This window comes from Aerococcus tenax, assembly GCF_003286645.3.
In the GTDB taxonomy this organism is placed as follows: domain Bacteria; phylum Bacillota; class Bacilli; order Lactobacillales; family Aerococcaceae; genus Aerococcus; species Aerococcus tenax.
Map to the genome: position 1 here is coordinate 575,181 of NZ_CP127382.2, position 115,343 is coordinate 690,523.

The 115,343-nt window shown below is 41.5% G+C and carries 112 protein-coding genes, 1 pseudogene and 1 other annotated feature (2 of these 114 cut by a window edge); of the genes and pseudogenes, 98 read left to right on the forward strand and 15 right to left on the reverse strand.

Annotated features, from left to right (window positions below; translation table 11 throughout):
• The 4 genes from DBT50_RS02585 to radC form a co-directional block, all read left to right on the forward strand.
• Positions 1–560: the 3' portion of a DNA-3-methyladenine glycosylase gene (locus tag DBT50_RS02585; RefSeq protein WP_111851761.1), read on the forward strand. The gene continues 67 nt to the left of window position 1, outside the view; only the last 560 of its 627 coding nucleotides appear in the window; its start codon lies beyond the left edge, outside the window; its stop codon occupies positions 558–560.
• 318 nt (positions 561–878) lie between these two features.
• The gene (locus DBT50_RS02590; protein ID WP_111853076.1) at positions 879–3,509 is read left to right on the forward strand and encodes a valine--tRNA ligase; all 2,631 of its coding nucleotides are present in this window, start codon (positions 879–881) and stop codon (positions 3,507–3,509) included.
• Between the two features lie 1,025 nt (positions 3,510–4,534).
• Positions 4,535–6,343 carry a glutamine--fructose-6-phosphate transaminase (isomerizing) gene (glmS, locus tag DBT50_RS02595; protein WP_111851760.1) on the forward strand — a complete coding sequence of 603 codons (1,809 nt, stop codon included), beginning with the start codon at positions 4,535–4,537 and terminating at the stop codon, positions 6,341–6,343.
• 137 nt (positions 6,344–6,480) lie between these two features.
• Positions 6,481–7,176: a RadC family protein gene (gene radC, locus DBT50_RS02600; RefSeq protein WP_111851759.1), complete on the forward strand. Its 696-nt coding sequence runs from the start codon at positions 6,481–6,483 to the stop codon at positions 7,174–7,176.
• Positions 7,177–7,240: 64 nt separating this feature from the next.
• Here radC and DBT50_RS02605 read toward each other — a convergent pair whose 3' ends face one another.
• The gene (locus DBT50_RS02605; RefSeq protein WP_111851758.1) at positions 7,241–7,939 is read right to left on the reverse strand and encodes a hypothetical protein; all 699 of its coding nucleotides are present in this window, start codon (positions 7,937–7,939) and stop codon (positions 7,241–7,243) included.
• Between the two features lies 1 nt (position 7,940).
• The gene (locus tag DBT50_RS02610; RefSeq protein ID WP_111851757.1) at positions 7,941–8,507 is read right to left on the reverse strand and encodes a tRNA (mnm(5)s(2)U34)-methyltransferase; all 567 of its coding nucleotides are present in this window, start codon (positions 8,505–8,507) and stop codon (positions 7,941–7,943) included.
• A gap of 170 nt (positions 8,508–8,677) precedes the next feature.
• Between DBT50_RS02610 and DBT50_RS02615 the strand changes: the two genes are divergently transcribed.
• The 15 genes from DBT50_RS02615 to rplT all read left to right on the forward strand — a co-directional run bounded on the left by DBT50_RS02615 (position 8,678) and on the right by rplT (position 24,396).
• On the forward strand, positions 8,678–10,399 hold the full coding sequence (locus DBT50_RS02615) for a LysM peptidoglycan-binding domain-containing protein (protein ID WP_111851756.1): 1,722 nt from the start codon (positions 8,678–8,680) through the stop codon (positions 10,397–10,399).
• Positions 10,400–10,580: 181 nt separating this feature from the next.
• Entirely contained in the window at positions 10,581–10,997 is a 417-nt protein-coding gene (locus DBT50_RS02620) for a hotdog family protein (protein ID WP_111851755.1), read from the forward strand.
• A gap of 20 nt (positions 10,998–11,017) precedes the next feature.
• Positions 11,018–13,684, forward strand: a complete 2,667-nt coding sequence (polA, locus tag DBT50_RS02625; RefSeq protein WP_111851754.1) for a DNA polymerase I — start codon at positions 11,018–11,020, stop codon at positions 13,682–13,684.
• Between the two features lie 474 nt (positions 13,685–14,158).
• Positions 14,159–14,971, forward strand: a complete 813-nt coding sequence (gene mutM / locus DBT50_RS02630; protein WP_111851752.1) for a DNA-formamidopyrimidine glycosylase — start codon at positions 14,159–14,161, stop codon at positions 14,969–14,971.
• A 13-nt stretch (positions 14,972–14,984) separates the two neighbouring features.
• Positions 14,985–15,593 carry a dephospho-CoA kinase gene (gene coaE / locus DBT50_RS02635; protein WP_013669342.1) on the forward strand — a complete coding sequence of 203 codons (609 nt, stop codon included), beginning with the start codon at positions 14,985–14,987 and terminating at the stop codon, positions 15,591–15,593.
• Positions 15,594–15,693: 100 nt separating this feature from the next.
• Complete coding sequence (nrdR, locus tag DBT50_RS02640) at positions 15,694–16,215, forward strand: transcriptional regulator NrdR (protein ID WP_041706156.1); 522 nt, start codon at positions 15,694–15,696, stop codon at positions 16,213–16,215.
• Complete coding sequence (locus DBT50_RS02645) at positions 16,212–17,615, forward strand: DnaD domain protein (RefSeq protein WP_111851751.1); 1,404 nt, start codon at positions 16,212–16,214, stop codon at positions 17,613–17,615. The genes nrdR and DBT50_RS02645 overlap by 4 nt, the downstream gene beginning before the upstream one ends.
• Complete coding sequence (dnaI, locus tag DBT50_RS02650) at positions 17,612–18,541, forward strand: primosomal protein DnaI (protein WP_111851750.1); 930 nt, start codon at positions 17,612–17,614, stop codon at positions 18,539–18,541. Before DBT50_RS02645 ends, dnaI begins: the two co-directional genes overlap by 4 nt.
• Positions 18,542–18,842: 301 nt before the next feature.
• Positions 18,843–20,798, forward strand: coding sequence for a threonine--tRNA ligase (thrS, locus tag DBT50_RS02655; RefSeq protein ID WP_111851749.1), 1,956 nt, complete (start codon positions 18,843–18,845; stop codon positions 20,796–20,798).
• A gap of 122 nt (positions 20,799–20,920) precedes the next feature.
• Complete coding sequence (locus DBT50_RS02660) at positions 20,921–21,301, forward strand: GtrA family protein (RefSeq protein WP_013669564.1); 381 nt, start codon at positions 20,921–20,923, stop codon at positions 21,299–21,301.
• Position 21,302: 1 nt separating this feature from the next.
• Positions 21,303–21,767, forward strand: coding sequence for an O-acetyl-ADP-ribose deacetylase (locus tag DBT50_RS02665; RefSeq protein ID WP_111851748.1), 465 nt, complete (start codon positions 21,303–21,305; stop codon positions 21,765–21,767).
• Positions 21,768–21,795: 28 nt separating this feature from the next.
• Complete coding sequence (locus DBT50_RS02670) at positions 21,796–23,004, forward strand: M20 family metallopeptidase (protein WP_111851747.1); 1,209 nt, start codon at positions 21,796–21,798, stop codon at positions 23,002–23,004.
• A 233-nt stretch (positions 23,005–23,237) separates the two neighbouring features.
• Complete coding sequence (gene infC, locus DBT50_RS02675) at positions 23,238–23,762, forward strand: translation initiation factor IF-3 (RefSeq protein ID WP_041706154.1); 525 nt, start codon at positions 23,238–23,240, stop codon at positions 23,760–23,762.
• A gap of 17 nt (positions 23,763–23,779) precedes the next feature.
• Positions 23,780–23,980, forward strand: coding sequence for a 50S ribosomal protein L35 (rpmI, locus tag DBT50_RS02680; protein WP_041706153.1), 201 nt, complete (start codon positions 23,780–23,782; stop codon positions 23,978–23,980).
• Positions 23,981–24,036: 56 nt separating this feature from the next.
• Positions 24,037–24,396, forward strand: a complete 360-nt coding sequence (gene rplT, locus DBT50_RS02685) for a 50S ribosomal protein L20 (protein WP_013669362.1) — start codon at positions 24,037–24,039, stop codon at positions 24,394–24,396.
• Positions 24,397–24,454: 58 nt separating this feature from the next.
• Here the strand turns inward: rplT and DBT50_RS02690 are convergent, their stop codons facing one another.
• Positions 24,455–24,925: a Dps family protein gene (locus DBT50_RS02690; RefSeq protein ID WP_013668903.1), complete on the reverse strand. Its 471-nt coding sequence runs from the start codon at positions 24,923–24,925 to the stop codon at positions 24,455–24,457.
• Between the two features lie 210 nt (positions 24,926–25,135).
• On the opposite strand from DBT50_RS02690, the gene DBT50_RS02695 reads away from it, so the two are divergent.
• The 4 genes from DBT50_RS02695 (at position 25,136) to DBT50_RS02710 (ending at position 28,469) form a co-directional block, all read left to right on the forward strand.
• Positions 25,136–26,191 carry a methionine ABC transporter ATP-binding protein gene (locus DBT50_RS02695; RefSeq protein ID WP_111851746.1) on the forward strand — a complete coding sequence of 352 codons (1,056 nt, stop codon included), beginning with the start codon at positions 25,136–25,138 and terminating at the stop codon, positions 26,189–26,191.
• 2 nt (positions 26,192–26,193) lie between these two features.
• Positions 26,194–26,871, forward strand: a complete 678-nt coding sequence (locus DBT50_RS02700) for a methionine ABC transporter permease (RefSeq protein WP_111851745.1) — start codon at positions 26,194–26,196, stop codon at positions 26,869–26,871.
• A 26-nt stretch (positions 26,872–26,897) separates the two neighbouring features.
• Positions 26,898–27,773 (forward strand): MetQ/NlpA family ABC transporter substrate-binding protein, encoded by an 876-nt coding sequence (locus DBT50_RS02705; RefSeq protein WP_060777955.1) that lies wholly within the window; start codon positions 26,898–26,900, stop codon positions 27,771–27,773.
• A 171-nt stretch (positions 27,774–27,944) separates the two neighbouring features.
• Entirely contained in the window at positions 27,945–28,469 is a 525-nt protein-coding gene (locus tag DBT50_RS02710) for a GNAT family N-acetyltransferase (RefSeq protein ID WP_181566040.1), read from the forward strand.
• A gap of 15 nt (positions 28,470–28,484) precedes the next feature.
• Here the strand turns inward: DBT50_RS02710 and DBT50_RS02715 are convergent, their stop codons facing one another.
• Positions 28,485–29,132: an adaptor protein MecA gene (locus DBT50_RS02715; protein ID WP_111851742.1), complete on the reverse strand. Its 648-nt coding sequence runs from the start codon at positions 29,130–29,132 to the stop codon at positions 28,485–28,487.
• Between the two features lie 161 nt (positions 29,133–29,293).
• Positions 29,294–29,689: a transcriptional regulator SpxA gene (spxA, locus tag DBT50_RS02720; protein ID WP_013669487.1), complete on the reverse strand. Its 396-nt coding sequence runs from the start codon at positions 29,687–29,689 to the stop codon at positions 29,294–29,296.
• Between the two features lie 370 nt (positions 29,690–30,059).
• Between spxA and trpS the strand changes: the two genes are divergently transcribed.
• Positions 30,060–31,049 (forward strand): tryptophan--tRNA ligase, encoded by a 990-nt coding sequence (trpS, locus tag DBT50_RS02725; RefSeq protein ID WP_111851741.1) that lies wholly within the window; start codon positions 30,060–30,062, stop codon positions 31,047–31,049.
• A 73-nt stretch (positions 31,050–31,122) separates the two neighbouring features.
• Positions 31,123–32,169: a competence protein CoiA gene (locus DBT50_RS02730; RefSeq protein WP_111851740.1), complete on the forward strand. Its 1,047-nt coding sequence runs from the start codon at positions 31,123–31,125 to the stop codon at positions 32,167–32,169.
• Positions 32,170–32,312: 143 nt separating this feature from the next.
• Here DBT50_RS02730 and DBT50_RS02735 read toward each other — a convergent pair whose 3' ends face one another.
• Both DBT50_RS02735 and DBT50_RS02740 read right to left on the reverse strand, forming a co-directional pair.
• Positions 32,313–32,966: a DsbA family protein gene (locus DBT50_RS02735; protein WP_111853056.1), complete on the reverse strand. Its 654-nt coding sequence runs from the start codon at positions 32,964–32,966 to the stop codon at positions 32,313–32,315.
• Positions 32,967–33,005: 39 nt separating this feature from the next.
• The gene (locus DBT50_RS02740) at positions 33,006–33,602 is read right to left on the reverse strand and encodes a CYTH domain-containing protein (protein ID WP_111851738.1); all 597 of its coding nucleotides are present in this window, start codon (positions 33,600–33,602) and stop codon (positions 33,006–33,008) included.
• Between the two features lie 228 nt (positions 33,603–33,830).
• Between DBT50_RS02740 and DBT50_RS02745 the strand changes: the two genes are divergently transcribed.
• The 4 genes from DBT50_RS02745 (at position 33,831) to metA (ending at position 38,233) form a co-directional block, all read left to right on the forward strand.
• Positions 33,831–34,649 carry an NAD kinase gene (locus DBT50_RS02745; RefSeq protein WP_111821247.1) on the forward strand — a complete coding sequence of 273 codons (819 nt, stop codon included), beginning with the start codon at positions 33,831–33,833 and terminating at the stop codon, positions 34,647–34,649.
• 10 nt (positions 34,650–34,659) lie between these two features.
• Positions 34,660–35,562 carry an RluA family pseudouridine synthase gene (locus tag DBT50_RS02750; RefSeq protein WP_111851737.1) on the forward strand — a complete coding sequence of 301 codons (903 nt, stop codon included), beginning with the start codon at positions 34,660–34,662 and terminating at the stop codon, positions 35,560–35,562.
• Positions 35,563–36,972, forward strand: coding sequence for a magnesium transporter (gene mgtE, locus DBT50_RS02755; RefSeq protein ID WP_111853055.1), 1,410 nt, complete (start codon positions 35,563–35,565; stop codon positions 36,970–36,972).
• A 53-nt stretch (positions 36,973–37,025) separates the two neighbouring features.
• Positions 37,026–37,252 (forward strand) — a binding site (T-box leader).
• Between the two features lie 54 nt (positions 37,253–37,306).
• Positions 37,307–38,233, forward strand: coding sequence for a homoserine O-acetyltransferase MetA (gene metA / locus DBT50_RS02760; RefSeq protein WP_111851735.1), 927 nt, complete (start codon positions 37,307–37,309; stop codon positions 38,231–38,233).
• 84 nt (positions 38,234–38,317) lie between these two features.
• Here metA and DBT50_RS02765 read toward each other — a convergent pair whose 3' ends face one another.
• Positions 38,318–38,692 carry a GNAT family N-acetyltransferase gene (locus tag DBT50_RS02765; protein ID WP_111851734.1) on the reverse strand — a complete coding sequence of 125 codons (375 nt, stop codon included), beginning with the start codon at positions 38,690–38,692 and terminating at the stop codon, positions 38,318–38,320.
• Positions 38,693–38,993: 301 nt separating this feature from the next.
• Between DBT50_RS02765 and DBT50_RS02770 the strand changes: the two genes are divergently transcribed.
• The 13 genes and pseudogenes from DBT50_RS02770 to guaB all read left to right on the forward strand — a co-directional run bounded on the left by DBT50_RS02770 (position 38,994) and on the right by guaB (position 54,053).
• The gene (locus DBT50_RS02770) at positions 38,994–39,320 is read left to right on the forward strand and encodes a DUF3450 domain-containing protein (protein WP_111851733.1); all 327 of its coding nucleotides are present in this window, start codon (positions 38,994–38,996) and stop codon (positions 39,318–39,320) included.
• Entirely contained in the window at positions 39,307–41,280 is a 1,974-nt protein-coding gene (locus tag DBT50_RS02775) for a V-type ATP synthase subunit I (RefSeq protein ID WP_111851732.1), read from the forward strand. Before DBT50_RS02770 ends, DBT50_RS02775 begins: the two co-directional genes overlap by 14 nt.
• A gap of 15 nt (positions 41,281–41,295) precedes the next feature.
• Positions 41,296–41,775 (forward strand): V-type ATP synthase subunit K, encoded by a 480-nt coding sequence (locus DBT50_RS02780; RefSeq protein ID WP_013668531.1) that lies wholly within the window; start codon positions 41,296–41,298, stop codon positions 41,773–41,775.
• Positions 41,776–41,796: 21 nt separating this feature from the next.
• Complete coding sequence (locus DBT50_RS02785; RefSeq protein WP_111851731.1) at positions 41,797–42,378, forward strand: V-type ATP synthase subunit E; 582 nt, start codon at positions 41,797–41,799, stop codon at positions 42,376–42,378.
• A 16-nt stretch (positions 42,379–42,394) separates the two neighbouring features.
• Positions 42,395–43,417, forward strand: coding sequence for a V-type ATPase subunit (locus DBT50_RS02790; RefSeq protein ID WP_181566039.1), 1,023 nt, complete (start codon positions 42,395–42,397; stop codon positions 43,415–43,417).
• Entirely contained in the window at positions 43,407–43,718 is a 312-nt protein-coding gene (locus tag DBT50_RS02795; RefSeq protein ID WP_070559324.1) for a V-type ATP synthase subunit F, read from the forward strand. The genes DBT50_RS02790 and DBT50_RS02795 overlap by 11 nt, the downstream gene beginning before the upstream one ends.
• An 18-nt stretch (positions 43,719–43,736) precedes the next feature.
• A complete protein-coding gene (locus DBT50_RS02800) occupies positions 43,737–45,518 on the forward strand; it encodes a V-type ATP synthase subunit A (RefSeq protein WP_111851729.1) in 1,782 nt (593 codons plus the stop codon).
• A pseudogene (locus tag DBT50_RS02805) lies at positions 45,518–46,885 on the forward strand (V-type ATP synthase subunit B); the annotation flags it as partial. The gene DBT50_RS02800 and the pseudogene DBT50_RS02805, both read left to right, overlap by 1 nt.
• 92 nt (positions 46,886–46,977) lie before the next feature.
• Positions 46,978–47,616, forward strand: coding sequence for a V-type ATP synthase subunit D (locus DBT50_RS02810; protein ID WP_013669305.1), 639 nt, complete (start codon positions 46,978–46,980; stop codon positions 47,614–47,616).
• Positions 47,617–47,817: 201 nt separating this feature from the next.
• Positions 47,818–49,464 carry an ABC transporter permease subunit gene (locus DBT50_RS02815; protein ID WP_111851727.1) on the forward strand — a complete coding sequence of 549 codons (1,647 nt, stop codon included), beginning with the start codon at positions 47,818–47,820 and terminating at the stop codon, positions 49,462–49,464.
• Complete coding sequence (locus DBT50_RS02820) at positions 49,454–50,197, forward strand: amino acid ABC transporter ATP-binding protein (RefSeq protein WP_111851726.1); 744 nt, start codon at positions 49,454–49,456, stop codon at positions 50,195–50,197. Before DBT50_RS02815 ends, DBT50_RS02820 begins: the two co-directional genes overlap by 11 nt.
• Before the next feature lie 524 nt (positions 50,198–50,721).
• A complete protein-coding gene (locus DBT50_RS02825) occupies positions 50,722–52,293 on the forward strand; it encodes a peptide chain release factor 3 (RefSeq protein WP_111821237.1) in 1,572 nt (523 codons plus the stop codon).
• Between the two features lie 278 nt (positions 52,294–52,571).
• Positions 52,572–54,053 carry an IMP dehydrogenase gene (gene guaB / locus DBT50_RS02830; protein WP_111821236.1) on the forward strand — a complete coding sequence of 494 codons (1,482 nt, stop codon included), beginning with the start codon at positions 52,572–52,574 and terminating at the stop codon, positions 54,051–54,053.
• Between the two features lie 107 nt (positions 54,054–54,160).
• Here guaB and DBT50_RS02835 read toward each other — a convergent pair whose 3' ends face one another.
• On the reverse strand, positions 54,161–56,350 hold the full coding sequence (locus DBT50_RS02835) for an ATP-dependent Clp protease ATP-binding subunit (RefSeq protein ID WP_111851724.1): 2,190 nt from the start codon (positions 56,348–56,350) through the stop codon (positions 54,161–54,163).
• Positions 56,351–56,638: 288 nt separating this feature from the next.
• Here DBT50_RS02835 and DBT50_RS02840 point away from each other — a divergent pair, with 288 nt between their 5' ends.
• From DBT50_RS02840 to nox, 35 genes are all read left to right on the forward strand, one after another.
• Positions 56,639–56,905, forward strand: coding sequence for a phosphocarrier protein HPr (locus DBT50_RS02840; protein WP_013668503.1), 267 nt, complete (start codon positions 56,639–56,641; stop codon positions 56,903–56,905).
• 1 nt (position 56,906) lies between these two features.
• On the forward strand, positions 56,907–58,631 hold the full coding sequence (gene ptsP, locus DBT50_RS02845) for a phosphoenolpyruvate--protein phosphotransferase (protein WP_111851723.1): 1,725 nt from the start codon (positions 56,907–56,909) through the stop codon (positions 58,629–58,631).
• A 165-nt stretch (positions 58,632–58,796) separates the two neighbouring features.
• Positions 58,797–60,005 (forward strand): glycosyltransferase, encoded by a 1,209-nt coding sequence (locus DBT50_RS02850; protein ID WP_111851722.1) that lies wholly within the window; start codon positions 58,797–58,799, stop codon positions 60,003–60,005.
• Positions 60,006–60,069: 64 nt separating this feature from the next.
• Positions 60,070–60,297 (forward strand): YkuJ family protein, encoded by a 228-nt coding sequence (locus tag DBT50_RS02855; protein WP_013669196.1) that lies wholly within the window; start codon positions 60,070–60,072, stop codon positions 60,295–60,297.
• Positions 60,298–60,419: 122 nt separating this feature from the next.
• The gene (locus DBT50_RS02860) at positions 60,420–61,934 is read left to right on the forward strand and encodes a Mur ligase family protein (protein ID WP_111851721.1); all 1,515 of its coding nucleotides are present in this window, start codon (positions 60,420–60,422) and stop codon (positions 61,932–61,934) included.
• A gap of 17 nt (positions 61,935–61,951) precedes the next feature.
• Entirely contained in the window at positions 61,952–63,232 is a 1,281-nt protein-coding gene (locus tag DBT50_RS02865; RefSeq protein ID WP_111851720.1) for a homoserine dehydrogenase, read from the forward strand.
• A gap of 3 nt (positions 63,233–63,235) precedes the next feature.
• The gene (thrB, locus tag DBT50_RS02870; RefSeq protein ID WP_111851719.1) at positions 63,236–64,135 is read left to right on the forward strand and encodes a homoserine kinase; all 900 of its coding nucleotides are present in this window, start codon (positions 63,236–63,238) and stop codon (positions 64,133–64,135) included.
• Between the two features lie 125 nt (positions 64,136–64,260).
• A complete protein-coding gene (locus DBT50_RS02875; protein WP_013669417.1) occupies positions 64,261–64,791 on the forward strand; it encodes a YqeG family HAD IIIA-type phosphatase in 531 nt (176 codons plus the stop codon).
• Complete coding sequence (gene yqeH / locus DBT50_RS02880) at positions 64,784–65,896, forward strand: ribosome biogenesis GTPase YqeH (protein WP_111851718.1); 1,113 nt, start codon at positions 64,784–64,786, stop codon at positions 65,894–65,896. The genes DBT50_RS02875 and yqeH overlap by 8 nt, the downstream gene beginning before the upstream one ends.
• Positions 65,897–65,904: 8 nt before the next feature.
• Positions 65,905–66,228, forward strand: coding sequence for a ribosome assembly RNA-binding protein YhbY (gene yhbY, locus DBT50_RS02885; RefSeq protein WP_060777983.1), 324 nt, complete (start codon positions 65,905–65,907; stop codon positions 66,226–66,228).
• 3 nt (positions 66,229–66,231) lie between these two features.
• Positions 66,232–66,876, forward strand: coding sequence for a nicotinate-nucleotide adenylyltransferase (locus tag DBT50_RS02890; protein ID WP_111851717.1), 645 nt, complete (start codon positions 66,232–66,234; stop codon positions 66,874–66,876).
• Positions 66,869–67,480: a bis(5'-nucleosyl)-tetraphosphatase (symmetrical) YqeK gene (yqeK, locus tag DBT50_RS02895; RefSeq protein ID WP_111851716.1), complete on the forward strand. Its 612-nt coding sequence runs from the start codon at positions 66,869–66,871 to the stop codon at positions 67,478–67,480. Before DBT50_RS02890 ends, yqeK begins: the two co-directional genes overlap by 8 nt.
• Positions 67,477–67,854 carry a ribosome silencing factor gene (gene rsfS, locus DBT50_RS02900; protein WP_013669212.1) on the forward strand — a complete coding sequence of 126 codons (378 nt, stop codon included), beginning with the start codon at positions 67,477–67,479 and terminating at the stop codon, positions 67,852–67,854. Before yqeK ends, rsfS begins: the two co-directional genes overlap by 4 nt.
• On the forward strand, positions 67,844–68,602 hold the full coding sequence (locus tag DBT50_RS02905; RefSeq protein ID WP_181566038.1) for a class I SAM-dependent DNA methyltransferase: 759 nt from the start codon (positions 67,844–67,846) through the stop codon (positions 68,600–68,602). The genes rsfS and DBT50_RS02905 overlap by 11 nt, the downstream gene beginning before the upstream one ends.
• A 50-nt stretch (positions 68,603–68,652) precedes the next feature.
• On the forward strand, positions 68,653–69,867 hold the full coding sequence (locus tag DBT50_RS02910; RefSeq protein WP_111853054.1) for a tRNA(Met) cytidine acetate ligase: 1,215 nt from the start codon (positions 68,653–68,655) through the stop codon (positions 69,865–69,867).
• 108 nt (positions 69,868–69,975) lie between these two features.
• Entirely contained in the window at positions 69,976–70,527 is a 552-nt protein-coding gene (locus DBT50_RS02915; protein ID WP_181566037.1) for a YceD family protein, read from the forward strand.
• A gap of 29 nt (positions 70,528–70,556) precedes the next feature.
• The gene (gene rpmF, locus DBT50_RS02920; RefSeq protein WP_081456691.1) at positions 70,557–70,745 is read left to right on the forward strand and encodes a 50S ribosomal protein L32; all 189 of its coding nucleotides are present in this window, start codon (positions 70,557–70,559) and stop codon (positions 70,743–70,745) included.
• A gap of 241 nt (positions 70,746–70,986) precedes the next feature.
• Positions 70,987–71,358, forward strand: coding sequence for a DUF3397 domain-containing protein (locus DBT50_RS02925; protein WP_111821222.1), 372 nt, complete (start codon positions 70,987–70,989; stop codon positions 71,356–71,358).
• Positions 71,359–71,572: 214 nt separating this feature from the next.
• Positions 71,573–72,004, forward strand: a complete 432-nt coding sequence (gene mraZ / locus DBT50_RS02930) for a division/cell wall cluster transcriptional repressor MraZ (protein ID WP_070559269.1) — start codon at positions 71,573–71,575, stop codon at positions 72,002–72,004.
• A gap of 15 nt (positions 72,005–72,019) precedes the next feature.
• Positions 72,020–72,976 carry a 16S rRNA (cytosine(1402)-N(4))-methyltransferase RsmH gene (gene rsmH, locus DBT50_RS02935; RefSeq protein WP_111851711.1) on the forward strand — a complete coding sequence of 319 codons (957 nt, stop codon included), beginning with the start codon at positions 72,020–72,022 and terminating at the stop codon, positions 72,974–72,976.
• A gap of 19 nt (positions 72,977–72,995) precedes the next feature.
• Complete coding sequence (gene ftsL, locus DBT50_RS02940; RefSeq protein WP_013668707.1) at positions 72,996–73,406, forward strand: cell division protein FtsL; 411 nt, start codon at positions 72,996–72,998, stop codon at positions 73,404–73,406.
• Positions 73,390–75,543 (forward strand): penicillin-binding protein, encoded by a 2,154-nt coding sequence (locus DBT50_RS02945; RefSeq protein WP_111851710.1) that lies wholly within the window; start codon positions 73,390–73,392, stop codon positions 75,541–75,543. Before ftsL ends, DBT50_RS02945 begins: the two co-directional genes overlap by 17 nt.
• Before the next feature lie 20 nt (positions 75,544–75,563).
• Complete coding sequence (gene mraY / locus DBT50_RS02950) at positions 75,564–76,511, forward strand: phospho-N-acetylmuramoyl-pentapeptide-transferase (RefSeq protein WP_111851709.1); 948 nt, start codon at positions 75,564–75,566, stop codon at positions 76,509–76,511.
• Between the two features lie 9 nt (positions 76,512–76,520).
• A complete protein-coding gene (gene murD / locus DBT50_RS02955) occupies positions 76,521–77,909 on the forward strand; it encodes a UDP-N-acetylmuramoyl-L-alanine--D-glutamate ligase (RefSeq protein ID WP_111851708.1) in 1,389 nt (462 codons plus the stop codon).
• A 14-nt stretch (positions 77,910–77,923) separates the two neighbouring features.
• Entirely contained in the window at positions 77,924–79,018 is a 1,095-nt protein-coding gene (murG, locus tag DBT50_RS02960) for an undecaprenyldiphospho-muramoylpentapeptide beta-N-acetylglucosaminyltransferase (protein ID WP_111851707.1), read from the forward strand.
• A 12-nt stretch (positions 79,019–79,030) separates the two neighbouring features.
• Complete coding sequence (locus DBT50_RS02965) at positions 79,031–80,299, forward strand: cell division protein FtsQ/DivIB (protein ID WP_111851706.1); 1,269 nt, start codon at positions 79,031–79,033, stop codon at positions 80,297–80,299.
• A 209-nt stretch (positions 80,300–80,508) separates the two neighbouring features.
• Complete coding sequence (ftsA, locus tag DBT50_RS02970) at positions 80,509–81,891, forward strand: cell division protein FtsA (RefSeq protein ID WP_070559251.1); 1,383 nt, start codon at positions 80,509–80,511, stop codon at positions 81,889–81,891.
• A gap of 32 nt (positions 81,892–81,923) precedes the next feature.
• Positions 81,924–83,213: a cell division protein FtsZ gene (gene ftsZ / locus DBT50_RS02975; RefSeq protein ID WP_064292313.1), complete on the forward strand. Its 1,290-nt coding sequence runs from the start codon at positions 81,924–81,926 to the stop codon at positions 83,211–83,213.
• A gap of 4 nt (positions 83,214–83,217) precedes the next feature.
• On the forward strand, positions 83,218–83,886 hold the full coding sequence (locus DBT50_RS02980) for a YggS family pyridoxal phosphate-dependent enzyme (protein WP_111851705.1): 669 nt from the start codon (positions 83,218–83,220) through the stop codon (positions 83,884–83,886).
• Between the two features lie 20 nt (positions 83,887–83,906).
• Positions 83,907–84,149, forward strand: coding sequence for a YggT family protein (locus DBT50_RS02985; protein WP_013669306.1), 243 nt, complete (start codon positions 83,907–83,909; stop codon positions 84,147–84,149).
• A gap of 17 nt (positions 84,150–84,166) precedes the next feature.
• On the forward strand, positions 84,167–84,952 hold the full coding sequence (locus tag DBT50_RS02990; protein ID WP_111853052.1) for a YlmH family RNA-binding protein: 786 nt from the start codon (positions 84,167–84,169) through the stop codon (positions 84,950–84,952).
• A gap of 13 nt (positions 84,953–84,965) precedes the next feature.
• Positions 84,966–85,658, forward strand: a complete 693-nt coding sequence (locus DBT50_RS02995) for a DivIVA domain-containing protein (protein ID WP_111851703.1) — start codon at positions 84,966–84,968, stop codon at positions 85,656–85,658.
• A gap of 318 nt (positions 85,659–85,976) precedes the next feature.
• Positions 85,977–88,760, forward strand: a complete 2,784-nt coding sequence (ileS, locus tag DBT50_RS03000) for an isoleucine--tRNA ligase (RefSeq protein ID WP_111851702.1) — start codon at positions 85,977–85,979, stop codon at positions 88,758–88,760.
• Positions 88,761–88,762: 2 nt separating this feature from the next.
• The gene (locus tag DBT50_RS03005) at positions 88,763–88,966 is read left to right on the forward strand and encodes a cold-shock protein (RefSeq protein WP_111821211.1); all 204 of its coding nucleotides are present in this window, start codon (positions 88,763–88,765) and stop codon (positions 88,964–88,966) included.
• A gap of 275 nt (positions 88,967–89,241) precedes the next feature.
• A complete protein-coding gene (nox, locus tag DBT50_RS03010; protein ID WP_111851701.1) occupies positions 89,242–90,585 on the forward strand; it encodes a H2O-forming NADH oxidase in 1,344 nt (447 codons plus the stop codon).
• 86 nt (positions 90,586–90,671) lie between these two features.
• Here nox and DBT50_RS03015 read toward each other — a convergent pair whose 3' ends face one another.
• Positions 90,672–90,917, reverse strand: a complete 246-nt coding sequence (locus tag DBT50_RS03015) for a GlsB/YeaQ/YmgE family stress response membrane protein (protein ID WP_013669621.1) — start codon at positions 90,915–90,917, stop codon at positions 90,672–90,674.
• A gap of 163 nt (positions 90,918–91,080) precedes the next feature.
• Here DBT50_RS03015 and DBT50_RS03020 point away from each other — a divergent pair, with 163 nt between their 5' ends.
• From DBT50_RS03020 to thiI, 7 genes are all read left to right on the forward strand, one after another.
• The gene (locus DBT50_RS03020; protein WP_111821209.1) at positions 91,081–91,632 is read left to right on the forward strand and encodes an NUDIX hydrolase; all 552 of its coding nucleotides are present in this window, start codon (positions 91,081–91,083) and stop codon (positions 91,630–91,632) included.
• Between the two features lie 5 nt (positions 91,633–91,637).
• On the forward strand, positions 91,638–92,036 hold the full coding sequence (locus DBT50_RS03025) for a hypothetical protein (protein ID WP_111851700.1): 399 nt from the start codon (positions 91,638–91,640) through the stop codon (positions 92,034–92,036).
• Between the two features lie 9 nt (positions 92,037–92,045).
• Positions 92,046–92,741 (forward strand): 5'-methylthioadenosine/adenosylhomocysteine nucleosidase, encoded by a 696-nt coding sequence (locus tag DBT50_RS03030; protein ID WP_070559228.1) that lies wholly within the window; start codon positions 92,046–92,048, stop codon positions 92,739–92,741.
• Positions 92,742–92,993: 252 nt separating this feature from the next.
• Positions 92,994–93,605 carry a 30S ribosomal protein S4 gene (gene rpsD / locus DBT50_RS03035; RefSeq protein WP_013669168.1) on the forward strand — a complete coding sequence of 204 codons (612 nt, stop codon included), beginning with the start codon at positions 92,994–92,996 and terminating at the stop codon, positions 93,603–93,605.
• 186 nt (positions 93,606–93,791) lie between these two features.
• Positions 93,792–95,513, forward strand: a complete 1,722-nt coding sequence (locus DBT50_RS03040; RefSeq protein ID WP_111851699.1) for a septation ring formation regulator EzrA — start codon at positions 93,792–93,794, stop codon at positions 95,511–95,513.
• Positions 95,514–95,668: 155 nt separating this feature from the next.
• Positions 95,669–96,814 (forward strand): cysteine desulfurase family protein, encoded by a 1,146-nt coding sequence (locus DBT50_RS03045; RefSeq protein WP_181566055.1) that lies wholly within the window; start codon positions 95,669–95,671, stop codon positions 96,812–96,814.
• A gap of 8 nt (positions 96,815–96,822) precedes the next feature.
• Positions 96,823–98,046 carry a tRNA uracil 4-sulfurtransferase ThiI gene (gene thiI / locus DBT50_RS03050; RefSeq protein ID WP_111853050.1) on the forward strand — a complete coding sequence of 408 codons (1,224 nt, stop codon included), beginning with the start codon at positions 96,823–96,825 and terminating at the stop codon, positions 98,044–98,046.
• An 86-nt stretch (positions 98,047–98,132) separates the two neighbouring features.
• Here the strand turns inward: thiI and DBT50_RS03055 are convergent, their stop codons facing one another.
• Positions 98,133–98,306 (reverse strand): hypothetical protein, encoded by a 174-nt coding sequence (locus DBT50_RS03055; RefSeq protein ID WP_013668844.1) that lies wholly within the window; start codon positions 98,304–98,306, stop codon positions 98,133–98,135.
• Positions 98,307–98,536: 230 nt separating this feature from the next.
• Between DBT50_RS03055 and gndA the strand changes: the two genes are divergently transcribed.
• Complete coding sequence (gene gndA, locus DBT50_RS03060; protein ID WP_111853049.1) at positions 98,537–99,970, forward strand: NADP-dependent phosphogluconate dehydrogenase; 1,434 nt, start codon at positions 98,537–98,539, stop codon at positions 99,968–99,970.
• Between the two features lie 26 nt (positions 99,971–99,996).
• A complete protein-coding gene (locus DBT50_RS03065) occupies positions 99,997–100,704 on the forward strand; it encodes a response regulator transcription factor (protein WP_013668854.1) in 708 nt (235 codons plus the stop codon).
• Positions 100,705–100,793: 89 nt separating this feature from the next.
• On the opposite strand, the gene yidC is transcribed toward DBT50_RS03065, so the two are convergent.
• Together yidC and DBT50_RS03075 are read right to left on the reverse strand one after the other, a co-directional pair.
• Complete coding sequence (yidC, locus tag DBT50_RS03070) at positions 100,794–101,720, reverse strand: membrane protein insertase YidC (RefSeq protein ID WP_111851696.1); 927 nt, start codon at positions 101,718–101,720, stop codon at positions 100,794–100,796.
• Positions 101,721–101,784: 64 nt separating this feature from the next.
• Positions 101,785–102,063: an acylphosphatase gene (locus DBT50_RS03075; RefSeq protein ID WP_111821203.1), complete on the reverse strand. Its 279-nt coding sequence runs from the start codon at positions 102,061–102,063 to the stop codon at positions 101,785–101,787.
• 154 nt (positions 102,064–102,217) lie between these two features.
• Between DBT50_RS03075 and DBT50_RS03080 the strand changes: the two genes are divergently transcribed.
• From DBT50_RS03080 to rny, 5 genes are all read left to right on the forward strand, one after another.
• Positions 102,218–104,572 carry a DNA translocase FtsK gene (locus DBT50_RS03080; protein WP_111851695.1) on the forward strand — a complete coding sequence of 785 codons (2,355 nt, stop codon included), beginning with the start codon at positions 102,218–102,220 and terminating at the stop codon, positions 104,570–104,572.
• A 245-nt stretch (positions 104,573–104,817) separates the two neighbouring features.
• The gene (gene pgsA / locus DBT50_RS03085; RefSeq protein ID WP_111851694.1) at positions 104,818–105,396 is read left to right on the forward strand and encodes a CDP-diacylglycerol--glycerol-3-phosphate 3-phosphatidyltransferase; all 579 of its coding nucleotides are present in this window, start codon (positions 104,818–104,820) and stop codon (positions 105,394–105,396) included.
• Between the two features lie 51 nt (positions 105,397–105,447).
• A complete protein-coding gene (locus DBT50_RS03090; protein ID WP_111851693.1) occupies positions 105,448–106,686 on the forward strand; it encodes a competence/damage-inducible protein A in 1,239 nt (412 codons plus the stop codon).
• 81 nt (positions 106,687–106,767) lie between these two features.
• Positions 106,768–107,883: a recombinase RecA gene (recA, locus tag DBT50_RS03095; protein ID WP_013669682.1), complete on the forward strand. Its 1,116-nt coding sequence runs from the start codon at positions 106,768–106,770 to the stop codon at positions 107,881–107,883.
• 284 nt (positions 107,884–108,167) lie between these two features.
• Positions 108,168–109,739, forward strand: coding sequence for a ribonuclease Y (rny, locus tag DBT50_RS03100; protein WP_064292335.1), 1,572 nt, complete (start codon positions 108,168–108,170; stop codon positions 109,737–109,739).
• A gap of 654 nt (positions 109,740–110,393) precedes the next feature.
• Here the strand turns inward: rny and DBT50_RS03105 are convergent.
• Together DBT50_RS03105 and DBT50_RS03110 are read right to left on the reverse strand one after the other, a co-directional pair.
• Entirely contained in the window at positions 110,394–111,551 is a 1,158-nt protein-coding gene (locus DBT50_RS03105; protein ID WP_111851692.1) for a site-specific integrase, read from the reverse strand.
• Positions 111,552–111,665: 114 nt separating this feature from the next.
• Complete coding sequence (locus DBT50_RS03110) at positions 111,666–112,133, reverse strand: helix-turn-helix domain-containing protein (RefSeq protein ID WP_111851691.1); 468 nt, start codon at positions 112,131–112,133, stop codon at positions 111,666–111,668.
• Positions 112,134–112,270: 137 nt separating this feature from the next.
• On the opposite strand from DBT50_RS03110, the gene DBT50_RS03115 reads away from it, so the two are divergent.
• The 7 genes from DBT50_RS03115 to DBT50_RS03145 all read left to right on the forward strand — a co-directional run.
• Positions 112,271–112,477 (forward strand): helix-turn-helix transcriptional regulator, encoded by a 207-nt coding sequence (locus tag DBT50_RS03115; RefSeq protein ID WP_111851690.1) that lies wholly within the window; start codon positions 112,271–112,273, stop codon positions 112,475–112,477.
• Between the two features lie 511 nt (positions 112,478–112,988).
• On the forward strand, positions 112,989–113,615 hold the full coding sequence (locus DBT50_RS03120) for a Rha family transcriptional regulator (protein ID WP_111853048.1): 627 nt from the start codon (positions 112,989–112,991) through the stop codon (positions 113,613–113,615).
• 121 nt (positions 113,616–113,736) lie between these two features.
• On the forward strand, positions 113,737–113,913 hold the full coding sequence (locus DBT50_RS03125; RefSeq protein WP_224783826.1) for a CopG family transcriptional regulator: 177 nt from the start codon (positions 113,737–113,739) through the stop codon (positions 113,911–113,913).
• 129 nt (positions 113,914–114,042) lie between these two features.
• Positions 114,043–114,252, forward strand: a complete 210-nt coding sequence (locus tag DBT50_RS03130; protein WP_146742893.1) for a hypothetical protein — start codon at positions 114,043–114,045, stop codon at positions 114,250–114,252.
• 30 nt (positions 114,253–114,282) lie between these two features.
• Entirely contained in the window at positions 114,283–114,636 is a 354-nt protein-coding gene (locus DBT50_RS03135; protein WP_111853046.1) for a hypothetical protein, read from the forward strand.
• Between the two features lie 165 nt (positions 114,637–114,801).
• Positions 114,802–115,128 (forward strand): AbrB/MazE/SpoVT family DNA-binding domain-containing protein, encoded by a 327-nt coding sequence (locus tag DBT50_RS03140; RefSeq protein WP_111853045.1) that lies wholly within the window; start codon positions 114,802–114,804, stop codon positions 115,126–115,128.
• Positions 115,112–115,343, forward strand: partial view of a type II toxin-antitoxin system RelE/ParE family toxin gene (locus DBT50_RS03145; RefSeq protein ID WP_181566036.1) — the 5' portion only. It continues 68 nt past the right edge of the window; 232 of the gene's 300 nt are visible here — the first part of the coding sequence; the start codon lies at positions 115,112–115,114; its stop codon lies off the right edge, out of view. Before DBT50_RS03140 ends, DBT50_RS03145 begins: the two co-directional genes overlap by 17 nt.

Here is a 115,343-nt window from a genome sequence, read left to right on the forward strand (position 1 = left end):
GCCGTTTAAGAAGAAAGTCCTCATCTGGAGTGACTAGTGGTATTATTGTTGAAACGGAAGCTTATTTGGGGGAAAGTGACCAAGCAGCCCATGTGTATGGTGGCAAGCGGACCGCCAGTTTAGAAGCCTTTTACCAGGAGGCGGGGATTTTTTATATCTATAATATTCACGGCCATTGGTGTGTGAATATGATTACCCAAAGTAAAGATGAACCCCAAGGGGTATTGATCCGGGCCTTGGAACCTGTGGAAGGTATTGACCTCATGCAGAGTCGGCGCAAACAAGACCAGCGCAGGCTCTTAACCAATGGCCCGGGCAAATTATCTCAAGCTTTAGGGGTCGATAAGGAAGTCGACTACGGAACGTCGATTTTACAAGACCCCTTGACCATTGATTTCCATGAGCCAAGACCAGTAGCAGAGATTGCTCGAGGTCCCCGTATTGGTATTTCCAATAAGGGCGAGTGGACTCATAAACTGTTACGCTTTTATGTGAAAGGCAATCCCTATGTTTCCTCGCCCAAGGGGAGGACTCAGACCGACCATGGTTGGTTAGCCTAGGCCTTGAAATTCAATTGCTTTTTCCTAGCTTTCTTGTTAAACTAGATGGAAAATAAGTAAAGGTAATGCGTAAGAGGTTGTTTTTGAATCGGTGAAGCGAGTGGCGTTTGGTGAGAGGCCATCAAGAGAAAAAAGCATGGTTGCTTACAAACTGAACTGTCCGGTCGATGCCGTTATCATCCAGTCATAAATATAGGTGGCACCGTGCACTTAGCGCCCTATCTTCCCTAATCAGGAAGCTAGGGCTTTTTACTTATTTCTAATAAACTTAAGAAATCATTCCATAAAGAGAGGTGCTTTTTAGTGCAAGAAATTGATATGCCCAAAAAATATAATCCTAATGAGGTAGAAAGAGGCCGTTATGACCAATGGCTCGATGAAAAAGTCTTTGAACCCAATGGAGATGCTTCAGTCGAAGCCTATTCCGTGGTGATTCCTCCCCCCAATGTTACTGGTAAACTCCACCTCGGCCATGCCTGGGACGTGACTCTCCAAGACATGATCGTCCGCCAAAAACGCATGCAAGGCTATGATACCTTGTGGTTACCTGGGATGGACCATGCGGGAATTGCTACCCAAGCCAAAGTCGAAGAAAAGTTACGTAAAGAGGAGAATCTCTCCCGTTATGACTTAGGACGAGAAAAATTCATCGATAAAACCTGGGAATGGAAAGAGGAATATGCCCAAACCATTCGTAACCAATGGGCCAAAATGGGGATTTCTGTGGACTATAACCGGGAACGTTTTACCCTAGATGATGGCTTATCAGAAGCAGTACGTAAAGTTTTTGTGACCTTGTATGAAAAGGGCCTTATTTACCGGGGTGAGTACATTATTAATTGGGACCCGGTCTTCCAAACCGCCTTATCAGATATTGAAGTGGTCTACAAAGATGACAAGGGCGCTTTCTATCATTTGGAATACCCTCTGGCTGATGGGTCAGGCTCCTTGCGCCTAGCCACTACCCGTCCAGAAACCCTGTTAGGGGACACAGCCGTTGCGGTCCACCCTGATGATGAACGCTACCAAGACTACATCGGTAAGACCGTTATCCTACCAATTGTGGGTAGAGAAATTCCTGTGATTAGTGATGACTATGTCGACCGTGACTTTGGTACTGGTGTGGTTAAAATCACCCCAGCCCATGATCCTAATGACTTTGCAGTGGGCAACCGCCACAATTTAGAGCGGATTAACGTCATGAATGATGACGGTACAATGAACGAAAATGCCGGCAAGTACCAAGGCATGACCCGGGATGAATGCCGTCAAGCCATTGTTGAAGACTTAAAAGCTGATGGTAGCTTGGTGGACATTGAAGAGATTGTCCACAGTGTGGGTCATTCCGAACGCTCTGACGCTGTAGTGGAACCCCGGCTTTCGACCCAATGGTTTGTGAAGATGGCTCCCTTAGCTAAGCAAGCCCTAGACAATCAAAATACCGAAAACCGTGTCGACTTTTACCCACCACGTTTCGAACAAACCTTTGTTTCCTGGATGGAAAATGTTCATGACTGGGTTATTTCCCGCCAACTCTGGTGGGGACACCAAATTCCTGCTTGGTACCATAAGGATAGTGGGGAAGTCTATGTTGGGATGGAAGCGCCTGAGGATGAAGAAAATTGGGTGCAAGATCCTGATGTCTTAGATACCTGGTTCTCCAGTGCTCTCTGGCCATTCTCTACCATGGGTTGGCCAGATGAAGAGGCTAGTGACTTTAAGCGCTACTTCCCAACAGATACCTTGGTAACCGGTTATGATATTATTTTCTTCTGGGTCAGTCGGATGATCTTCCAATCATTAGAATTTACCGGAGACCGTCCTTTTAAAAATGTTCTCATCCACGGTTTGATTCGCGACTCTCAAGGGCGAAAAATGTCTAAGTCACTGGGCAACGGAGTGGACCCCATGGACGTTGTTGACCAATATGGGGCTGACGCTTTACGCTGGTTCTTAGCTACAGGGTCAACGCCAGGCCAAGATATCCGCTACTATCCAGAAAAATTGGAAGCTGCATGGAACTTTATCAATAAAATTTGGAATGCTTCCCGCTATGCCTTGATGAACTTGGATGGGATGATCTATGAGGACATTGATCTAAGTAACGTCACTTCCATTGTTGACCAGTGGATTTTGACCCGCTTAAATGAAACCATTGCCAAGGTGACTGACCGTTTTGATGCCTTTGAATTTGGTGAAGCTGGCCGGGCCCTCTATCACTTTATTTGGAATGACTTCTGTGACTGGTATATTGAAATGAGTAAAGAAGTCTTGCAAGGCGATGATGAAGCGGCTAAACATACGACCAGAAGCGTCCTCAGCTATGTTCTTGAACAAATGTTAGCCCTACTTCACCCCATTATGCCTTTTGTTACCGAAGAAATCTGGCAACATATTCCTCACCAAGGCAATTCTATTGTGACGGCTAAGTATCCTGAAGTCGAAGAAAGTCAAATCCACCAAGAAGCTGCTCGCCATATGGAGGCTTTGATTTCCTTTATTCGCTCTATCCGTACGGCACGGAATGAAAACAATGTCGCACCTTCCAAGCCAATTGCTATTCATGTCAAAGCTAATTCTCAAGAAATTTTGACCATGTTAGAGGAAAACAAAGAATACATTAATCGCTTTGCTAATCCAAGTGAATTAAAAATGGCCTTAGATACGGAAATTCCTGACCAAGCTATGACCTTATTCTTTAGTGATGGGGAAATTTACCTTCCTTTAGCAGGTTTCATTGACATCGATGAAGAAATTCAACGCTTAGAAGCGGAACTCGCTAAATGGGCCAGTGAAGTTGAACGGGTAGACAAGAAACTAGCCAACCAAGGCTTTGTTAATAATGCTCCCGCTAACCTGGTAGAGAAAGAGCGGCAAAAAGGCCAGGATTACCAACAAAAATACCAAGCCACTAAAGAACGCTTAGCTGATTTAAAAGCTACGAATTAGTGGATGAATTTGTATTCTTTATTGTTTACTGTTGATGATTAATTATTTACCAGTTTTGATCTCTAAATAGTTTTGAGCAGTAGTGGCGCTTTGAATTTGCTTGTTAGCCATGAATAAGCAAGTATTAGGGTGTAGGGTGTGAGGACTAGCGCGGGGCTTTCGTTCACTGGAGCAAGTCACCAGAGCAGTCTATAAGACTGCGGCGGGGACTTGTGAAGTGACACGCAAGCTGCTAGGCCGAACCCGACTCGATGTGAAATATGCTGAAGCCGTTCGAAGCAAAGCGAGTTACGGATTCAGTATGCGTAGCCGGATAGTAGGCATTAGCCGTACTATCCATTTGAAGCTCGCTAGGCGAGAGACCTTGTGCTCGAGCCGGTGACATGGCTCTTCAACTACCAAATCCAATAGCAGAACGAATGCTCATCAATAGTAAAAATAAAAGAATCTAAGGATGCTTTAATTTATAAGAAGAGGCTAGGGTTAAAGTCCTAGCTTTTTTAATTTATGTCGCACTCTTTTCAAACCTGCTCCAAGCGCGAGGCAAGCGTCGACTTCACGAAAAATCGACGAATTCCCTGCGTGAATTCTTTCTCCTTTTCGCTCCAGTTGCTACAGCTGTTCGAAGCGGAGCGAGTTACAGATGTAGTATGCGTAGCGGTCTTGCCTTCTAACGCGCTTGTCGCACTTTCTATCTTTTTATTTTTATAAATTTTACTTAATTTTGATAACAGGGGCTCTGCCTATATTGACAAGCTTTTAACAATGGCCTAGGATGTAATTACTACTTAAATGTTATTAATAAAATCTGTTACAGACAGATAGCGCCTGACTGATTAAAGAGATTTTTTCAGTGACGAGGACTAGGTTTATCGAAGATTCGGCGGGTGGCCTAGGGGTTGCACAATCCATAGAAAAGCACAAAAATCATTTTTAGCAAATGAAACAAAATCCTTTTCTCGTGCTTAAGTAGTTAATATCAGTGTGCCCATTAAGTGATGGGTATTTTTAGGAGGAAACTATTTATGTGTGGAATTGTAGGATTTATTGGCGAAATGCGGGCTCAAGAGGTGCTTTTGAAGGGCTTAGAACGCCTAGAATACCGGGGCTATGACTCAGCGGGAATCTATGTGGTCGATGAAGAAGACCAAGGACACCTCTTTAAAGTCAAAGGGCGGATTGCTCAATTACGCGAAGAAGTCGATCTGTCTATCCCGGCTCATTTAGGGATAGGTCATACACGCTGGGCGACCCATGGGGTGCCATCAGTCCCTAACGCCCATCCTCATTTATCCCACGATGGCCGCTTTGCCTTGGTTCATAATGGGGTGATTGAAAACTACCAAGCCTTAAAAAATGACTATTTAGCTGATGTTGATTTTTATTCGGATACTGATACTGAAGTTGTCGTGGAATTGCTTGCTAAATTTAGCCGGGAAGAAAATATTGATGCCCCAAGCGCCCTAAGAAAAACAGTTGGTCTCTTAGAAGGGTCCTATGCTTTAGGTTTGATTGATACTGAAGATCCAGACCACCTTTATGCAGCTAAGAATAAGAGCCCGCTCTTAATTGGCAAAGGGCAAGGTTTTAATACCATCGCTTCTGATGCCATGGCTTCGATCGCCTATACTGACCAATATATTGAAATCCATGATGGTGAATTAGTCAGCCTAAGCAAAGACCAAGTTAAAATTGAGAATTTAGCGGGTGAAGACGTAAGCAGAGAGCCTTATACCGCTAGTTTGGACGCTGACGATTTAGAAAAAGGCACCTTTGATTACTACATGGAGAAAGAAATTGTTGAACAACCAGCAGCTATCCGTAAGATTATTCAAGCCTACGAAGATGACAAGGGGCACTTAAGTATCGACCATGACTTGCTGGAAACCATTACTGCTAGTGACCGTATCTTTATTGTAGCTGCTGGGACTAGTATGCATGCTGGCTTAGTTGGTAAAGTGCTCCTGGAGAGAATTGCTAAGGTTCCTACAGAGGTCCATGTGGCTTCGGAATTTTCTTATAATCCGCCGCTTTTACCTGAGAAACCTTTCTTTATTTACTTAACCCAATCAGGGGAAACAGCGGATAGTCGCCAAGTCCTAGTCCAAACCAATGCCCAAGGTTATCCTTCCTTAACCATTACCAATGTGCCAGGGTCTACCTTATCACGGGAGGCTGACTTTACTTTACTCTTGCATGTTGGCCCTGAAATTGCGGTGGCTTCTACCAAGGCCTATACTGGACAAATAACAGTTTTAGCAATTATTGCTGATCAAATTGCCCGTAAGAAGGGCTTGGAGCTTCCCTTTGACTTAAAACATGAATTATCAATTGCAGCCCAAGCCATGGATGAAGTGGTTGGCCAAGCGGATTATTTCCATCAACTGGCAACCGATTACTTTAAAGACCAAAGATCAGCCTTTTATATTGGTCGTGGCCTAGATTATGCGGTTTCTGTTGAAGCGGCTTTGAAATTAAAAGAGGTTTCCTATATTCAAACAGAAGGTTTTGCTTCTGGAGAATTAAAACATGGTACCATTTCATTGATCGAAGATGGCGTCCCTGTTGTGGCGATCATTAGCCAAGCTAACACCGCCCTGTTAACTCGTGGTAATGTGGAAGAGACTCGCTCACGTGGCGCCCATAATTTAATTATTGCTATGGAAGGACTAGACCAAGAAGGGGACCAAATTGTCCTCCCCCATGTGCATGATTTGTTAACACCATTGATTACTGTCATCCCCGCTCAACTCCTCGCTTACTATGCGACCATTGATCGCGGCTTAGATGTCGATAAGCCCAGAAATCTGGCTAAATCGGTAACAGTAGAATAGACATATTTTTCTTATAAGAAGTTATAAAAAAGAAGATCAGGATTTTAAGGATTCTGATCTTTTTGTGTTTTTAACTCTTCGCTGTTTGATGAATTCAATGGGGCTTCGCGGCTATATAGGGTGGAGGTGGCTTAGATATGGATAGTAAAAAAACATGTATTCCTATTAAAACCTTGCCCGAATCGGCTAGACCGCGGGAGCGTTTAATGGAATATGGGGCCAATAGTTTGCCAACTTATGAATTGCTGGCTATTATTTTACGATCAGGGGGCAAATATGGGTCAGCCATCCAGTTAGCCCATAAACTCTTGAACCATTTTGAAGACTTATATCAATTGAAAATGGCTGCTACGGAAGAATTACTGGCCATTGAAGGCATTGGTAAGGCTAAGGCAGTGGAACTCCAGGCTATTTTTGAGTTCTCCAAGCGTTTACACCAAGCTCGGTTAATAAAATTGGGAACCATTCATTCAAGTCAGGAAGCAGGGGACTATTATCTCAGTGAATTAGCGGATAGCCATCAGGAGAAGGTCTTGGTTTTTTACTTAAATACTAAAAATGAAGTGATCAAAAAACAGATTATCTTTATCGGCGGGTTAAATATGTCGGTGGCCCATCCTCGGGAAATCTATAAAGAGGCGGTCAGGGTATCGGCGGCCCGGATCATGGTAGGCCACAATCACCCTTCAGGAAACCCAGAACCCTCCCCAGAAGATATCGAATTCACTCGCCGATTAAAGGAAGCAGGAAAAATAATAGGGGTTGAACTTTTGGACCATTTAGTGGTGGGGCATAGCTCTTTTATCAGTTTAAGAGAACAAGGTTTGCTGTGATACAGGCTGCTTTCAGGGAGAGGATCTTAAGATGCTAAAACCCTCTTGCTGGGGGCAAAGAGGGTTAGTTTTCATGGAGGTTATTTTTTCCTTGGTAGTGCTTACTGATGAGACAGACAATACTTAAGAGAATCAGCCCGACCACTAGTGAGACTTGGTCTTGATTAATGAAAATGGCGGCTGGGATCGCCACAATAAGGAGCAAGGCTCCCCAGAGGACCAAGCTTTTCTTAGCTTTTGTTATTAATTGGGTCAAACAGGCCAGAAATCCTAAGTAAATCAACCAATAGCTCAGGCTAAATGCGGTAAGAAAAGTTGAAAAATTTAAGTATTCTAACAGGTTATTCACTAATAATAATTGTCCGGAATAGACGATGATAGGTAGATAAGGGGTCCACTGCTGGCTGATCATATGGCTATGAGTTAAAAGCCAGATAAGAATACTTAGAACTAGGGCCAACCACCCGAAAGAAAAGGCCACTAAAAAAATGATTATAAAGCATAGACATTCGATGAAGAGTAAAGCCTTAGTCTGGCCGATCAGGGAATGCTTTTCACCAAAGCTAAAGAGTAAAAAGAGTTCCTGGTTAAGCCATTGAAAGATAAAAGCTAGGCCTAGGCCGTAAAAATTGATGATTTCGGTTGACCCGATGGCTTTTAATCCAGGAAGGAAGGCTAATAAAAGCAAAGAAAATTGAAAACAAAAATTCGACCAAGAAAAAGACTGCTGGAAGCTTTTTAACAGGGATTTCACTCTATTCATATTAGGATCTCCTCTCGACAAGAAATAATTTTGGGGGGAGGTGTTTTTGGTTAAGGAATTCAAAGTGACTAGCGCTATACTGATCTTGGTCGATTTGACTGAGGAAGTCTTGAATCGCCGAAGCTTCTTCTCTTCCCCCAGGATGGCCCAAGTAGGCCGCCACTAAGAGGATTCCGCCGGGATTTAAACGTGAAAGACTAGACTCGATAGCTGGGATTGTCGACTCGGGCTTGGTAATAATGCTTTTATCTCCCTTAGGGAGGTAACCCAAGTTAAAAATGACCAGGTCCAAGTAGTCATCAGCCTTAAGATACTGAGAAATTTTAGCGTGAGAGTCATGGTAAAGACTCACTTGCTTTTGACAGTGATGTTTTTCTAATAAAGCTTCAGTGTTTTCAATGGCTTGTTCTTGGAGGTCAAAGCCATAAATCTGGCCTGACTGGCCGACGAGTTGGGCTAAGAGTAAGGTGTCATGGCCGTTCCCTATGGTTGCGTCTAAGGCGGTCATGCCGGTTTGTAAATGTCCTTTGATAATGTGATGGCTGACTTCGATCACATTTTTTAACATAAAATTTCCTCGCATTCTATCGAATTGCTTACATTATACGCTAGCAATGTTACAAAATTATTACGAATATTAAGAATCCCATCTTTTGTTAAAAGGCATTTTTTTCCTCGCGATTTATACTATAATTATTAATGAGTAATTCTAGATGATGAGAGGGGATTTCTAATATTATGACAGGTCATCAAGAAAAGTCCAAGAAACTTATTAAGACCAGTGCGGTTTTATTGAGCTCCGTAGTTGCTATTGCTGGGGCCGATGCATTGGCAAACTATACACCCGTCCAAGCAACGACTTTGGCACCTACTAGTAATAATTTTCTTAATAAAATTTTACCTTACGCCTATGACTTAGCCAATCAAAATGACCTTTATGCTTCTGTGATGATGGCACAAGCAGCCTTAGAATCAGGCTGGGGATCTAGCCGCTTATCTCAAGCACCCTATAATAATCTCTTTGGTATCAAGGGGAATTATAAAGGAAAAACGGCTAATTTTAACACCCTAGAGGATGATGGTCGCGGAAATTATTATCAAATTAATGATGGCTTTCGGATGTATCCATCTTACCGGGAATCCCTCATCGATTATGTTGGCGTCCTAAAAAATGGGACTTCTTGGAACCCTAATTTCTATAGTGGAGCCTGGAAGAGCAACACCAATTCCTATAAGGATGCCACAGCTTGGTTAACCGGTCGCTATGCAACTGATACTTCCTATGGCAGCAAATTAAATAGCATTATCGCTAAGAATAATTTAAGCCAATACGATACGCCAGGGAAAACGATTAGCAACAAGCAAACAAATTCCAGCCAAGTAAGCACGCCTACAGCTCAACCAGGCGGACGGTCCTATGTGGTGAGACCTGGTGACGGCCTATGGACAGTAGCTCGCCAACTGGGAACTAGTATTGAGGCAGTCAAACAAGCTAACGGCCTCAGTTCCAACCTGATTTATCCAGGCCAAGTCCTTTACGCTGGGGGAAGCTCATCCAGTCCAGTTAAGGCAAACACGAGCTCACCAGTAAGGCCTTCTAGCCCTGCTGCTAAGCCCGCTCAGTCTGCCAAACAATCCTATAGGGTCCAAGCTGGCGATGGTTTGTGGACGGTTGCTAAGAACTTGGGAACAACCATTGAAGCAGTTAAAGCTGCTAATGGCTTAACTTCTAACTTTATCTACCCTGGTCAGGTTCTCTATGCTCCTGGGCAAAAACAAAACTCAGCTAGCCCAGTAGTGACAAATACCAATAAGCAATCTCAAGGTCAAAGCAATGCAGGCTACAAGTCTTACACCGTCCAAGCTGGGGACGGCTTGTGGACAGTGGCACGGCATTTGGGTATGACTGTGGATACGTTAAAGGCTAAGTATGGCTTAACTTCGAATTTCATTTATCCAGGCCAAGTCTTTACTAACCAAACTAGCCAAGGCAGTCATAAGCCATCTAACAATAGCCCAGCTGCCAATACCCCAAGACCAAGTCATAATGGTAGTCAGGCAGGGGTCTACCAAGTCCAAGCTGGGGACACCCTCTACCGCATTGCCCGTAACCAAGGCCTGACTGTGAATCAGTTAAAAGAAATGAACGGCTTAACTTCCAATGCGATTTATGTAGGGCAAAAATTGAATTTAGCGGCTAAAGCTGCTTATCAACCCACAGCTAAGTCAGGAGTAAGTGCTAGTCAAGCAACTAGTGCACCAACCCCTAGTCAAAGACCAGCCAGCCCTAAGCCAGTCAGTCAAGTTCAAGCGGCCAATACTTATCAAATTAAGGCCGGCGATAACTTATATCGAATTGCACTTAACCATGGCGTTTCCTTAAACCAATTACTGGCAGCCAATCAATTAAAGGCCAACTCATTGATTTTACCTGGCCAACAATTGGTTATTCCACAATAAAATATAAAAATATTTGAAAAGTCTGACCACTGTCTCTAAGTCATCGCTGACCTAGCCAGTTTGGTCAGGCTTTTTTAATCATTGGCTATTATTTTTGCCTAGCTAGGCTTTTTGTCAACTGGGCTTGCTTTTGCTAAAATAAAAGAAATACTTAAAATATAAGGGAGAAGAGTGGTGGCTAATGGAAGAAAATCAAAATCAGAAAAGAAGATTTCAAGTGGGCGATACTTTTTCCACAACGGAATCTTTTCGTGAACGCGATATCATGCTCTACATGGGAGTAACGGATGATCATAATCCCCTTTATTTACCTGGTAAGGAGGGTGCCCAAATTCCGCCTATTGCTCTAATTGGAGCCGTAACTCGGACAGTTTCAGGTCAATTCCCTGGCCCCCATTCAGATTTGGTGGAATTGAATTTTACGATTAATAATCCCATCTATCATCATGTGACCCTGACCTTTCATTTTGAAATTTTAAGAGTTGATGAATTAAAGGGCTATCTCACTATTCATGTCATTACTAATAATGAAACCACGGGAGAAAAAAATGTTATGGATGCCATGCTAACCGTTCTTCCCCAATATATGGACCATTAAGATTGTAAAGGAGAATCAACTTGTCCAAGCAAGAAAAATTATTGCTATTCGATGGCTCATCATTAGCCTTTCGGGCTTTCTTTGCCATGCATGATTTAAATCGTTTTAAAAATAATAAAGGCCTACATACCAATGCCCTATATGCTTTTCACTTGATGTTGACCCACGTCTTAGAAAAAGAAAAGCCTAGCCATGCCCTGGTGGCTTGGGATGCTGGTAAGACCACCTTTCGGACGGCATATTATCCTGAATACAAGGGGGGCAGGGATAAAACGCCGCAAGAATTTGTAGAACAGATGCCTTATTTTAATAAATTGCTGGATGCATTTGGTATTGCCCACTATGAATTAGCAAATTATGAAGCGGATGATATCATTGGTACCCTGTCCCAAAGAGGCGCAGAGGCTGGTATGGATGTAGTGATTATCTCCGGCGATAAGGACTTGATTCAACTGGCTAGGGACCAGGTTAGGGTAGATATTAACCGTAAGGGAGTGACTAATATTGATTCCTATACTCCTCAATCCATCCAAGCAGACCAAGGAATCAGCCCTGAACAACACATTGATGTTAAGGGGTTGATGGGCGATAATTCCGATAATTATCCTGGTGTGACTGGAATTGGGGAGAAGACCGCCTTGAAACTAATCCAGGAATTTGGTTCCATGGAAGAGGTCTATGCTAATATCGATCAAGTCTCCGGGAAAAAACGTAAGGAAAACTTAGTCAAGGATAAGGATCAAGCCTTTTTATCCAAAAAATTAGCCCGAATTATTCTTGATGCTCCAGTTGAAAAATCCCTGGCAGACTTAAAATGCCAAGGCATTCAGGCTCAAGATTTGGTTAACTTTTATCGTGAGATGAACTTCAAGCAATTTATGGAAAAATTCTTAGCTAACTCTGGGGCTGACGCTGACTTTGAATTAGAGGATTCCAGCTGGAAAGTCCCTGATTATCAAGTCCTTGACCAACTTGAAGCTAAGCATTTCACCCAAGACCAAACAGCCCTCTACCTAGAAATGTTCGAAAATAATTACCATGAAGGGGAGTTAATCTACGTTGTTTGGGGGAATAAGGATCATATCTACTTGGCCTCACCAGACCTGGTGAGGGAAAGCCAAGCATTTAAAAATTGGATAGAAGATCCCCATGCTAAAAAGGTCCTCTATGATGCTAAGCGAAGCCAAGTGATCTTAAAAGGCTTGGGGATGGACTTAGCGGGGGTTAGTGATGATGTCCTTATCGCTTCCTATCTCATCCATGCCCGTGATTTAAGTGGCGATGTGGCTAATGTGGCCCGAGAATTCAATTTGGATTATCTAGCCTATGATAGTGAAGTCTATGGGAAAGGCAAGAAAGTGGCGGTTCCTGAAGATAAAACCCGCCTTTATGACCACCTGGTAGCTAAGGTATCTGTTATTAATGACCTACTACCTATTATTAAAGATCGCCTAGAAGCGGATGAGATGGTCGAACTTTACCGAAAAATTGAACTCCCTCTAGCCCAAGTTCTAGCTAAAATGGAAATTATGGGGATTTCCGTTGACCGCAGCAGGCTGGTAGGTTTATCCCAGTCTTATGAAGAGCAACTTGACCAGCTGCAAGAAGAAATCTACCGAGAAGCCGGGGTTGAATTTAATATTAATTCCACCCAACAGCTGAGCAAGATTCTCTTTGAAGATATGGGACTAAAGGGTGGCAAGAAAACCAAGTCTGGTAACTATTCAACGGCCCAATCTGAATTGGAAAAATTACAAGGGGTGCCCATCATTGATTTGATCCTAGCCTATCGCCAATTAGCTAAGCTTCAATCCACTTATGTTCAAGGGATCCTCGATTATATCCATCAAGATGGCAAGGTACACAGTCGTTTCATTCAAACCCTAACCACTACCGGGCGCTTAAGTTCAGCTGATCCGAACTTACAAAATATTCCTATCCGTACCGAAGAAGGGCGTAAAATTCGCCAAGCCTTTGTGCCTTCTCATCCGGACTGGGTCATTTTCTCATCGGACTATTCGCAAATTGAATTACGTGTCCTTGCCCATGTTTCTGGTGACCCTCATCTTCAAGAAGCCTTTAAAGAAAATAAGGATATCCACACCGCTACAGCGGCCAAAGTCTTCCATAAAGATGAAAAGAACATTAGTAAGGATGAAAGACGTCAAGCCAAGGCAGTCAATTTTGGAATTGTTTACGGGATTAGTGACTATGGTCTCAGTCAAAACCTTTCGATTTCTCGTCAAGAGGCCAAGGCCTTTATTGATAAATATTTTGAAATTTATCCTAAAGTGGCTGAATATATGGATAAAAGTGTGGAAATCGCCCGTGAGGCCGGTTACGCTAAAACCCTCTTTAACCGCCGTCGCTACCTTCCTGACTTAAAGGCTAAAAATTATAATGTTAGGTCCTTTGCCGAAAGAACCGCAATGAATTCGCCAATTCAAGGGACGGCAGCCGATATTATTAAGGTAGCCATGGTTGAGATGGATCAAGCCTTAAAGGAACATCAACTTCAGGCAAATCTCCTCCTCCAAGTCCACGATGAGTTAATTTTTGAAGTAGCCAAAGAGGACTTAGAAGACTTAGCTGCCTTAGTTAAAGACGTCATGGAAAATGCAGTTTCCTTAGACGTCCCATTAATTGTTGATAGTAACTATGGGTCCACTTGGTATGATGCCAAGTAAGAAAATCTAAGAAAGGTTTTAATAGAGAAGATAGGCTGGGACAGGAGTTCAAAGCCCTTCAAATAAAGGGAGTAAAACCTGATTTAAAAATTAGCTTTGCTGGCATTTTCATAAACGAAGGGAGACTATTGAATACGGTTCTCTCTTCGTTTTTTGTTTTAGCTGTCCGAATCTGAGGATATAGTATGCCTAGCGTTTTCGTCCTTTGGCGCACCCGTCGCACTCTTTCAAACGTGCTCCGGGTGCAGATCGATCTCCACTTCACTAAAGTGCGAGAAATTCTTTTCAAGAATTTTTGCTCTTTAGCTCCAGTTGCTATAGCTGTAGGAAGCGAAGCAACGTACAGATATAGTATGCGTAGCTCTATCGATCTTTGGCGCACCCGTCACACTCTTTACTTTATTTATAGTTAGTGTTTGATTAGAATAGGTTAGACTGCTAACAGTGTTTTAGCGGGATGAAGGAGGGTAGTTAATGCCAGAGTTACCTGAAGTAGAAAATGTGAGACGGGGGCTTAATAGAGTCCTTCCTCAAGCCCAAATACAGGATGTGGAAGTAAAATGGCCAAAGATTATTAATTGTCCAGCCCAAGTCTTTCGCCAAGCCATGCAAGGGGAGACCTTTGAACGAGTCGACCGTTATGGAAAATACCTGTTTTTTTATTGGAGCGATTACGCCTGGATTAGCCATCTTCGGATGGAAGGCAAGTATTTTGTCTGCGATAGGCAGACGCCGGTTTTAAAGCATAGTCACCTCATCATTCACTTGCGTGATGGCAGGGACCTACGCTATCATGATGTGCGTAAATTTGGTCGGATATCCTTATTTTCTCGTCAAGATATGCCCCAAGCTATTAAAAATTTAAAACTCGGTCCAGAACCCTGGGATATCAGCTTGGATCAATTCCAAAAAATATTAGCGGCATCCAAGCGACCCATTAAATCATTAATACTGGACCAGCAAAAAATTGCCGGAATTGGTAATATTTATGCTGATGAATCTCTATTTCAAGCGGGAATTTATCCAGGTCGGCCAGCCAATTCGTTGACTGACCAAGAGACCTTGCTCCTATTAGAAGCCATGCGAGATATACTGAGTCGAGCGGTAGACTTAGGCGGCTCTAGTGTGCGGACCTATCAGAACACCTTAGGGGAGGACGGTCAATATCAAAATTATCTCAAGGTTTACCAGCGCCAGGGCCAAGCCTGTTTAAATTGTGGAAATACTATTGAGAAAATTAAGTTAGGACAGCGAGGGACGCATTTTTGTCCCAATTGTCAGAAATAAAGGGAGTGTATGAATGACTTTTCGCTTAGGATTAACAGGGTCAATTGCTACAGGAAAATCTACTGTTTCTAATTATTTTAAAAAAGTTGGTTTTCCGGTAGTGGATGCAGACCTGGGGGCTCGAGCTGTTGTTGAGCCAGGAACACAGGGTTTACAAGCTATAAAAGAGCATTTTGGAGAGGATTTTCTCTTTCCCAATGGCACCCTTAACCGGAAGAAATTAGGGGATGTGGTCTTTACAGATAAGGATCAACTCAAAGCTCTTAATCAACTGCTCTTGCCTTATATCTATGACTGGGTCAACGACCAAGCCCAGTCTTACCAAGACCAGGGCCACCAATTGATTGTTTTGGATATTCCTTTACTCTATGAGACCAAGTACCAGGACGCTTGTGATGCGGTGATGTTGGTCTATGTTCCAGAAAGCATTCAATTGCAACGACTGATGGACCGGGATAATTTAAGTGAAGACGAGGCCTTTGACCGCATGCTGTCTCAATATAATATTGAACAGAAACTTCGCTGGGCAGATATTGTGATTGATAACCAGGGCAGCATCCAGCAAACGGAAAAGCAAGTCGAGGCCTGGTTAAGCATCCAAGGCTTTCAAGCCATAAAATAAGCTGACCAAGCTGGATTTTGCCCCTTATCCTTCCGCCTTTAAACTGTGCTATAATTAATAAAAGAAATATTTTAGAAAATGTCCAAGGAAGGTGAATATTGTGCGCTGCCCCAGATGTCAAGATAATAATACGAAGGTAATCGATAGTCGGCCTGTGGAGGAAAATACATCGATAAGAAGGCGACGCCTATGTACGCAATGTGATTTTCGCTTCACGACCTTTGAACGGGTAGAAAAGATGCCTTTACTGGTTATCAAGCGGGACGGTACCCGGGAAGAATTTTCCAAAGAAAAATTATTACGGGGCTTAGTGAGATCCTGTGAAAAGCGGCCAATCGCCCTAGAGACTTTAGAAGAAGTGGTTAAGAATATCGAATCGGACATTCGGCAAAAAGGACAAAACGAGGTGCCTTCAACCCTAATAGGGGAAATGGTCATGGATATTTTGCCCAAGATCGATGAAGTTGCCTATATTCGCTATGCCAGTGTCTACCGTCACTTCGAAGATCCTACCGTCTTTTTGCAAGAAATTGAGCAGTTGAAGCAAATGCAAAAAAATAACGCGGAGGGGCAAACGAATTTAGACTTAGAAGCCAATAACGCGGAGGAAGATCAGTCTTGAATCCATGGGAAAAGTTAAATCCACGTGAACCTCTCAAAATTATCCTCACACAAATTGTTTCCAATGCCGATCTGGAAGTTTTAACCTATCTCTACCAACCAATTATTGGGGCTGAAGCCTTTGCTCTCTATATGACTCTTTATGCCTATATTGACCGTTCGACTTATCAATCAGAAGTAATTAATCATGGGGAAATTATGGACCAATTGGTTTTTTCTAAAGAACGCTATGTCAGAAGTAGGCGCCGATTAGAAGCTATTGGCCTCTTACGTAGCTACACTCAGCAAAGTGGTCAAGCCACAGTGCAGGCCCTCTATCAGTTGTTAGCACCGGTTTCTTCTGAGCAGTTTTTTAAGGATAGCTTAATGACTAGCTTACTTTTAGACCATGTGGGGGAAGTGCGTTTTAATCGCTTATTAGACCGCTTTAGCTTTGAAAAGATTGCTGATAGCCAGGAAAATGATTGGCAGGAGGTCACTGCTACTTTTCAGGATGTTTTTCATCTGTCCCAAAGCAGTCGCCAATTGACTGAAAGCGAAAAGCAAAGCTTGTTAAAGAAGCCTAGTAAATCCCTTATAAAAACTAGCCTGGTCAGTGATTTTGATATGGCTTATTTTACTGAGTTGGTACAAAGGTCTTTCCTCAGTGAGCGGGCGGTCAGTCAAGAAGTTAAGGAGATGACCCAAAGCCTCCATGCTCTTTATGGTTTGGATGAAGTTGCCCTGTCCCAGTTTGCCATTAAGGCAAGTAATGTAAGAACCAACCAAGTGGACATTAATTACTACCAAGGCCTTGTGATCAAGGCCATGGCGGACCAACCGGTAAATAAACGACCTGACTATCAAATGGACCAAGCCAAGCAGCAGACCGAGAGTCAGGGGCAGGATTTACCCAAAGAAAATCAGGATGAAGCTAGTCTAGCCTTGATCAAGGCGGCTAAGGCTTATCCGCCTCTAACCTTTGCTAAGACTATCAAAGAACAAAAAAACGGCTATCTAACTACCAACGAGATAAAAACCTTAGAGATGGTCATGAATAAGGGCCTTATCGATGGACCGACCTTGAATATTATGATTCACTATTATTTGATCAGCCAGGAAAGTTCAAGTATCGTCAGGTCGACCTTTGAGCGGACAGTGGATGATTGGAGTCAAAAAAATATTCAAAGTCCGGAACAGGCGCTGACCTATCTCAACAAACGGACTAAACGGATTCAAAAACAAAGACAAAGCAAAAATAAGCGGCAAAATACCAAACGCAAGACCTATCAAGAATTACAGCCCGCTTGGTTTAATCAAAAACAAGAGACGGCAGATAAGGAGGAAAAAATGGACCATGAAAGTGTCCAAGCCTTAGCCGATCGGATTCGGGCACTGAATAGTGAGGAGGGAGACGAATGAGAAATATTGGAGAAGATATCAGCCATGAGCTCAATAAAGGCAACTTTCGCCAACGCTTAGACCAAACCAAGGCTCAAGTCTTGAGTGATCCGGATGTTAGACAATTTATTGATAAGCATAAAGAAGACTTGGACCAAGAAACGATTGACCGTTCGATATCGAAACTCTATGAATTTGTTCAAGAAAAAGAACGGATAAGGGCGGGGAAAAGACCCAAATTTCCTAATTTCTATCCTAAGCTCATTATGAATTTTAATTATATTGATATTGAATACCAGGCGACTGATGAATTCCTCGCCGCCCAAAAAGACCGGGAGAAGAAGCAACGGGTCACTTTACTGGAAATGCCTAAGGATTTAAAGCAAGCCTCCTTCCAAAACTTTGACCTGACCGATCCCAAACGGCAATCTGCCTTGGAGAAGGCCATTGATTTTGTCGAAGCCATGCAGTCTAAGACCAAGCAATTTCACCAAGGCCTTTACTTACATGGTCCCTTTGGCGTGGGGAAGTCCTTTTTAGCGGCAGCTGTGGCTAATCACTTGGCTGAACATGGGTTCACGACTACCTTGTTCCACTATCCTACTTTTATTAGTGAGATCAAGAGTGCCATCAAAGATAATCGTGTGAACCAACGACTCAAGAGCCTCCAAGACGCCCAAGTATTAATGATTGATGATATTGGTGCTGAAAGTAATTCGGCCTGGGTCCGTGATGAAGTCCTAGGGGTTCTCTTGCAGAACCGTATGAGTCAAGGCCAGGCTACCTTTTTCACTTCTAATTTTTCCATGAAGGAATTAGAAAATCATTTGGCCCATACTAACCAAGGAGATTCGGAAACCGTCAAGGCGCAGCGGATTATGGAAAGGGTTCGTTATTTGAGCGAGGAAGTAACCATGTCCGGGCGCAACCGTCGCTATTCGGAATAGAGTCCGGTCTCTTTCCTAAATAAAAGCTTGAATTGTTTCATAAAAAGTGCTTTAATTAAAGCAAGTCAGTGATAGAAGACTGAATATAATCAACTTGTATAAGAGACAGGCTAGATGGTGCAAATGCCTGACAGGTTTTATAGGATACCACTTCTTAGACTTTCATTATGACGTTAGCGCAACGTTACCAGCGTACTAGAGACACAATAGTGTAAACTAGGGTGGAACCACGATATTAATTTGTAATCGTCCCTTCTGAGCATGCTCAGAAGGGATTTTTTTATAGGAGGAATTTGATAAAATGATAGAGTTAACTTTTCCTGATCAAAGTGTAAAGGAATTTGAAGCTGGTGTGAGTGGCCGTGATGTGGCTAAATCCATTAGTAATTCTTTAGCCAAACGGGTGGTTGCTTACACTTTAAATGATGAATTAAAGGGCTTAGATGAAGCCATTGAAAGTGACGGGAGTATTCGTTTAATCGATCCTAAGAATAAAGAAACTGAACAAGAAGCCTTAGATATTCTCCGCCATTCCAGCGCCCATTTATTGGCTCAAGCTTTGCGCCGTCTCTATCCTGATATTAAATTTGGGGTAGGACCAGCCATCGAAAATGGTTTCTACTATGACACCGATAATGGTCAAGGCCAACAAGTGAGTGAGGAAGACTTACCACGGGTTGAAGCTGAAATGAAAAAGATTGTTAAAGAAGACTACCCAGTGGTGGGTAAGGAAGTTAGCCGTGAAGAAGCCAAGGAAATTTTTAAAAATGACCCTTATAAGTTAGAAATTATTGCCGATTTACCTGAAGATGCCACCCTTACCACCTATAGCCAAGGAGAATTTACTGACCTCTGCCGGGGCGGTCATGTTCCTTCAACAGGCTATATTAAACACTTTAAATTACTTTCCTTAGCAGGAGCTTACTGGCGAGGAAACTCTGACAATGCCATGATGCAAAGGGTTTATGGGACCAGTTACTTCAATGAAAAAGACCTTAAAGAGGATCTTAAACGTCGCGAAGAAGCTAAAGAACGTGACCACCGTAAAATTGGTAAAGAATTAGACCTCTTTATGATTGATCCTAAGACCGGACAAGGCCTGCCATTCTGGTTACCAAACGGAGCAACCATTCGCCGTCAAGTTGAACGCTATATTGTCGACAAGGAAGTTCAAGCCGGTTACCAACACGTCTATACCCCAATCATGGCTGATGTAGACTTATACAAGACGTCTGGTCACTGGGACCATTATAGTGACGACATGTTTCCAACCATGGATTTTGAAGATGGTGAAAGTTTTGTCTTACGTCCAATGAACTGCCCTCACCACATCCGGGTTTACCAAAATAAGGTGCATTCTTACCGGGAATTACCTATCCGTATTGCTGAACTAGGGATGATGCACCGTTATGAAAAATCAGGTGCTCTATCCGGTTTACAACGGGTAAGAGAAATGACCCTGAATGACTCCCATATCTTTGTGCGTTTAGACCAAATTAAGGACGAATTCAAGAGCATTTTACGCTTCATGCAAGATGCCTACCATGACTTCAATATTACTGACTACCGCTATCGTTTAAGCTACCGTGACCCTAAAGATACCAAGAAATACTTCGATGATGATGAAATGTGGGAAAAAGCCCAATCCATGTTAAAGGAAGCTATGGATGAATTAGGCTTGGACTACTTTGAAGCCGAAGGGGAAGCGGCCTTCTACGGGCCTAAGTTGGATGTCCAAGTGAAAACCGCTCTTGGCAATGAGGAAACCCTTTCAACCATCCAATTAGACTTCCTCCTACCGGAAAAATTCGATGTGACTTATGTTGGTGAAGATGGTCAAAACACCCACCGTCCTGTGATGATCCACCGGGGAATTGTTTCCACTATGGAACGTTTTGTAGCTTACTTAATTGAAGAATATAAGGGTGCCTTCCCAACTTGGTTAGCTCCACAACAAGCCATCTTAATCCCAGTGAATGAAAACCAACATGCGGATTATGTCTACCAAGTGGCTAACCGTATGCGTAGTGAAGGGCTCCGGATTGAGGTTGATGACCGGAATGAAAAAATGGGTTACAAGATTCGTGAAGCCCAAACCCGCAAAGTGCCTTATCAATTAGTCTTTGGTGACAATGAAATTGAAAATGGCACGGTAACTGTTCGTCGTTATGGCTCTAAGAAAACAGAAACTGTGGACTTAGATGAATTCATCAACATGATCCATGCAGAAATTGATAGTTATGGTGTAAAAGACTAGTTAACTTGACAACGTGCTTAGGCTTTTAAGCTAATGATCTAGTGACCAATTAGCTTAAAGCTGGCACGTTTTTTATCAGTTAAAAGCAAGCGACCTCTAAAAAGAAAAGTGGGTGGGAAAAGATGATCAGGCAAATTATGCGCTTTATCCTGGTAGGTGGGCTAAGCACGCTTCTTGATTTTATCGTCTTTAGCTTATTAATCAGCTGTCAAGTCCATTACTTAGGAGCTAATTTATGCGCCTTTATGCTTTCTCTAGTCTTTAACTATTGGGCCAGTATGCACTTTGTCTTTCAGTCTAGCTTTTCTAAGGAGGAGCGTTGGCGGGAATTTCTCCTGTTTTTAGTCTTAGCTCTTTCAGGCTTGCTGATTCAAGAACTGATCTTATACCTACTGATAGAGCAACTAAGCCTGGACGCCCATCTGGCTAAATTAGCTGGAATTCTTGTGGTCATGGTTTATAATTTTCTTAGCCGAAAAGCATTATTAGAAAGCGAGCAGTGATATGACATTTCAAATCATTCATGGGGATATTACCCAAGTGGAAGTAGAAGCCATTGTCAATGCAGCCAACTCCTCCCTGCTAGGGGGTGGAGGTGTCGATGGGGCCATTCACCAGGCGGCTGGCCCTGAACTTTTGGCTGAATGCAAGCAATTAGGGGGCTGTCCAACTGGTCAGGCCAAATTAACCCGCGGCTATCAATTACCTGCTGATTATGTTATTCACACGGTAGGGCCAGTTTGGCAGGGTGGCGACCAGGAAGAAGAAGCCCTATTAACTTCTTGCTACCTAGAGTCTCTCCAGCTAGCTGCTAGTATCCCGGTAAAGTCGCTGGCCTTTCCTTTAATATCCGCTGGGGTATATGGCTATCCCAAGGACCAAGCCTTGTCAGTGGCAAAAAGTACCATTCAAAGTTTTTTAGCCACTTCTCCCAAAGACCTCGACGTCTTTCTGGTCCTCTATCCCTAATAACTCACAGAGAGAAGGTAAAGCATTAATGAAAGATGAGCAAAAAATTACCGCCCTTCATGAACAGGTGCGACAAAAAGTTAAAGCAAATTTTCCGCAAATTCTTGATATCAGTCAGTTCATTTTCCAACATCCAGAATTAGGCGACCAGGAATATGTTTCTTCGGACTATCTCGCCAAGCTCCTCCAAGAAGCTGGTTTTCAGGTAGACCGAGCCTATCAGGGGATTGAAACCGCCTTCCGAGCAGAATTCCGCTTGGGAGATGGGCCTAAGATTGCCTTTTTAGCGGAATATGATGCCTTGCCGGGTTTCGGACCCGATAAAAAACCAGGTCACGCTTGTGGCCACAATTGGATCTCAGCTTCGACTGTAGGGGCAGGAATTGTCTTAAGTCAAATGAAGGAGTTCTTCCAAGGAACGGTGGTCGTGATTGGTACGCCAGCGGAAGAAAATTTTGGCCGCAAGGTCGATTTAGCTCGGAGCGGAGCTTTTGATGATATTGATACCTGTATGCAGATGCACCTCTATGAAAGTACCAACCTCAAGGCCAGTGCCCTAGCCATGAATGCCGTCAACTTTCACTTTATCGGTCGGGCCGCCCATGCCGCCATGAGTCCCGAATTGGGAATCAACGCCTTGGATGCTGTCAACTTGACCTTTACCGGGGTCTCTTACCTCAGGCAACAACTGCCCAGTGATGTTCGCATCCATGGCATTATTAAAGAAGGGGGCCAGGCCGCCAATGTTATTCCTGAATCGGCGACGGCTTTTTTCTATGTGCGGGCACCTAAATTAGCCACTTATCGTCATGCCATGGATCGGGTCATTAATTGTGCCCGCGGCGCTGCCTTGATGACAGGCTGTCAATTGGAAATCAGCTATCCAGAAAATGAATTCTATGACCTCTTAGTTAATCCAGTCTTGGCCGACCGCATGGAAGATCACATGCGCCTGAGTGATTTTGACGATATTAGCGAGGAAGAGGAAAAACCTGGGTCTACTGATATTGGCAATGTGAGCTATGCTTGCCCAACTTTTTATGGCAATGTGGGCGTTGGTCAGGGTAAGGTTTTCGTTCATGAAGAAGGCTTTCTCCAAGTGGCTGATAGTCCGGAAGCCCACCAGCAACTTAAGCGAGCCGTGGAAGCCTTTGTCGCTTTAGCTATTGAACTTGATCAAGATCCTGACTTGCTCTTAAAAGTGAAAGAAGCCTTTAAAGCACAAATTACAGAATAATCTCTTGACAAGGTGAAAGCTTTATAGTAATCTATAAAAGTTGAGAAAAGAAGCAGAAACACCCGTTTCTCGCCTGAGTTGACAAGGACGTCCTCGGGCCGATAGATACAGTGACACAATGGTCCCTAGGGACTATTGTGCAAGTACGGCGGGTATAGTGTTTTATATTCGCCGTTTTTCTATGCCGAAATCTCATTTATTGTTGTCACTTTAACATTCGGAGGTGAAGGTATATCGCTAAGAATAAATTTAACGAATTATTTACTAATGAAGATATTCGTGCAAAAGAATTACGCGTTATCGATCCAGAAGGAGAACAGCTAGGGGTAATTTCAAAAAGAGATGCCTTAGAGCGGGCTGAGGAAGCAGGACTCGATTTAGTTCTGGTCTCACCTAATGCTAAGCCGCCTGTTGCTCGGATCATGGATTATGGTAAATATCGTTATCAACAGCAACGTAAAGCGCGTGAACAACGTAAAAATCAAAAGACGATTCAAGTGAAAGAAATCCGTTTAAGCCCAACGATTGATGAAAACGACTTTCAAACTAAAGTACGTCAAGGAAAGAAATTCATTGATAAAGGGGACAAGGTGAAGGTTTCTATTCGCTTTAGAGGTCGCGCCATTACCCATAAAGATTTAGGTCGCGAGGTTTTGGAACGCTTTGCCAGCGAACTTGCTGATGTAGCTACTGTAGAGCAAAAACCTAAGATGGAAGGACGCTCTATGCAACTACAATTAGCACCAAAAGAAGATTAATTTCAGGAGGATATATTATGCCAAAACAAAAAACACATCGTGCGTCAGCTAAACGTTTTAAACGTACTGCTTCAGGAAAATTAAAACGTAGCCATTCAGAACGTTCACACCGTTTTCACGGTAAAACCAAGAAACAACGTCGTCAACACAAACAACCAGCAATGGTGCATGTTTCCGACCAAAGACGTATTAAACAAATGCTTGACACTTACAAGTAAGATCAGTTAAGCAGGACGCATAGATAGAGAACTAAGTATAATCAAGGAGGAATAACATGGCACGTGTTAAAGGTGGAACGGTTACACGCCGTCGTCGTAAAAAATATTTAAAATTAGCAAAAGGTTACTTTGGTAGCAAATCAACCAACTATAAAGTAGCTAAACAAGCGGTTATGAAATCCTATTCATACGCTTACCGTGACCGTCGTCAAAGAAAACGTGACTTCCGTCGTTTATGGATTACCCGTATTAATGCAGCTGCACGTTTAAATGGCTTAAGCTATAGCCGTTTAATGAATGGTTTACACCAAGCTAACGTGGATATCAACCGTAAAATGTTAGCAGATATCGCTGTTAACGATGCTGAAGCTTTCACTGCAATCTGTGACCAAGCCAAGGCTGCACTTGAAAAATAAGTATTAAAAAAGGACCCACAGCGGTCCTTTTTATGTTTATAAGTAAATTTTATTGGCCTTAGTCTTTGTCAATATTAGGGGCTTGGCCCAGTTCCGCTTCAACCATCCATAGGGTTTTTTGAGCGTCACGGAGGTAGCCAGTACAGATGTCCTCACTAGCGACGTCGCCTTCCTTACTTGCTGCGTCGACCCCTAATTGATAGTCGTCTGCTAAGATGCGGATAACATCAGCCACCCGATGCATATCTTCTTGGATACTGGTATTCCACTCGCCCTTATGGTCGGGAATACGGGTATGGTCAGAAAATTCCTTAAGGGTTGAGAAGGGGGAACCATCGATAGTAATTATACGTTCAGAAACAACATCGAGCTGTTCAAGAATATCATCCATAAAGCTATCGAGTTTTGGATGATAGAACAGAAAACCTTCCCCACGCATATACCAGTGAATTTGATGGATAACGGTGTGGGCTTGAACCAGGTCAGCAACTAATTGATTAAGTGCTTTTTTTGTTTCTGTGTATGCCATTATGTATCATATCCTTTCTCTCGCATTACTTTCTACTTTAGAATAATTATAAAATTAATGTTTTTGAAAGTAAAGCAAGAGACCTGTGGGGGCAATTCAACTTTGTTATCGATAAAAGCGATCAAGTGTAATATAATAGAAGCCATGCTGAAAAGACAAAAAAATGTTAGAATAGTGTTTATGAAAGTGATAGAAAGGTAGGCGGTCGTTTTGATTGAATTAAAAAATGTATCCGTTACTTTTGAGAGTGATGATAAAGCCGTTCATGCCGTTAAGGATGTGTCCTTATCCATCCAATCAGGAGAAATCTTTGGTGTGATTGGCTACTCTGGCGCTGGAAAAAGTACCTTAGTTAGAACCATTAATTGCCTGCAAAGACCAAGTAGTGGACAGGTTTTTGTTAATGGTCAAGAAATTACAGCTCTATCTGAAAAAGATCTACGTCTAGCCCGTAAAAAAATTGGAATGATTTTCCAACATTTTAACTTAATGAAATCCCGGACAGTTGCCGAAAATGTTGCCTATCCCTTAAAGGGGTCCGGCTTATCTAAAGAAGAAAGTCAAAAGAAAGTCCAACACTTACTGGACCTGGTAGGCTTGGGTAACCGGGGGGATTCTTATCCTAGTCAATTATCCGGTGGTCAAAAGCAAAGGGTCGCTATTGCGCGGGCCTTGGCCAATGATCCCCATGTCCTTCTCTGTGATGAAGCTACCAGTGCCTTAGACCCTAAGACAACTAGCCAAATCTTAGACTTGCTCAAGCAAGTTAACCGCGAATTGGGAATTACCATTGTCATTATTACCCATGAAATGGCTGTTATCAAACAAATCTGTGACCGGGTAGCGGTTATGGAAGCTGGCTCAGTGGTTGAACAAGACAGTATTTTAAATATCTTCTCAAACCCACATGAAGAATTAACCCAAGACTTTATTAGTTCAGCCAGTCCGACAGAAAAAGGCATTGAAACCATCCTGGCCAACCCTGATTTATTAAATATTGAGCCCGGTGACCGCCTCTTACGGATTGACTTTACCGGAGCTTCTACTGGGGAGCCTTTGATTGCCTCCTTGACTAAGAAGTATGATTTATTAGCTAATATCCTTTATGCCAATATTGAAATTCTTCAAGGAACGCCGGTGGGGACGCTTTTGATTTCCTTAAATGGAGAACCTAGCCGAGTCCAAGAAGCCATTGACTTTGTCCATAGCAGTGGGTCTCATACTAAGGAGTATACATTCGATCATATTGAGAAGGGGGATAAATAAGCATGGAATTCTTAGAAAAAATCATGCCAAATGTGGTGGCTATTTCCGACCAATTCGTTGAAGCCACTTGGGAAACCTTATTTATGACGGTTATTACCTGCTTCTTTGCCTTTGCCATTGGTTTAGTGATCGGCGTCTTCCTAGTTCTCTATATGCCAGGAGGTCTTAAAGAAAATAAGGCAGTTTATAATGTCTTAGATAAGGTTGTTAACATCGGTCGGTCGATTCCCTTCGTTATTTTAATAGCACTTTTAGGGGGCTTTACCCGCCTAATTATGGGGACAGCCATCGGGACAGCGGGAGCCCTGGTTCCCCTAATTGTGGGAACGATTCCTTTCTATGCCCGCCAAGTCCAAAACGCCTTATTAGAAATTGATCCTGGTGTCATAGAAGCAGCCCTAGCCATGGGATCTACCACAACTGAAATTGTTACCCGGGTTTACTTGAAAGAAGCTATCCCAGGTTTGATTCGGGTATCTGCCCTCACCATTATTAATGTGATTGGCTTAACCGCCATGGCAGGTGTCGTTGGTGGCGGTGGTCTTGGGGACTTAGCTATTAACCGTGGTTACCAACGTTACCAAAATGATGTAATCCTAGTTGCTACCTTATTGATTTTAATTATGGTCTTCATCAGTCAAGCTGTTGCTGACCGTTTAGTAAAACATTTCGAACATTAAACGAATTATAAAAGGGGAGAATTTTTATGAAGAAATGGAATGTTGTTTTAGCCTCAGCCTTATCCTTATTATTACTAGGAGGCTGTTCAAAAGAAGCCAAAGCGCCAGAAGAGGGCGGTACTGTCACTGTTGGGGTTGCTGGTGAAAATGAAGAAAAGATTTGGACCGAAGTCTCTGAAAAATTGAAAGATGAAAATATTGACTTAAAAGTTCAACTATTCTCTGATTATGTGCAACCTAACCGGGCCGTTCAAGAAGGCGAAATTGACATGAATGCTATGCAACATGTGGCTTATTTATTGGACTATAATAAGAACAATAATGCTGACTTAGTGCCGATTGGTTATACTTATATTTCAGCCATGGTGGTCTACTCCGATACGGTTAAAGACCTTAAAGACCTTCCTCAAAATGCTAAAGTAGCTATCCCTAATGACGCTACTAATGGGGGCCGGGCCTTACTCTTATTAGAACAAGCTGGTGTCTTAGAAATCGACGATAATGCAGGGATTACTCCTACTGTTAATGATATTACCTCGAATCCTAAAAATATTGAGCTGGTTGAAATGGATGCTGCCCAAGTGCCACGTGCCTTGAAAGACTCTGACGCTATTGTTGCTAATACCAACTACGCGGTTTCAGCAGGTTTTGATCCTAATGATGGTATTTTCTCTGATACCGATGACCTTGATAATTTAGGAACTCAATATAAGAATATTATTGCAGTGAAATCTGAAAATAAAGACAATGAAGTTTATAAGAAGATTGTCAAAGCCTACCAAAGTGAAGACGTTGAGAAGAAAATTAAAGAAATCTCTGGTAACGCTGACCAAAAAGCCTGGACCGACAATGATCAACCAGAAGAAGACTTCCATAAACTTCAAGAAGAAGGGCAAAAATAGTCCTAACTTCTTAATGATTACCTACTAAGCATTAAAAGCTTCTATCCACATGAGACTTTAGAAATAGCTGTGGATGGAAGCTTTTTTATTTTGAGCTAAAGAATTTTCATTACTCATGCTAATGGACTTTATGGTAAAGTGGTAATGAACTTTTTACCGGGAGGAATTAGGATGGAAAAAATGCGAATTCGCTTAGCTCAGAGTGAAGATTTACCAGCTATCCAGGCGATTATTAAGGCGGGGGCGGCCTATTTACGCCAACAAAATATTGATCAATGGCAGGATCCAACCGTCTACCAAGCGGACAGCCTATTAAAAGATATTGAAGGAAAACACGCGTATTTAGGCCTAATCGAAGAGGATGTGGCCGGATTTTTTATTGCCCGGCCTATAGACAGGGATTATGACAACTATTCAATTTGGCAGGGCCAGGGAGACTACCTAGCTTTTCACCGGGTGGCCTTGGCGACTAAGTACCGCGGTCAGGGGCTTAGTCGGGCCTTATTTCAAGCCTTTGAAGACCTAGCCTATCACTTAAAGATTAATGACTTAAGAATTGATACCCATCCCAATAACCTTGGCATGCAGAAGATTATCTTAAAAGCCGGTTACCAGTACTTAGGAGAGATTGAATTAGCGGGTAGTGGCAGACGCTATGCCTATGAAAAAATTATTCCAATAAAAAAATCCAGCTGATGAGCTGGAATTTTTTTATTGGAATAATTGAGCGACCTGGTTAATTGATTCTGGATGAATTAATAATTGGCCATGCTCGCGAAGCAGGGCAGGAGCAAAGGGACTCAGCTGACCAAACTCTAAGGCATAGCTAGTCAGATCTGCTTGTCTAGCCTGGGTTAGGTCTTCTTTTTCAAATCTTATAATCACTTGAAAAAGCTCTTGGTAGACATAGACTTCTAGCCTGGCTTCATCCACTTGGTAGGATTTCAGAAAAGTCAGGACTTGGTCCCAGGACTTAAAGGCTAAAGCAAGTTCAGGCCGACCTCCCTTTGTGTCTGCTTCACTTGGGTTTGTAGAGGAGTTTTCCTCCTCGGAACTCATATTTTGTGTAATATTTTCAAGTAGATTTTCCAAGCCATCCTTGTCCATATATTGGCCATCTGCTGTGGCTTTACTAATGTAGAGGTCGATACCGCCATTTTTAGGAAGGACTTGAAAAGTTAAAGCTTCTGAATCTTGAAAGCGCTTTGAAACATCTGCTTCTTCTAAGATACTCATAAAGAAGTTTTCAACTTGGCTTTGATCTTTCATGAGGTCTAAGAGGGTAATTCCGCGCGATTCGAGATCATCTTTGGCAATGAATACGCGCATGGTATTATCATTAAGATACTCCATTTCCATCACAAATCACCTCCGAATATTTAGTGATTATCTTTTCTTTAAGCATATTTTGTTTCAACGATTATTTTACCATAAATCATCTAAAATGAAAAAAGGCATCTTCACCCTCCATTCAAAAAGCTAGAGGATGAACATGCCATCGATTTAAAAAGTAAGGGATCTTATCCCATTTTTCTTAAAGCTTCGTGAAGTTCGATCGTTCTTACTTCTCTTGGCAAGAAGCGACGAATTTCATCTTCATTATAGCCTACTTGCAGACGTTTTTCGTCCATGATGATTGGTCGACGCAATAGTCCTGGGTTTTCTTGGATAAGATCGAATAATTCATTTAAACTGATTTCATTTAAATCAATATGTAATTCTTGAAAGGCTTTTGAACGCGTAGAAATAATCTCTTCAGTACCATCTTCTGTCATTCTTAAGATTTCTTTAATCTCATCGCGGCTTAGAGGTTCTTGGAATATATTACGTTCCACATAGGCAATGTTGTGTTCTTCTAGCCAAGCCCGAGCTTTGCGGCAAGAAGTACAACTAGGGGAAGTATATAATTTAACCATGTCAATTTCTCCTTTAAGGTTTGACTTGTGTTCCGTATACATACACAGTATATCATAAAAGTGAACCGTATACTAGTTCTTTTTTAAAAATAAATGAGCAAAACTTAGCGAAGCTTGTGATAAAATAAGCAATATGGAACTAGGTATTTCAATATAGTCGCTATTTGACCTTTGTTTGATCAATTTCTGATTTTTTAACTTATAAAACATAACACAGAGTAAAACTCTGTTTGAGAAAGCTATTTTTACGATTTATAAGCGAAAAAATCACCAGCTCGATTAAAAAAAGACTTCGTGAATTTATTACTTATACCGTCTATCCGATCAGGTTCGTGATATAATAGGGAAAATTAGAGGAGGTTTTCTTTTCATGAAACGAATTTTTTCCGGGGTACAACCAAGCGGCACGCCAACCATTGGTAATTACGTGGGTGCCTTAAAGCAATTTGTCGATTTACAGGATCAATTTGACACTTATTATTGTGTGGTCAATGAACATGCCATCACTGTTGCCCAAGATCCAGAGACTTTAAGAAAGAACACCAGATCTTTGGCGGCCTTATACCTAGCCTTAGGGGTTGATCCTAACAAATCCGCTATCTTTATTCAAAGTCAGGTTCCAGCCCACGCTCAAGCGGCTTGGATTGTCCAATGTCTGACTCCACTAGGGGAATTGGAACGGATGACTCAGTTTAAGGACAAGGCGCAAAAGCAAGACAATATTTTTGCCGGCCTTTTAGGCTATCCCGCTTTGATGGTGGCTGACATTGTGCTTTATGATGCTGACTTGGTACCAGTAGGTGAAGACCAAAAGCAACATATGGAATTGACCCGTAATTTTGTCGATCGTTTCAATAACCGCTTCGGTACTAAGGAAGAAAAGCTATTGGTTAAACCAGAAATCTATACACCGAAGGCAGGTGGGCGGATTATGAGTTTACAAGATCCAAGCAAGAAAATGAGTAAATCAGATGACAATAAAAAAGCTTTTATTTCCTTACTGGATGATCCGAAAACGATTGAAAAGAAAATTAAAAGTGCGGTAACGGACTCGAGCGGAGAAATTTCCTACGATCCAGAAAATAAACCAGGTGTTTCTAACCTATTAGATATTTTCTCAGCCTTTTCTGACCAAAGCATTAGTCAACTAGAAAAAACCTATGCTAATTCGGGTTATGGCCAACTGAAAACGGACCTCAGCCAAGCGCTAATTGCCGTTTTAGAACCGATGCAAAAAGACTATCAACGTCTCTTAGCAAGCAGTGAACTGGATGACGTCTTAGCAGCTGGTGCTAAACAAGCCAATGAAGTCGCTAACCAAACCCTAGCACGCATTGAAAAAGCGATTGGCTTTAGATAAAAAGAATTGATCCTGCACTAATCAGCTAATTTTAACCTTGATTACGGATATATTCCTATGAGGGGGAATAATCATGTATTATGCAAAATTAGCTAATGGCCAGTTGATTAGTTCTTATGAGGTCGATGACCGCATTCAAAGAAAAATATTAGCCCTTAACCAGCAGAGCTTCTACTGCCCAAATTGCGGGCAAGAATTAGTTTATCGTAGTCATTCAAGGAAGAAGCCACATTTTGCCCACCAAAATAATCAATTAAGTCTAAAATATTGGCGCCGGGAATCCCACTGGCACTTGAATAATAAAGAGCAGATCAGGCAAATCTTAGTAGCTAAGGGTTACCAGGCCCATGTAGAAGTAGCTAGTTACACGCCTGACCATCGTTCAGATATTCTCTTTCAAGCAGGAGATGTGGTGGTAAGTATTGAACTTCAGGCTAGCCTACTGACTAAAGAAGCTGTCATCATTCGCGAGCAGGATTATCACCGAGCAAAAGTGCAGGTTTTGTGGCTACTCAATCCTAAACAAAGAGACTTACGCTTGACGTCTAACAATTTAAATCGCTTAGCCCCGTTTTTTCAGTATTTGCCCTGCTTTGGCACTTATTTGCCTTATTGGGTGGAGGAGACTCGCTTAGTTGAAATTCAAAGTTTTAACGATTATGGTCATCTCTTATGCCGTTATCACTTAAGTATTGACGATTATCTCTATTTATTTTCTTACCCCAAGCAAGTTGGCATACTTAATCAAGAGGGGACTAGCGGACCCGGGATTAGTCAGTTGTTAAAAGCAAGGGAGACCCGGTCTTTAAGGCGCAAAATTCGTCAACGTCCGCTTAAGGCCGAGAAAAAGCTCCTAGAGCAGCTCTATTTTCGAAAATTGTCCTTAGACGACTTACCGGATACTTGTTTTTTCTTTAGGGGAGAGTCTATCTATATCAAAGAAAAACTCTGGTTATTAGCTGCCTATGTTTTTCTACTTAAAGAAGAAAATTTACTTGATTCAGAGATCTATACTTTTTTACTGAATTACCTTAATCCGCGTCCCTTTAGGCCCCAATTGAGCTTTGCTTATGAGAACTGGTTATGGCAGATCAGTCAAGCCATGGTAAAATTGCTATAAAAAAAGCGATCCGTTTTTGCGGATCGCTTTTTTTTATGGAAAAAGGTTGCCAAATTGATTTCAATGGCGGATTAATTTGAGATTGTCCTTATCTAAGGAGCGGTATTGTGATTTTTTCTTTGACTGGCTTTTGTTTTCTCTCTCTAAATGAGCCGGCTCGCTAATTTTTTTTCTGCTTGGGGCAACATTTGAGTGGTCAATTCTTCCAGATCTTGGGCTGTGAAGGCATCTTCGATTCTAAGACCGTATTGGTAGTTTAAGTTATCAAAGATAACTAAAGAAGGGTAGTTCACAATTTCCATTTGATGGGCCAATTGTAAATCCTCTAGAACATCTTCACGGGTTTGCTTAGAATAGAGATCTTCCATCCACATATCAAAGTCAAGTCCAATCTTTTTAGCATATTTCTCCATACGCTTTAAGCTGTAGGATTTCTTTTGACAGCCAAAGACTTCTTGCATGGTCATTAGGAAAGTGCGTCCTCGCTTCTTACCTTGGCAGAGAGCGGCCTTGTATCCCAAAGATACCTTATACATGCATTGGTAAAGTTCATTTCTCTCTTCTAAGCTTTGCTTGTTTTTGGCTAAAGTCTTGAAATAGTTCCAAAAGAAGTGGTGGTCCACACAGGAGACGAGACGGAAGTAGATTTTTTTATCACTGTTGGCAACAAAACGCAATAGCTCTTCTTCCAACTCTAGACAAAACGGGTCAATTGGATTAACAAATAAAAAGATTTCAAAGATATGATTATTATGATGTTTTTTTGCCATGCTATGACAATTATAGTCCGATTTCATTGTATTCTCCCCCAATTAATGATGATCAAACTGTATAAATTATTCGAATGGATATAATGGTTTATCTAATTGCATCCGGGCAATTTTTGGCTTGGAAGGCCGACGAGTAATATGATAGCTAGATAAAAATTCATTAAAATAACGCTTTGGATCGTCCTCTCCAGGCTCAACTTCTAATTCTAATTCATAATCATTGTAAGTGTAAAAAGAGCAAGCGTCTAATACAAGCTTTTGCTTTTTCCAATTTTTTTCCAAGCGAGTGGTTTTAAATTGACCAATGGGTCGTAATTCGCTAGCGTCTATACCAATTTCATGGAATAAGGCGCTTAAGTGTGTTCCAGGCTGAAACTGACCTGTCTCCATCATGGCTTGCGCACTTTCACGGCTGACCTTATCAGTGACTTCCAAGGATTTGGCGCTAGTCAGTGACTGCTTATAGGTGAGATGGGCATAGGTATCACTGAGTCGAATCCTTAAGGCACTGTGGTTTGCTTTCAAGCGGAGAGATTCGGTATCAAAGTACATATTATGTTGGTGCTTGGCTTCATTTAAATGAAGATCAAATAAAGATAAGAGCTTTTGATATTCCTGTGGACTAAGAATATTTTTATATTCTGTTTCAATGTCCTTGTGCATAAATTCACTCTCCTCTTTTCTCCAAGTATTATAACAAGCATTCAAGGCCTTGCCAAAAAACTTGCCTTTAAAGTCAGTAATCGCTGCCTAAAGCAAGAAAAATATGTTTTAATAGTAGGGTAAGGATTATAGTTAAGTTAATATAATTACTTAATAAAATAGGCCAAAAGAATTATTTTTTCAAGTTAAAATTTTATCATAATATGGATGTAAAAGGAGAGTCAACCAATGCGTATCGCAATAGTAAGTAACGACAATGAATCATCTAAGGATGTCCAAGCGAGGCTGCTTTCTGCGTGTAAACAGGCTGATTTCAGCATTGACCAAGACCATCCAGATATTGTGGTATCCATTGGTGGGGACGGGACCTTATTGGAAGCCTTCCACCACTATGAACAACAGCTCGACCATGTCCGTTTTGTTGGCGTTCATACTGGGCACTTAGGTTTTTATACCGACTGGACAGTTGATGAATTGGACCAGTTTATTGATTTTCTCCTCAATGATTCGGGTGAGAGTGTCTCTTACCCGCTCTTAGAAGTAGCTTTAGAAAAGGTTGATGGCGAAAAAAATCACCTGATTGCGCTTAACGAAGCGACCTTGCGCCGTTTTGAAGGGACGATGACTGGGGAAGTCTTTATAAAGGAAGAAAAATTTGAACTCTTTAAAGGAGACGGCTTATGTGTATCGACACCGACTGGGTCAACAGGTTTGAACAAGTCTCTAGGAGGCGCGGTGGTTCATCCCCGCTTGGATACCCTGCAAGTCACAGAGATTGCTTCTTTAAATAACCGGGTCTACCGCACCATCTCTAGTCCTATCCTGATTGCTGGAGATGAGTGGATCCGGGTAAAATTGGATGATGAATTTTTAGCAGGAGTCTTTATGACCCTGGATCACTTATCTTTTTCCCTAAAAGGAGTGAAAAATATTGAGTTCCGAATTGCTAAATCACGGGTTCACTTTGCCAGGTACCGTCATATGCATTTCTGGGACCGAGTGGAAAATGCCTTTATTGGCCTAGGCGACCGCGATAAGAAAGGATAATTGACGACTTATGTTATTTTTCTCATGGACTTGTGACCAGGAAGTATATGTGAAGACTTTTCTTAGGCAAAAAGGCGTTTCCCGCCGTCAACTGGCTAAAATCAAATACCATGGGGGGACTATTTTAGTTAATAATAAGCGAGTTGGGAGTAAATACTTCCTTTCTTTGGGAGACCAAGTGACCATCATCTACCCAGCTGAGGGTAGCCAAGATCAAATTATGGCGGTGGATTTTCCTTTGGACATTCTTTATGAAGACCGCGATTATTTAATTGTTAATAAACCGGCCGGCTACACCTCCATTCCTTCACAATTTAAGGATGAATACTCCATGGCTAATTTTGTTAAAGGTTACTTTGTTAGAAAAAATTATGAAAACCAAGTCATCCATGTCGTGACCCGATTAGACCGCTTTACGAGTGGAGCGATGATCTTTGCTAAGCACAAGTATGCCCATTCACAAATCGATCAATTAATGCAGTCTGGCGGTATCAATAAGCAGTATTTAGCCTTTACCCATTCTGCTATCGGGTCAGACCAGCATGGCCTGATTGAAGCGCCGATTGGTCGTAAGGAGGGCTCAATTATCGAACGCTGTGTCAGAGCGGATGGTCAACACGCTAAGACAGAGTACTGGTTGGAGGATAGCCAGGCGGGACTCTACCGTTATCGGGTTCAACTCCATACCGGACGTACCCATCAAATTAGAGTCCACTTTGCTTATCTAGGCGCCCCTCTTTGTGGGGACGATCTCTACGGTGGTAGTCAGGAAGCCGGGCTGGCTGGTCAGGCTTTACACTGTCAGCGCCTGGCCTTCAAGCAGCCTTTAACCCAGGAAGATTTAGTGATTGAAGCACCTTTATCCCAAGACTTTAAAACTTGGTTAGCTAGTTATCAAAAGGGGGACGCCTAAATGAAGGATCAAGAACAAAACAGACTTAGCAGTTCTAAGCCAGAACAAGAAGAGGAATTGACTCCTGAAGAAATTGTTGACCGCGTTAAAGAAGCCTTAGCTAAACATGATCAGTCGGCTTTGCGTTATGAATTTTTTAAGAACCATCCTTATGACCAAGCCAAAATTTATATCAAACTAAGTGATGAAGAACGTCGTTTGCTTTACCAATATATCTCAGCTAAGGAATTAGCCGATGTTTATGACGTTTTGGATGAGGATGAGCAAGAAGATATTATTGATTATTTAGAGGCCATGGATGACCAATATGCAGCTAATATGCTGGGAGAAATGTACCGGGATAATGCAGCGGATATCCTGAAAAAGTTTTCTCCTAATAAAATTGTCCATTATATGCGCCTAATTCCCATCGAACAAGCGGAAAAGATTAAGACCTTAATGGATTATGAAGATGAAACTGCTGGGGCGATTATGACAACCGAATTCGTCCAGATTAAGGCCAATCAAACCATTAAATCGGCCATGACTCTAGTGAGGGCCAAAGCTGAGAATGCTGAAACCATTTATTATCTCTATGTTGTGGATGATGATTCCCGTTTAGTCGGGGTTCTCACCCTGAGAGATTTAATCACCTCTGATGCTAACCGGCTAGTTTCTGAAGCCATGTCGCCGCGGGTGGTGACGGTGTCGGTTGATGATAACCAACAAGATGTGGCTAGAACCATTCAAGACTATGACTTCCTAGCTATTCCCGTTATTGAAGCGACCGGGGAGTTACTAGGAATTATTACGGTTGATGATATCTTGGATGTTATGGATGAAGAAGCCGTGGCTGACTACTCTGGATTGGCTGGGGTGTCGGTTGATGAACCTTATCAAACACCCGTCAAATCAGCCCAGTCACGTTTACCCTGGTTAATTACTCTCTTGTTTTTGGGGATGGGAACTTCTACCTTGATTGGTCATTTCGAGGATATGATTTCTGAAGTGGCCACTTTATCTTTATTTATTACCTTAATTACCGGGACCTCAGGTAATGCAGGGACTCAGTCCTTAGCCGTTGCTGTGAGAAAAATTGCTAATCCAGATAATGAAGAGTCTACCTTTCTTCAATTGATCTTTCGCGAATTGTTTACTGGTTTAATTTGTGGACTGATCACCGGAGGAACCATTTTCCTAATTATCACCCTCTGGCAAAAGAATATGGTCTTGGGTCTGGTCGTTGGGGTAGCTATGCTATGCGCGATTACCGTGGCTAATTTAGCAGGAAGCATCATTCCCCTCCTTATGGACCGACTTGGCTTTGACCCGGCAGTGGCTTCTGGTCCCTTTATTACCACCTTAAGTGATTTGACCAGTGTTTTAATCTATTTTTCAATTGCTTCACAGTTTCTGCTTTACTTATCCTAGTCCTATCTTGACAAAGATAGTTACAACCGATAAAATGAGATCAATAATATAAAAAGTAAGCTTTGAATAGATAAGTAAGTCAGTTAATCATTTGAGCGAGCTCTGTTTGGTGAAAGAGAGTATGAGGCGCTGATTGAAGATGGTCTATGAGCAACTAATTGTGAGCAATGGTGAACACTTAGCGCTTGGTAATCGATAACTTACCACTACATGATAGTGTAGATGAGAGGTAATCAATCGATTACGAAGTAGGGTGGTAACACGGTGAAGCGTCCTTATAGTATGAGTATTCATGCTGTAGGGGCTTTTTTTATGGAATGGAGGAATGGGGATCATGCCCATAAAAGTACAAGAAAATTTACCTGCTTTAAAGAAATTGGCTAGTGAGAATATCTTTGTCATGGATGAACGTCGCGCGGCCATGCAAGACTTTCGTTCGCTGGAAGTCATTATTGTCAATTTAATGCCGACCAAAGAGGCCACTGAAGAGCAATTGTTGCGGCTGTTAAGTAATTCTGCCCTACAGGTTAATGTTACCTTCATTCACATGCAGTCCCATAAGGCAAAAAATACCTCAGCTAAACACCTGAATACTTTTTATCGGACCTTTGCCGATATTAAAGATCGTTACTTTGATGGCATGATTATCACCGGTGCGCCAGTAGAGCAATTGGATTTTGAAGAAGTTAATTATTGGGATGAATTAGTTGACATTATGGAGTGGAGCTCTAACCATGTCTTCTCTATCCTCCATATTTGTTGGGGAGCCCAGGCCGGTCTATACCATCACTTTGGCATCAAGAAATATTCCTTGGACCATAAGCTTTTTGGAGTTTATCCCCAATACATGGACCATCCGGAAATTTCCCTACTACGGGGTTTAGATGATGTCTTCTATATCCCTCATTCCCGCTATACTGAAGTCCGTCGCCAGGATATCGAGGCCAATCCCGATCTGGAAGTGCTTATTTCCTCACCAGAAACGGGAATAACCGCTGTCCATAGCAAGGACCAACGTTTTGTCTTTATCTTTGGTCATGTGGAATATGACGCTGATACACTGGACCGGGAATATAAGCGAGATATCAATGAAGGGATAGAAATCAAGGTGCCATTGAATTATTATCCCGAGGATAATCCCAATAAAAAACCTTTACTGAGATGGCGGTCAACCTCAAATATGTTATTTACTAATTGGTTAAACTATTATGTTTACCAAGAAACACCCTTTGTTATTGAACGCATTGATAAAGAAAAATAATTTTTTATCTTAAGGCATAAGCCATCTTACGGTGCTTAATCCCCGCTTCTAAAAAGACATCGCTTTTAATTTTAAAACCGAGTTTTAATTAAAACCGAGTTTTAAATAGAAGGGAATGGCTGTTACTTGGGCATCAAGGACGCAGCTTGAGTAATGACGGTCTTTAGCAAATTTTAGGCAGGCTTCCATCAAAGCTTGCCCGTAGCCTAAATGGCGGGCGTTTTTAGAGACAGCAACTCGTTGCATCTTTATTTCTTCTCGGTTCAAAGGATAGAGTCGACAAGTCGCAAGCGCCTGGTCATTTCGATAGAGACAGAAGTGAAAGCAAAGCGATTCAAAGTCATCAATTTCAATTTTGGGGTCGACACCTTGCTCTTCAATAAAGACTTGCTTTCTAAGGGTAAGAGCGTCATGGTATAGCTTAGAATTGAGCGCTTGACTCATATGAATAGTGATCACGGGATGGGCTCCTTTATTTGTAATGATTTTATTATAGGTAAAATCGTTCAGTCTGAAAAGAATCCTTATCTTTTTATTGCTGTTCCATAAAAAGGAGCTTATAATATATACATAAAGGGTATCGATTGACCCTTTGTTAACAAATGTGGTATCTTTTTATTGTAGTCCATTAGTTACATACACCAAAGTCTGTCTTGGTCAAAAATATATAAAAAATAGTTGTGGGAAGTTTGGTCACGTCGAACTTCCCTTTTTTCAAAGATTTTGCTAGATAGGCTAGGTATGTGAGGGGGGTGAAAGTATGGAAAATCAGACATTGGCGCAAGTCTTAGCTGTTGATGAGGAAGCCAATCAATTAAGTGAAGCAACCCAAGCAAAAATTCAAGAGCTAAAAGATGAAAAAGACAGCCAAATTGAGCAATTTGAGCAAGAAGCAAAAGCGGAATATCGCCAATATGTCGAATCTTTAAAAAGCTCTAATCAAGAAGCGTTGGAAAGCTATAAACGCCAAGGTGATGAGAAGAATCAGAAAAGAATCGCTAAGCTGGTTGAGCATTATCAAGCCCAAGAGGCAAGTATTGTTGACTATATTGTAGAGGAGGTGAAAAAGGTATATGTCAATTGCTAAAATGCAAAAAATTTCATTGATCACCAAGCCTACAGATAAAGAACAATTAATTCAATCCCTGCAAGGTGTACAAAATGTGGAAATTAGCGACTTAAGTAGTGAAGACCAGGAGCTTTCAAGTCAAGAACTTGCCAAGAAAAATAACCGCCAATATGATTATTATCAAAGTTGGTATCGGCGTTCAGAGCAAGCTTTAACGACCTTGTCACGCTACCTAACCATTCAGCCGCTCTTAAGTCGTTTAACGACCAAGCGTCCCACATATACCATGAGTGAGTTAATTAAAGCGGTTGACGTTGATCAAGCCCAATCCCTTATTCAAGAGATTGAACAATTATCTAAGGACCGTCAAGAGCTCATAGATCAAAGGCAAAAAGTTGAACAAGCTCAAAATACCATTAGTAACTGGCGGGCTTTGTCAATAAATCCTAGCGACTTATTGACAAGTAAACACTTTAAAGCTTTCTTAGGCTACTTGCCTAATGATGAAGACCGGTCCTATTTTAATAAGGTTAAAGCAGCTGATGGATTAGCGATTGAGGAAGTTTTTTCTACTCAAGAACATATTGGGGTTGTCCTGCTTCAAGATGAAAGGGACGACAATTCCTATAGTGAACTTCTAAATAATAGTCACTTTGAAGAATGGGACTATCCTTATCATGAAGCGCCGGACAAGGTGTATGATGCCTTAGAAGACCACCGCTTATGGCTTAATGGCACTGAACAAGAATTAGTGGAAAACTTTAGGAGCTTGGAAGCGCAGATTTTCAATTTACAGCTTGCTTCGGAGACCTTCTATAATCGCAGTCAGCGGGCTTTGGTTGAAGATTTAGCGCATGATACCAACTATCTCACCTATATTAAAGGTTGGGTGAGTGTCCAAGACCTGGAAAAATTGGAGCAGCAACTTGCTCTTGATTTGGATGACAATCAATATGCGCTCATTAAAGAGGAAATTAGTCAAAAAGAAATTGATGATGACCAAGTTCCGATTAAGTTAGAGAATAATGCCTTAGTGGAACCCTTTGAAGCCATCACTTTAATGTATGCCACACCTAATTATCGTGAGACGGACCCGACGCCCTATCTCACCCCATTTTATATGCTGTTTTTCGGGATGATGATGGGAGACTTGGGCTATGGTTTAGTGATGTGGATTGTTACTTTCTTGGCTCTAAAGTTTGTCGATATGAAAGATTCCATGCGTAGCACCATGAAAATGGGGCATTTACTAAGTTATACGACGATGTTGGTGGGGCTAGCTTATGGATCATTCTTCGGGGCTTCATTACCTTTTAAATTAATTGACCCCTTGAACCAAGCCATGCAATTATTGATTATTTCGATTGCTTTTGGTTTTGTTCACATGATGGTCGCTTTAATTATTAAGGCAGTGACTGAATGGCGCCGTGGCGACTTCCAGGAAATGTATAGCGAAAGCGGTGGCTGGCTACTGATGTTCTTAAGTTTAGCCTTAGTCATTGCTGGTTATGTTTTCAATTACCCCATGCTGATGACGATAGCGGGTGTGATTGCGATTATAGCGGCTATCGGTATGATTATTGTTCCCATGGTTTATGCTGATAAGAAAATTGTTGGCTTTGCCAGTGGGTTATATAACTTATATGGCGTAAGTTCCTATTTAGGTGACTTTGTTTCCTATTCAAGACTGATGGCCTTAGGGCTATCTGGGGGCAGTATCGCCATGGCCTTCAATATGATTGTGGGCTTGTTACCCGTCCCACTTCGTTTTACAGTGGGGATCGTATTGATTGTTGCCCTGCACGGCTTTAACATGTTCCTTTCACTCTTAAGTGCTTATGTGCACGGACTAAGACTTACTTTCGTGGAATTCTTTGGTAAGTTTGTTGAAGGTGGGGGACGTCGCTTTAAGCCGATTGACACCTTACAAAAGTATATTCATTTATCGGACGTTAATGAAAATGTAGAAAATAAATAATGGAGGTATACATTAATGGAAAATTGGTTAGGATTTTTAACTGAAAACGGCGGAATTTTATTTACCTATTTAGGTGCAGCCTTAGCGGTTATTTTAGCAGGTATGGGTTCTGCCCGTGGTGTTGGTGAAACAGGGGAAGCTGCTGCAGCCTTAATTAAAGACCAACCCGAAAAATTTGTGCAAGCCTTAATCTTACAACTTCTGCCAGGTACTCAAGGTTTATATGGTTTCGTGGTAGGGATTTTGATCTTCATTCAAGCCAGTGCAGGAATGAGTTTAAGTCAAGGTTTCCAATATTTCTTAGCTAGCCTACCAGTAGCCTTTGTTGGTTTAGTGTCTGCTAAATATCAAGGTCAAGTGGCAACTTCTTCCTTACAAATTCTAGCAAAACGCCCTGAAAACAATGTTAACGGGATCATCCTAGCGATCATGGTTGAAACTTATGCGATTTTAGCCTTGGTTATTTCAGTAATGATGGTCTTTTCAATTAGCTAAGCATGATAAAGGAGGACGGATATGGCTACAATTAAGCAATTAACTGAAGAAGTGTACAAAGAAGTCCGTTCAGAAAATGAAGCCAAGCTGGATCATGCCAAAGCAACATTCGAAAAAGACATAAGTGATGCCAAGGAGCAAAGCCAGGCCAAATGGCAAAAGCAAAAAGAAAAAGCTGAACGTGACTATCATGATAATCTAGAAAGACAAAAGCAAAGTTATAGTAATCAATTAAATCAAGACCTCTTAGCTAAGAAGCAAGAATTAATTCAGCAGGCATTTAAAGAAGCTCAACTGGCCTTAAGCCAACTCAGTCAAGCGGACTTTGTCAGTATGCTGGACCAGGCGCTTTCAGCAATTCCACAAGCGGAAAATACCCAGATTGTGGTTGGAGAATTGAGCCAAAAGCAACTAGACCAAGAAGCAAAGTTAAGCCTGCAAGAAAAATATCCCCACATTCGCTTTAGCCAAGACTCGCTTAAAGGCCACGGTGGGGTAGTGATCGAGCAAGAAACCATGAACTATGATCTAACTTTTGACCAATTGATTCGTGAACAAGAAGATCATCTATCTGTCTACGTTGCTAAACAATTGAACGATTAGAAGGGAGAAGATAGCTGTGACTAAAACAAGTTATGCGAGTTTAAATGTCACTGTACGTATCCATGAAGAAGAATTCCTGGATAAGAGCGACTATCAAGCCTTACTAAGCGCCAAAAACTTGGAAGACGCTATCGCTCAATTACAGCATAGTGCTTATCGGATTCCTGATGACATTCTATCAAGTCGTGATTTTGATGGTTTCTTAATCGACCGGCTCATGCAGGCTATGCAAGAAGTTTATCAAAATATTCCTGACCAAAAGGTAGTCGATCTTTTAGGTCTGCGGTATAGCTATCATAACGCCAAGGTTATTTTTAAAGAGTTATTTAGTGACCAAGACTTTCATCATATGTATTTGCCAGCCGGCCCCTATCAAATCGATAGTTTGCGGCAGGCGATAAAAACTGGTAAGTCATCGGTCATTGATCAGCGCATGCTTGAAGCTATTAATACAGTGAGGACCTACGTTGAGGACACCAAACAAATTAATGACATTTCGGTGATGCTCGATGACGCTTATTTGTCCCACATTCACTATTTGGCTTTAGCTATTGATGATGACCAAGTGACTGAATGGGTGGCTTTACGGATTGATTTAGAGAATTTATCTCTTTTACTACGTGCCATGCAACAGAAGCGGTCGAGTTCCTTCATTCGTTCATTACTCAATGAACATGGCTCTATTTCGCTTTCTTCACTCTTAGAATGGGCTGAGAATAAGGATTATTCCAGTATTTTTAAGGCCTATGAAGTGAAGGATTATGGGGAACATTTTAGCCAAGTCTTATCTGAAACGGAGAGTGAACTATCCAATCAAGATAGAATTTCCCTCGATGGCTTAGATGCGGCTATTGAAGGCGTCATTAGTGACCACTTGCGTGATGCGCGTTTACAAGCCTTTGGTCCCCTACCAGTCTTGGCTTTTCTCTACTTTTTAAATAACGAAGTGACCAATTTGCGCTTGATACTTGTTGGTAAGAGTAACCAAATTGATGAAAATAAGCTAAAAGAAAGGATGCGCCCGATATATGACGAGTAAAATAGGAGTAGTTGGTGAAAAACAAGTTGTCACTGCTTTTCAACTCATTGGTTTTGACGCTTATCCTGTGGTGAGTGGCGACGAAGCTCGCCGTACCATCCATCATTTAGCTGAAAATAATTATGGGATTATTTATTTGACAGAAAGTCTTGCCAAGGAAATCCCAGAAACCATTTCTTTTTACGATTCCCAAGTCACTCCAGCAATTATTCTTATTCCAACAAATAATGGCAGCTTGGGAATTGGTAAGAAACGTGTGAATGATAATGTCGAAAAAGCTGTTGGACAAAATATTTTATAGGATGAAGGAGGAAACTAGTTGAAATCAGGAAAAATTATTGAAGTTTCTGGTCCTTTAGTAAAAGCCAAAGATATGGACGATGCAGCTGTTCAAGAAGTTTGCCGGGTAGGGAATTTAAACCTCATCGGTGAAATTATTGAAATGCATCAAGACGTGGCTTATATTCAGGTTTATGAAGAAACCTCAGGAATTAAACCAGGCGAACCCGTTCACCCAACGGGATCTCCACTCTCTGTAGAGTTGGGGCCTGGATTATTAACCAAAATGTTTGATGGGATCCAACGTCCCTTAGATGAATTTATGCAAGTCACTGAGTCGAATTACCTGGTTAGAGGATCAGAAGTCGACTCCCTTGACCACCAAGCAGTGTGGACTTTCCAAGCCACTAAATCAGTAGGTGATGAGGTAGTCAGTGGTGATGTTGTAGGTACCGTTCAAGAAGGATCAGTGATTGAACACCGCATCCTCGTTCCTAACGGGGTGAGTGGGACTATTGAAAGCATTGAATCAGGCGACTATACCCTCGATGATGATGTCTATTCGATTCGCTTAAAAGACAGTGACCAAGTAAAATCCTTCGGTATGTCTCAACGTTGGCCTGTGCGTGTTGGGAGACCCTTTAAGCAAAAATTCTTACCTCATGAAATTATGACGACAGGGCAACGGGTCATTGATACCTTCTTCCCAATTACAAAGGGCGGGGCAGCAGCCATCCCTGGACCTTTCGGTGCTGGGAAAACCGTCTTGCAACACCAAATTGCCAAGTATGCTGACGCTGACATTGTGGTCTACGTTGGTTGTGGGGAACGTGGTAACGAGATGACCGAAGTTATTGACGAATTTCCTAAATTGATTGACCCCAAAACGGGTGAATCGATCATGGAACGGACGGTCTTGATTGCGAATACCTCTAACATGCCAGTGGCAGCCCGGGAAGCCTCGATCTATACAGGGATAACCATCGCTGAATATTTCCGTGATATGGGATATTCTGTCGCTATCATGGCTGACTCGACTTCTCGTTGGGCTGAAGCCTTGCGGGAAATGTCAGGTCGTTTGGAAGAAATGCCAGGGGACGAAGGTTATCCAGCTTATTTGGGTAGTCGTTTGGCTGAATATTATGAACGTGCCGGAATGGTTGAGACTCTAGGCTCTGAAGAACGCCGTGGGGCAGTTACCGCAGTGGGTGCGGTTTCACCTCCAGGGGGAGATACCTCAGAACCAGTTACCCAAAATACCATGCGGGTGATTAAGGTTTATTGGGGCTTGGATGCTAACCTCTCCCAACAAAGACACTTCCCAGCGGTTAACTGGCTGGATTCTTATTCTCTCTATCAAAAAGAAGTGACTGAGGGAATTTCAAAAGAACTCGATGTGGATTGGACGGGTATGGTCACTAAGTCTATGGCGATTCTACAAGAAGAGGATAGCCTCCAAGAAATTGTCCGCTTAGTTGGTGTGGATGCCCTGTCTCAAGAAGACCGTCTGACTCTGGTTATTGCTCGTATGTTGAGAGAAGATTATTTACAACAAAACTCTTATGATGAAGTCGACACCAAGACTTCTTCAGAAAAGCAGTTTAAGATGTTAAGAAATATTCTAGCTTTCAACAGTGAAGCGCGTAAAGCCATGGAATTAGGGGCTTATTATGATGAGATTGTGGAAGGAACTTCAACCATTCGTGAGCAAATCGCCCGGATGAAATATGTTCCAGAAGCTGAAATTTCCAAGTTGGATGACTTGAACAATTCAATCAAACCGACTATGCAGGAAGTTGTTCAAAAAGGAGGCGTGAAATAGTGCAAAGAGAATATAAATCCATTGTTGATATTTCGGGCCCGTTAATGGTTGTCGATGATGTATCAGGTGTTGGCTATAACGAACTTGTTGAAATTAAAATGCAAAACGGCGAGTCCCGCATTGGGGAAGTGCTTGAAGTTCAAGAAGACAAGGCCATTGTCCAAATTTATGGGGGTGGCTCAGGGATTAATATCCGTGACTCCCGGGTTCGTTTCCAAGGACATCCTTTGGAATTCGGTGTGTCAGAGGACATTATTGGCCGAACTTTTGATGGGTTAGGGAATGTGGTTGATGGTGGCCCAACACCGATTCCAGAACAATCCCGTGATGTTAATGGTCAGGTGATCAACCCCATGGCCCGGGAATACCCGGATGAATTTATCCAAACCGGGATTTCAACCATTGACCATATGAACTCCTTAGTCCGGGGACAAAAATTACCTATCTTTTCTGGATCAGGTCTACCCCATAAGGAATTGGCTGCACAAATTGCCCGCCAAGCGACTGTTTTAAACGATGATGAAAACTTTGCGGTTGTTTTTGCTGCTATGGGGGTTACCTTCGAGGATGCCCAATTCTTTATTGACAGTTTTAAAGAAACTGGGGCCATTGACCGATCAGTAATGTTTATCAACTTAGCCGATGATCCTTCCATTGAACGTTTAGCTACCCCTAAGGTGGCCTTAACGGCAGCTGAATATCTAGCTTATGAAAAGGGCATGCACGTCTTAGTGATCATGACCGACATGACTAACTATTGTGAAGCCTTGCGGGAAGTGTCTGCTGCTCGGCGGGAAGTGCCGGGACGTCGTGGCTATCCTGGTTATCTCTATACCGACTTGGCCGGAATTTATGAACGTGCCGGTCGGATTAAGGACGCTAAAGGTTCAGTGACTCAGATTCCAATTTTAACCATGCCTGAAGATGATATTACCCACCCAATTCCTGACTTAACCGGTTATATTACCGAAGGACAAATTATTTTGGATAAGGAATTGAACCACCAAGGGATTACCCCTCCGATTGATGTTTTACCCTCTTTGTCACGTCTAAAAGATGATGGGACTGGTGAAGGGAAAACCCGTGAAGACCATGCTGATACCATGAACCAACTCTTTGCAGCTTATGCCAAGGGGAAAGAAGCACGTGAATTAGCGGTTGTCTTAGGTGAATCAGCTCTTTCTGATACGGATAAACTTTACTTAAAATTTGCTGAGCGTTTTGAAAAAGAGTATGTCAACCAAGGTTTCGATACCAACCGAACGATCTATGAAACCTTAGACCTGGCTTGGCAATTATTAACCATCCTACCAAAATCAGAATTAACTCGGATTAATGATAAGTATATTGAAAAATACTATCCGAAATCTGATCAGAGAACGGAAGACCAAGAATCCGATAATAATCAAGCTGATCAAGAAAGTCATGAAGAGGCCTAGTGAAGAAGGGGTGATATTTTATGGCAAATGCTTTAAATGTTAAGCCTACTCGGATGGAATTGCAAAAACTCCAAGGCAATCTTTCCATAGCAACTCGCGGCCATAAATTGTTAAAAGATAAGCAAGATGAGCTAATGCGTCAGTTTATTGACCTCATTCGAAAAAATAATGAGCTTCGTCAAGAGGTTGAAGCGGACCTATCCTTAGCCCTGGAAAATTTCGTGCTTGCATCTGCCCTGGTTAACGAGGCTTACATTGATGAATTAGTGGCCATACCTAGTCAGAGTGTGGAACTTGAAATTCGTCATGAAAATATTATGAGTGTCGATGTTCCTAAGATGAATTTTCACTATTCAGATGAATACCAAGAAGGTAAGGACCGTAACACTTATAGTTTCTTAAATACTGCTAGTGAGTTAGATGACGCGATTGCAACCTTAAATCAAGTCATGCCTAAGTTATTAGAACTCAGTGAAATTGAAAAGACCTGTCAGTTAATGGCTGATGATATTGAATCAACCAGACGACGGGTGAATGCCTTGGAATATCGGGTTATTCCTGATACCAAGGAAACGATCGCTTATATTCAAAGTAAATTAGAAGAGAATGAGCGGTCGACTAAGACCCGGATGATCAAAATTAAAGACATGAACGGGTAATCGTGATGAAGTCCCTGCTTTTGGTCTAGTTAGACCTAGCAGGGCTTTTTATTTGGATATTTTTTGCTATTCTTGAACTATGGACTTCCTTTGGTCTATAATAGAGAAATGTTCTATCAATAAGGGAGTAGAGAGCTTTGTGAATATTACTTTTATTTCTTATTTTAGAACCACTCAAATAGAAGATTGGAGCGAAGATATATGTCAAAGAGATTTGGAGCAGCGCTTTCTTTTCTCTTGTTAACCTTATCCCTTTTGGTTGGTTTAGCTAGTCCACTAAGGGTAGATGCTGCTGAAAATCAGCCAAGGATTGAGGTTGATCAAGAAGCTCTTAATCAGGGATTAGAGACACCTGGTGTATTAAGAGTAGGGATGGAAGCAAATTATGCTCCCTATAATTGGAGTCAAACGACAGACGCCAATGGCGCCATCGAAATTTCTAATGCTAGCGGGGAATATGCTAATGGTTACGATGTGCAAATAGCCAAGCAAATTGCTGATTCTCTAGGGTTAAAGCTGGAAATCGTAAAGATGGAATGGGATGGTTTGCCACCTGCCTTACAATCAGCAAAAATTGATGCCATTGTAGCGGGGATGTCACCGACACCTGAACGGGAAAAACAAATCGATTTTACCGATGAATATTATGGCTCAGACATGGTTGTAGTGACCCTTAAGGACGGTCCTTATGCCAATGCCCAATCCATTAATGACTTTAATGGGGCCAAGGTAACTGCACAATTAAATACCTTCCACGTTGATTTACTCGATCAAATGCAAGGGATTGACAAACAAACCCCAATGGATTCTTTCCCAACTATGATCTCTTCCTTGCTAAGTAATAAGATTGATGCCTATATTTCCGACCGGCCTGGGGCCCTCTCAGCTGTTGCTGCTAATCCAGATTTAAAGATTGTTTCCTTTGAAGAAGGGAAAGGCTTTGATACGGGGGATATTGCTAACTGGTCATCAGTTGGGCTCCGCAAAGATTCGCCTTTAATGGAACCGATTAACCAAGCCTTAGCGACCATTCCAGATAAAGATCGGGAAAATCTGATGCAAGAAATGGTTGACTTAAATAATCGCGGCGAAGATATTGGCTTTTGGGGTGAAGTGGCCAGCATCTGGTCCACATACAAGGGCCAATTGCTTAAAGGTGCTGCAACGACCATGTATATTGCCTTAATATCTACCCTTGTTGGTTTTTTAATTGGTTTATTGATTGCGATTTATCGGTCGATGCCAATTGCCGAAAGTAGCGGTATTGTATCTATTTTATACAAAGTTGTTGAATTCTTGATTACGGCTTATATTGAAGTCTTCCGGGGGACCCCAATGATGGTCCAAGCCATGATGATTTTCTATGGGTCGAAATTATTCCTAGGGATTGATATGAGTTCCATGTTCGCTGCCTTACTCATTGTTTCAGTGAATACCGGTGCCTATCTCGCTGAAGTTATCCGGGGTGGGATTATTGGTGTCGATGACGGCCAGTCAGAAGCTGCTAAAGCAATTGGTATGAATCATTTCCAAACCATGACCTATGTGGTTTTACCCCAAGCTATCCGTAGTATATTACCTGCTTTGGGTAATGAGTTTGTGATTAATATCAAGGACACCTCAGTCTTAAACGTCATTGCTGTAACTGAACTATTCTTTGTGTCCAAATCGGCAGCAGGGACTACCTATCTCACCTTCCAAACCTTCTTCATCACAGCGATTATTTACTTTGTACTAACCTTTACCACTACCCGGTTACTACGCTTGGTGGAAAGGAAGATGTCGGGAAGCGATACTTATACTGTTTATCAATCATCGACTAGTGAGGTGAATATTCATGAAAAATGAGATTTTAACAATTTCTCACTTAGAGAAGAAGTTTGGCGATAATATGGTTTTAAAGGATATTGACTTTGCGGTTAGCCCTGGCGATGTGATCTCTATTATTGGTTCATCAGGATCAGGGAAGTCAACCTTATTACGTTGTATGAATTTGCTGGAACAACCCACTTCTGGTGATATTATTTACCATGGTCAGTCTATCCTAGCTAATAACTTTGATAAGAATAAATATCGGGCCAAGGTGGGTATGGTTTTCCAACAGTTCAACCTATTTAAGAATATGAATGTGCTGGAAAACTGTGTTATCGGCCAAGAAAAAATTCTGAAAAGAAATAAAAAAGAAGCTGAGAAAACCGCTTTGAAAAACCTAGAAAAAGTGGGTATGGCCCCTTACCGTGATGCCCGTCCTGATCAACTATCAGGTGGGCAACAACAACGGGTCGCTATTGCCCGGGCCCTATCCATGGATCCGGAAATCTTACTCTTTGATGAACCGACCTCGGCTCTGGACCCGGAGATGGTCGGTGAGGTGCTAGGAACTATGACTGAACTCGCTAAAGAAGGTCTAACTATGATTGTGGTGACTCATGAAATGGCCTTTGCTCGTGATGTTTCTTCGCGGATTTGCTTTATGGACCAAGGGGTCATTGTTGAAGACGGCGAACCTGACCAAGTGATTAACCACCCTCAACATGAACGGACCAAGGCCTTCTTGTCACGCTATTTAGCAGAAAAATAAGATTTACTAGGGAGAGTGTGACAAAAGTCAAAAGAGCCCTAAACCGCTTCGCATACTATATCTGTAACTCGCTTGCGCTTCGAACAGCTATAGCAACTGGAGCGAACTATGGTAGATAGTTGAAAAACTATCGCACATAGTTCGTGAAGTGGACGTCAGGGCTGACTTTTAGATCACGTTTTGAATAGATGGTTCGTGTTTTAAAAAGAGCTTGGGACTTTTGCCCCAGGCTCTTTTTTAACACGAATTTTGAATTAAAATGTGCTCCAGTCACAGGACGAACGTCCGCTTCAGATAGGGTGTGAGACTTGGTATCTAGGCTTGGATGATTGGAGCAAGTCAGAATAAGAGTCAAGTATTCGCTCGTTTCTGACTTCTCTTTCTTCCAAGTTTTCACTTTTTTGTTGTCAGCTTGCACTCTTTTTAAAAGAAAACTTTCTTAGTTTTATAGGGTTATGATATGATAAATAAGCAAGTTTTTTACTGAACCATAGAAAAAAGATGTTATAAAAAGGATGTCATGCATGAATAGAGCAGAAGAAGTAAAAAAAAGAAGGACCTTTGCCATTATTTCCCACCCCGATGCCGGGAAAACGACTATTACTGAACAATTACTCCTATATTCAGGAGCTATTCGCCAGGCAGGGACGGTTAAGGGCAAAAAAAGTGGCCACTTTGCCAAGTCCGACTGGATGAAGATTGAACAACAGCGTGGGATCTCAGTGACCAGTTCGGTGATGCAGGTGGACTATGACGGCTACCAAATTAATATTGTGGATACGCCGGGCCACGAGGACTTTTCCGAGGATACCTATCGAACTCTTATGGCCGTGGATGCTGCGGTCATGGTGGTTGACTCAGGTAAGGGGATTGAGGCCCAAACCAAGAGATTGTTTGAAGTGGCTAGCCACCGGGGCATTCCAATTTTCACCTTTATGAATAAATTAGACCGTGATGGCCGTGAACCTATGGAACTGATTAGTGAACTAGAGGAAGTCCTAGGTATCGATGCCTATGCGATGAACTGGCCCATGGGCATGGGAAAGACCTACCAAGGCAACTACGATCTCTTTAATAATCGCTTAGAATTGACTCACCCAGAAGCTAATGACGGAAATGATTTCTTACCTTTAAATGAAGATGGTGAACTTGAAGGGGATTATGAAGTGAAAAAATCGCCTTGGTATGAGGAGGCCGTGGAGAATGCTCAACTCTTAAATGAGGCCGGAAATCCTTTCGACTCGGAGGCCATCCAAGCAGGGAAGTTAACGCCAGTTTTCTTTGGGTCTGCCTTAACGGGTTTTGGCGTTCAAACCTTCTTAGATGCCTTTGTCGATTTTGCTCCCGCGCCTCAAGCGGTTGAAACAGTGGAAGAGGACTTAGTTGACCCTCTTGATGAACAATTAACCGGATTTATCTTCAAGATTCAAGCTAACATGGATCCCCGACACCGTGACCGGATTGCCTTTGTTCGGATTTGCTCGGGCGAGTTTCATGAAGGCATGGATGTCACTGTAGCTCGAACGGATAAGAAGTTAAAGCTGAATAATACCACGCGCTTTATGGCAGATACTCGTGAACATGCTAGTTTAGCAGTGGCAGGGGATATTATTGGCCTTTATGATACCGGAAACTTTCAAATTGGAGACTCCATCTATTCAGGCAAGCACAAGGTAAACTTTAAACCCCTCCCACAATTTACGCCAGAATTATTTATGAAGGTGAGTCCTAAGAATGTTATGAAGCAAAAATCCTTCCATAAGGGGATTAAACAACTCGTTGAAGAAGGGGCTATCCAACTTTATAAAACTTGGCACACCGAAGAGTATATCTTAGGGGCAGTCGGACAACTCCAGTTCGAAGTCTTCCAATACCGCTTATTAAATGAATACAATTCGGAAGTGGAAATGACACCCCTGGGCAATAAAATTGCCCGTTGGATTTCCGAAGATCAACTGGATCCTTCCATGTCATCGAGTCGTAACTTGCTCTGCAAAGACCGCTTCGACCAACCTGTCTTTCTTTTTGAAAATCAATTTGCTGAAAATTGGTTCCAACAAAAATATCCTGATGTGGAATTGGAATCCTTGCTATAGGAAACGAACAAGTGAGCAATAAGGCAAAAGCAGCCCCAATAGGCTACCTATAGACCTGTCAGTTTTTATAAGTTGAACATTTATAGCTAGTTAATTCACTAATTTCCCCCTTTTTACCAAAAATAGTCTATTTTGGTAAAAAGGGGGTTTATTTCCCAATAAATTGCTTATAAAACGTATATTTTAATCAAGATTTACCAAAAATGTATGTATTTTTGCCTTTACTTGTGCTATATTAGGGATCAATATAAAATATCAAAAAAAGGAGTTTTGGCTTCATGAATCAATGGGAAAATAAATTTGTTAAAGAAGGACTAACATTTGATGATGTATTATTGATACCCCAAGCGAGCGATATTGTTCCTGACCAGGTCAATGTCAGTGTTCAATTAGCTGATAATATACGCTTAAACGTTCCGATACTCTCGGCAAGTATGGATACTGTGACTGAGTCAGAAATGGCCATCGCCCTGGCACGTTCAGGCGGTATGGGTGTCATCCATAAAAATATGACCATTGATGACCAGGCGGGGGAAGTCAGAAAGGTTAAACGCTCAGAAAGTGGTGTGATTACTAATCCTTTTTATCTTTATCCTGATAGTACCGTTAGAGAAGCTGAAGAATTAATGAGCCTTTACCACATTTCTGGTGTTCCTATTGTGGAAAGTCAAAGCTCCCATAAGTTAGTGGGGATTATTACTAACCGTGATAAACGGTTTGTTACTGATAGCTCGCGAAAAATTGCTGACTATATGACTAAGGATAATTTAGTCACCGCGCCTGTCGGGACCAGTTTAGAAGCGGCTGAAGAAATTTTACAAAGTTACCGGATTGAAAAGCTTCCCCTAGTCGATGAAGCGGGAAATCTGTCCGGTTTGATTACTTTTAAGGATTTAGCTAATGTAAGAAATTATCCCGATGCGGCTAAGGATGACAGTGGCCGTTTATTGTGCGCTGCGGCTGTGGGAGTGACTTCTGATACCTTCCGTCGGGTTCAAGCTTTAGCTGAAGCAGAGGTCGATGCTATTGTGATTGATACGGCTCATGGTCATTCTCAAGGCGTCTTGAATAAGATCAAAGAAGTCCGTCAATCCTATCCTCATCTCACTATTATTGCTGGTAATGTAGCCACTGCTGAAGGAACGAGAGCGCTTTTTGAAGCAGGCGTGGACGTGGTTAAGGTAGGGATTGGACCTGGTTCCATTTGTACTACCCGGGTGGTCGCTGGGGTAGGGATGCCCCAATTAACCGCCATTTACGATGCGGCTCAAGTAGCTAATGAATTTGGTAAAACCATTATTGCCGATGGGGGCATCAAGTATTCTGGAGACATCGTGAAAGCCCTGGCAGCTGGTGGTCACGCAGTCATGCTAGGATCTATGCTAGCGGGTACTGATGAAGCTCCGGGTGAAATGGAAATTTACCAAGGCAGACGCTTCAAGACTTACCGCGGCATGGGGAGTATGGCTGCCATGAAAAAAGGGTCGGCCGACCGTTACTTCCAAGGTGAAGTGAATGAAGCCAATAAATTGGTGCCCGAAGGTATCGAAGGCCGAGTTTCCTATAAAGGGCCTGTTAGTGCTATCGTTTATCAAATGGTGGGCGGCTTACGGTCAGGTATGGGCTATTGCGGTGCTCACAATGTGGAAGACTTACGTCAAAATGGTCAATTTGTCCGCATCAGTTCGGCTGGCCTAGTGGAATCCCATCCCCATGATGTTCAAATCACTAAGGAAGCTCCTAATTATTCACGCGGCTAATGGTATAAACCTTTGATGGATTAGTACTTAAAAAAATATCCTATTCATTAGGCAGGCAAAAAGGAGTTGGGATTTACCCCAACTCCTTTTAAAAATGATTTATTTGATTAATCAACTTCTGTTTCTTCAAGAGCCTGGCTGTTTTCACTCTCATTAACAACAATGTTGCCAGAATCATCCACGGTAAAGTGGACATAGGAAACACTTGGATCTTTTAAGTATAGGTCCGCGACTTGGTTTTCAATTTGTTCTTGGATGACCCGTCTTAATGGGCGGGCACCCAGTTTGGGGTCATAGCCTAGTTCAACAATAGCTTCTTTCACTTGGTCGTCAATGGCAATGCTGATTTTTTGTCCCTTGAGTAATTTGTTCATGTTGGTGAGCATGTGGTCGACAATTTGAATTAATTCTTCCTTGGTCAGCGGTTGAAATTCGATGATGCCGTCAAAGCGGTTCATGAATTCAGGTTTAAAGTAATTATCCAATTGGTCCAAGACAGATTGGTTTTTTCCTTGTTGACTAGCGGCAAAACCGACGCTAGCTTCAACGTTACCCGTTCCGGCATTGGAAGTCATGATGATAAGGGTATCTTTAAAGGAAACCGTTCGACCTTGTGCATCGGTAAGTCGACCGTCTTCCATGATTTGTAGGAAGAGGTTGAGGACATCAGGGTGGGCCTTTTCTACTTCATCTAAGAGAATGAGAGAATAAGGTTGCCGTCTGACTTGTTCAGTTAATTGGCCAGCTTCGTCATAGCCGACATAGCCGGGTGGTGAACCGATCATCTTAGAAACACTGTGTTTTTCCATGTATTCAGACATGTCAAAGCGGATCATTGCTTCTTCACTACCAAAGAGTTGCTTAGCAAGCTGACGGGCTAATTCTGTCTTGCCGACACCCGTTGGTCCCACAAATAGGAAGGAAGCAATGGGTTTATTACCTGGGTGGAAGCCCACACGGTTACGGCGGATTGCTGCTGATACTTTTTCGACAGCAGGATCTTGGCCGATAATTGTCTCCTTGAGTTCATCCTCAAGTTGCAATAAATTGCTTTGTTCTTGGTCTTGTAACTGGCCAACGGGGATACCAGTTTTAGATTCCACTAATTCTTCGATGTCTTCGACGGTGATCGTTGGGACTTGTTCAACAACAGCTTCATTATTAGCGGCCATATCCTTATATTTCTTTAATTGGTCGCGGTAATAGGCCGCCTTCTCATAGTCTTCAGCATCGGTAGCCATTTCCTTTAATTTTTCTAATTCTTGAATCTGATCTTCTAAGGCCTCCTTATCCAAGAAGGGAATGGTTAAGTTTTTCTTGGAGCCCGCTTCATCAAGCAGATCGATGGCCTTATCAGGTAATTGCCGGTCTTGGATATAACGATTAGACAGGGTAACCGTTGCTTCTAAGGCTTGGTCAGTAAAGTGAACATGGTGAAATTTTTGGTATTGGTCGGCTAAACCCTTGATAATAGTGATGGCTTCTTCCACCGAAGGCTCATCCACTTGAACCGGTTGTAAACGGCGAGCCAGTGCGCCATCTTTTTCGATACGACGGAATTCATTTAGGGTTGTTGCTCCGACTAATTGCATTTCGCCCCGGGCCAGGGCAGGTTTTAAGATGTTGCCAGCATCCATTGATGAATTATCGGCTGTTCCTGCCCCCACAATTTCATGGATTTCGTCAATAAATAGAATGATTGATTGATTGGAGCTGACTTCTTTAATCAGGGCTTGCATTTTTTCTTCAAATTGGCCCCGAACGCCAGTACCTTGGACTAAGGAGGCCACATCTAAACTAATAACTTCCTTGTTTTGTAGCTTTTCAGGAACTTCTTTAGCCACTATTTTTTGGGCTAAACCTTCCACAACTGCCGTCTTACCTACACCAGCTTCTCCGATGAGGACAGGATTATTTTTGGTTCGACGGTTGAGAATTTCGATTACCCGATTTATTTCTTGGTCACGGCCAATTACCGGGTCGTACTTGCCTTGGCGAGCCAATTCAGTCATGTTGGTTCCATAATTAGCCAACAAGCTATTTCCTTTGCCATCATTAGGATGGTGTGGAGGCTCTTGGCCGTTAGCATTATGGGGGCCTTTATCTTGCATTTGTCTGAGTAGCTCATAGAGGTTTCCCCATGAATTATTGTCATTATTGCTTTTTCCAGTTTGAGATTGGTTGCGAATTATCTCTGCATAACAAGGTTGGCAAAGGTTAATGGCCTGCCTTTGTCCATTAATATTCGCATACATATGAATGGCAGCTTCGCGTTGGTTACAACGTTGGCATTTCAATAGTGCCACGCTCCTTTCTTAAGAAATTGGCCAATATTTTTAATATACATATATTGTAAAAATACCTTTTTGATAAACATTGACCTTCAATTGTTATTATACATTGACCATGTTTGACATTCAAGTCATAAAGCTTGTTTTCCCATGTTAAAGCCAAGGAGAATTTAATTAAGTAGTTGTCACCATGCCTAAAAAATGGTACATTATTAATGTAACGGTTTTCTTTTCTTTAAGCGATAGTTGGGAAAGTCGTCAAATTACGTAGATTTAAAAAAGGAGATTATAATAATGAAAACTCAAGACTTTAATATTACTGCAGAAACTGGTATCCATGCTCGTCCAGCAACCTTACTTGTGCAAACTGCAAGCAAATTTAAATCTGATATTAACTTAGAATATAAAGGTAAATCTGTTAACTTGAAATCCATCATGGGTGTAATGTCCTTAGGAGTAGGCCAAGGTGCAGATGTAACCATCTCTGTTGAAGGTGAAGATGAAGAAGAAGCAATGGCAGCTATCCAAGAAACCATGAAAAGTGAAGGGTTGTCAGAATAACATGGAAAAGTTGAAAGGAATTGGGGCTAGTGATGGTTACGCCATTGCTAAGGCCTTTCTTTTGGAACAACCTGACTTATCCTTTGAAGAAGGAAAAGTAGAAGATGCTGATGCGGAAATTGACCGCTTAACTAAGGCTATTGACGATAGTCGCATTGAGATCGCTAAGATTAAAGTGATTGCGCAAGAACGTCTATCTGAAGAAGAAGCAGGCGTTTTTGATGCGCATTTACAAATGCTAGATGACCCAGAAATGATTGCGACTTACCAACAAAAAGTCAAAGATGAAAATCTTGATGCTCAAACTGCTGTGCGCCAAACGGCTGATGGCTTTATTGCTATCTTTAAAGCCATGGAAGATAACCCATATATGCAAGAACGTGCAGCGGATATTAAAGATGTTACCGACCGCCTCATCGCACATTTAATCGGCGCCAAAATTCCTAACTTGAGTTTAATTGATGAGGATGCAATTGTTATTGCTCCTGATTTAACTCCGAGTGATACCGCACAATTAAACAAATATGTTAAAGGATTTGTTACTGATATTGGTGGACGGACATCCCACTCGGCAATTATGGCACGTAGCTTAGAAGTTGCCGCTGTTGTTGGGACCACTTCTGCTTCTGAAGCGGTTAGTGATGGTGACTTAGTCATTGTCGACGGTTTTGAAGGAGAAGTTTTAATTAATCCAGACCAAGCCACTGTTGATAGCTATAAGGACAAAGCTAAGGCTTATCAAAAACAAAAACTTGAATGGGAAAGCCTTAAAGATGCGGATTCTCTAACCAAAGATGGCAAACAATTTGAAATTGTTGCCAATATCGGTTCACCTAAAGACTTACCCGGTGTCCATGAAAATGGGGCTGAAGGTGTGGGACTTTATCGGACAGAATTCCTCTATATGGATTCAGACCACTTCCCAACTGAAGAAGAACAATTTGAAGCTTATAAGGAAGTTTTAGAATCTCTTAATGGTAAGAATGTGGTTATTCGGACTATGGATATTGGTGGAGATAAGAAACTCCCTTATTTACCCTTACCTGAAGAGCTAAATCCTTTCTTGGGTTACCGTGCTATCCGGATTTGCTTAAGAGAAACGGATATGTTCCGGACCCAATTACGGGCACTTCTACGTGCTTCCGCTTATGGAAAATTAAGCATTATGTTCCCAATGGTAGCCACTTTAGAAGAATGGCGTCAAGCCAAAGCCCTATATGAGGAAGAACGTCAAAAATTAATTGACGAGGGCGTTGAAGTCGCTGACAATATTCAAGTGGGGATTATGATTGAAATCCCAGCAGCCGCTGTTTTAGCTGATCAATTTGCCAAGGAAGTTGACTTCTTTAGTATTGGTACCAACGACTTGATCCAATACACCATGGCTGCTGACCGGATGAATAATAATATCTCTTACCTCTACCAACCATATAATCCAGCCGTGCTACGCCTGATTAACTATGTGATTCAAGCTAGTCACAAAGAAGGTAAATGGACCGGTATGTGTGGGGAAGTAGCTGGTGACCAAACTGCTATCCCACTACTTGTTGGTATGGGCTTAGATGAATTCTCTATGAGCGCAACTTCAATTCTTAAATCGCGTTCCTTAATGGCTCGCTTAGATTCTAAGGAGTGTGAAGAATTAGCTCACAAAGCCATGAATGAAAAGACCAGTTCAGAAGAAGTGGCCGAAATGGTTCATGACTATGTTTCTAAGTTAGACTAAAAAGAATAAACTGATTAAGTGCTGGTAATGAATACTGCCTTCAGTGAAGGAGAGTGATTCAATCATACCAGCACTTTTTTCTTGGATTGGTATTCACTCTGACCTGTGCTAAAATAAAAGTACTTTGCACAGCTTAATAGTAGATGATTATGAGGGGAGAGGAAAATGAAGATCGGCTTTTTTACGGATACTTATTTTCCACAAACTAGTGGGGTGGCTAGCTCAATTCAGACCTTAAAAGAAGAATTGACCAAGGCCGGCCACCAAGTTTATATTTTCACCACGACAGATCCTAAGGTGAAAGAGGATCAAGCGGAAGAAGGAATATTTAGGTACGAATCCATTCCCTTTCTCTTTTTTAAAGAACGTCGGGTGGCGGTGACAACTTTGCGACCGATTTATAAGAAGGCCAAAGAATTAGATTTAGATATCATCCATACCCATACCGAGTTTACCATGGGGATTTTTGGCGTCATGGTGGCCCACCGTTTGCGTTTACCAATTGTGCATACTTATCACACCTGGTATGAAAATTACCTGCATTATATCTTAAATGGTCACTTAGTGCCTAAGGCGGCGGTTAAGTCCTATACCCGTTATTTTTGTCAATTAGCCAATACGGTTATTGCTCCTAGTCAAATGATCCGCCAAGTGTTACAGGAATACGGTGTTGAGCGCCCGATTGAAGTCATACCGTCCGGTGTCCGTTTCACAAAGCAATTAGCTAAGGCAGACCGCCAACAATTAAAGGATGAGCTGGGGCTTGCGGATGACCAGCTGGTTCTTATCACGGTTAACCGAATTGCCCAAGAGAAGAATTTAGATAGTTTAATTCAACAGATGGCCAAGCTTCTGGAACTTATCCCCCAGGCTCGACTACTGATAGTCGGTGATGGACCGGAAAAAGACCACCTAATGTCCCTTAGCCAAGAACTCAAGATAAGTCATGCAGTTATTTTTACTGGGATGGTTCCCCATGAAGAAATTAATGGCTATTATCAAATCGCTGATATTTATGTGAATTTATCCGTGACTGAGACCCAGGGAATTACTTTTATCGAGGCCATTGGCAATCATTTGCCCATTGTGGCTATGAAGAATGACTATTTACTTAACTTAAACCGGACAGCTTCGATTGGTAAATTACTTGACCAGGTTGACCAGTTCAGCCAGGCAGTACTTTCCTTAGCAGGATCAGCTTCTGAGAATTGCCAAGCCTTTAAGCGTTTAGAGCAGGAAATTTCTGCCCAGACTTTCTATGAACGGGTCTATGCCTTGTATACTTCTTTAATAAGAAAGCAAGAAAGTCAGATGGAAGATGACGATACTAGCTTTTTTGAGAAAATTTCCGAAAATATCTGGCCCTTTCAATAATTTTTCCTTTTCATTTCATGACTTTTTGTTAAAATGAAACAAGAGTAATGAAAGGGGACAGAAAATGCAAGCTTCACAACTAAAAGCGATTATTTCTCGACTTGAGGCCATGCTTGAAGAGGGATCAGATATTGAAGTGAGACGATTTGAAAAAGAGGGCGAGGAACGATGCATGGTGCGCTATGATCGTGAAAGTGAAAGCTTTCTATTAATCGAGCATGGGGTAGATCAAACTTTTCAATTTGATGATATCGACCTAGCCGCTATGGAGATTTATGACCTCATTCAATAATTTGACTAACAAACAGCCTGGAGATTGTCCAGGCTTTTTCTGTAGCTGGACATTGGGCTGATCTTGTTAAACAAAGTTGACTTAGTGTATAATGAAAATTCAGAAGAGAAAGTGAGGCAATTATGAAAAAGACATTAAGAAAGATATGTCGCCTACTTGATGAACGAGGGCAATTAAAGAGTCCGCTGCTAACGAGCCAGGCGTCAGTCCAAAACTTAAGTTACAATTCCAAAGCGGTTTCTGAAGGAACCCTATTCTTCTGCAAGGGAGCTCACTTTAAGCCTGCTTATTTAGAACAAGCCCAAGCTTTAGGGGCCATTGCCTATGTGAGTGAGCAGGACTATGGCCTGGATCTCCCCCTTATACAAGTGGAAGATATCCGTTTAGCCATGCCCATTATTGCGGATTTCTTTTACCAAGCCCCTTACCAAGCCTTTCACCTAACTGGGATTACGGGAACTAAGGGGAAGACAACGACTACCTTCTATTTAACTAAGATTCTTGATTTGTATCAGAAAAGCTTAGGAAAGGAGCCAACTGCCTATCTGTCTTCCTCAAGTTATTATGATGGAGTTGACCAAGGAGAATCTCACTTAACCACGCCCGAGTCCCTTGAACTTTTCTATCGCTTTAACCATGTCCGCGAGTCAGCAATCGACTTTATGACTATGGAAGTCTCCAGTCAAGCTCTTAAGTATCACCGGGTAGCAGAAGTTCCCTTTGAAGTTGGAGCTTTTCTGAATATTTCCACGGACCATATTTCACCAAGCGAGCATCCCAATTTTGAAGATTACTTCATGAGTAAGCTTAAGCTTTTTGATCAAAGTCAGTTGGCGGTGATTAACTTAGACGCTGACCATATCGATCGAATTTATCAAAGAGCAAGCGATTCGAAAACGGTCAAGGAAATTGTGACGGTTTCGACTAAGGATGAACAGGCCGATTATCTAGCTAAAAACATTGTGTCTGGGGTTGATCAACAACACTTTGTTTTACATGCGCCTGACTTTGAAGGAGAAATCCGGATGAAGATGCTGGGGCGGTTTAATGTAGAAAACGCCCTAGTCGCTATTGCGATTGCTCGCTACTACCAAGTTCCCTATGAAATCATAAAGAAAGCCTTACAAACAGCACAAACTGAAGGCCGGATGGAAGTCTATCATTCTACGGATAAACGCATCCATGCTATCGTTGACTTCGCCCACAATAAATTGAGCCTAGAAAAACTTTTTGAAGCCAGCCGTCAAATGTATCCTAAGGCCCATAGCATTGTGGTCTTTGGCTCTGCAGGGGACAAAGCAATATCTAGACGCAAGGATTTAGGGGAAGTCGCCGCCCAATATGCGGATGAAATTATTCTCACCATGGATGACCCTGGGACTGAATCAGTGGAAAAAATATGCCAAGAAATCAACCAACCCATTCAAGCGGCTAAGCGCCAGGCAAAAATTATCCCTAATCGTCCCCAAGCGATTGACTATGCTTTTCAACAAGCTGCTGCTTATGATGGAGAGGTCGTGGTCTTGATTGCTGGTAAGGGGGATGAAGATACCATGAAAATTAATGGTGTCGACCAAGCTTACCCAACCGATCGCTATTATGTGAAGCAGGCTTTAGAAGAAATATCCAAGCAATAGATAAGAAGGAGGCAAGTATGGTAAGTAAGAAGATAGCTATTTTAGGTTTAGGAACAGTTGGTCAGGGTGTATTCCGCGTTTTGCGCGATCATCAGGCCAAAATTACCAGCCAACTCCACCATGCCCTTGAAGTAAAAAAGATCTTTGTCAGAAGTCCCGAGAAAGTGACCGAAGAATTCTCAAGTCAGGCTGAAATCGTTACTGATTATCAGGAGATTGTTGCTGACCCTGACATTGATATTGTGGTTGAAGTTATGGGTGGCATAGATTTTGCCAAGCAATGTATTGAAGGCGCTCTTCAAGCAGGCAAAGCGGTGGTTACTGCCAATAAGGACCTTATTTGTGAACATGGAGCTGCCTTAAGTCAACTCGCTGAAACTAAGGAACTTGACTTACGCTTCGAGGCGGCGGTCGCTGGTGGCATCCCTATCTTAAACACCTTACGCAATAGTTTCGCTGGCGATGAAGTCACTGAAATATTAGGGATTCTAAACGGAACCTCTAACTTTATTATTAGTGAAATGACCGAAAATGGGTCTAGCTACCAAGAAGCCTTAGCTAAAGCTCAGAAACTTGGCTTTGCTGAAGCTGATCCTAGTGCCGATGTTGATGGCCTTGATGCTGGACGTAAGGCGGTTATCCTCGCCAAGATGGGCTTCGGTATTAGTCTCAATTTAGATGACGTGATGATCAAAGGGATTAGTGACTTAAATGCGGTGGATATAGAGATCGCTAAGAATTTAGGTTACGTGATTAAATCCTTGGCAGTCCTCGACCATCAAGGAGAAAATTTTGCCTGTGAAGTGCAAAGCTTTTTACTAGAAAAGTCACATCCATTAGCCATGGTTAAGCAAGAGATGAATGCTGTTTATACCAAGAGCAAGGCTGGGGGAGAAATGATGTTTTACGGTCCCGGAGCCGGCGAGTTGCCAACAGGGGTTGCTGTTGTGAGTGATATCATCCAAGTCGCTAAGAACCAGGAAAATGATGACTACCAAGTCTTTGCTAATTATCGTTTAGATGAAAAGGTCCACTTGTCTGCCCAAGCCAACTATCCTTATTACTATCGTTTAGCCATCCAGGACCAGAGTCAAGGCCTAAAGACCCTCCTCGGTCTTCTCAACCAAGAAGGAATCTCTATCAACCACTTAGGTAATTACCAAGAAGGAGTGTTGTATATTTTAACCAGTCCAGGAAGCTATGCTTCTCATCAAGCAATTGCTAAGCAGCTTGAAAGCGCTCAAGGAGTGGAATTATTGGCTTCCTATCCTATTTTTAATGAAGAGAAGGAGGACTAAAGCATGCAGCGTGTTATAGTTCCTGCCACTTCAGCCAATTTAGGCCCAGGTTTTGACTCGGTCGGGGTGGCTGTCGACTTGTATTTGAGAGTAGATATTATCGGCCCTAGTCAAGATTGGGAGATTAGACATAACCTGGGGGATGATGTCCCGACTGATGAGAATAACCTATTGATAAAAACCATTCTTGATCTTGCCCCCCAAACACCGCCCCAACAATTATATATGCACAGTCAGATTCCCATCACACGTGGCCTAGGGAGCAGTTCCAGTGCCATTGTTGCTGCTATTGAAATTGTTGATTATCTCAATCAATTCCAGTGGTCACTTAGCCACAAAATCAATTTAGCCAATAAAATCGAAGGGCATCCTGATAATATTGCTCCTTGTTTAGCAGGCGGACTAGTGATTGGAGTGGCTATCGGTTCGGAAGAAGTGATTTGGTCTAAGGAAGTCTTTCCTAATACTCGCCTAATCGCAACCGTGCCTCATTATCAACTGTCGACCAAAAAAGCTCGCGAAGTCCTACCCGACCGCCTGTCATATGCTGATGCTGTTCGGGCCAATGGAATGGGAAATGTTCTAGTTTCCAAGTTAATGGAAGGTAATCTGGATGATGCGGGCCGATTAATGGAACAGGATTATTTCCACGAGCCTTATCGCAAGAGCTTAGTGCCTGAATTAGAACGAGTGCGTCAACTTTTAAAAGGTGTTCCTGGGGTCTATGGCACTTATCTAAGTGGAGCTGGGCCTACTGTAATGACCATGGTCCAGGCTTCTCATAGCCAAGAAATTAAGGACCTGCTGGAGGCTAGCCTTGAAGAGGTCAGCCTCTATGACCTTGCTATTGATGATAAGGGGAGTCGCTTTGAAGAAGTGAAAACCCTGGATGAGTTTGAATAATATGCTTAAACACGACTTCTAGCCGCTAGTTTTAGAAGTCGTGTTTTCCTCTATTTAAAAGAGCCCATCAATTATCAATGCCAATGATTATGCTATAATGTAAGAAATGTAGAGAGGAGAGGGATATGCTCACAGACTACTTCCTACCGACCTGGTTGGTAGATACAATTTATTCCATTTCTCCCCAAGCCCTAAAGAGCTTGAGTGTGAAAGGGATAATAACTGATTTAGATAATACCTTAATTGCCTGGGATTTTCCGGATGCTACCCAGGAATTGATTGAATGGGTCAAAGAGATGCAAGAAAATGGCATTGAGGTCATGATTTTATCCAATAACAATGAACAGCGGGTAAAACATGTCGCAGATCAATTACAAGTTCCATACTATTCAGCAGCTTTTAAACCCTTTCGCAAGGGAATAAGACATTTATTGAAAATTTCCGGCTTAAAAGAAGAAGAAGTTATTATCATTGGCGACCAGCTATTGACTGATATTTTTGTGGCCAACCGGCAAGGCTTGCGCAGTGTCTTGGTCCGACCGGTGACCAACAGTGATAGTGTAGTCACGCGGATAAACCGTCGTATCGAAAGCTTTGTCTTTAATGGACTAAAAAGACGCTATTCAGAATTAAAGTGGAGGGATCGGATTGACTGAGGAAGTCCTTTATTGTATTGGTTGTGGAGCGAGCTTGCAAACAGACCAGCCCAAGGAGCGAGGCTATACTCCAAAAAGTGCCTATGATAAGGGGGTAGAAAGTGGCGAGCTCTATTGCCAACGCTGTTTTAAATTGCGCCACTATAACCAATTAGAAAAAGTCCAAATGACCCCAGCAGAATTTAGGCAGATTTTACATGAGATCAGTGAGGACGATGCTTTAATCGTCAATGTCATTGATATTTTTTACGTACAGTCTACCATTATTCCGGCCTTAGAACGTTTAGTGGGAAATAATGATATTGTATTTGTAGCGAATAAAGTTGACCTGCTCCCTAGTGATGTCAAAAGCAGTAAAATTGAAGCCTGGCTGAAGAAATATTTAAAGGACCAAGGTTTTAAAGCTAGAAATGTCTTCCTAACCTCTGCCGTCAAAAATAAAGCCATAGATGATCTCTTTAGCTTTATTGACCAACACCGCAAGGGCCGCAATGTCTACATTGTCGGAGTAAGTAATGTGGGGAAATCGACCTTAATTAACAGTATGCTCAGGGCCCAAGGCTTTAGCGATAGTGTCATTACCACCAGTCAATTTCCAGGAACTACTCTAGATTTGATAAAAATTCCTTTTGATGAAGCGAGTGACTTAATTGACACGCCTGGTATTCTTAAGGACAGTCAAATGACCACTTTACTGGATTATAAGAGTATTGAGCAAATCCTCCCCCAAAAACGGATAAAGCCGAGAACCTTTCAATTAAATCCGGGTCAGAGTTTATTCCTAGGGGGAATGGCTCGCTTTGACTACTTAGAAGGAGACAAACAGGGGGTAACAGTTTACTTGAGTAATCAAGTGGACATTCACCGTCGGAAAACTGAAGGATCTGATGAATTCTTAGCCAAGCACCAAGGAGACTTACTCACTCCGCCAAGTGCCAGTGAAGTTGAGCGATTTTCCGATCTTGTTGGTCAGGTCTATACCATTAAGGAGCCATGTGATTTGGTTATTGCTGGCCTAGGTTGGCTAAGTATCAAAAAACCAGGAAAAGTAGCTATTTATGCACCTAAAACAGTCGATATTTTTCAAAGAAAACCACTTATTTAGGAGGAAATATGCTAATTAATAAACAAAAAAAGGCAATCAAAAAAGCAGCTCATCATGAGAAGGCCATTTTGCAAATTGGAAAAAACGGTTTAAAAGATGAGTTAATGGAACAAATTGACCAAGCCCTAGAGAAGAGAGAGCTAGTTAAAATCTCGGTTTTACAAAATGCCGGGATTGAGACCGACCAAGCTCTTGAAGCCATTGACCAGACCCTAGCGCCTCAATTCGTTTATAGTATCGGACACACTATCGTCCTCTACCGGACTTCCTCAGAGGAAAAGAATCAAAAGCTATCGAAAGAAATTCGCGCCTTAAAAAATAAAGGAGTGTAACGAATGGCTGAAAACAGGCAAAGACAAGGGAATTACAGCTGCCAAGTCCTTGAAAAATCCCAGGAAAGCAGTTCGGCAAAAAAAAGAATTGGTCTTTTAGGGGGAACCTTCAATCCCATTCACCAGGGGCATTTGATGGTGGCTGAACAGGTCTATGAAAAGTTATGCCTGGACCGCGTGGACTTTATGCCTAGCAATCTTCCGCCCCATGCCGAGCATAAGGAGACCATTGCTGCCGACAAACGTTTGGCCATGCTAGACCTTGCCATCCAAGCAAATGACCACTTTGCAATAGAAAAAATTGAGCTGGATCGTCCCGGTAAATCCTATACTTACGATACCATGGATATCTTGACTACTCTCCACCCTGACAATGAGTATTATTTTATTATCGGCGGTGACATGGTGGAAAACCTCCCCAAGTGGTACCGGGTTGAAGAATTAATGCAGCTTTGTCATTTTGTCGGGATCCAAAGACCTGGCTATGATATGCCGAGTGATTATAATATTATCTATGTCGATAGTCCTCAAATTGATATTTCTTCAAGCTATATACGTCAAAGCGTCAATAAGGGATCCAGCATCCGCTACTTATTGCCTGAAGCGGTCAGAGACTATATTGATAAGGAAGGGTTATATCGTGACTAAAGAAATAAGTTATTCCCACAAATACATTGTGGCTAGTCGTGAAGACTTAATTAAGGCGTTAAAGAATAATTTATCAAAGGATCGTTTTGAACACTGTTTACGGGTGGAGTCCACCGCTATAGAACTCGCCCAAAAATATCAGTTGAATTGGGAGCGGGCAGGGATAGCTGGCTTGCTCCATGACTATGCTAAAGAAGACAGCCTAGCCACATTAAAGGCTTATGCTCATTTTCCTGGTTTTGATGCAGAGTGGGTGAACTATGGTAATGCGATCTGGCATGGGCCCCTAGCAGCGATGAAGGCTGTGGATGAATTTGGTCTCCACGATCTAGAAATTTATTATGCCATTTATAAGCACACCACTGGAAGTATTGACTGGACCGATACGGCTAAGTTAGTCTTTTTAGCAGACTACATGGAGCCAGGCCGCGACTTTCCTGGTGTGGATCAAGCTCGAGCTTTAACTGAGCAATCTCTCGATTTGGCAGTGGATTATAAAATTAAGCAAAACCTAAAACATCTGCTTGAAAAGGGACAAAGTATTTATCCTGAAAGTTTAGCGGTATATAATGCTTGGATTAATAAGAAAGGAAAGAGTGAATGACTAATCAATTAAATCGTCCGTTAATGGAGCTTATTGTAAAGGCAGCTGATGATCGTTTAGGGCAAGACATTGTCGCTTTAGAAGTTAACCAATTGACCCCGCTGGCTGATTATTTCGTTATTGTTAGCGCTAAAAATGACCGACAAGTCAATGCCATTGTGGAAAGTATTGCGGAAGCTGTTGAAGCAGCAGACTATACGGTTAAAGGCATTGAAGGGAAAGACGGCCATGCTTGGGTATTAATTGACTGTGTGGATGTCATTGTCCATGTCTTTAATAAAGAAGTGCGTAGTCATTATAATATTGAGAAATTGTGGAATGATGCGCCATTGGTCAATTTAACGGCTTTATTGGAAAATGATGATGAAGACTAACCAATATGCCTTGTTTAGTGAAGTCTACCACCAAATTTTTGACCAATCCCTCTACCAGGCCTGGCAGAATTATTTAGAAGATCAGGTTGAGACGCGCTTGACTCAGCAAGAGGGACTAAAAATTTTGGATATGGCTTGTGGAGATGGGCGCTTAACCCTGGAACTGGCCAAGGCGGGTTATGATGTGACAGGAATGGACCTGTCTGAAGAAATGTTAATCATTGCTCAAGCTGAGATGCAGGAGGCAGGGGTTTACGTTCCTTATTTTCAAGCAGATATGCGCAGCTTTAAAACCGAAACAAAGTATGACCTGATTTCTATTTTTTGTGACAGTGTCTGTTACTTAGACAGTCTAGCTGACTTAGAAGCTACCTTTAAGGCTTGCTATGAGGCCTTAGAAAAGGGTGGCCTCTTGCTTTTTGATATCCATAGTTCTTACCAGATGAATTGCATATACCCTGACTTTCAATGGGTGGATAGCTGGGATGATGCTGTTTTTACCTGGCAAAGTGACCAGCTGAGGGGGCCTAATACCATCGATCATTTATTGAATATCTTCGTTAAGGATGAGGACAGTCAACTTTACCAGCGCTTTGAGGAAGTCCATCAGGAACAAATTTGGCCCCTAGAAAACTACCAAGAAGCCTTACTCAGCCTAGGTTTTAATGATATTCAAATCACAGCAGACTTTAGCCAAGATAAACCTAGCCAAAAGAGTCGCCGCCTCTTTTTTTCCTGTAAAAAGTAAGTAGATATTTTCCAGGGGAAGACTGAGTGAGTTAAGGAGGTAAACTTAACATGACTGTCTGTGGAATGATTGTAGAATGGAATCCTTTTCATAATGGCCATGCTTATCTGATCCAACAGCTTAAGGGCCGTCAACCGGATACAGTTATCATTGCTATAATGAGTGGCAATTATGTCCAAAGGGGTCAAGCCGCCTTGCTTTCTAAGTGGCAACGAGCGGAAGTCGCTTTGAAAAATGGATGCGACTTGGTGATAGAACTTCCCTTCTGGTATGCCGTTCAACCGGCTGACTTTTTTGCAGAAGGAGCGGTAGGCTGCCTACATGCACTGGGCTGCCAGCAATTAGCTTTTGGTAGTGAGCTAGAGAATTTTGCCCCTTACCAAAAATTAGCCCAATGGGTGAGTGACCATGAAGAAACTGTGGCTTTGAAACAGCAAAATGAAGCCTTTCATGCCAATAATTATGGCAAGAGCTCGATTAGTCTCCTAGCTGATTTAGTGGCGGAAGTGCCTGAATTAAGGCGTTTAAAGATCGATTTCACTGATAACAGTAATGTCTTATTAGCCTATTCTTACGCTAAGGCCAATGCTAAGTATCAAGCGCCTATGTCCCTAACTGCAATCAAGCGACAAGGAAGTCAGCACCGAGACCAAGACATGAGCCCAGGGGCTAATTATGCTTCTAGTACCAGTATTAGAAAGGCACTGCTAGAGGACCAGGTAGACCCTCATCAGCTTGATCAGCTGATGCCCCAGGCCATGGTGGAAAAGCTTGAACTGGTTAATTACCATTCTTCCTGGTCAGCTTTATACCCCTTATTGCGTTATAAAATCTTATCTGAATCCCGTCAAAAGCTGGCAGACTATTATCAAGTTTACGAAGGCATTGAAAAAAACTTTATCGAAGCTGCTCGGAAGGAGACCTGCTATGCCGATTTTCTTAATCAGGTTACCAATAAAAAATGGTCTAAATACCGGATTCAGCGGGCACTCTTGATGATTTTTTTAGGGGTATCTGACCAGGAAATGCAGGATCATTTAAAGAAGCGCCAACCGCTTTATCTGTTAGGGGCTAATGCCAGGGGAAGAAATTATTTAAAAGGCTTAGAAATTACAGATCCATCTTCTTATGCTATGATAAACCGTGTAGGCAAGGATGAAAGTAAGGCCTGGCCTTTATGGATTCGTGTGGATGAAGTCTATCAGCGCATAGTTATGGAAAGCGAAGAAAGTCAGCTTTTCGCTCATCCTCCGATCATGTTATAAAAAATAGTGGAAAGGGAGCAAGTAGAGAAAAAGATTGTCAAGGAAATAACATTGACAAAGCGATTGAAAATCGGTATAATTTTTCTTGTTGCTTAATGGTGGTCAATGATGAAATGGTCTTTTCAAGAACTCCGTATAAAAGCCCAAGATCCCTTAAAGGTTGATAAGACCTTGGACCTTAAAGCTGATTTAATGAATAAAAATCCAGAAGTCCTCGACTTATCACCAGTAAAGGTTCAAGGGTATTTGATATACGACGATCATACAGTATTGGCTCAATTAGAAATAGCTTTAACTATAACGCTCCCATCTTCACGGTCTCTTCAACCGGTAGATGTGGCAATGCAGTTTCCAATTCGAGAACGCTATATTGAATCAGGTTGGCAAAGTGAACTTGTCCAAGACGAGGACAACTTAGTGATTGAACTTGAGGATAATACAGTGGATTTGGGGAGGGCCATTGTTGATAATATCATCACACATATCCCTCTTAAACGATTGACGCCTGATGAGTTGGAAGCAACAGAATTACCATCTGGCGACGATTGGAATTTAATGACAGAAGCTTCATTTCAAAATGATGAAAAAAAATCGGATCAAATCGATCCTCGCTTTGCCAAGTTGAAGGATCTATTGAGCGATGATACTTCTGAATCATAATCTGAAACTAATTAGGAGGTGTAATGGAGATGGCAGTACCAAAACGTAAAACATCAAAACAAAGAAAACGCAAACGCCGTACTCATTACAAGTTGGAAGTTCCAGGAATGGTTACTTGTCCAAATTGTGGTGAATACCGTAAGTCACATCATGTCTGCCCAAGTTGTGGATACTACGATGGCCAAGACGTGATGTCTAATAATGAAGATGCAGAATAATGATTCTGTTGTGAGAGGTTGGGACATAAGTTCTAATCTCTTTTTTTATTTTTAGCTTATTTCTCTCTGATCTAAGTCTTAAACAGTTTAGGTCTGTGGCTACTTAGCGAAAGGGCTTTTGCTTTTTTTGACTTTAGGTTAGTATATAGATGTCATTTTGAGAGAGCTGGCAACAGTCAGCCTATTCAATCAATCTGCTTGAGATACTATTATTAGCTTTACTTATTAAGGAGGTCAGGCAATGTCGTTTTCATGGACAGAAATTATTATTTATCTCATGCCTTTTTTAACTTTATTTTTAGCCCTTTATTTTCGTCAGTATTTAAATGATGGACGCCATATCCACTTGTTACCTATTGATGTCATGCATCCTATATTATGGCTATGCTTCCATTATTTAACTGAGACCATTTTTTATTTTTCCTTACTTCCCCTGTATTTTATTATTTTGGGGATTCTGGGGCTCTGGGGCTTGTACCAAGAGGAAAAAGGAGAGGGGGCTTTTCGCTGGACTCGTTTCTTTAGGAAACTCTCCAAGCGTCTCTTTGTTCTGACCTCTATTTCCTACTTACTTATGCTTATCGTTCGTTTTATCCAAGTTATCATTAAATAGGTCTTTTTCGTAAATACTAGAGCAAATAGCTCAGCCTAGAAAGGGAATTTTCCTTTCTAGGTTGGGCTTTTTTTCTGCCCTTTTTTAGGAAAGTGGGGGATGTGGTAAAATTTCAAAAATATTTGGGGAATAATGGAGGATTGTGGAGGATTGTGGTAAACTAATATTATCTTAGTAAGCTAGGCGGACCAGGGGCACAGAAAGGCGAAAAATTATGTTAATGGGAGAATATAAACATAATATTGATAGCAAGGGTCGCCTGATTATGCCTGCTAAATTGCGCGATGATTTAGGGGAGCGTTTTGTAATTACTCGTGGCTTGGATGGCTGTATTTTTGGTTATCCGAAAGCTACCTGGGACCTGGTCCAGGAAAAGTTAAAACAACTTCCCTTAGCTAAGAAGGATGCCCGGGCCTTTACCCGTTTTTTTTACTCGGCTGCCCAAGAGGTAGAACTGGATAAGCAAGGACGGATTAATATTCCCCAAACCTTGATCGATTTTGCCCATTTAGAAAAGGCCTGTCGCGTGATTGGTGTCAGTGAACGGATAGAAATCTGGGATGAAGGTCGCTGGCTAGCAGAAGCTGAGTCGCTTTCAGATAATTTTGAAGATATTGCAGAAAACCTGTTTGATTTTGGTCTTTAGGAGAAGGAGGCCCCTATGGCAGAAACATTTCATCATATTACGGTTCTTTTAAAAGAAACGGTAGATGCCTTAAATGTTAAAGAAGATGGTTCTTATGTAGATTGCACCCTGGGAGGCGGCGGTCATACCAGCTATCTCTTAAGTAAACTATCAGCCAAGGGCCGTCTTTATGCTTTTGACCAAGATATCCAGGCCATTAACCATGCTAAGGACCGCTTCGCTGATGCGATTGATGCGGGGCAACTGACTTTGATCCATGCCAATTTTGCTCAAATAGAAGAAGAGCTTGCCCAAAGAGGCGTTAAGCAAGTTGACGGTATTCTTTATGACTTAGGCGTGTCTTCCCCGCAATTAGATGATAGAGAGCGGGGCTTTTCCTATAAGCAAGATGCTCCTTTAGATATGCGGATGGACCAAAGTCAAACACTGACTGCTAAAGAAGTGGTTAATGAATGGTCTTACGCTGACTTAGTTCGCATCCTCAAACGCTATGGCGAGGAAAAATTTGCCAAGGCCATTGCGCGAAATATCGAAAACCACCGCCAAAAGGCTGCTATTACGCGGACAGCTGAATTAGTGGAAATTATCAAAGAAGCCATTCCCGCTCCAGCCCGCCGCAAGGGTGGTCACCCAGCTAAACGCAGTTTTCAAGCCATCCGTATCGCAGTCAATGACGAATTGGGAGCTATTGAAAGTTCCTTAAGTCAGGCTTTGCAATTGATAAAGGTTGAAGGGCGGATTGCTGCCATTAGTTTTCAGTCTTTGGAAGACCGAATTGTTAAGGTCATGTTTAAAGAGTCCAGCACTGTGGATAATCTTCCTAGCCAGTTACCCTTATTGGAAAGTCAATTGCCCCAAGCTAAGTTTCGTTTAGTAAATAAAAAGCCGATTTATCCCAGCCAGGAAGAATTAGACAAGAATTCACGGGCACAAAGCGCCAAGTTACGTGTCATTGAACGGGTATCGGAGTAATTTGAGAGGAGTCGTTAATGTGTCATCACCAGCACTTGAAAGAGAGAAAGCTAAACTTCAATATGCCCTGCCTAAGGAGGAAATTGATCATAGGTATAGTCATTCAGCAAAATCTTTAAATGGTCACTACCATGTGGAGACCTCTACTTTTTTTACGGGAAAAGATTTTTTGCTTTCAGCAGGAATGATTCTCTTTTTAATGGTGGCGATTTTTTGGCTGATTAATGCACGTTCATCAGTGGATGCTAAAAGACAAGAATTACAAAATGTGCAAAGAGAAACCCAGGCCTTAAAAACGGAAAAAGGTAATCTCCAACAAGAAGTTAATGAACTATCTAGTTATGAAAGAGTTATGCAGTATGCTAAGGACAACGGCTTGAAGCTAGAAGAAGAAAATATAAGGAATGTCACCAATGAAACATCAAAATAGCAAGCAAAACCGTTTACAATTTCTGCATATCATGATGCTTTTGGTTAGTTTTATTTTTGTCCTCTTTGTAGGGAGACTGGCTTATATCATGCTGGGTGGAGAAGTTGATGGGGTGGACTTAAGAGCAAGTGCACAGCAACAATATGGAAGAAGTAGTATTCAATTGGCTAAACGTGGAACCATCTATGATGTTGGTGGCAACGCGATAGCTACGGATGCTACTTCTTATAATTTATACGCTGTTTTAACCTCCGCTTGGGCCGATGAAGGCGCCGAACCCATCCATGTTCCTGATGATCAAAAAGAGCACACAGCAGAAGTTTTAAGTAAGCATATTGATATGTCAAAAGAAGACATTCTCAAACAATTAAACACGGAAAATGCCACCCAAATTGAATTTGGCCAAGCTGGGAAAAACCTTTCTTATGCGAAAATGCAAGAAATTCAAAATGAAAACCTGCAAGGGATCCACTTTGACCCCCAACCTTCCCGCCTATATCCGTCGGGAATCTTTGCCTCTCACGTGATTGGTTATGCCCAATTTCAAGAAGCAGAAAATCCCCTGGATAGTCGCCTCGTGGGGCAATTAGGCTTAGAGAAGAGCTTAGACTCCCATCTGGCAGGAAAGAATGCTATCAAAGATTACCAGGCTGGCCATGACCAAGTCGCTGTCAATGATGCCAATAGTGATGATGAAGCGGCTAACAGTGAAGCTAAAGATGGCTTAGATGTCTACACGACCATCGATACCCGTTTACAAACCTACCTAGAGGGTTTGATGTCTAACATCTATGATAATTACCATCCTGAATCGATGACAGCCATGTTGGTTGAGCCTTCTACTGGGAATGTTCTCGCAGCTAGCCAACGACCGACTTTTAACATGCAAACCCGCAAAGGGATTGAAGATATGTGGACCAATCTTTTGGTTGGCGAAGCCTTTGAACCCGGGTCAGTCATTAAGGTTTTAACCATTGCTGCTGCTATCGAAGAAGGGGTTTTCGATCCTGATGCTACCTACCAATCGGGGAGTATTATTGTGGATGGTATCCGCATTAGTGACTGGAATAAGGTCGGTTGGGGAACGATTACCCAGTTAGAAGGATTATCCCAATCATCTAACGTGCTTGTGGTAAAATTGGTGCAAGCCATGGGCTATGATACCTGGCATAAGTATATGGTGGAGTTTGGATTAACTCAGAAACCTAATTCAGGTTTTGCTGATGAAATAGCGGGTTCGATGAATTATGATGAAGAACTCCAAAAGGCCAATACCGCTTTTGGACAAGGAATTCAAGTCACGCCTTGGGCCCTAATGCAAGCCTATACCGCAGTAGGAAACGGCGGCAAGATGATGAAATTACATGTGATTGACCGCCTAGAAAAAGAAGATGGCAGTATTGAAGTGGTCAAACCAGAAGTGATTTCCTCACCGATTTCTGAAGAAACCGCTCAAAAAACCCTGAAAGCCTTGGAGTCCATCGTCTATGCCCCAACTGGTACTGGTAAAATCTATGATGTTGAAGGTACCCGCCTAGCGGTTAAGACTGGGACAGCAGAAATTTTTGACGAAAAAGCGGGTCGTTACTTATCCGGTGAATCGAATTATTTACATTCAGTTGTCGGCTTTGCACCTTCCGATCATCCCCAATATATTTTATACTTAACCCTAAAGAAACCATCTCCGACAGCAGGAAAGTTGGCCCAGGTACAGCTTTCAGAAATCTTTGTTCCCTTTATGAAACGGGCGATGGAATATGGGAAGTTAGACCAATCCGACCAAGCCCATTTAACAGCAGTGCCTAATGTGGTTAACTCCAGTATCCAAAGTGGTCAGCAAACCATGCAGGGAAATGGCTTTGTCAACGTTGAGGTGATTGGTGACGGGGATAAGGTGATTGAACAATTTCCCCAAGCGGGTACCAGACGGTCTTTAGATAATCGTGTTTATCTCTTAACTAATGGGCAAGTGGAAATGCCTAACTTCCTTGGCTTAGAAAAGACGGAAGCTATTACCTTAGCACGTTTGTTAGGAATTAATCTCAAAGTGAATGGTGAAGGTAAAGTGATCAGTCAAAATATTGAACCTGGTCGACCAATTTCTGATGGCCAGGGGCTTACTGTAGAATTACAATAATGAGAACGGGAGAATCATTTATGCTATTTACCTTTATATTGAGTTTTTTAATAACGGTTATCTTAATGCCGATCTTTATCCAATGGATGCATGCTAAACAATTTGGTCAGGAAATTTTAGCCATTGGTCCCAGCTGGCACAAGCAAAAAAGTGGTACCCCCACTATGGGAGGGTTAGTTTTTCTCTTTGCTAGTTTGTTGGCCTTGACAATTCATAAACTTTGGCATTCGTATTTTTCTCTTCCTTTAGTTACTTTAATGCTTTCTTTGATTCTTTTTGCTGGAATCGGTTTTGTGGATGACTTTTTGAAAATTTTCAAAAAACAAAATGAAGGCCTTACATCGAAGCAAAAATTTCTATCTCAGCTTATGGCCTCGGCCGTTCTGATTCTGGCCATGTATTTTTCGGGGTTAAATTTTTCCTTACCGCTTCCCTTTGGCTATAGTACATCCTCATTTTTAGTGGTCTTTATTTTTGCGGTTTTTTGGATCACCGGTTTTTCAAATGCTTTCAATCTCACCGATGGGATTGATGGTTTAGCCAGTGGTAACGGAATTATTAGCTTAACTGCCTATCTCATTATCTTTTTAAAACAAGGGCAGATGGACCTGGCGCTTTTCAATGTTGCCTTGATTGCTTCTTTGTTTGGTTTTCTAATCTTTAATATGAAAACTGCTAAAGTCTTTATGGGTGACGCTGGTTCATTGGCAATTGGCGCTAGCTTAGCGGTGATTAGCTTAATGAGTGGAAATCCTTGGAGTTTACTAGTTTTCGGTTTTATTTACGTCGTGGAAACGGCTAGTGTCATGATTCAAGTCACTTATTTCAAAAAGACTGGTAAGCGAATCTTTAAAATGACCCCCATCCACCACCATTTTGAAATGGAAGGTTGGAGTGAATGGAAAATTGACTTTGTTTTATGGGGCATTGCTGCAGCTTTAAGTGTTATCGGAATTTTTATTTTTTAGGAGTATATTATGGAGCAAACATCTAGTAAGCAAACAGTAAAGAATAAAAAAGTTTTGGTCTTAGGCTTGGCCAAAACGGGTCTGAGTGTGGTTAAGAAACTCGCTGCCGAAGGTGCGATTGTGACTGTCAATGATAAACAGCCCCTAGATGAGAATAAAGCCGCCCAAGATCTCATTGAGCATAATGTTCGTATTATTTCTGGCTATCATCCTATTGAACTCCTAGACGAGGACTTTGCTTTTATGGTCAAAAATCCTGGCATTCCTTACAGTAATCCTATGGTTCAAAGAGCCCAAGAGCTAGATTTACCGATTTATACTGATATTGAACTTTTAGCCTGGTTTAATCAAGCAGAAGTCATTGGTATTACCGGATCAAATGGTAAGACAACCACCACTTCTTTATTGGGAGAGATCTTACAAGGAGCTAAGGAATTAACCGGAAAAACGGAAGTAGCCGGTAATATAGGTATTCCGGCCTTAACCGCCAGCCAAGGCTTAAGTTCTCACGACCGCTTAGTGTTAGAATTGTCCAGTTTTCAATTAATGGGAATTGAAACTTTTCGTCCCCATATTGCAGCCATTATTGACCTTTACCCCACCCACTTAGACTACCATGGAAGTATTGAAAATTACCTTGCTGCTAAATGGCGGATTACTAAGAACCAAGGAACGGACGATTACTTACTATTAAACTATGACCAAGAAATTCTTTGGCAAAAGGCTAAGGAAAGTTCTGCCCAAATTATTCCGATTTCTATAGAAAGTGAGTTGGAAAAAGGGGCATGGTATAATGAAAAAGAAGGGGCCCTAATGTGGGGGAGTGAGACGGTCTTAAAACGAGAAGACCTCTTCTTACCTGGAAAACACAATGTTCAGAATGCCTTAGTCGCTCTTGCCATCGCTAAATTATTAGGCGTAAGCAATGCAAGTATCCAAGCAGCTTGTTCACAATTTCATGGGGTCAAACACCGGATTCAATTTGTTGATCAAATAAAAGAACGCCGCTTTTACAATGATTCTAAGGCGACCAATAACGAAGCCAGCATCACAGCCTTACGCAGTTTTAAAGAGCCCTTAGTATGGATAGCTGGTGGCTTGGATCGGGGAAATGGTGTGGAAGAACTATTAAAAGAGCTAGGTCAGGTGCATGCCCTAGTAGCTATGGGAGAAACCCAGGACAAATTTGTTGATCTCGCTAATAAGGCAGGAATTTCTCAAATTAGTGTCGCTAAAAATATTGAGGAAGCGACTCAAGCCGCATATCGTTTAAGTCAGCCAGGAGACGTGATTCTTTTATCTCCTGCTTGTGCGTCTTGGGACCAATACCCTAATTTTGAAGTGCGCGGTCAACGCTTTATCGATGCAGTAGCAGAATTAAAGAAACAGGAAAGCTAAAAAGGAGTTTTACTATGCGAATCGTTTTATCTGGTGGTGGTACAGGCGGGCATATTTATCCAGCCTTAGCACTGAGGAAAGAAATTTTAAAGCAATACCCCCAAGCGGAATTCCTCTATATTGGAACAGAAAAGGGTCTTGAAGGGAAAATTGTTCCTGATTTGGGCATTGACTTTCAGACGATTAGAATCCAGGGGCTAAAACGCTCACTTTCCTTTGACAATGTGCGCACTCTAGCTTACATGATCAAAAGTATTCATCAATGTAAAAAATATTTAAAAGCTTTCCAACCAGATGTGGTGATTGGAACAGGTGGCTATGTTTGTGCACCGGTTCTTTACCAAGCCGCTAAGATGAAAATTCCAACGATTATTCATGAACAAAATAGTGTTGCTGGGGTCACCAATAAGTTTCTCAGTCGCTATGTTGATAAAATTTGTATTTGCTATCCTGAGGTCAAGCAAGATTTTAAACATCACAAAAATAAGGTGGTCTTTACCGGAAACCCTAGGGCCCAAGAATTAGCTGGAGATAGTTCTCAAGTTGATTTAGATAGCTTTCAATTAGATAATGACCTGCCAACAGTGCTTATCTTTGGCGGAAGCCGGGGGGCACAACGGATCAATGAAGTGGTTTTGGACATGGTGGGTGAACTACAACACCGGTCCTATCAAAGCATTATTGCTACTGGCGATATTTACTATGAGGATTGGCAGGCTCGTTTTCCTAATATGGAGAATTTTTCCAATGTTAGAATCCTGCCGTATATCAATAATATGCCTGAACTTATGCGTAAGGTAGACTTAGTTGTTTGTCGGAGTGGAGCAACGACGCTCACCGAACTGACGGCAGTCGGTACACCAAGTATCTTGATCCCTAGTCCTAATGTAACCAATAACCACCAACAGCATAACGCTGAAAGCTTGGTCAACAACCAAGCTGCCAAAATGATCCTAGAAAAAGACCTCAGCCCTAAACGGTTACTGCAAAATATTGATGAACTAATGACTAATCCGGGTAAGCGCATCCAAATGAGTCACCAAGCGAAAAACTTAGGCGTACCTGATGCTAGTGATCGGATTATTCAAGTTATTAAAGATCTGCTTTAAAAGGAGGTTATTATGGTTGATTGGGATAAGGAAGCCCAACGCTTTCGTCAACGGCGTCAAGAGGCCGAGAAGCAGGAAGAATTGGCTTCAAGTGAAGGGCAAGCCGATGAGTCCAGTGATGACCCTGGACTAAGTCAAGAGCATCCGCAAAAACACTTAGGGCTAGAAGATAAGCAACAAGGCCTGCCAAATGAAGAAGAGGCAAAGGGCGAAGATTTTGCTAAAGATCAAGAGCAAAAGCACAAAAAGACTTTTAATCATAGAAAATATATCAATTGGACCTATTTATCCCGGTCAAAGAACAAAAAAGTGCAGTTAAAATCAGTCTCATGGTCACGATTGATTTTAGCTGCTGCTTTCCTTTTTATGATTATTTTTAGTGTCTTTTGGCTTTCACCACTTAACCGTATCGCTGCAATTGAAGTAAGTGGGAATAATATTGTCCCCCAAGAGCAGATTCTCTATGGATCAGGCTTACGAGAAAATATGACCTATCTAGGGATTGAATCAAAAACCGGGGTGGTGGATAACCGCTTAAAACAATTGTTCCCTAGTGTCCGCAGTGTTCAGCTGAATGCTAAGGGAAATCGAACGGTCGAAGTTAATGTCCAAGAATTCCGTGCCATTGGCTATGTGAAGAAACAAGATTTTTATTACCCGGTTTTGGAAAATCATATTATTCTTGATGGGGCTATTCCTTATCTTGACCAGGATATTCCCCTCTTTACTGGTTTTGAAGACCAAGAACTTCTTCACCTGGCCAACCAACTTTCCAAATTGTCTGATGACTTACTGGCTAAGATTAATGAAGTTGTGAATATTAGCGATGATAATTACCCTAACCACATTGCTTTAAAAATGGAAGATGGCAATATCGTGGTAGGTTTTATCGATAGTATTGCTGACCGGATGCAGTACTATGACCAAATCGTTAGTGAATTAGAAGGAAAAACCGGGGTAATTAATATGGAGGTAGGGAGCTATTTCCAAGAAAAGAATCCCCTCAACGACCCTTTTGTGAGTCTGGAGGAAAAAGCTTCCTACCAAGAAAAAGTGGACCAGGCAAAGGAAAAGTCTAAAGAAAAGCAGGCAAAGGCTGATAAGCATAGCAGCGAGTCTAAGCCAGGAGATAAGCCTAAGCCAAGAGAAGAGCAAAGCGGAGCAAGTGAGGAAGGGACTTCTTCACAAAGGCAAACTAGTCGTCAGTCCAACCCTAGACCCGGCACTAATTCGAGCCAGCAGTCATCAACAGTGACTCAGACTAGGTCAAGTAATTCTTAAAATTTATCTATTAAATTGGATTGAAAAAAAGGACTTGTCTCTTGTACAATGATTAAAAACAATTAATAGTCCTATTTGCTGGCCAAGTGGTAGAAGTAAAAAGGCCGATTACTAACAAATTCGTTTCGTCTTAATAGGATTTATGTTAAAATTAATTGCGATATAGTCATATCTAATACTTATAGAATTAAATAGGAGGTTTCAATCATATGGTTCAACCCAAAACATATGTAGGATTAGACATTGGAACCACTTCCGTCAAAGTCGTTGTTGCCGAAAATGTTAATCAACGTTTAAATATTATCGGTGTTGGTAGTCAACGCTCTGAAGGCCTAAGCCGAGGAGTAATTGTTGATATTGATAAAACCGTCGAAGCGATTAGAAGTGCAGTAAACCAAGCCGAACAGAAAGCTAACATACAAATTGATCGAGTGGTTGTCGGCGTTCCAAGTAATCAAATTAATATTGAACCTTGTTACGGAATGATTGCCGTTTCAGGAGAAAATCGAGAAATCACCGACAAGGACGTCTACAATGTCTTATCAGCAGCTAAAGTGAGAGCTGTACCCCCAGAGAGAGAAATTATTTCAGTTGTTCCTGAAGAATTTATCGTTGATGGTTTTGATGGCATTCGCGACCCACGTGGTATGATTGGCGTACGTTTAGAATTATACGCCAGCATGATTACCGGTCCCAAAACCATCATTCACAACATTAAACGTTGTGTCGATAAAGCTGGTCTCATTGTTGATGACCTAGTTGTTCAACCCTTGGCCAATGGTCAAGTGGCCTTATCGGAAGATGAACGCGATTTTGGAACTATTATCATTGACATGGGTGGCGGGCAATCTACAGCCAGTGTAATTCATGAAGGTCAATTAAAATTCTCTTATGTTGATCAAGAAGGTGGAGAATATGTTTCAAAAGATATTTCCACCATACTCAATACGACTTTAGAAAATGCTGAACGTATTAAATTAGAATATGGCTACGCAAAATCAGACGTTACCAGTCCTGATGAATATTTCCCAGTTGAAACGATCGGGAAAAAAGACCCTGTTCGTGTTGATGAACAGTATCTTGCAGAAATTATTGAAGCACGTTTACAACAAATATTTGAAACGCTAAAGAAAGCCCTAGACCAAGTGGAAGCCTTTGAACTTCCTGGAGGAGTTGTGATCACCGGAGGAGCCGCTTCCTTACCAGGTCTAGTTGATTTGGCTGAGGAAATGTTTGGCACGGATGTTAGGTTTTATATTCCTGAACAAGTTGGCCTAAGAAATCCAAGCTTTACAACAGCATATGGCGTTGTGGCTTATGCAGCTAAGCTACCAGATATTTATCATGTTGCTCAAGGAAAGACCCATTCTGTAAACAGTAATCAAAGTAAACCAAGTTACCAAGCTTCCAATCAAGCCCTTCATCAAGAGGCAGTTGTGGATGAACCAACTTATAAGGATTCTGTAACGAATGATGAGCGTGATGTTTATGCAACAGCTGAAGATGCTGGTCAAGAGTATCAAGATGACAACCAAGAAGATGAAGGATTCTTACAAAAAATACGTCAAGTTTTTGATGATATGTTTAGTTAAGAGGGAATTGCTTATAAATAGGAGGATTAACTATGGATTTAGAATTTGATAATACTGCAGAATACAACAATAACGCTAACATCAAGGTCATTGGTGTTGGTGGTGGGGGTAACAATGCTGTTAACCGCATGATCGATGAAGGTGTTAAGGGTGTTGAATTTATTGTTGCTAATACTGATACCCAAGCCTTGGCTAACTCTAAAGCAGATGCAAAGATTCACTTAGGCCCTAAAGTGACCCGTGGTCTTGGTGCTGGGGCCCAACCAGAAGTAGGGCAAAAAGCCGCTGAAGAAAGTGAAGACCAAATTCGCGAAGCACTAGAAGGTGCTGATTTAATCTTTATCACCGCTGGTATGGGTGGTGGTACTGGTACCGGTGCTGCACCAATTGTTGCTCGTATTGCTAAGGAAGACTTAGGCGCCTTAACTGTCGGAGTTGTGACCCGTCCATTCACCTTTGAAGGACCTAAACGTGGTCGCGCTGCCGCAGAAGGTATCGCTAACATGAAGGAATATGTGGATACCTTAGTGACCATTTCTAACAACCGTTTATTAGAAATTGTTGATAAGAAAACCCCAATGCGGGAAGCTTTCGGGGAAGCGGACAATGTCTTACGCCAAGGGGTACAAGGAATTTCTGACTTGATTACCTCACCCGGCTATGTGAACTTGGACTTTGCTGACGTGCGTACTGTGATGCAAGACCAAGGGACAGCCTTAATGGGCATTGGTACAGCAAGCGGGGAAAACCGTACCGCTGAAGCAACCAAGAAGGCTATTTCTTCACCATTATTGGAAGTATCCATTGATGGGGCTGAACAAATTCTCTTGAATATTTCTGGTGGGGAAGACCTAACCTTATTTGAAGCCCAAGACGCTGCTGAAATCGTTGGTGCAGCTTCTTCTAGCGAAGTGAACATCATTTTTGGTACCACTATCAATGATCGTTTAGATGACGAAGTGGTGGTAACCGTTATTGCTACCGGGATTGATCCTGAACGTCGCCAAGAAAAACAACGTAAGGCAAAAAAGCAACGTCCCGTTAGCCAAGCTACACCAAATTATCAAGATCAAGCCTTTCAAAACCAAGGACAAGCCAGAAATTTGGGGAACCGTCCCGAATACTTTGAAGAAAAACAAGTTCCAAATAACCAAGCTTTCCAAAACCGTCAAGGACAAGTAAGCCAAGAGCCTTGGAATGATTCAGGACGTAATTATGGTGGCCAAGACCCACGCTACCAACAAGACAACCGCTTTACTGATAACGTTAGTGAAGATGATGAGTTAGACACACCACCATTCTTTAGAAAGCGTCGTCGTTAAGATCATGACGATTCAAGCGAATGTAAAACAAATTGAAGGTATCATAGAGGATACTAAGCAATCAGCGTGTTCTTCAAACAAGGTCACGCTGATTTGCGTTTCTAAATATCATAGTCCTGAAGAGACCATGGCAGTATACCATTGTGGCATCCGTCACTTTGCAGAAAATTATGTCCAAGGCTTATTAGCTAAAAAAGCAGCTATGCCGGATGATGTGATTTGGCATTTAATCGGGCCCTTGCAGTCACGGAAGGTTAAAGAGGTTATTAATGAAATCGACTATTACCATGCCTTAGACCGTATAAAGATAGCTAAAGAGATCGACAAGCGGGCGGATAAAGAGATTAAATGTTTTGTTGAAGTGAATATCTCTGGAGAAACTTCCAAACATGGTCTAACAAAGGAAGAGACCCTTCCCTTCATCGAACAATTAGCTGAATTTAAGAAAATCAAGGTAGTTGGTCTGATGACCATGGCTCCGAGTGCTGCCAGTGACTCAGAAGTTCAAGAAATTTTTAGGCAATTGGCCGACTTACGCGACCAAGTCGCTGACCAGCAATGGATGCACGCTCCTTGCACCGAGCTTAGCATGGGAATGAGCCAAGACTATCCACTTGCCATTAAAGAAGGGGCCAGCTTTATTCGAGTAGGGTCAGCTTTCTTCAAAGACTAGCCAAAAAGGTAGGAATGTTAATGATTAATTTTATTCAAAATGTATTGCAAATATATATTTCTGTTATCATCGTTTGGGCACTTTTATCCTGGTTGCCAGGCGCAAGACAAAGTCGCTTGGGCCAATTATTGGACCGGATCGTCAGACCCTATATTGACTGGTTCGAACGGATAATTCCACCGATCGGCGGGATTAGTTTTAGCCCTATTGTAGCCATCTTAGTCTTAGAATTAGCCATTAGTGGCTTAAATGTTTTACGCTAGAAGGACTGTTATTTGAGATGACCGATTCGACTTTGATGCATTTCTTGCCGAGTGAGGCGGATTTTGTTGACCAGGTGATTAATTGGAAAAACCGAGTGACTGCATCTTTTCAACCCTTTTTAAGCCACTTTTTGGATCCTAGAGAGCAGGCCATTGTTTATTCCATCATTGGTAAGGATGAAGACCTAAAGGTTAAAGATTTTGGCGGTTATCCTCAAGCTGAAATGCGCCGGATGATCATTGCCCCTCGCTATGAGAAGGTCAATGACAGTGATTTTAACATTAGCCTGATTCAGATTAATTATGCCGCCAAGTTCAACCATATTGAACATCGCCAAGTCTTAGGAACTTTACTGGGAGAGGGTTTACAAAGAAACCGAATTGGCGATATTATTCACTCTGACTTGGACTGGCAATTTTTAATTGATGCTTCTCTCACTGACTTTGTCATCAGCCAAATTCAGCGCATTGGGAAAGTGAGTGTTAAATTAGAAGCCATCGATTTTGCTGATCGGATCCAAGTGGAAGACCCTTGGCAGCCTTTGGAAAGATCACTAGCCTCCTTTCGCATGGACCTGGTTTTAAGCGAGGGCTTTAACTTGTCGCGGTCAAAGGTAAAATCAGCCATTGAAGCTGGCTTAGTGAAATACAATTGGATGCCCTTAACCAATAGTGCTCAAACAGTGTCTGAAGGAGATATTTTGTCGCTTAGACATCATGGTCGGCTGCGCTTAGACAAGGTGCTTAAGGTCAGCAAAAAGGGCAAGTATCGGGTACAATTAAGTCGTTTAGAAAATCGCTAGGAGGTTACTTTCGATGCAAGCTAAACAAGTGAGAGAAAAAACATTTAATAGCAAAATGCGGGGTTATGATAAAAAAGAGGTCGACGCTTATCTCAAAGAGCTTTCCATGGTCATGGATAATTTGGAGACCAATAACCAATATTTGCAGCAAGAATTATACGATGTCAATAATCAGCTCGATGAATATCGTGAACGAGAAGCCTCAGTCAATCGGTCCATAGTGGTTGCCCAACAAGCCGCTGACCGGGTGCGCGCGGATAGCTTGAATGAGGCTGATCTTATTATTCAAAAAGCCGAATCGGAAGCCCAAAAACTCCTACAAACGGCAGCGGATAAAGCCAATACCATTGTCAAGGAGAAATCACGGCTCCGGGAAATGTCGCGCTACTACATCTTCCAAATGCAAGGCTTGATTAATAATGCAAAAGAAGTTTTAGATGATCCGCAATGGCAGGAACTCTTTAGTGATCAAGAAGAAGAAAAAGTGGAGACACCGGTATTGGACGAAGTCCTAGTTGGGGAGAACTTCCAGGTACGCAACCAGGAAGCTGACCAACTCTACCAAGAAGCTTTGGATGAGGCTAAGCATAAACAAGCGCAAAAAGAATTTTTTGACCAAGCTTCTGGAGACCAACCAGCCCAAATGCCTGAGGAGGCACAAAAACTATTTGATGAAGAAGCGGAGAAACTGGATAGCGATAATTAGGACAGGGCAAATGGCGCTATTTTGAAGTTGAAAATTTAGCTTTTCTTGCGTATAATTGATTGCAATAAGATTTACAACAGAACACGGTTTAAGGTACTTTAGTGTGAGCGAGTCTATGTGGGGTGTGAGATAGATGATTAAAGCCTTAGATTATCATCTGTTGACCTGTTTAGCTGAACATGTAGAGTAAGCTGGGCCGTTAGTTGCGTTAAGACTTTAAGGCAGATCTTTATCTGTAAAATTGGGTGGTACCACGAGCACACATCGTCCCTTTGGACGGTGTGTTTTTTTATTTTAATGAGAGGGAGCAATTGATATATGAAAATGAAAGATACTTTAAACTTAGGGAAAACTAAGTTCCCTATGCGGGGAAATTTACCCAAAAAAGAACCAGAACGTCAAAAAGAATGGGAAGAAAATCAGGTTTATGAAAGACGTTTGAGTCAGAATAAGGATAATCAACCATTCGTTCTCCATGATGGCCCTCCCTACGCTAATGGGAATATTCATATTGGTCATGCTTTAAATAAGATTACCAAGGACATCATTATCCGTTCTAAAAGTATGCAGGGCTACTACAGCCCCTATGTGCCGGGTTGGGATACCCATGGCCTACCGATTGAACAAGCAGTGACTAATTCAGGGGTAGACCGTAAGTCATTGTCGACAGCTGAATTTCGTCAGATCTGTCAAGATTATGCCAGTCAACAAATCGATAGCCAACGTCAAGATTTCAAACGACTAGGGGGACAAGGTGATTGGGAAGATCCGTATATTACCTATACTAAAAAGTTTGAAGCCCAAGAAATTCGTGTTTTTGGTGAAATGGCTAAGAAGGGCTTAATTTATCGGGGAAATAAGCCGGTATATTGGTCACCTTCAAGTGAATCGACCTTAGCTGAGGCGGAAATTGAATATAAGGACGTGGAAACCCCAAGTATCTATGCCGCCTTCAAGGCCAAGGATACTAAGGGCAAATTACCAGAGGATACTGAATTTATTATCTGGACCACCACACCATGGACCTTGCCTGCTAGTGAAGCTATTGCCGTTCATCCACAAATCGAATACAGTTTAGTGGCAGTCAATGGTCATCACTATGTCGTTGCTAGCGAACTTTTAGGAAGTTTAGCAGAAAAATTCCAATGGACCGATTATCAAGTTGAAGATAGAGTCTTAGGTCAAGATCTGGAATTGATGAAGGCCAACCACCCATTCTATGACCGGGAATTACTACTTATCTTAGGTGACCATGTAACCACTGAATCAGGTACTGGTTTAGTCCATACAGCGCCTGGTCATGGGGAAGATGACTACTATGTCGGGGTTAAATATGGCTTAGATGTCTTATCCCCTGTGGATGACCAAGGCTGCTTTACTGAAGAAGCAGAAGGCTTAGAAGGGATCTTCTACGAAGAAGGGAACGACTTAGTTATTGATAAAATGACTAAGAATGGCACCTTACTAAAGGTAGAATACTTTGTCCATAGTTATCCCCATGACTGGCGGACCAAGAAACCAGTTATTTTTAGAGCCCTCCCTCAATGGTTCTGTTCAGTAGATAAAATACGTGAAAAGACCCTAGATGTTATCAATAATGAAGTGACTTGGTGGCACCCTTCTGGCCAACACCGGATCTATAACATGATTCGCGACCGGGGTGACTGGGTCATCTCTAGACAAAGGGTTTGGGGAGTTCCACTACCTATTTTCTATGCAGAAGACGGCACACCAATCATTAGCGAAGAAACGATCGACCATGTGGCTAAGCTCTTCGAAGAACATGGGTCAAATATTTGGTTTGAAAAAGAAGCCAAAGACTTACTCCCTGAAGGCTACCAAAATGAACACTCACCAAATGGAGAATTCACCAAGGAAAATGACATTATGGACGTTTGGTTTGACTCAGGCTCATCTTGGGCTGGGGTTCTACAAACTCGAGATGAACTTTCCTATCCAGCAGACATGTATCTGGAAGGGTCTGACCAATACCGTGGTTGGTTTAACTCTAGTCTCTTAACCTCTGTTGCCGTTAATGACCATGCGCCTTATAAGGAAGTCGTTTCCCAAGGTTTTGTTAACGATGGGGAAGGGCGTAAAATGAGTAAGTCATTAGGAAACACCGTGTCGCCTAATGATGTCTGTGACCAACGTGGGGCAGATATTTTGCGCCTCTGGGTGGCTTCAGTAGATTCCCGCTATGATGTCCGCATTTCTGATGATATCCTGGGTCAAGTGGCTGAGTCCTACCGGAAGATCCGCAATACCTTGCGCTTTACCCTAGGTAATCTCTTTGATTTCGATGCTAAGAAAAATTATGTAGCTTATGAGGAGCTTGACAGTATTGACCAATATATCTTGGTCCTACTTAATGAATTAGTCGACCATGTTATTGACTACTACAATCACTATGATTTCAACAGTATTTACCAAGAAATCATTAATTTCCTCACCCAAGTCATGTCTAGTTTCTATTTGGATTATTCCAAGGATGTTACTTATATTCTCTTAGCCGATGATCCTAAACGTCGCAACATGCAAACGGTAATGTACGAAGTATTGAAGAAAATGACTATTTTACTGACACCAATTATTCCTCATACCACGGAAGAAATTTGGTCCTACATGGGTGAAGCTGAGGACTATGTCCAATTAGCAGACTTCCCACAAGTAGAAGACTATAGCAATGCTGAAGCATTAAAAACAAAATGGGAAAAATTCTTCAACTTTAGAGGTGACGTTAACCATAGCTTAGAAAGCGCCCGTAACGAAAAAGTGATCGGTAAGTCTTTAGAAGCCAAGGTCATTGTTTATGCCAAGGAAGATAGTCGCCAATTCTTGGAAAGCATTGGGGAAGAACTAAAAACTTATCTGATTGTTTCCCAATTAGAAATTAAAGACTATCAAGAAGCAGACGACCAAGCCGCCGATTACGAGGCCTATGCCATTGCCATTGTTCCGGCTGAGGGTAAGGTGTGTGACCGTTGCCGGGGCGTTTATCCTTCAGTAGGTAGTGTTGAAGGAGCAGAAAATCTTTGTCAACGCTGTGCTGATATCGTCCTTAAACACTTCCCTGAAGCCCTAGTCAAAGAGGAAGATTAGTCATGTACCAAGGAATTTTAAAGTCATACGATGAAAAACGTGGCTATGGTTTTATTCAAGTCCTTCATCCTTATTTTGAAAAAGATGTTTTTATCCACCGGACTGCCTTACAGGCAGCTGACTATGAAAAAATGCTGGTCAATGATCTTCTAGCTTTTGAAATTGCTTGGGGACAAAGAGGCCCTCAAGCGGTGAACGTTCAATAAATGAATAAGCTATTCCAATCAGATTCCTATCCTGATTGGGGTAGCTTTTTTATTTGTCTAATCCATAGAAGAGGAGTAAATAAAAACAAAAAAGGAAAGCAAAAAGCTAATTTAGTTATAAAATAAACGATAATTGTATCTAGTTAGTGAAAATAAATACAAATTGTGTCTTTTTACCTTGATTTTACGCTAATTTGCTAATATAAATAGCGCTTACATGACTTCGTGATATAATAAACATGTAGAAAATAGTACAAAATTTAGGAGGTAGCAAAATGAAATTTGTAATTGTTGGTACAAACCATGCTGGGATTGCAGCAGCAAACACGATCTTAGATAATTATGGAGAAGGCAATGAATTAGTCATGCTTGACCGTAACTCAAACTTAAGTTATTTAGGTTGCGGGACTGCCTTATGGGTAGGTCGCCAAATCGATGGCTATGAAGGACTTTTCTATACTAAACCAGAAGATTTTGAAGCCAAAGGTGCTAAAATTTCTTTGGAAACTAATGTGGAAAAGGTTGATTTTGATAAGAAGGTCGTTTATGCCAAAACAAAAGACGGGCAAAAAATTGAAGAATCTTATGACAAGTTAATTCTTGCTGAAGGGTCTGCACCAATTGCTCCTAACTTACCAGGTAAAGACTTAGATGGCATTCACTTCCTCAAGCTCTTCCAAGAAGGCCAAGCAGTTGACCAAGAACTCAGCAAGGAAGGTGTAGATACCGTAGCCGTTATTGGTGCCGGTTATATTGGGGTAGAAATTGCTGAAGCAGCAAGACGTCGTGGTAAGAATGTATTATTATTCGATGCTGAAGATACTTGTTTGGCTTCCTACTATGACAAAGAGTTCTCCCAATTAATGGATGAAAACCTGAAAGAAAACGGGATTGAAACCCATTACGGTGAATTCGCCCAAGAATATTTAGGTGAAAATGGACGGGTCACTGGACTAAAAACCGATAAAGGCCAATATGAAGTGGATGCTGTGATTAACTGTATCGGCTTTAGACCTAATGCAAATCTTGGTGAAGATCACTTAGAACGCTTTGGCAATGGGGCATATTTAGTCAACCGTGGCTTCCAAACCTCTGATCCTGATGTTTATGCAGTGGGTGACTGTGCCACCAACTATTCCAATGCCCTCCAAGATACTACCTATATTGCCTTAGCAAGTAATGCGGTTCGTGCCGGTATCGTTGGCGCCCACAATGCCGCAGGGACAGCCATTGACGGCGCTGGCGTCCAAGGCTCTAACGGAATTGAAATCTTTGACTTGAAATTAGTCTCCACTGGTCTGAGTGTTAAGGCTGCAAATAAAGCGAATATTCCAGTGAAATATGTTGACTATGAAGATTTACAATTACCAGGCTTCATACCAGAAGAAAAGAATGAAAAAGTAAAAATTCGGATTGTTTATACTGAAGATGGTAACCGGATTGTCGGTGCTCAACTGGCTTCACATTACGATATGCACCAATTAATCCACATGTTCTCCCTAGCTATTCAAGAAGAATTAACCATGGATAAATTACAACTCCTGGATATCTTCTTCTTACCACACTATAACCAACCTTACAACTATGTCACCATGGCTGCTTTAAGCGCTGATAAATAGAAGACCTTAATCATAAGGAAAGACCCTGATAGCACTGATTACTTACTAATCAAGTGCTTCAGGGTCTTTTGTTTACTTATAATTAATTAGCCCAGCTTCTTAGCGAGCCAGTAATAAATGAGCAAAATAATAATGGCACCTAGTAGGGTAGGAATAATGTAAAAACCACCGATTTCTGGACCGAAGCCAGACATTAATTTGCCACCTAGCCAGGAACCGAGAATACCTGCGATTACATTTCCAATCACTCCACCGGGAACGTCTCTACCAATGATGGCACCAGCGATTGCACCAAGTACACCACCAACAATGAGGGACCAAATCCAACCCATAGTGATTACCTCCTTTATTTTTGTCTGTTTATATTCTAGTTGAAAAAGACGCTTTTAACAAATAATATGTAAGTTCTGCTTAAGAATAAGAGAGCTTGACCCATTCTGAGAGATTTTTGTTACAATAAAAAAGAATTTAATTGAAAAGAAAAGGGGTAGCCTCATGGAATTCGGTGAAAAAACACTCCGTAAAGAAACTATTTACCAAGGAAGTTTGATTGAAGTTGAAAAGCACGTGGTGGAATTACAAAATAAAGAAAAAGCCAATCGTGAAATTATCCACCATGCCCCCGCAGTGGCGATTTTAGCTATTAATGATGATAAATTATTACTGGTCAAGCAATACCGTAAAGCTATTGAAAAGGCAATTTTAGAAATTCCGGCCGGCTTAGTCGATCCTGGAGAAGACCTCTTAACTGCTGCCAAGCGTGAACTCGAAGAAGAGACCGCCTTTCAAGCTGAAAATTGGCAAGCTCTGGATAAATTTTATGTCTCACCGGGCTACTTAGATGAAAATCTTCAAATTTATCAAGCTTCCAGCTTGGCTAAAGTCGCTCATCCTAAAGCCCAAGACGCGGATGAACATATTGAAGTTTTTCAATTAAGTTTCGAAGAAGTACAAGCGGCTATTGAAAAAGGAGATATTTGTGACATGAAGACCATTTATGCCGTCAAGCAATGGGAGATTATCAAATTACGAGGTGAAACGAAGTAATTATTATGAAGCAAAAGGATCCTTTAATTACCCGACGCTCTTATCGGAAGGCACGGGAAAAGAACAACCGCAAAAATATCTGGCGGCGCCTCTTCAAACAAGAGGACGAGTTTGATGATCAAGATGAAGTGGATAATGAATCTCGCCCAACGTCCTCAGTCAATCAACCTGAAGCAGCCAGTGATCATGAGAACGAGAAGATTCCTGCAGACAATCAAGAGGAAGGTGTAGATCTAGAAGCGGCTAAGCCAGGCAGTGAGTCAGCAGACCTTGACGAAGCGAACCCAAGCGAAAGCGTAAGAACTGTTAAGCAGCGGCCTTCGATTGACCGCTTCCTCAATTGGGGTATCATTATTTTAATTTTAGCCATCATTGTCGTTACTGCTATTGCTTTTTTTGTATAGGAGAGAAGAATGAAAATTGCTATTATCGCGGCCTTGAGTCGGGAAGTGAATTATTATATTGAAACTATTGACCATTTAGAAGAAAAGACAATCGCCGATATGACCTATTGGCTAGGCAGCTATCAGGGCAAGGACTTAGTGATCGCCCAATCCGGTGTGGGTAAGGTCAATGCGGCCTTGGCTACGACTGTCGTTGCTCTGGAAGATCCGGATGTGATTATTAATACCGGTTCAGCTGGAGCTATTGATCCTAGTCTAAAGATTGGGGACATTGTCTTGGCGGAATATGCCATCTATAACGATGTCGATGCGACTGCGTTTGATAATGTCTTAGGCCAAGTGGATGGGATGCCGGTTAACTACCCAACCGACCCGCAATGGCGTTCAGCTTTTTATCAGTATTATTCTGAACATGCTAGCCAAGCTAACATTAAAGTTGGACCGATTGTTTCTGGAGATTCCTTTATTGCTAGTCAAGACAAGGTGGCTTGGATTCAAGAGCACTTCCCTGGAGCCATGTGTACTGAGATGGAAGGCACGGCGATAGGGCAAGTGGCTTATCGTTTTAAGATTCCTTTTGTCATTATCCGGGCCATCTCAGATACCGCTAACCATGATGCTAATATAACTTTTGAAGAGTTTATTGAAAAAGTGGGTCGTCAAAGCGCCCAAGCTACGCTGGACTTTATAGCAAAACTTCAATAAGTCTGCTTAGGAAGAAGTATCAGAAAAATATCGGCAAATAAATTGACAGCAGGGTAGATATTTAGTACACTATTGGTTGTGTAAAATAATGCAGCAGAGTTGAAGCAAGCTCGTCAATAGTTCGCCCACGAATGGTGTAGTGAGTACCTGCGGCTGCATAGGGGAAAGCCTTGGATGAACTACACGAATGCGATCAATTCCATAATTATTTTACTCCAATACTAATTATTTAAAAAATGGAGGAAACAATTTATGTCACGTTATACAGGACCAAGCTGGAAGAAATCACGCCGTTATGGGATTTCATTATCCGGAACTGGTAAAGAATTAGCTCGTCGCCCTTACGCTCCTGGTCAACATGGACCTAACCAACGTCGTAAGAGCTTATCTGAATATGGTCTTCAATTACAAGAAAAACAAAAATTACGTTTTATCTATGGTTTAACTGAAAAACAATTCCATAATCTATACAACCGTGCTGAAAAGATTAAAGAAGGTACTGTGGGTACCAACTTCATGACCCTTTTAGAACAACGTTTAGATAATATGGTTTACCGTTTAGGTTTAGCTTCTACTCGTCGCCAAGCACGTCAATTAGTTTCCCATGGACATATCACTGTTGATGGCAAACGTGTTGACATTCCTTCTTACATTGTTGAAGTAGGACAAGTTATCGGCGTTCGTGAAAAATCTAAGAACTTACAAGTGATTAAAGATTCTGTTGAAGGTTTATACGGCCATGTTCCTTATGTTGAATTTGATGCTGATAAACTCGAAGGCTCATTATCACGCTTACCAGAACGCGATGAAATGAACCAAGAAATCGACGAATCGCTCGTTGTTGAATACTACAACCAAGTTTAATCCGCTTTTAGAAAAGTCTGTTACAGTTTTTGTAACAGACTTTTATTGTATAGCGGGAGTAGCCCCTTGCCTGGTGGATACTTTGGTCATTGCCCTAAGGCCAGTGTGGACTAAGTCCTAACTTTAGCGTATAATGTTTATTATTAGGTATAAAAGCGTCTTTTTAGCAATAGAGGGGGGAAGACAGTGGGATTTATAATTGCTCTAATCATCATCATTGTGATTATTTTGATTGGCTATGGCCTACTCTACTACTTAGGTCGCAAGCAAAGCAAAACCAACCTAGAACTTGATGAGAAGAAACAGGAAATCATGGCCATTCCTGTTGCAGATAAACTCTACACTATCCGTAATAAAAATGTGAGTGGAAACACACGCCGGCTATTTGAGGCTGAACAAGCCAAGTGGCAAACGATTAAACAGTATAAGTTGCCTGAAATTGAAGCGGCACTGGTGCAGGCCCAGGCAGATGCTGATAAATTTTCGCTGATTAAGTCTAGAAAAACGGCCGAAGAAACCGAAAAGTTGATTTATGACACTTTGCAAGATGTTCAAAATATCAATCAATCCTTAGAAGAACTCTTAGCTAGCGAGTCAAAAAATGAAGCTTATTTTCAAGAGGTTAATGACCGCTATGCCAAAATAAGAAAACAACTCCTTGCTCATGGCTATGCCTATGGGGATTCACAAGAAACTTTGGAAAAACATCTTTCTTATATTGAATTGGACTTTACCAAATACAATACCTTAATGAGCGATGCCGATTACCTAGCCGCTCATGATGTTTTAGACCAAACTAAGGAGGATATCGAAGCCTTAGAAGCGATGATGGAAGAAATTCCTAAGCTATTGGATAAGATTGATAATGAATATGAAGAGCAACTTGAAGACCTTAAATCAGGCTATTCGCAAATGCTAGATATGGACTTCCAATTCCCTTCTGGTGTGCGGGTTGATGAAGAAATTCAACAGGTAGAAAAGGGCATCGAGCAATGCTATGCAGCCTTAGCTGAATGCGATTTAAGTGAAACATCTTCCTTAATGAGCGCAACTGAAGCTCAAATTGACCGCAGCTATGAATTAATGGAAGTTGAATTACGGGCTAAGGAATATATTGAGAAAAACCAAGGTAACCTTGAACAAAGAATTAACCAAGTCCGCCAAAGTAATCGCTATGGATCACTAGAAATTGACCGGGTGTCCCAAAATTATCTGCTCCATGATAATGAACTGGGCAAGTTACAGGACTACGCCGATCAAATTGAACGCATCCACGAAGAAGTGGATACCGTTAACCAACGTCTAGGAGCCCACGTCATTGCCTATACCGACATGCAGAGTGTTTATAAAGATAAATATGAACAGCTTAATGAAATTGATAAGGCCCAATCCCATATTGTGGGGTCCTTAGCCAATCTCCGGCAAAAAGAACGCGATGCTCGTGACATGCTTTATACTTTCGACTTAGATATGCGTAATATGAAACGTCGGGTTAATCAATATCATTTACCGGGACTTCCTGATGCTTATCTAGATCGTTATTTTGCTACTGAAGATAAAGTTGAAGAACTCGAGCGCAAAATGAATCGGGTCAAACTGGATATGGATGAAATTGACCAGCTCGTCAATGAAGTTTCCGAAGCGATTGAGCGCCTGGATTTAGAAACAGAAAATATGATTGACCAAGCTTTATTGACCGAACAAACCGTTCAATATGCTAACCGCTACCGGGCCAACCATCCTGAACTGAATCAAGCCATCGAAAAATCTTCTTATTACTTTAATCAAACTTTCGATTATAAAAAGGCCCATCAGACTATTAGTCAAGCTGTTGACCAATTAGAGTCAGGGGCTTCTAATAAAGTCGAGAACCAATATCGTCAAGAGAAAGAAGAGCGTTTATATTAAATATTAATAGGGACTCATTGACCAGTCTCTAAACAAGGAAAGTGCTTCAATCAATTGGATAGCTATTGATTTGATGCACTTTTGCTTTTTATCCATTGATTGAATGACTAGCAGTCACTATTTTGACCGTTTGTAAAGGAGTAATCATGTCAGAAATCATTTATTTTGATAATAGTGCAACAACTAAAATTGATCCTGCCGCTTTAAAGTCCCTGGTGATGACTATGGAGAATTATTACGGCAACCCTTCCAGCTTGCATGACTTAGGTAACCAAGCAAAAGCCTTGCTCAATAAAGCCCGTCAGCAAATCGCAGAGCTCTGTGGCTGTCAGGCTGAGGAAATCTTTTTTACCAGTGGGGGAACCGAATCCAATAACTGGGCTCTCAAAGGAACGGCCTATGAAAAGGCGGGGCGAGGCAAACATATTATTACTTCTAGTGTTGAACACCCCTCAGTCAGTCATACTTTAAAAGAGCTAGAACAAGAAGGTTTTGAAGTGACTTACTTACCTGTTGATAAGGAAGGGCGGGTAAACCCCAAGGATCTTCAGGCCGCATTACGACCGGATACGATTCTGGTGTCAATCATGGCTGTAAATAATGAAATTGGGACCATCCAACCAATCAAGGAGATTGCTGAAATTTTAACCAATTTCCCCATCATCCACTTTCATGTTGATGGCGTCCAAAGCTTGGGTCGTTTTAAGAATCCCCTCATTCATTCTCGGGTAGATTTGTATTCCTTCTCATCGCATAAATTCAATGGGCCTCGGGGAGTGGGAATTCTCTACAAAAAGAAAAACCGGACTTTGAAGAATTTAGTAGAAGGTGGCGGCCAAGAAGCAAATTTACGGAGTGGTACCGAAAACTTACCCGGAATTGTGGCAACAGCCAAGGCCTTCCGTTTAAGTTTAGAGCGGGCTCAAGAAGAAAACCAGCGCCAAGAAGCCATCCAAGCTTCAATCAGAGCTTACCTTAAACAATACCCTGATACCATCCGCATTTTCTCTCCTGCATCAGGTGCTTCTCCCCATGTACTCTGCTTTGCTTTAAAGGCAGTTCGTGGAGAAGTGATGGTCCACGCTTTGGAAGAAAAGGGCATCTATGTGTCCACCACCAGTGCCTGTTCTAGCCGCCAAACCGGTCATTCTTCATCGACCTTACTAGCCATGGGGGTTGATGGCTCTTGGGCTCATTCGGCTATTCGTCTAAGCTTTGGCTTTGAAAATACAGAAGAAGAAGCCCAACGCTTTATTGACACTTTTGAAGATTTACGTCAAAAATTTACTGTTATCCAATAGGAGGTCTTATGGAAACTAAAATCATGATTCGCTATGGCGAATTATCAGTTAAGGGAAAAAATAAACGTCGTTTTATTAACCGCTTAGCTGAAAATATTCGCCAAATCTTTTCCGACTATCCACAGGTTAAGGTGAGTGAACAATTCGATTTCATGTTTATTGAGCTTAATGGTGTCGATAAGGGAATCGTCATTGATCGCTTGCAATATATTTTTGGTATCCAAAGTTATAGTCCCGTCTACGAAATTGAGCGCGACTTTGACCTGTTAAAAGAAGTGGCCAAACAAGTGGTGAAAGAAAAGTTAGATGAAAGGGAAATTCATAGCTTCAAGGTCGCTACTTCCCGCTCCGACCGCAATTATCATATGGATACCAATGCTATTAACCGAGAATTAGGAGCTTATCTGATGGAAGAATTCCCTAATTTAGAAGTTAAAATGAAAAAGCCCGACCTCACTGTCCGGGTGAAAGTCCGTTTTAAGGACTTTGTCGTGTCTTCCGACTGGATTAAAGGGATCGGCGGTTTACCGGTGGGAACTAGTTCTCGTGGTATCCTCATGTTATCTGGGGGAATCGATTCTCCAGTGGCGGGTTACTTAGCCATGAAACGTGGGGTTAGACCCATTGCCATCCACTTTGCCTCACCACCCTATACCAGTCCTCAAGCCCTAGAAAAGGCGAAAAAATTAGCGGGTAAGTTGACTAAATTCGGTTCGTGGATTGATTTTATTGAAGTGCCTTTTACAGAAATTCAAGAAGCAATTAAGGAGCATATTCCCAGTGAATATTTAATGACCATTACCCGGCGGATGATGCTAAGGGTGGCTGACCGCATTCGTGAAAAATACCACGCCTTATCCATTATTAATGGGGAATCATTAGGACAAGTGGCTTCTCAGACCGCTGAATCCATGTATGCCATCAATGCCGTGACCACAACACCGATTATTCGTCCTGTTGTTACCATGGATAAATTAGAAATTATTGATATTGCTCAGGCGATTGACACTTTTGATTTGTCGATTCAGCCTTTTGAGGACTGCTGTACTGTTTTTGCACCGGCTTCACCAAGTACTAAGCCAAAAGTGGACCGCTGTGAACATTATGAATCTCGTCTTGATATTGACACTCTAGTGGACAATTGCCTAGCTAAGCTTAACTTTGAACGAATTGACCACCATTCCTTAGAGAAAAGCAATGCCCAAGAAGAAGCCATGGATGACTTGCTTTAAACACAGCAATGATTTAATCCAGTTTATAGAACAGAATAATATAAAAAGCTTGCCTCTCTTCGATTGGCAAGCTTTTTAGCGTTTATTTAGAAAAAATACCCATAAACGGCAACGCCTAGACTAATCACTACACTCGAAACGAGGGCAAGTAACATGGCCCAGGTGAATAATTTGCCCCATCTTTTCTTCCGTCTTTTTTTTCGTTCTGATTTTTCATAGGCTTTTTCTCGTTGCTCTTTCCAATTCGTTGAATTTGACATATCCTTATAACGCTCCTTACAATAATCTCCTTGCTATTATAGCATAAAGGCTCATGACATTTAACGAGGACTTAGAAAGATTTCTTTAATCCTTCACTTAAGCAATGGTTGAAAACAAGTGCCTGGCTACGTCTTTATTTTTGCTAAAGACTTTGATAATATTATCATTGAAATGAGAAGCCTAATGACGCAATCTCATCGAATGTTATTAGAATGTAGGAGGAACTACTATGACTCAAGCACAAATTGGTGTAATCGGAATGGCGGTAATGGGAAAAAACTTAGCCCTAAATATTGAAAGCCGCGGCTATACGGTCGCTATTTATAATCGGACTACCTCACGGATGGAGGCCGTTTATGAAGAAAATAAGGACAAGAACTTAGTCCCTACCCGTTCCTTAGAAGAATTTGTTGAACATCTTGAACGTCCCCGTCGTATTTTACTCATGGTAAAGGCCGGGGCAGCGACTGATCATTTTATTGACCAAATTTTACCGCTTTTAGAAGAAGGCGATATCCTCATTGATGGAGGAAACACCTACTTCAAAGATACTATGCGTCGTTCAGAAAAATTGGCCCAATCCGGGATCCACTTCATCGGTATGGGAGTTTCTGGTGGTGAAGAGGGCGCCCTTAAAGGACCTGCTTTAATGCCAGGAGGACAAAAAGAAGCCTATCTAGAAATGAAAGATATTCTTGAAGCCATGGCTGCTAAGGCACCAAGTGATGGCAAACCCTGCGTGACCTATATTGGAGAAAATGGGGCCGGTCACTTTGTCAAAATGGTCCACAACGGTATTGAATATGGGGACATGGAATTAATTAGTGAATCCTATGATTTATTGCGTCATTATTTAGATTTAAGCGTGGAAGAATGCGCTCAATACTTCAAGCAATGGAACCAAGGCGAATTAGACAGCTATTTGATTGAAATTACCGCTGATATCTTGACCAAGAAAGATCCACAAACTGGTTCCCCAATGATTGATGTAATCCTTGATGCTGCAGGTAATAAGGGTACCGGGAAATGGACATCTCAAGAGGCCTTAGACTTAGGTGTGCCATTACCAACCATTACGGATTCAGTCTATGCGCGTTATATTTCTGCTTTAAAGGATGAACGCGTCCGTGCTAGCCAAGTCTTAGAAGGACCAAGCCAAGTGAAAGGTGTTGAGAATAAGGAAGCCTTTATTGAAAAAATCCGTCAAGCCCTCTATTTCTCTAAACTCATGAGCTACGCTCAAGGTTTTGTGGAATACCGTGAAGCAAGCAAGACTTACAACTGGGACTTAGATTATAAGGCCATTGCAAGTATTTTTAGAGGGGGATGTATTATTCGTGCCCAATTCCTTGAAACAATTATGGCTGCTTATGAGAATAATCCAGAATTAGAAAATATTCTTTTAGATGATTACTTTAAGGAAATAGCCGCTAAATACCAACAAGCTACCCGGGATGTGGTGAGTGCAGCAGTTCAAGCGGGTATTCCGGTATCTGGATTTACTAGTGCGATTTCATATTATGACAGCTATCGTTCCGCTACACTACCTGCTAATATGATCCAAGCACAAAGAGATTATTTTGGGGCCCATACCTATCAAAGAGTGGACCAAGAAGGAACTTATCATTTCTTATGGGATGAAGAAAAGGAAGTTAAGCAGTAATCCGCATTAAGGAGTTGTGTTAGGGTTTGGAAGCAAAAAAGCAAATTCTTTTAATCGATGCTGAAGAAGAATGGGTGCATTATCTCGGTGATGAGTTAAATAGTGAAAATTATTTTGCTACAATCGCTCATGACGGTCCAATGGGCTTAGAACTGGCTCATCAACACCAATGGGATTTGATTTTACTTGATTTAGATTTGCCTTTGTTAAACGGCTTAGAGGTCATGCGCCGCTTGCGGCAAGAGATGACGGTCCCAATTCTAGTGATGACCCAGCGCTCATCGGTAATTGACCAAGTGTCTGCCTTGGACCAAGGAGCTGATGGTTATTTAATTAAGCCGCTTCCAATTGAAGTTTTTTTAGCACACATACGCTCAATTTTAAGGCGTATGACCATTGAAGCCAATGAAAACCACATTAGACAGACCCGCTTGGTCTTTCGCGATTTACTAGTAGAAAAAGAAAATCATCTTGCTTATCGCGGCGAAGAAGTCCTAGACCTAACCAAGCGCGAGTATGACCTACTAGTAATTTTTATGGAGAATATCAATAAGGTGTTGAGTCGGGAAAAATTACTTAAAGATGTCTGGGGCTTTCAAAGTGTGGTTGAAACCAATGTCGTGGACGTTTATATTCGTTACTTACGTAATAAAATTGATCCCAATAGGAATCAAAAGTATATCCAAACCATCCGCGGTGCTGGTTATGTTATGCGCGATGAGGATAACTCTTAGCATAAAAAAGACATCAAAACACCCCCTAACTGTGAGCTTAATGCGCTAGCAGCTAGAGGGTGTTTTAGTTTGAATGCTTACTTAAAATTTTATTTCTTTCTGTTTTGTTTTCCCGCATTCCGGTTAGATTTATGAGGCTTAGTTGATGAAGTTGAGGAATTTGCTGTATGGGTGACGTCTTTAACCGAATTATTGGGTTTATAATGTTGGTCAAAGCGGATGGGATTATCCTTCATTTCATCTTCCACTTTGGCTTTAATACGAGGATGAACAAAGGTATTAATAGCCAATTGTTGGAGCATCCCCCAAATGGTGGTTGTTACTAAGTATAAACCAATCGCAGCAGGGACGTTGAAGACAACAAAACCGAGCATGAGAGGCATAAATAGCATGGATTTACCTTGTTGCTCACGAACTTCTTCAGGCATGGTTTGCATGCTGATCCGGGTTTGTAAGAAAGATAAAAGAATAAAGATAATTGTTAAAACCAGGTTAGGTTCTCCTAAAGAGAAGCCAAAGAAATTGTAGTTGGCAATATTTTGGTTATTATAGATCGCCACATACATCCCGGAAAGGATAGGTAACTGAATTAGTAGGGGTAAACAGCCCATATTTCCAAATAAGGAAATATTATTATCCTTCATAAAGGCTTGTTGTTGACGGGTATATTCCATTTGTTCTTCTGGAGTTTCGGCGCCTTGGATTAACTCTTGGAATTTCAGCAAGTAAGGTTGGTAATAACGGCGTTTTTCTGTTCCCAGAATGGAACTGGTTTGTTGCTTGTAGGTGAGTGGAATAAGTAGTAGGCGGATAATGATCACTAGGCCAATAATAGCAAAGCCGTAGTTACCATTGAAAAATTGGGCCAACCACTCAATTAACTGGTTAATTGGGCTGGCAATTAAACGAAAAGTCCAGCTGTCTTGGTTACGGCTAACACAGCCCCCTAAGAATAGGGAAGAGGCAGCCATTAGACTGAGCAGCTGGAGGTGTTTTGATTTGAGACTTGTTTTCAAAATAGCACTCCTTAATTATAGATTTGTCGAACGCCCCTAATTTTAGCGAAAAATATTGTTTTTTTCAATATATGGGGTGAAAATCATGCATGGCGGGAAGATCTTTTTCCTCCGTGACACTAAGCTGGTCGATTCTAGCGTAAGGGATATTCTTAGGATCTTGGAGCTCTGTGATAAAATGTTCTCTTTGTCCTTCATCTGCCTGTAATTGGATAGTCACACTGCCATCGGATTCATTTTTTACCGTGCCGGTCAGTTGTAGTTTATTGGCTAGGCGGGTAACGTGAAAACGAAAGCCGACGCCTTGTACCCGGCCTTGAACTTGTATTTTACTGGTTAGCATATGATCATCTCCTATTGCTTTATTTTAACATAATCCCGCTAATTAAATTGATTGATTCTATGGAGAGGCCCACCAAGACCCAGCTTTAAAAAAATGGAGGGATATTATATAATGAAGACTGATTGACTTAAGAAGAGATGAGTCGGGAGGAACTATGGCAAAAAGAAAAACACGTTCAAAGAAAAAAACAAATAATACTTACCAACAAGCGGTTATCGCTTTTTTTATTTTAATTTTAACCGGGCTAGGGAGTTTTCAACTGGGCTTTTTAGGTCGAATTGTTAAAGCCAGCATGCGCTTTATGGTGGGCGAGCTCTATCTATTGGGATTCTTCCTGGTGGCCATTACCGCCCTTGCTTATTTGCTAACCAATCAAGGGCCAAATTGGCGCAAACGCCCTTACAGTTCTCTGCTATTAGCCGTCCCCATTTTGGCTTTACTCTGCCATGCGATCCAGTTTAAAGAAGTCATGGCCCAGGGGGAATCTCTATTTGCCGTTAGTTTAAATCACTTTTTGGCAGGTTTTAAGGGAAATTTTCAGCCTGATGTTGGTGGCGGTATCATGGGCGCTGGTCTCTATCAAGTGAGTTATTTTATCCTCAGCCAATGGGGAACTTACTTACTTATTTTCCTAGCTGCTTTAGCTTGGCTGGCTTACTGCCTAAATATATCCGGTCAAGAAATGATTTCCAGTGTCCAAAATCTGTTTCAAATGGCGGTGCAGTGGCTACAAGGCTTTATAAATGCTACTAAGGAGAAATCTGCTAAGCGTAAAGAAGCCAAGGCGAATAAGGTTAAGGAAAGTCAGCCAGAAACCCCAGTGAAAGATCATTCCCCTAAGCTGACTGATGGAGCAGATGAAGATAGTGAAGTCAGGTTTGACGACGATAAAAGTCAAGAATCCGCTGTGGAAATTGTGGGCCCCAACTACCAAAACTTAGTGGGGTCAGAAGAAGAAACCAGCCTTGACCAGGAAAAGGCAAGTCAAAGCCAAGACCAAGCCAGCCAATTAAGTCTGGATATCGACGAAGAGGATGATGGAGAAGATTTATCTGATTTAACTATCGAGGCCGAAGAAGAAAATCCCGATTATAAACTCCCTCCAGTCAGTCTCTTAAATCCAATTCACCACACGGATCAAAGTAGTGAGTATCACATTATTAAAGAAAACATCAAAACTTTGGAAAAGACCTTAGCCAGCTTTAATGTGGATGCCAAGGTGACTAAGGCGAATTTAGGTCCGGCAGTTACCAAGTATGAAATTGAACCGGCAGTCGGTACCAAGGTATCTAAAATTACCAACTTAGCTGACGACATCGCCTTGGCCTTAGCTGCTAAGGATATCCGGATCGAAGCGCCGATTCCAGGAAAGTCAGTGATTGGTATTGAGGTTCCTAACCAAAAGGTGTCTGTGGTTTCCTTTAGAGACAGTTTTGAGAACCAACCAGCCAATACGAAGTTACTAGAAGTTCCCTTGGGACGGTCAATCTATGGGGACACCCGGGTGGCAGACTTAACGAAAATGCCCCATCTCTTAATTGCGGGATCTACTGGTTCTGGTAAATCCGTCTGCATCAATGGGATGATTGTCTCCATTTTATTAAAGGCTAAGCCTAATGAAGTCAAATTAATGATGATTGACCCCAAAAAGGTTGAGTTAAACGTCTATAACGGTATTCCTCATCTACTAACTCCAGTAGTAACTAATCCACGCAAAGCCGCCCAAGCCTTGAATAAGGTAGTTGAGGAAATGGAGCGGCGTTATGAATTATTTGCCGCAACGGGTCAGCGAAATATTGATGGCTATAACCATCATGTGAGTGAATATAATGAGACCAGTGATGATAAACAGGCCTTGCTGCCTTATATTGTGGTTATTGTCGATGAATTAGCTGACTTAATGATGGTAGCTTCCAAAGAAGTTGAGGCTGCCATCACCCGCTTAGCACAAATGGCGCGAGCAGCTGGTATTCACATGATTCTAGCCACCCAACGGCCGTCAGTTGATGTTATTACGGGAATCATTAAGGCTAATGTGCCTTCCCGGATTGCCTTTGCCGTATCTAGTGGGACTGATTCACGGACAATTATCGATCAAAATGGCGCGGAAAAACTCCTTGGTCGCGGTGATATGCTCTTTATGCCCATGGGAGAGGGTAAGCCTTTAAGAGTACAAGGGGCTTTCATTACTGATGAAGAGGTTGAAAGCGTAGTTGATTTTGTTAAAGACCAGCAAGAGGCTAACTATAGTGAGGCGATGATGCCTAGCGAAGTGAATGAGAATAGCGCGGCTGACGACCTTGATGAGATGTGGGATGAGGTTATTGATTTTGTTAAGGGCCGCGAAACGGTTTCGATTTCCATGTTGCAACGTCAATTTCGCATTGGTTACAACCGTGCCGCCCGCTTAGTTGATGACATGGAGGCACGCGGCATTGTCTCAGAACAAAACGGAAGTAAGCCGCGCACAGTTAATATTAGTGAAAAACAAGAAGAACAGGAAGACTAAGAGGCTAGGACAAAACTCCCTATCTCTTTTCAAAATCCAAACTATTTAATTCAAAAGGTGCTCCGGGTGCAGATCGCTTTTTATTTAAACGCACTTGTCGCACGCTCCTAAGAAATAAGTCAAAGAGAAGGGAAACTTTAGTAGTGACTCACTCTTTGACTTTTTTACTAGGCTGGATTGCTTTTTGACTGTCTAAAACGTGATATAATGTAAGAGATATTTTCCTAAAGGAGGACATTGTCATAATGAATTTACCTAATCGACTGACCATGCTAAGGATTTTGATGATTCCCTTATTTATTTTATTGATAGAAATTCCCTTTAATTGGGGAACATGGACCATTGCTAGTCAAAGCGTGAGTGTTCAATTGGCTTTGACAGCCCTTATTTTTGCCATAGCGAGTTTGACCGATTGGCTGGATGGCTATATTGCTCGTCGTGATAGCCTGGTGACCAACTTTGGTAAATTTGCCGACCCCTTGGCGGATAAAATGTTGGTCATTACCGCCCTAATCGAGCTCATTGCTCTAGGCAAGGCGCCAGCTTGGCTTGTTGCCATTATTGTGATGCGTGAATTAGCCGTTACGGGCTTAAGGCTATTGATCGTGACTGAAGGAGAGGTTTTGGCAGCTAAGTGGCCAGGAAAAATCAAGACCTGTACCCAGATGTTGGCAATCATTTTATTATTAGTGAATGATTTTCCTTTCCAAGCCTTGCCATTTTCACTCGGACAGCTTTGCCTCTACTTGGCTTTACTAGCAACCATCTATTCAGGTTATGATTATTTTAAAAAGAATTGGCAAGTCTTTAGTGATAGTTTTTAAAGAAGACAATAAAAATTGTTGAAAGTACGGAATAATAGAGTGGAGGAAATCATGAAGGCAGAAATAATTGCGGTAGGAACAGAAATGCTGATGGGACAAATTGTCAATACCAATGCCCCATTTATCGCCAGACAACTGAATGAACTAGGGATTGAACACTACTATGAGACGGTGGTGGGGGACAATCCTGAGCGCTTAGTTGAATTAACTCAGATTGCCGAGTCACGTAGTGATATGATCATTTACTCTGGAGGAATTGGACCGACCCAGGATGATTTGACCAAGCAAGTAATTGCCGAATACTTAAATGAAGAGCTTATCTACGACCAAGAGTGTTTAGAGCAGATAAAACAGTACTACCAGGATCGCCATCAAAACATGTCCTCCAACAACCTACAGATGGCCCTGACTTTCAAAAATGGCCAATCACTAAAGAATGAAACAGGTCAAGCCTGTGGAAGCCTCATTCATAAAAATGGCTGTCTCTATGTCTTCCTGCCTGGTTTTCCAGATGAATTGGAACCTATGTTTATTAATGAGGTTAAGCCTTATCTCTTTGAACATTTGTCCAATAAACAGGTGTTGGCTTCTCGCTTTTTAAATTTCTTTGGTATTGGGGAAGCGGCCTTAACTAGTCGTCTAGAAGACCTGATCGCTAAACAAAGTAATCCAACGATCGCTCCTTATGCTTCTAAATCAGTAGTCACCTTAAGACTCACGGCCCAAGGGGAGGATCACGCAGTTACAGATAAACTGCTCGACCAAACCCAGGAAGAAATACTTGCCCTGGTTGGTGACTATTATTACGGAAGTGGTTATAATTACCTTCCTATGGATGCCTTATTTGATTATTTAAACCAAGAAGAAAAAACCATTGCTTTTGCTGAAAGCCTGACGGGTGGTCTAGCGGCGCATTTATTGGTCAACCATGAAGGCTCTTCAAAAATTTTTAAAGGGTCAACAGTTTCCTATAGTGAATATGCCAAGGCTCATGTCATTGGCGTAAGTCAAGCAACTCTCGACCAAGAGGGCATGGTTAGCGAGGTTTGTGCCCGGCAAATGGCTGAATTAACCTGCTCAAACTATGGGGCTGATTATGCCATTAGCTTCACTGGAGTTGCTGGTCCTGATAAGATGGAAGGTCAAGAAGTTGGAACCGTCTATTGTGGTTTTGCTAGCCGAGGGCAGTCTACCCAGGTCAAGCGCTACCACATTAATGGCAACCGCTCAGCCATTCGTTTAAAGGTTATCTACCAAGCTGTGTTAGATTTTATCCAAGAAAAACCCTAAGAACATTTGTTCTGTTTTTGCTTGCTTTTTTGACTTAATGCCGTTAGACTAAGAGTGAAAGATAAACGAGGAGGATATTGAATGAGTACATCACATGATGCAAACCGCCAAAAGGCTTTAGACCAGGCCCTTAAACAAATTGAAAAAAACTTTGGTAAGGGAGCTATAATGAAGATGGGAGAATCAACGGATACTCAGGTGTCGACTGTTCCGTCAGGCTCCTTATCCTTAGATATTGCCCTAGGAGTCGGAGGTTATCCGCGTGGACGAATTATTGAAGTCTACGGTCCAGAATCTTCTGGGAAAACCACTGTTGCCCTACATGCTGTTGCCGAGGTTCAAAAACAAGGTGGAATTGCTGCCTTTATTGATGCTGAGAACGCCTTAGACCCTGAATACGCTAGAGCTTTGGGGGTTGACATTGATGAGCTATTACTCTCCCAACCGGATACTGGTGAACAAGGGTTAGAAATTGCTGATGCCTTAGTGTCCTCTGGTGCGATTGATATTGTCGTTGTCGATTCTGTTGCTGCCTTAGTTCCACGGGCTGAAATTGAAGGTGAGATGGGGGACTCCCATGTGGGGCTCCAAGCTCGCTTGATGTCTCAAGCCCTACGGAAGTTATCGGGCTCCATTAATAAGACGAAAACCATTGCCATGTTTATTAACCAGATTCGTGAAAAAGTAGGTGTCATGTTTGGGAACCCAGAAACCACCCCAGGGGGAAGGGCCCTAAAATTTTATTCCACTATTCGTCTAGAAGTTAGACGCGGGGAACGGATCAAATCCGGTCAGGATATTATTGGTAACCGCACTAAGATTAAAGTTGTAAAAAATAAGGTAGCTCCGCCATTTAAGGTTGCTGAAGTGGATATTATGTATGGGCAAGGAATTTCTCAAGCGGGTGAATTAGTTGATTTAGCTGCTGACATGGATATCATTAAGAAGAGTGGCTCTTGGTATTCTTACGGGGATGACCGGATTGGCCAAGGACGCGAGAATGCCAAACTATATCTCACCGAAAACCCTGACATATTTAAGGAAATTGATAGTAAGGTTCGAGCAGAGTATGGTTTTGGTCCAGCTGTTGAAGATGACGATTCAGAGGATGAAACCACCAATGAAGAAGCCAAAAACGATTCATCAAGTGATGAAGAAAATGAAACCCTAGATTTATTTAACGATGATGAAGAATAAAATATTTTTCCAAAAACTTGGTGTTGATAGCCAAGTTTTTTCTTTAGAAAAGTCTTATAAATAATGAGATTATGACCTGTATCTATTACCTGTAAGCGTCTCATCCTATCAATATTTCCTTATATTTGCTTTCAGAGCAGAATGAGAATTTCTTGGTAGCGCTTCTAGAATAATTGACAATAATGTGAAAAAAATATAAAATTTAAATAAATGCTTTGCATTTGAAATTTTATGATTTTTTTATTTAAAAAAGCAAACAATTAAATAGACACGGAGGTGAAACTATGGATGGTTTAACTATTGCCTTCGTTATCGTTACTTTAATTGTTGGCCTTTTAGTCGGATTAGTAATTGGTTACAAAAGACGTCAAAATGTTGAAGAAGAAGAACGTAATGAGGCGCAAAATACTGCAAAAGGAATTTTAGCTCAAGCAAATAAAGATGCTGAAGCTAAAAGAAAAGAAATTCTTTTAGATGCAAAAGAGAAAGCTCAGGATTATCGCAATCAAGTAGAAAGCGAATTAAGTGATCGCCGTCAAGAAATTACTCAAAAAGAGCAAAGACTCTTCCAAAGAGAAGAAAATCTTGACCGGCGTGAAAATGTTCTTACCAATAAGGAAAATGATCAGCTTTCTAAAGAGCAATCGATTCAAGATCGCTTAAAAAATGTTTCTCAAAAAGAAGAAGAAGCCCAAGCAATGGTTCAGGAACGTCAAGATGAAATCGAACGGATTTCTATGATGACAACTGAAGATGCCAAGGCTTTGATTTTGAAAGAGACAGAAGCAAACTTATCTAATGAAATTGCTTTACGAATTCGAAATGCAGAAGAAAACTATAAAGAGCAAGCACATAAGCTCGCTACTTCAATTATCTTACAAGCAATCGAAACATCTGCTGCCGATACAGTCGCCGATACTTCGGTAACCCGTATCGATTTACCAAACGATGATATGAAAGGTCGTATCATCGGTAAAGATGGGCGGAATATTAAAACCATTGAAGCCTTGACTGGGATTGATTTAATTATCGACGACACTCCAGAAACGGTGGTACTCAGTGGTTTTGACCCGATTCGTCGGGAAATTGCTCGGATTGCTTTAGAAAATCTAATTAAGGATGGACGTATTCATCCAGCAAAAATTGAGGAAGCGGTTGAACGTGCTAGAAAATCAATGGATACAAAAATTCGTGATACTGGGGAAGAGACCACCTTTGACCTAGGTATTCATGATATGCATCCAGACTTAGTCAAGTTAGTCGGACGTTTAAACTATCGCACCAGCTATGGGCAAAATGTCTTGAACCATAGTGTTGAAGTAGCTAAACTGGCTGGTATTATTGCTAGTGAACTCGGCGAAGATGAACAACTGGCTAAACGAAGTGGATTATTACATGATATTGGCAAAGCTGTGGACCACGAGGTGGAAGGTACCCACGTTGAAATTGGTACTGAACTCGCTCGTAAATATAATGAAAATGATATCGTTATTAATGCCATTGCGGCCCACCATGGAGATATCGAATCTGCTTCTGCGATTGCCATTATTGTTCAGGTCGCTGATGCCTTGTCGGCTGCTCGTCCCGGTGCTCGAAGTGAATCATTAGAGAATTATATTCAACGTTTAAGAAGTTTAGAAGCCCTAGCTAATGAATTTAGTGGTGTTAAGAAGACATACGCTATTCAAGCAGGCCGCGAAATTCGTGTGATTGTTAATCCCGAAAAGGTGGATGACTTAAGTGTCGTTAAGATGTCACATGATATTTCTAAACGTATTGAAGACGAACTGGATTACCCAGGCCAAATTAAGGTGACGGTAATACGTGAATCCCGTTCTGTGGATTATGCAAGATAAATTACCTAAGCTATATAATAAGCTTTGATTAAAAATAAAGAAATCTGGAGTAGTAAATTCCAGAATGAATAATAAGCGAATCGATAAATCCCTATTGGAAAGGTCGATTCGCTTATTTTTTATGTAAGCTAGTAATCAAAGTGAGTGACTTTTACAGATCTCATTTCATCAGTCATATATTCACCTTATGAAAACTAATATTATTTTTAAGTTATTGATGTTGTTAATGTTATGTAAAAACGCAGTATCGTTATTAGGATATGCTTATAAGGTATCGCAAAGTAAAAGTTGCAAATTTATGATTTTATTGAAAAAGGGCGGGAAAGCGCTAAAAAAGCGCAATAAAAAAGCGGTTCTGGTGACCGCTCATTCATTCTCTTCTATAAACCCGATAGTGGGGGGGAGAAAAAACTTGTACGAGATTTGTACGATTTACTATTGATTTGACTGTTTTTAAGTGTTTTCAAATTGATTAAGAATGCTGTTAAATCAACATTTTCAAGGGCTTTTAATAGCGCTTAAAAGTACAAAACGGAGAAGGTGGGATTCCACCCTTGTTCCGTTTCTATCTTCTATAAACATTGATTTACCAGCGTTTTAACCCTATATGATTTGTTTATACTTTCCACTTTGCGCAATATTTTGCGACTACAGTTAAAAATTAACATAATTTGCGAAAAGCTGAGCGCTTTTTCTTTCAGACTGTTCCGTGACATGGGTATATATATTCATGGTGGTTTGAATATCCCCATGGCCAAGGCGGTTCATCACATCTTTCATAGGAACACCAGCTTCAAAGAGCAAAGAACAATGAGTATGCCTGAAACCATGGATCTTAATAAATCTAAAATCATTCTGTTCACAGATACGCTTAAAGGCGTTATAGATAGACGTAAGGTTGAGAAAACCATTTGTCTTAGTGTTATTGAAAATAAGCTGATCTTTACCTAGGTTGAAGCCTATTTTTAATAATAGTTGCCCTTGTTCTGCCCGCCATTTCTTCAAAACGTTTAGGGTCTTGTCGTCAACGCTAATCGTCCTTACGCTATTGGCGTTTTTAGGAGCTTTTAAATAGAGCTCATTGCCGTCACGCTGCCCAACAGCTTTATCAACCGTTAGTGTCTTATCATTGAAATTAATATCATTCCAAGTCAAGGCGAGAATTTCCCCACGTCTAAGGCCGGTATAGGCTAGCGTTCTAATGCATGCATGCCATTTCCTGCTTTTCTGCCGCTCAAGAATGGCCATAAGCTGGCGTAACTCGTCACGGGTATAGAAAGGGCAGGGATCGGCTTTTTTGTCGCATTCATAGGTTATTTGCTTCTTAGGAACAACGACTTTATTAGTGACTAATTGGGAAATGTACCCCTGAACATAGGCGTATTTTATTACTCGTTTCAAATAACTATAATCTGACCGATATTTTTTATATTCCTTATGCCATTGATTAATGACATTCTGAATCATAGGGGCGGTTATTTTGTCTATGTAATACTCCCCAAAGACAGGTAAGATTCTATTTTCAAACAGACGTTTAGCTTTTGACAGGGTAGAATCTTGGACATCATTTTGATAAATATCTAGCCATTCATGATATACTTGTTTAAAAGTAAATTTCTTTTCTTTATTGAAGCAATCGCCTAGCAAGAACTTTTTCTCTTGTTCTTTGAGATAGGCGGCTGCTTCTTTTTTTGAGTGAAAACCTCTTTTACGGCATTCAATCTTTTTGCCTGTTAAATCATCTATTCCAAGGTAGCCCCAAACTTGCCAGAACTCCCCTTTTGAATTGGTATATTTTCTATAAGTTGCCATTCTTTAATTTCCTCTCTAATTCACTATCCCTATAGCAGAATCAGAAAGCACTTATATTAGTATATAACCCCACGCCAAGGGCTTACATAAAAGAATGAAATGTGGTGGTAGCGACTATTCTTTATTAGAATCTTGCGATACTTGCCACAGATAAAATTCTATAGCTTCTTTAGATTTATTCATTAATTTGCTGTATTGATCGTTAGAAAGTGTTAGGCTTTTGCCATCTTTTGTTAAGGTCGCTTTTCTTTTACTAGATACTGTTTCGTTAATAACTTCATAACCTAATGATTTTAAATAATTATCAAAAGCATTAATTTTATTAAAGGCCGAAGATAGAACTTCTTCAGCCGTAGCCCAGCCACCTTTTTCACCATATAATAAATATTCTACAGTGATACCGCCTAGGTCTGCTATGGCTTTTAAACGCTCATTGTTTGGTAAATTTTTTCCAGTTTCCCAATTACTAACAGCGGGCAATGTTGCGTTTATTCTTTTAGCAAATTCCGTTTGATTTAAACCTAGGCTTTTTCTTAATTGCCTAATTCTATGCCCAACAGCTATTATTAAATCAGCTTGCATTGAATCTCCTCCTTTTATATTGAATTATATACTAAATAAAGGTGACTTCATATAAAAAAACTAGAAATTATTTTTAATTCTAGTTGACTTCATAAAAATTATAGTTTATTATAGTTTCGAGAAATGAGGTGAGAAGCATGCAAGCAATCAATAAAATAAAAGGCTATCGCAACATGCTAGGTCTAACTCAAAGTGATATGGCCAAAGAATTAGGCATTAGCAAGCAAGCAATGCACTTAAAAGAAGTGGGAAAAATCCCCTTTAAAGATAGTGAAAAGCGTATCGTGCTAAATATTTTTAAACAAGCAGATCAATCTTTAACAATCGAAAGTCTATTTTTTTAAATTATTATTCTAGAAAATTATAGTTATTGTTAGAAACGATTAGAAAAGTAAAACAGTAAAAAATAAGCCCCCACGGCTGATTCATTGAGTATCTATGTTAGTAAAAAAACACCCCACGCCAATGGCTGACATAAGAGAATGAAAAAAACAGTGCTTTTGAAGCACTAGACAAAGCGGACATTTAATGCCTATTGACAAGGAAAAAGTAGGCCTAATTTAAAAAATACCGCTTACTTTCCATTTTGAGAGGGTCTAATGCCTATCTATTTATAAAAAAGTGCCTTTTTATCAATATTAAGAGGCATAAAAAGACAACAAAAAAACGCTGAGCATTAAGCCCAACGTTTCAAACCCAACCATAAGAAGTTAGCGCCCGCCATAGCGCTTAGGCAAGGAGTAAGCACCTATTAGGTCATACCACCTAGCCCCGCACTTCTTATAGATATTACCTAGTAATTATACAGGTATTTGGGGCAGAAATCCATTTTTAAATTAGAAAGGGGAATCCACTATGCAGTTAGTTTATATCAAAAATAGGAGCAGCGAACCTTATACGCTTTCAAGTGTTATTGCTGAATGTGCTGAGGTACAGCACAAGGCCGTAAAAAATCTAATTTATAAGTATAAAACCGATTTAGAGGATCTAGGAGTTTTGACATTTCAAAATGCTAAACCTCCCAAAGGGTCAAAAGGTGGACGACCAACGAAAGACTACCGATTAACCGAACCTCAAGCAACGCTGCTTATAACTTGGTTAGATAACACAAAGCCAGTTAGAGCTTTTAAAAAGGATTTGGTTAAGGCGTTCTTTTCTATGAGGGCAGAGCTTGCTGAATTTAGGCTTCAACGTGACCATGAAAAGTTATATCACAGCCATCTTAATGAAGCCATTGACGGTTGGATATACAAAAATCCGCATTCCTACAGTAATATAGCCAGTCTGCTTTGCCAAGTGGTCACAGGGCAGACCCCCAGACAATTAAGGGGGCAGCATGGCGCTTCTAAAGAAGTGCCGGCCCTTGATCTCATGACAACGGAAGAACTAGACCTATACCGCCAAAAAGAGGTTCAGGCAACCATCTGCTTAAGGCAGCAATTGCCTTACTCAGAAATCAAAGCCAACTTATTGGCAGCTTAGACCTAAGTAATAACAATAAAATTAATGATCTTTGAAAATTGAATAAATAAGGGTATTGACATGTTGGAACTCATAAAGTATTATTACTTTATGGAACTCAATTAGTAGGAGGTGAGAGCCTTTGAAAAGTTCCAAGATGGGAAGACCTAAAGCTAAAAATCCTTTAAATGTAGATGTCAAAGTTCGTATTGATGAAGCAACCAATGAGCAATTACTTGCTTATTGTAAAAAGCATAATATCACCAGAACGGAAGCTATACGCAAAGGAATTCAATTAGTTTTAGAGTCTGACAAATAAAAAAGACCCCTTAGAGGTTCGCAAGTTTGGCGACAGAGAACCGCTAAGGGGGAGCACTCAATAAGAGTACATGAATACTATACCACATGTACCCTTATTTGACTAACCCAGATAAGGGAGTGAATGCCCTTGTCTGCTAATGATGAGGGTTTTTATTTTGCAAATAAACAGCCCAAGGAGGTGATAACGATGTATTTTTCAACCGGAGATGTGGCGACATTATTTATAATCATATTCCTATTAGTGGCCGGCTTTTGCTATCAGATGGCGACTGTAGAGCGGCTGACTGAGGAAAATGCCAAGATCAAAAATATTTTAAATGGTAATGTACAAAAATAATTAAAAAAGAAAATGAAAGAGGTATTTATTATGACTAAAGATGAAATTAAAGAAGTACGTGTTCAAGCAAAGCTAGCAGCCGCAGGACTAAATATTGATGAAGCTAAAACACTTATTAATATTATCAAGCGAAAAGCTTACTCCAAAGCGATGAGCGAGCAGGAATCAGAGCAGATGGTTGAATGGGAACTAGATGATTTAATGGGATACGCTTTAAGTTGCGCTGATGAAATGACACGGCTTCAAAGCCTTGCTGAGGTACTAGACGACACAATTATTGAAGTAAGCTATTTACTCAAAGGACTTGATAAGTTGTTATTTGGTGGCTCAGAAGAGTCTGAGGACGAAGCCCCAGCAGACCTTAAAGAAGCCGAAGAAGACTAGAAAAAAAGTGCCAATGGTTATCCACCGGCACACTTAAAACACCTATTACATTATACCGAAAATATTGATTTTTGAAAATTAAATATAAGGGCTAAGTGTAGACTATCAGGCTTAAATTAATTATAATGTAATTACTAAAATAATTACTAATAAGGAGTGAAAGCCATGGTAGTTAAAGCCAGAAAACAAGGGAATTCTTTAATGGTCACCATCCCAAAAGCCTTTAACATAGCTGAGGGGGCTAGCTTTACCCCCCACCTGCAAGAAGATGGAATATTCTTTGAGCGAGTGGACACCGCCCCCCGCTTTGTTGATGATTTTGATGCCTTATTATTAACGGACATTATTAAAGACGGCTATACGGACGGCGAAGCGATCATTAAGGAAATGGAACGCCGCAAGGGATTCATGGAAGACCGTTTAAATGAGCTTATGGGCGAGCCATCTAGCCAGATGACTGAAGAGGATTTTAATCGTGAATTTGGACTATAAAATCTACTTCAGAAACAGCGCCAAGCGGGAACTCAAGAAGTTAAAAGATAAACGCCTAATCAAGTTAATTAGTCAGGAAATTTACCAGGTCATAGCCAAAGACCCCCATTGTGGGGATCGCAAAAAAGGTGGCTTGAAAGATATTTATACCCGGCCAATTCACTACCAAAAGGCACAATACCGCATAGCTTACACTATCCATGAACACATTGTGA

What these genes read in the sequence shown, in the direction of transcription:
- DBT50_RS02735 (WP_111853056.1), bottom strand. Translation starts at nt 32,966, where the DNA reads ATGAAATCGGACTATAATTGTCATAGCATGGCAAAAAAACATCATAAT.
- DBT50_RS03110 (WP_111851691.1), bottom strand. Translation starts at nt 112,133, where the DNA reads ATGCAAGCTGATTTAATAATAGCTGTTGGGCATAGAATTAGGCAATTA.
- gndA (WP_111853049.1), top strand. Translation starts at nt 98,537, where the DNA reads ATGACTCAAGCACAAATTGGTGTAATCGGAATGGCGGTAATGGGAAAA.
- DBT50_RS03015 (WP_013669621.1), bottom strand. Translation starts at nt 90,917, where the DNA reads ATGGGTTGGATTTGGTCCCTCATTGTTGGTGGTGTACTTGGTGCAATC.
- DBT50_RS02775 (WP_111851732.1), top strand. Translation starts at nt 39,307, where the DNA reads ATGTCAATTGCTAAAATGCAAAAAATTTCATTGATCACCAAGCCTACA.
- DBT50_RS02730 (WP_111851740.1), top strand. Translation starts at nt 31,123, where the DNA reads ATGTATTATGCAAAATTAGCTAATGGCCAGTTGATTAGTTCTTATGAG.
- DBT50_RS02620 (WP_111851755.1), top strand. Translation starts at nt 10,581, where the DNA reads ATGGAAGAAAATCAAAATCAGAAAAGAAGATTTCAAGTGGGCGATACT.
- DBT50_RS03090 (WP_111851693.1), top strand. Translation starts at nt 105,448, where the DNA reads ATGAAGGCAGAAATAATTGCGGTAGGAACAGAAATGCTGATGGGACAA.
- DBT50_RS03120 (WP_111853048.1), top strand. Translation starts at nt 112,989, where the DNA reads ATGCAGTTAGTTTATATCAAAAATAGGAGCAGCGAACCTTATACGCTT.
- ftsZ (WP_064292313.1), top strand. Translation starts at nt 81,924, where the DNA reads ATGGATTTAGAATTTGATAATACTGCAGAATACAACAATAACGCTAAC.
- mgtE (WP_111853055.1), top strand. Translation starts at nt 35,563, where the DNA reads ATGAAGGATCAAGAACAAAACAGACTTAGCAGTTCTAAGCCAGAACAA.
- DBT50_RS02740 (WP_111851738.1), bottom strand. Translation starts at nt 33,602, where the DNA reads ATGCACAAGGACATTGAAACAGAATATAAAAATATTCTTAGTCCACAG.
- ptsP (WP_111851723.1), top strand. Translation starts at nt 56,907, where the DNA reads ATGGAAAAGTTGAAAGGAATTGGGGCTAGTGATGGTTACGCCATTGCT.
- DBT50_RS02670 (WP_111851747.1), top strand. Translation starts at nt 21,796, where the DNA reads ATGAAAGATGAGCAAAAAATTACCGCCCTTCATGAACAGGTGCGACAA.
- rpmI (WP_041706153.1), top strand. Translation starts at nt 23,780, where the DNA reads ATGCCAAAACAAAAAACACATCGTGCGTCAGCTAAACGTTTTAAACGT.
- DBT50_RS02995 (WP_111851703.1), top strand. Translation starts at nt 84,966, where the DNA reads ATGCAAGCTAAACAAGTGAGAGAAAAAACATTTAATAGCAAAATGCGG.
- DBT50_RS02855 (WP_013669196.1), top strand. Translation starts at nt 60,070, where the DNA reads ATGCAAGCTTCACAACTAAAAGCGATTATTTCTCGACTTGAGGCCATG.
- coaE (WP_013669342.1), top strand. Translation starts at nt 14,985, where the DNA reads ATGACTTTTCGCTTAGGATTAACAGGGTCAATTGCTACAGGAAAATCT.
- rplT (WP_013669362.1), top strand. Translation starts at nt 24,037, where the DNA reads ATGGCACGTGTTAAAGGTGGAACGGTTACACGCCGTCGTCGTAAAAAA.
- ftsA (WP_070559251.1), top strand. Translation starts at nt 80,509, where the DNA reads ATGGTTCAACCCAAAACATATGTAGGATTAGACATTGGAACCACTTCC.
- pgsA (WP_111851694.1), top strand. Translation starts at nt 104,818, where the DNA reads ATGAATTTACCTAATCGACTGACCATGCTAAGGATTTTGATGATTCCC.
- DBT50_RS02745 (WP_111821247.1), top strand. Translation starts at nt 33,831, where the DNA reads ATGCGTATCGCAATAGTAAGTAACGACAATGAATCATCTAAGGATGTC.
- rny (WP_064292335.1), top strand. Translation starts at nt 108,168, where the DNA reads ATGGATGGTTTAACTATTGCCTTCGTTATCGTTACTTTAATTGTTGGC.
- DBT50_RS02615 (WP_111851756.1), top strand. Translation starts at nt 8,678, where the DNA reads ATGACAGGTCATCAAGAAAAGTCCAAGAAACTTATTAAGACCAGTGCG.
- DBT50_RS02840 (WP_013668503.1), top strand. Translation starts at nt 56,639, where the DNA reads ATGAAAACTCAAGACTTTAATATTACTGCAGAAACTGGTATCCATGCT.
- DBT50_RS02605 (WP_111851758.1), bottom strand. Translation starts at nt 7,939, where the DNA reads ATGAATAGAGTGAAATCCCTGTTAAAAAGCTTCCAGCAGTCTTTTTCT.
- DBT50_RS02700 (WP_111851745.1), top strand. Translation starts at nt 26,194, where the DNA reads ATGGAATTCTTAGAAAAAATCATGCCAAATGTGGTGGCTATTTCCGAC.
- DBT50_RS02665 (WP_111851748.1), top strand. Translation starts at nt 21,303, where the DNA reads ATGACATTTCAAATCATTCATGGGGATATTACCCAAGTGGAAGTAGAA.
- thiI (WP_111853050.1), top strand. Translation starts at nt 96,823, where the DNA reads ATGGAAACTAAAATCATGATTCGCTATGGCGAATTATCAGTTAAGGGA.
- rpmF (WP_081456691.1), top strand. Translation starts at nt 70,557, where the DNA reads ATGGCAGTACCAAAACGTAAAACATCAAAACAAAGAAAACGCAAACGC.
- mraY (WP_111851709.1), top strand. Translation starts at nt 75,564, where the DNA reads ATGCTATTTACCTTTATATTGAGTTTTTTAATAACGGTTATCTTAATG.
- DBT50_RS02980 (WP_111851705.1), top strand. Translation starts at nt 83,218, where the DNA reads ATGACGATTCAAGCGAATGTAAAACAAATTGAAGGTATCATAGAGGAT.
- DBT50_RS02715 (WP_111851742.1), bottom strand. Translation starts at nt 29,132, where the DNA reads ATGGAAATGGAGTATCTTAATGATAATACCATGCGCGTATTCATTGCC.
- DBT50_RS02875 (WP_013669417.1), top strand. Translation starts at nt 64,261, where the DNA reads ATGCTCACAGACTACTTCCTACCGACCTGGTTGGTAGATACAATTTAT.
- DBT50_RS02770 (WP_111851733.1), top strand. Translation starts at nt 38,994, where the DNA reads ATGGAAAATCAGACATTGGCGCAAGTCTTAGCTGTTGATGAGGAAGCC.
- DBT50_RS02860 (WP_111851721.1), top strand. Translation starts at nt 60,420, where the DNA reads ATGAAAAAGACATTAAGAAAGATATGTCGCCTACTTGATGAACGAGGG.
- thrS (WP_111851749.1), top strand. Translation starts at nt 18,843, where the DNA reads ATGATAGAGTTAACTTTTCCTGATCAAAGTGTAAAGGAATTTGAAGCT.
- DBT50_RS02785 (WP_111851731.1), top strand. Translation starts at nt 41,797, where the DNA reads ATGGCTACAATTAAGCAATTAACTGAAGAAGTGTACAAAGAAGTCCGT.
- radC (WP_111851759.1), top strand. Translation starts at nt 6,481, where the DNA reads ATGGATAGTAAAAAAACATGTATTCCTATTAAAACCTTGCCCGAATCG.
- DBT50_RS02590 (WP_111853076.1), top strand. Translation starts at nt 879, where the DNA reads ATGCCCAAAAAATATAATCCTAATGAGGTAGAAAGAGGCCGTTATGAC.
- DBT50_RS02825 (WP_111821237.1), top strand. Translation starts at nt 50,722, where the DNA reads ATGAATAGAGCAGAAGAAGTAAAAAAAAGAAGGACCTTTGCCATTATT.
- mutM (WP_111851752.1), top strand. Translation starts at nt 14,159, where the DNA reads ATGCCAGAGTTACCTGAAGTAGAAAATGTGAGACGGGGGCTTAATAGA.
- DBT50_RS02965 (WP_111851706.1), top strand. Translation starts at nt 79,031, where the DNA reads ATGGTTGATTGGGATAAGGAAGCCCAACGCTTTCGTCAACGGCGTCAA.
- DBT50_RS03075 (WP_111821203.1), bottom strand. Translation starts at nt 102,063, where the DNA reads ATGCTAACCAGTAAAATACAAGTTCAAGGCCGGGTACAAGGCGTCGGC.
- DBT50_RS02850 (WP_111851722.1), top strand. Translation starts at nt 58,797, where the DNA reads ATGAAGATCGGCTTTTTTACGGATACTTATTTTCCACAAACTAGTGGG.
- DBT50_RS02915 (WP_181566037.1), top strand. Translation starts at nt 69,976, where the DNA reads ATGAAATGGTCTTTTCAAGAACTCCGTATAAAAGCCCAAGATCCCTTA.
- DBT50_RS02945 (WP_111851710.1), top strand. Translation starts at nt 73,390, where the DNA reads ATGAAACATCAAAATAGCAAGCAAAACCGTTTACAATTTCTGCATATC.
- yhbY (WP_060777983.1), top strand. Translation starts at nt 65,905, where the DNA reads ATGCTAATTAATAAACAAAAAAAGGCAATCAAAAAAGCAGCTCATCAT.
- rsmH (WP_111851711.1), top strand. Translation starts at nt 72,020, where the DNA reads ATGGCAGAAACATTTCATCATATTACGGTTCTTTTAAAAGAAACGGTA.
- DBT50_RS02705 (WP_060777955.1), top strand. Translation starts at nt 26,898, where the DNA reads ATGAAGAAATGGAATGTTGTTTTAGCCTCAGCCTTATCCTTATTATTA.
- DBT50_RS03055 (WP_013668844.1), bottom strand. Translation starts at nt 98,306, where the DNA reads ATGTCAAATTCAACGAATTGGAAAGAGCAACGAGAAAAAGCCTATGAA.
- trpS (WP_111851741.1), top strand. Translation starts at nt 30,060, where the DNA reads ATGAAACGAATTTTTTCCGGGGTACAACCAAGCGGCACGCCAACCATT.
- DBT50_RS03105 (WP_111851692.1), bottom strand. Translation starts at nt 111,551, where the DNA reads ATGGCAACTTATAGAAAATATACCAATTCAAAAGGGGAGTTCTGGCAA.
- DBT50_RS03115 (WP_111851690.1), top strand. Translation starts at nt 112,271, where the DNA reads ATGCAAGCAATCAATAAAATAAAAGGCTATCGCAACATGCTAGGTCTA.
- ileS (WP_111851702.1), top strand. Translation starts at nt 85,977, where the DNA reads ATGAAAATGAAAGATACTTTAAACTTAGGGAAAACTAAGTTCCCTATG.
- thrB (WP_111851719.1), top strand. Translation starts at nt 63,236, where the DNA reads ATGCAGCGTGTTATAGTTCCTGCCACTTCAGCCAATTTAGGCCCAGGT.
- rsfS (WP_013669212.1), top strand. Translation starts at nt 67,477, where the DNA reads ATGACTAATCAATTAAATCGTCCGTTAATGGAGCTTATTGTAAAGGCA.
- glmS (WP_111851760.1), top strand. Translation starts at nt 4,535, where the DNA reads ATGTGTGGAATTGTAGGATTTATTGGCGAAATGCGGGCTCAAGAGGTG.
- DBT50_RS02925 (WP_111821222.1), top strand. Translation starts at nt 70,987, where the DNA reads ATGTCGTTTTCATGGACAGAAATTATTATTTATCTCATGCCTTTTTTA.
- rpsD (WP_013669168.1), top strand. Translation starts at nt 92,994, where the DNA reads ATGTCACGTTATACAGGACCAAGCTGGAAGAAATCACGCCGTTATGGG.
- DBT50_RS02610 (WP_111851757.1), bottom strand. Translation starts at nt 8,507, where the DNA reads ATGTTAAAAAATGTGATCGAAGTCAGCCATCACATTATCAAAGGACAT.
- DBT50_RS03080 (WP_111851695.1), top strand. Translation starts at nt 102,218, where the DNA reads ATGGCAAAAAGAAAAACACGTTCAAAGAAAAAAACAAATAATACTTAC.
- DBT50_RS03030 (WP_070559228.1), top strand. Translation starts at nt 92,046, where the DNA reads ATGAAAATTGCTATTATCGCGGCCTTGAGTCGGGAAGTGAATTATTAT.
- DBT50_RS02990 (WP_111853052.1), top strand. Translation starts at nt 84,167, where the DNA reads ATGACCGATTCGACTTTGATGCATTTCTTGCCGAGTGAGGCGGATTTT.
- spxA (WP_013669487.1), bottom strand. Translation starts at nt 29,689, where the DNA reads ATGGTTAAATTATATACTTCCCCTAGTTGTACTTCTTGCCGCAAAGCT.
- metA (WP_111851735.1), top strand. Translation starts at nt 37,307, where the DNA reads ATGCCCATAAAAGTACAAGAAAATTTACCTGCTTTAAAGAAATTGGCT.
- guaB (WP_111821236.1), top strand. Translation starts at nt 52,572, where the DNA reads ATGAATCAATGGGAAAATAAATTTGTTAAAGAAGGACTAACATTTGAT.
- DBT50_RS03020 (WP_111821209.1), top strand. Translation starts at nt 91,081, where the DNA reads ATGGAATTCGGTGAAAAAACACTCCGTAAAGAAACTATTTACCAAGGA.
- murG (WP_111851707.1), top strand. Translation starts at nt 77,924, where the DNA reads ATGCGAATCGTTTTATCTGGTGGTGGTACAGGCGGGCATATTTATCCA.
- DBT50_RS02815 (WP_111851727.1), top strand. Translation starts at nt 47,818, where the DNA reads ATGTCAAAGAGATTTGGAGCAGCGCTTTCTTTTCTCTTGTTAACCTTA.
- DBT50_RS02780 (WP_013668531.1), top strand. Translation starts at nt 41,296, where the DNA reads ATGGAAAATTGGTTAGGATTTTTAACTGAAAACGGCGGAATTTTATTT.
- DBT50_RS02865 (WP_111851720.1), top strand. Translation starts at nt 61,952, where the DNA reads ATGGTAAGTAAGAAGATAGCTATTTTAGGTTTAGGAACAGTTGGTCAG.
- recA (WP_013669682.1), top strand. Translation starts at nt 106,768, where the DNA reads ATGAGTACATCACATGATGCAAACCGCCAAAAGGCTTTAGACCAGGCC.
- DBT50_RS03025 (WP_111851700.1), top strand. Translation starts at nt 91,638, where the DNA reads ATGAAGCAAAAGGATCCTTTAATTACCCGACGCTCTTATCGGAAGGCA.
- DBT50_RS02810 (WP_013669305.1), top strand. Translation starts at nt 46,978, where the DNA reads ATGGCAAATGCTTTAAATGTTAAGCCTACTCGGATGGAATTGCAAAAA.
- DBT50_RS02660 (WP_013669564.1), top strand. Translation starts at nt 20,921, where the DNA reads ATGATCAGGCAAATTATGCGCTTTATCCTGGTAGGTGGGCTAAGCACG.
- DBT50_RS02905 (WP_181566038.1), top strand. Translation starts at nt 67,844, where the DNA reads ATGAAGACTAACCAATATGCCTTGTTTAGTGAAGTCTACCACCAAATT.
- DBT50_RS03135 (WP_111853046.1), top strand. Translation starts at nt 114,283, where the DNA reads ATGACTAAAGATGAAATTAAAGAAGTACGTGTTCAAGCAAAGCTAGCA.
- dnaI (WP_111851750.1), top strand. Translation starts at nt 17,612, where the DNA reads ATGAGAAATATTGGAGAAGATATCAGCCATGAGCTCAATAAAGGCAAC.
- DBT50_RS03005 (WP_111821211.1), top strand. Translation starts at nt 88,763, where the DNA reads ATGTACCAAGGAATTTTAAAGTCATACGATGAAAAACGTGGCTATGGT.
- DBT50_RS02890 (WP_111851717.1), top strand. Translation starts at nt 66,232, where the DNA reads ATGGCTGAAAACAGGCAAAGACAAGGGAATTACAGCTGCCAAGTCCTT.
- DBT50_RS02750 (WP_111851737.1), top strand. Translation starts at nt 34,660, where the DNA reads ATGTTATTTTTCTCATGGACTTGTGACCAGGAAGTATATGTGAAGACT.
- mraZ (WP_070559269.1), top strand. Translation starts at nt 71,573, where the DNA reads ATGTTAATGGGAGAATATAAACATAATATTGATAGCAAGGGTCGCCTG.
- nox (WP_111851701.1), top strand. Translation starts at nt 89,242, where the DNA reads ATGAAATTTGTAATTGTTGGTACAAACCATGCTGGGATTGCAGCAGCA.
- DBT50_RS02710 (WP_181566040.1), top strand. Translation starts at nt 27,945, where the DNA reads ATGGAAAAAATGCGAATTCGCTTAGCTCAGAGTGAAGATTTACCAGCT.
- murD (WP_111851708.1), top strand. Translation starts at nt 76,521, where the DNA reads ATGGAGCAAACATCTAGTAAGCAAACAGTAAAGAATAAAAAAGTTTTG.
- DBT50_RS02985 (WP_013669306.1), top strand. Translation starts at nt 83,907, where the DNA reads ATGATTAATTTTATTCAAAATGTATTGCAAATATATATTTCTGTTATC.
- DBT50_RS02795 (WP_070559324.1), top strand. Translation starts at nt 43,407, where the DNA reads ATGACGAGTAAAATAGGAGTAGTTGGTGAAAAACAAGTTGTCACTGCT.
- DBT50_RS02690 (WP_013668903.1), bottom strand. Translation starts at nt 24,925, where the DNA reads ATGGCATACACAGAAACAAAAAAAGCACTTAATCAATTAGTTGCTGAC.
- DBT50_RS02910 (WP_111853054.1), top strand. Translation starts at nt 68,653, where the DNA reads ATGACTGTCTGTGGAATGATTGTAGAATGGAATCCTTTTCATAATGGC.
- DBT50_RS03140 (WP_111853045.1), top strand. Translation starts at nt 114,802, where the DNA reads ATGGTAGTTAAAGCCAGAAAACAAGGGAATTCTTTAATGGTCACCATC.
- DBT50_RS02820 (WP_111851726.1), top strand. Translation starts at nt 49,454, where the DNA reads ATGAAAAATGAGATTTTAACAATTTCTCACTTAGAGAAGAAGTTTGGC.